Below are 110948 nucleotides of genomic sequence, written 5' to 3'. Positions count from 1 at the left end.
GTCTTCCGGCGAGTTGGCTTCCAGGGACACCTTCATGCGCTCGCCCGCCAGTTCACCCAGGGACAGGCTGCCCATGCCGAACAGCATCTTGCGCAGGCCGTCGGTCGCAGGTTCTGCTTCCAGGGTGGCGCGGTAGTTGTCTTCGACGTTGGGTTTCCAGTTGCCGACCATTTCTTCGAGGTCGCTGACCAGCAGTTGGGTCACGGCGCGCAGGTAAGTGCGGCGACGCTCGTTATGCCCACCGGTGGCGCCGTCGCCTTGCAGGTAGTCCGACGCTGGACGGTTGCCGGCGCCAGGGCCGGTGCCGTTCAGGTCCTGGCCCCACAGCAGGAATTCGATGGCGTGGTAGCCGGTGGCGACGTTGGCTTCGGAGCCGCCCAGCTCATTGAGGCTGGCGAGTTTTTCCGGGGTGATTTCCTTGACGTCGACCTTGTCTTCGCCGACCTGGATCTCGGTGTTGGCGATGATATTGGCCGTGGCGCCCGGGTTGCCGAGGGCGTGTTCGTAGGACTTGTCGACATAGTCGATCAGGCCTTCGTCCAGCGGCCAGGCGTTCACCTGACCTTCCCAATCGTCAATGATGGTGTTGCCGAAGCGGAACACTTCGCTCTGCAGGTACGGTACGCGCGCGGCGATCCAGGCGGTACGGGCGGCCTTCAGGGTCTCGTCGTTGGGGTTGGCGAGGAAGGTGTCGATCGCGGTCTGCAGGGTTTTTGCGGTGGACTCGGAGTCGCTGTACACCGCGAACACCAGGTCTGCGTAATGCGCGACGACTGCCTTGGCGGCCGCCTCGTCAACCTGGCCGGCGGTAGCGGCAGCCGCTGGAGCGGTAGTGCTGGCAGTTGGCGTCGGCGCCTGAGGCGCGGCAGCCTTGTCTTTGCCCTCGCCGCAGCCGGCGAGAGAAATGGCGATGGCCAGCAGACTGGCGGTGGCCAGGGGCATACGAATCATGGCGAACATCCTGCTTCGGTAGTGGATCGGGGCGCAGTGCAGCGCGCAAAACTGCAACATAATGCGAAAGATTTGCATTTTCTGTAAAGGGTTAACGCAGGAAAAGTTTCATAGTCAGGCGCCAGCCGCCCAAGGCCGTGCCTTGGGCGGCATTAAGGCTTTACAGGATGGCGGCGTTATTGCGCTCGGCTTGCTTGAGGTAGGCCGCCAGCTCACGGGCGGGCAGGGGTTTGCTGTAGTGATAGCCCTGACCTTCGTGGCAGCCTTCGCTGATGATGTAGGCTTCCTGCTCGGGTGTTTCCACACCTTCGGCGATGACCTGCATGCCCAGGCTTTTGCCCAGCTGGATGATCGCCCGCACGATGGTCGCATCGTCGTCGTCGTCCAGCAGGTCCTGGACAAAGCTCTTGTCGATCTTGATTTTGTCCAGAGGCAGGCTTTTCAGGTAACTCAGTGACGAGTAGCCGGTACCGAAATCGTCGATGGCAATCAGCGCGCCGGAGCGGCGCAGGCTCAGCAAGTGCTGGGCGGCGGTGCTGATGTCTTCCATCAGGCCGGTCTCGGTCACTTCCAGTTCCAGGCTGCGCGGCGGCAGGCGATAGATCTGCAGCAGGTTGTTGACCACCCGTGGCAGTTCGGCGTGGTGCAGTTGCACCGTGGACAGGTTGACCGCCATGCGCAGCTCGGTAAAGCCCTGGTCATGCCATTCGCGCAATTGCCGGCAGGCCTGGTCCAGCACCCACTCGCCAATGGGGATGATGGTGCCGTTCTGTTCCGCCAGCGGGATAAACAGGTCCGGTGGCACCAGGCCGTGTTCCGGGTGTTGCCAGCGAATCAGCGCCTCGACGCCGACCACGCGATGATCGGCATAGCTGATCTGCGGTTGGTACACCAGATGAAACTGGTTGCGGCCCAGGGCTTCGCGCAGGTCTTTCTCCAGTTCGCGGCGACGGCGTATCTCGCTGTCGACACTGGCGATATAGAACTGATAGCGATTGCGCGAGCGGCTCTTGGCCAGGGTCATGGTCTGCTCGGCCTTTTGCAGCAGTTTCTCGGTGCTGTCGCCGTCTTCGGGGAACAAGGTGATACCGATGGTGGCGCGCAGGCGGATCTGTTCGTGGTCGAGGGCGAACTCGGCTTCCAGGTCATCGAGGATGCTCTGTGCCAGCTCGGCGGCTTCGTAGGGTTGCTCGATATCGGCCTGGACCAGGGCGAACTGGTCGCCGCCCAGGCGCGCCAGGGCGCCGAGGCGCCCACTGTGGGCACGCAAGCGGTCGGCCAGGGCCAGCAGCAACTGGTCGCCGGCCTGGTAGGTGTACTGCTCGTTGACGCTCTTGAAGTCATCCAGCCCCACGCACAGCACCGCGACCCGGCGTTGCCGGCGCCCGGCGTCGACCAGGATCTTGTCCAGCTGTTCCTGCAGTTTCTGGCGGTTCGGCAGGCCGGTAAGAAAGTCGTACTGGGCCATGCGCAACAGGCTGTTTTCTGCTTCGTGGCGCAAATGGGTGTTGCGCTCGATAGACGCCAGCAACTGGTTGGCAGTGTTGATCCATAGCCCCAGTTCATTCTTTTCGTGGCCCTTGAGTTGCGGGATCTTGTGCTCGCTGGGGCGGTCGGGATTTATCGAACTCAGGTGGCTGATGATCCGCGACAGGGGCTTGGTCAGCAGCCAGTGATAGACCAGGTACAACACCAGGCCCATGGCCAGGGCGCGCAGCACCCCGGAGATAAAAATGATCCCCGAATTGACGATAAAGCCCCGGCCATAGGTGGCGGTGTCGAGGGTGATGCTCAGGTCGCCGTAATACTCGCTATAAGGCCCGCGCCCTACCAGCGGGGTGGTAAAGCTGCGTTCCCGGCCCAGAATCACGTCCGTCAGCCAGCGGCTGGGGGACTGCTGCAAGTCCCGGCTTTTTTCGGCGAGCATGGGTTCATTGGGATGGCCAATAGAGGCCATGCGCACCGCATCATCCTGAAACAGGCCTTCGATGACTTGCATACCCATCTCACGGTCCAGGCTGTAGACGGCCTGGGTCGAGGGGTCGCGAAACATGTCGAGGATGCGCTGGGCATCGCCTGCCACCGCCTGGCGCGTCTTGTAGGCATCAAAGACGATCTGCGCCACGCTTAGTGCCACGCCCACTATCAGTGCCGACAACAGCACCACCCGGAGCAACTTCACCGACAAGCTGTTTTTGAGTTCCAGCTTCAAAGGGTTATTCCTTGTTCCATGCGGGTAGCCTCAATATGCCATGAGTATTGGCAATCCCGTGGTGGCAGTCAAAGGAACATTGCGGTGCGTGGCGTCTGGACGCTAGCGGGGCAAGATCTGGAAGGCGATGGGCGGATCAAATCTTCCGCCCTTTTGCACGGCTGGCGGGCGTACAGGCGTAGGCTTTTCTGCCTGTCGCAAGAGCACGTCGATGGCCTCAAGGGTGCGGGTAGGTAATCTGCATATCGACTTTGGCGTGTACATCTTCGGCTATTTTGCCGGGTTCTTTCTCCTCGTCTTCACCTGACTTGCCCTTTATTGCATTCCCCAGCACTCCCGCCAAGGCACCCACAAGCTCTCCGATCCCTGGCATGGCGCCCTTGGCGAGTTCCATTATTCCAAGCATGGTTGATACTCCTAAAATAGATGAGGGAGTTATTTCTCTCACCGGCTCAGTGGTCAATTCCTGTCGGTGAGTTCCACGGGTGTTGGGGTGAGGTGGTTTCAATCTGGCACAAAAAAGCCCGGCAATTGCCGGGCTCTTTTTTACTGCAAGGGTTACTTACGCAGTGAAGGTTTTGCCTTCGAACTGCTCGGCAACGAACTTCCAGTTGACCAGGTTCCAGAACGCTTCCACATACTTTGGACGCACGTTACGGTAGTCGATGTAGTAGGCGTGTTCCCAGACGTCGCAGGTCAGCAGCGGGGTATCGCCGCTGGTCAGCGGGTTGCCGGCGCCGATGGTGCTTGCCAGGGCCAGGGAACCGTCAGCCTTTTTCACCAGCCAGCCCCAACCGGAACCGAAGGTGCCGACCGAAGTCTTGGTGAACTCTTCCTTGAACTTGTCGAACGAACCGAAAGCGGCGTTGATCGCCTCGGCCAGTGCGCCAGTCGGTTGGCCGCCGGCGTTTGGCGCCAGGCAGTTCCAGTAGAAAGTGTGGTTCCAGACCTGGGCGGCGTTGTTGAAGATGCCACCCGAAGAGGATTTGACGATCTCTTCCAGGGTCTTGCCTTCGAACTCGGTGCCAGGCACCAGGTTGTTCAGGTTCACGACATAGGTGTTGTGGTGCTTGTCGTGGTGATACTCCAGGGTTTCCTTGGAGATGTGCGGCTGCAGGGCATCGTGTGCGTAGGGCAGCGGCGGCAATTCGAAAGCCATGATAATTCTCCTAATCAGGTCAGTTGCGGTGAGCGCAAGGCCGATCACGGGCGGCCAAACAAGCGCCGGGGAGTTTGTACTCTTTGCGGCGCAGGGGCTGGATCATAGCACCGGGGGTGCGGCAAAACCACGCAACAACTGTGTGGGATAGAGGTTCCAGAGCGTTTTGGAATATTCCTCAGGTGCTGATCAATTGATAGGCCACGCTGAACATCATCACCGCCACCAAAAGGTCCAGCAGGCGCCAGGTCGCCGGGCGCGCGAGCCACGGGGCCAGCCACGCCGCGCCCAGGGCCAGGGCGGAAAACCAGAGGAACGACGCACTGGCGGCGCCTGCGACATAAGCGCCCGGCTCGGTTTGCTGGGCGCCCAGGGAGCCGATCAGTAACACCGTGTCCAGGTACACATGAGGGTTGAGCAGGGTTACGGCCAGGGCGCTGAGCATCACCGCGCGCAATGAGCGCACCTTCTGGCCCTCGCCTTGCCCCAGGCTTTGCCGCGAACAGGCGCGGCGCAAGGCCAGGGCGCCATACCACAGCAGGAAAGCCGCGCCGCCCCAGCGGGCAATCGCCAGCAATAACGGGTTGTGCGCCAGCACCGTCGCCAGGCCAAACACCCCGGCGGCCACCAGCAGCGCATCACACACCACGCACAAGGCCGCCACTGGCAGGTGATGTTCGCGACGCAGGCTCTGCGCCAGCACAAACGCGTTTTGCGTACCGATAGCCATGATCAGCCCGAGGGCCACCAGCAAGCCGTTCACATAACTTTGCCACATAGGATTTACTCCGCGCCCGCTGCCAGTTGTTTCAATACATCCATTGCCCGCTCGGCATCGTTGCGGCCGACAAACAAATGGTCGTGGTAGTAGCCGGCGACCACGTTGCAACTGATCCCGGCACGTCCCAGGGCAGTGGCGAAGGCGGCGGTCAGGCCGACGGCCTCCAGGGCCGAGTGCACGTTCAAGGTGATCCATGCCGCCACATACTCAAAGGCCAGGCCGGCCTGTTCGGCCTGTTGGCGCTCGACAATCACCGTCAAGCCTTCCTGTTCGCGAAAGCTGCCGATCACTTCGCAGGCGGGCAGGCGGTTGTCGGCCAGGGTGCAGAACACATAGTCGCCCGCGTTGAGCTGTGGGCTCATGCTGCGCAGTAGGGTTGCCAGGGCGGTTTCGCCAGCCATTGGAAGATCCTTGAAAGAAGATAAACACGGGATGCTGGTCATTCTCCGGTCTGGCGCTGTATAAGAAAAACCAATATTGCTCATCGCTCATTAGGAAAACTGATGTTCGACTACAAATTGCTCTCTGCCCTGGCGGCGGTGGTGGAACAGGCCGGCTTCGAACGTGGCGCCCAGGTGCTGGGCGTGTCGCAATCGGCTATTTCCCAGCGCATCAAATTGCTCGAAGCGCGTATCGGCCAGCCAGTACTGGTGCGCGCGACGCCGCCCACCCCCACGGAAATCGGCCGGCGCCTGCTTAACCATGTGCAGCAGGTGCGCCTGCTGGAGCGCGACCTGCAAAGCCAGGTGCCGGCGTTGGACGAGGAGGGCATGCCGGAGCGCCTACGGATTGCCATCAACGCCGACAGCCTGGCCACATGGTGGGGGCAGGCGGTGGGGGATTTTTGCGCCGAACAGCATGTGTTGCTGGAGTTGGTGGTGGAAGACCAGACCGTCGGCCTCAAGCGCATGCGCGCCGGCGAAGTGGCGGCCTGCGTCTGCGCCAGCGAGCGCCCGGTGGCCGGTGCCCGCAGCCTGCTGCTGGGGGCCATGCGCTATCGGGCCCTGGCCAGCCCGGCGTTTATCGCCCGGCACTTTCCCGGCGGGGTGCGCGCCGATCAGTTGGCCCGGACCCCGGCGCTGGTATTTGGCCCGGATGATTTCCTGCAGCATCGCTACCTCGCCTCGCTGGGCGTGGACGGCGGTTTCGAGCACCATTTATGCCCGTCTTCCGAAGGGTTTATCCGCCTGGCCGAGGCCGGCCTGGGCTGGGGGCTGGTGCCGGAGTTACAGGTGCGTGAGCAACTGCAGCGTGGGGTGCTGGTGGAGTTATTGCCAGATAAACCCATTGATGTGCCGTTGTACTGGCATCATTGGCGCAGTGGTGGGCAATTGCTCGGCTTGTTGACCGAGCATCTGGCGCGGGCGACCGGCCAGTTGTTGGTGCCGTTGGGGTGACGGCTGGCGTCAACGCAACTGTGATGAAAAATGTAAAGAGCACGGAGTAATACATGAAAATTCTGGTCACCGGCGCAAGCGGCTTCATTGGCGGGCGCTTTGCGCGCTTCGCCCTGGAGCAGGGCCTGGACGTGCGGGTCAACGGGCGGCGGGCCGAGGGTGTCGAGCACCTGGTACGGCGCGGCGCCGAGTTTATCCAGGGTGATCTGAATGATCCGGATCTGGTGCGCAACCTGTGCCGCGACGTCGAAGCCGTCGTGCATTGTGCCGGTGCCGTAGGGTTGTGGGGGCGTTACCAGGACTTTTACCAGGGCAATGTGCAGGTGACCGAAAACGTGGTCGAAGCCTGCCTGAAACAGCGGGTCGGGCGCCTGGTGCACTTGTCGTCGCCGTCGATCTATTTCGATGGCCGCGATCACCTGGGGCTGACCGAAGAGCAAGTGCCCAAGCGCTTCAAGCATCCCTATGCGGCCACCAAGTACCTGGCCGAGCAAAAAGTCTTCGGTGCCCAGGAGTTCGGTCTAGAAGTGCTGGCCCTGCGCCCGCGCTTTGTCACCGGGGCCGGGGATATGAGCATCTTCCCGCGACTGTTGAAAATGCAGCGCAAAAACCGCCTGGCCATCGTCGGCGACGGCCTGAACAAGGTTGATTTCACCAGTGTGCACAACCTCAACGAGGCCCTGCTCAGCAGCCTGCTGGCCACTGGCTCGGCGTTGGGCAAGGCCTATAACATCAGCAATGGCACGCCGGTGCCGGTGTGGGACGTGATCAACTACGTGATGCGCCAGATGGAAATGCCCCAGGTCACGCGTTACCGTTCCTACGGCTTGTCCTACAGCGTCGCGGCGCTCAATGAAGCCTTCTGCGCGATGTGGCCGGGGCGTCCGGAGCCGTCACTGTCACGCCTGGGCATGCAGGTGATGAACAAGGATTTCACCCTGGACATCAGCCGCGCGCAGCACTACCTCGATTACCAACCCAGGGTCAGCCTGTGGACAGCGCTCGACGAATTTTGCCACTGGTGGAAAGTCCAGGAACCGGGCTCCCAGTAGCCTTCGCAACACCGGGAACCGATTTTTCGGTTGCCGCTCGACCAAGGCGACGGGTCAGGGGTTTATACTCCCGCCGCTTGGTTTTTTATGTGGCTATCTCAAGGTTGATTCATGCGTAACGATACTAAAGACGACTTCGACAATGTGCCGAGCCTGCGGGCCGACGTTGGCGATGACGATGATTTTGTGCCGACAGCTGCCACCTCCATCCGCTCGCGCCCGGCGCCGGTGGTCAAGGTCAAGAGTGCCAGTACCGGGCCGTTGTGGGCCCTGGTCGGCGCGCTGCTGTTCGCCTTCGTGGGCCTGGCCTGGTGGAGTTTCCAGCAGATCTCCCTGATGGGGCAGCAACTGGTGGCCACCCAGGAAAGCTTTGCGCGCATCAGCGAAGAAGCCGCCGGCCGCTTGCAGGACATTTCCGGCAAGGTGGTGGCCAGTGAGGCCATCGTCAATACCGGTAGCGAAGCGCTCAAGCTGCAGATCAAGCAGTTGGAAAGCCAATTGCTGGAGCAGGGCAAGCAGCAGTTGGGCGTGGCGGGCCAGGCCACCGACCTGGACAAGCGCCTGGCGCAGATGAGTGCCAGCACCACGGACCTGGCCACCGCCAATACCCAGTTGCAGGCCCAGGTGCTGAGCCTGGTCAATGAATTGACCGCCCTCAAGGCCGCACAGGCCGAAGCCGCCAAATTGAATGCCGACGTCAAGGAACTGGGCACGGAGGTGGCCGCCTTGAAGAAGCAGGGCAATCCGGCCACGGCCATTGCACGCCTGGAACAGGACCTGCTGGTGGTCAAGAGCGAACTGGACAACCGCGCCGCCACCGAAGGGCCGTCGAATAAAGAGTTCGACGTGTTCCGTATCCAGACCACCCGCAACATCACCACCTTGCAAACCCAGATGCAGAACCTGCAACGGGAAGTGAGTGCGCCGGCCAAGGTCACGCCCCTGGGCCAGTGACGCCATTGTTACTCTTGGGGCCGGCTTGCCGGCTCTTGCCAATGTCACCAATCGGTGACATTTCCTCGCTCTTTCGTTACATGCCCTCTCCCGACCCTTGTTTAGACTGCGGTCATCCCATAAAAACAAAAAGGGCCACCCATGATCATGCAACCACTGCCTGCCAGCAGTTGGCTGAACGCCCCTGCCCATCACGCCTGGCTCGCCGCCGAAGGCCAGCGCCTGCTGGGTTTTGCCAAGGCCTCGCGGCTGCCTGAAGGCTTCGGCAACCTCGATGTACAGGGCCGTCTGCCCGTCGATGCCCACGCCGAAACCATGAACACCGCCCGCATGACCCACAGCTTCGCCATGGCTCACGCCCAAGGGCTGCCGGGCTATGCCGAGCTGGTGGAGCACGGTGTGGCCAGCCTCGGCGGCCCGTTGCGGGATGCCGAGCATGGCGGCTGGTTTGCCGTCGCCGGCGCGGGTGATGGCAATACGGGCAAGGCCGCCTACCTGCACGCCTTTGTCGCCCTGGCCGCCAGTTCCGCCGTGGTGGCGGGTGCCCCTGGGGCGCAAGCTCTGTTGACGGATGCCATGCAGATCATCGACCAGCATTTCTGGTGCGAGGAGGAGGGCGCAATGCTTGAATCCTTCGCCCGGGACTGGAGCGGTGAAGAAGCCTATCGCGGCGCCAACAGCAATATGCACGCCACCGAAGCCTTTCTGGCCCTGGCCGATGTCACCGGCGACACGCGCTGGCTGGGGCGGGCGCTGCGTATTGTCGAACGGGTGATCCATCGGCACGCCGCCGCCAATGAATTTATGGTGATCGAGCATTTCGACCGCTATTGGCAACCCCTGCACCGTTACAACGAAGACAACCCGACCGACGGCTTTCGCCCCTACGGCATCACTCCCGGGCACGGCTTTGAATGGGCGCGCCTGGTGTTGCACCTTGAAGCCGCACGCCAGCAGGCGGGGCTCGTCACGCCAGCGTGGTTGCTGGAGGATGCCAAGGCTTTGTTCGCCAGCGCCTGCGAGTATGGCTGGTCGGTGGACGGTGGCCCGGGCCTGGTCTACACCCTGGACTGGCACTACCGCCCGGTGGTGCGCGAGCGTCTGCATTGGACCCACGCCGAAGCCAGCGCGGCCGCCCAGGCCCTGCTCAAGCGCACCGGCGAGTGGCATTACGAGGTCTGGTACCGGCGCTTCTGGGAGTTCTGTGAAACCCACCTGATCGACCGGGTCCAGGGCAGTTGGCACCACGAACTCGACCCGCAAAACCTGCCCGCCAGCAAAATCTGGGGGGGCAAGCCGGACCTGTACCATGCCTGGCAGGCCGTATTGCTGCCGGGCCTGCCGTTATCCCCAAGCATGGCCAGTGCGCTGGGGGCCGGTTGCTATGTCACCAAGTGGTGACATTTGCCCGTCCCTTTGTTACGTGCCTGGCAAAAATCCCTGTTTAGAATCCTATGCAGCGCAAGCTCCAGACTTGCATGCATAACAACAAGAAAAAGGTACTCAGATGAACGCGATTAATCGCCTCGCCGTTGCTATTTCCATTGCCTCGTTGTTTCCCCTCAGTGCATTTGCCGCCGACTCCAAAGGGACGGTTGAAGTTGTGCATTGGTGGACCTCGGGCGGTGAGAAGGCGGCGGTGGATGTCCTGAAGGCCCAAGTTGAGAAAGACGGTTTTACCTGGAAAGACGGGGCCGTCGCAGGCGGCGGCGGTGCCACGGCCATGACCGTGCTGAAAAGCCGCGCGGTCGCCGGCAACCCGCCAGGCGTAGCCCAGATCAAAGGCCCCGACATCCAGGAATGGGCGTCCACCGGGCTGCTCGACACCGACGTCCTGAAGGACGTGGCCAAGGCCGAAAAGTGGGACGAACTGCTCGACAAGAAAGTCTCCGACACGGTGAAGTACGAAGGTGATTACGTGGCCGTGCCGGTGAATATCCACCGCGTCAACTGGCTGTGGATCAACCCTGAAGTCTTCAAGAAAGCCGGCATCAGCAAAAACCCTACGACCCTTGAAGAATTCTATGCCGCCGGTGACAAGCTCAAGGCTGCCGGCTTCATTGCGCTCGCCCACGGTGGCCAGCCTTGGCAGGACAGTACGGTGTTCGAAGCCGTGGTGCTCTCGGTCATGGGCGTGGACGGCTACAAGAAAGCCCTGGTCGACCTCGACAACGCGACCCTGACCGGCCCGGACATGGTCAAGGCGCTGACCGAGCTGAAAAAGGTCGCGACCTATATGGACGCCGACGGCAAGGGCCAGGACTGGAACCTGGAAGCCGCCAAAGTCATCAACGGCAAGGCCGGCATGCAGATCATGGGTGACTGGGCCAAGAGCGAGTGGACAGCCGCCAAGAAAATCGCCGGCAAGGACTACGAGTGCGTAGCCTTCCCGGGCACCGACAAGGCCTTCACCTACAACATCGACTCCCTGGCGGTGTTCAAGCAGAAAAATGCCGGTACCTCGGCCGGTCAGCAAGACATCGCCAAGGTCGTGCTGGGTGAGAACTTCCAGAAGGTCTTCAGCATCAACAAGGGCTCGATCCCGGTGCGCAACGACATGCTCGGCGACATGGCCAAATACGGCTTCGACAGCTGCGCCCAGACGGCGGCCAAGGACTTCCTGGTGGATGCCAAGTCCGGCGGCCTGCAACCGAGCATGGCGCACAACATGGCGACCACGCTGGCGGTGCAGGGCGCGTTCTTTGATGTGGTGACCAACTTCATCAACGACCCGAAAGCCGACCCGGCCGACACCGCCAAGAAACTTGGCGCGGCGATCAAGTCTGCCAAGTAACCCCTAGGGGCAATCGGTTTCAGTGTGGGAGCGGGCTTGCCCGCGATGCAAGCGCCTCGGTGTAGCAGTGACACTCAGGTGATGCCATCGCAGGCAAACCAGCCCCCACCCAAAGCCGACTCCCACAAGGTTATCCATTAGTCCCTTATTCCCTGCCCTGGATTTCCCCATGAGTTCTGTTGCTGTGTTCAGCAAGGCCTCGCCGTTCGATGCATTGCAGCGCTGGCTCCCCAAACTGGTGCTGGCCCCGAGCATGTTCATCGTTCTGGTGGGCTTCTATGGCTACATCCTGTGGACGTTCGTGCTGTCGTTCACCAACTCCACCTTCCTGCCCACCTACAAATGGGTGGGCCTGGCGCAATACGCACGGTTGTTCGACAACGACCGCTGGTGGGTGGCGAGCAAAAACCTGGCGCTGTTCGGCGGCATGTTTATCGGCATCACCCTGGTGATCGGCGTGCTGCTGGCGGTCTTTCTCGACCAGCGCATCCGCCGCGAAGGCTTTATCCGCACCATCTACCTGTACCCGATGGCGCTCTCGATGATCGTCACCGGTACTGCCTGGAAATGGCTGCTCAACCCCGGCATGGGCCTGGACAAACTGCTGCGCGACTGGGGCTGGGAAGGCTTCCGGCTGGACTGGCTGATCGACCCGGACCGCGTGGTGTATTGCCTGGTGATTGCGGCGGTATGGCAAGCCTCGGGCTTTATCATGGCGATGTTCCTCGCCGGCCTGCGTGGGGTTGATCAGTCGATCATCCGTGCCGCACAGATCGACGGCGCGAGCCTGCCGCGTATCTACTGGAGCGTGGTGCTGCCCAGCCTGCGCCCGGTGTTCTTCAGCGCGGTGATGATCCTTGCGCACATCGCCATCAAGAGCTTTGACCTGGTGGCGGCAATGACGGCCGGTGGCCCTGGCTACTCGTCCGACCTGCCGGCGATGTTCATGTATTCCTTCACCTTCAGTCGCGGCCAGATGGGCATGGGCTCGGCCAGTGCGATCCTGATGCTCGGCGCGATCCTCGCGATCATCGTGCCTTACCTGTACTCCGAGCTGAGGACCAAGCGCCATGACTAGTCTCGCCAAACCTTCCATCAGCTTCAGCCGCCTGGCGATCCATGCGGTGCTGATCCTCGCCGTGGTGCTGTACCTGGTGCCGCTGGTGGTGATGCTGCTGACCAGCTTCAAGACCCCGGAAGACATCAGCACCGGCAACCTGCTGAGCTGGCCGACGGTGATTACCGGGATCGGCTGGGTCAAGGCCTGGGCCACGGTAAACGGGTACTTCTGGAACTCGTTCATGATCACCATCCCGGCGGTGCTGATCTCCACCACCATCGGTGCGTTGAACGGCTACGTGCTGTCGATGTGGCGTTTTTGCGGTTCGCAGTTGTTCTTCGGCCTGTTGTTGTTCGGCTGCTTCCTGCCGTTCCAGACCGTCTTGCTGCCGGCCTCGTTCACCCTCGGCAAAATGGGCCTGGCCAGCACCACCACCGGCCTGGTGTTCGTGCACGTGGTCTACGGCCTGGCATTCACCACGCTGTTCTTCCGCAACTACTACGTGAGCATTCCGGATGCGCTGGTCAAGGCTGCGCGCCTGGATGGCGCAGGATTTTTCACCATCTTCCGTCGGATCATTCTGCCGATGTCGACCCCGATCATCATGGTCTGCCTGATCTGGCAGTTCACCCAGATCTGGAACGACTTCCTGTTTGGCGTGGTGTTCTCCAGCGGTGATTCGCAGCCCATCACGGTGGCGCTGAACAACCTGGTCAACACCAGCACCGGGGCCAAGGAATATAACGTTGATATGGCGGCGGCGATGATCGCCGGGCTGCCGACCCTGCTGGTCTATGTGGTCGCAGGCAAGTATTTCGTGCGCGGCCTCACGGCTGGCGCGGTCAAGGGGTAATCATGGCTACGCTCGAACTTCGCAACGTAAACAAGACCTATGGTGCCGGCCTGCCGGACACCCTGAAGAACATCGAACTGTCGATCAAGGACGGTGAGTTCCTGATTCTTGTCGGGCCCTCGGGCTGCGGCAAGTCGACCCTGATGAACTGCATCGCCGGCCTGGAAAACATCAGCGGCGGCGCGATCATGATCGGTGACCAGGACGTCAGCGGCATGAGCCCCAAGGACCGGGATATCGCCATGGTGTTCCAGTCCTACGCCCTGTACCCGACCATGAGCGTGCGCGAGAACATCGAGTTCGGCCTGAAAATCCGCAAGATGAGCCAGGCCGACATCGACGAGGAAGTGGCGCGGGTGGCCAAGCTGCTGCAGATCGAGCACCTGCTCAATCGCAAGCCGGGCCAGCTCTCGGGCGGCCAGCAACAACGCGTGGCCATGGGCCGGGCACTGGCGCGGCGGCCGAAGATCTACCTGTTCGACGAGCCCCTGTCCAACCTCGACGCCAAGCTGCGGGTCGAGATGCGCACCGAAATGAAACTGATGCATCAGCGCCTGAAAACCACCACGGTCTACGTGACCCACGACCAGATCGAAGCGATGACCCTGGGCGACAAAGTGGCGGTGATGAAGGACGGGATCATCCAGCAGTTCGGCACGCCGAAAGACATCTACAACGACCCGGCCAACCTGTTTGTGGCGAGCTTTATCGGCTCGCCGCCGATGAACTTCATCCCCCTGCGCCTGCAACGCAAGGAGGGCCGCCTGCTGGCCCTGCTCGACAGCGGTCAGGCGCGTTGCGAATTGCCACTGGGCATGAACGATGCGGGTCTTGAAGACCGCGATGTGATCCTCGGCCTGCGCCCGGAGCAAATTGTCCTGGCCAGCGGCGAGGGCAATGGCCTGCCGAGCATTCGTGCCGAAGTCCAGGTGACCGAGCCCACAGGCCCGGACACCCTGGTGTTCGTGCAGCTCAATGACACCAAGGTCTGCTGCCGCCTGGCGCCAGATGTGGCGCCGCAAGTGGGCGAGAGCCTGACCTTGCAGTTCGATCCGGCCAAGGTGCTGCTGTTCGACGCCAAGACCGGCGAACGCCTGGGCACCGCCGCGTCAGTGCCAGTGCCACACGCCGACAACGTCACCCAATTTAAAGGCCGCTGAAAATCAAAATGTGGGAGCGGGCTTGCCCGCGATACAGGCCGCTCGGTCTACCAGGCACACCGCAGTGATGCCATCGCGAGCAAGCCCGCTCCCACACATTCGATGTGGATGTTTCGGAAATAGCTGTAAACCGCGTTAGATAAAAACAGTTAATAACAATAAAGACGAGGATGTAGGGATGAAAAAGCAACACAACAACACTCGCTTGATCTGCCAGCTGTCAGCAGCGGCAGCGCTGGTTTTGTCCGCCAATGCGATGGCAGACGAGGCCTTCAGTGCCGATTCCAAATGGATGACCGGCGATTGGGGCGGCGAGCGGACCAAGCTGATCGAGCGGGGTATCGACATCAAGGCCGACTACGTTGGGGAAGCGGGCTACAACGCCCACGGCGGCTACAACGATGACAAGACCGGTCGTTATGCTGACCAGTTCGGCCTCGGCGTAGCGCTGGACCTGCAAAAACTCTGGGGCTGGGACAACACCCAGGCCAAGATCCAGATGACCAGCCGTAATGGCCGCAACATCTCCAATGACCGCATTGGCGACCCGCGTGCCGGCACCTTGAGTTCGTCTCAAGAAGTGTACGGCCGTGGCCATATGGTGCGCCTGACCCAGTTCTGGATTCAGCACCAGATGTTCGACAACAAGCTGGATGTGAAACTCGGTTACTTCGGTGAAGGCGAAGACTTCAACACCTTCCCGTGCGACTTCCAGAACCTCTCGTTCTGCGGCTCCCAAGTGGGTAACTACGTCAACACCTGGTACAACTGGCCGGTCAGCCAGGCCGCGATCCGCGTGAAGTACCACATCACGCCTGAGCTGTATGCGCAGATCGGCGCGTACAACCAGAACCCCTCGCAGCTGGAGCACGGCAACGGCTTCAAGCTCAGCGGCAGTGGCACCAAGGGCACCGTGATTCCGGTGGAGCTGGTCTGGTCGCCGAAGGTCAATAACCTGCCGGGCGAATACCGTGTGGGTTACTACAAGAGCGCCGCCGATGCTCCCGACGTACGTGAAGACGTCAACGGCGACAATGCGGCCACCACTGGCGCAGACTACCGTACCCGCAGCAGCAAAAAAGGCTATTGGTTCGTTGCCCAGCAGCAGCTCACCACCCATAACGGCGACGCTTCCCGCGGCCTGAACATCGCGGCCAACGCCACCTTCCACGACAAGGAAACCAACACGGTCGACAACTATCAGTCGATCATGCTGGTGTACAAAGGCCCATTCGATGCGCGTCCAAAAGATGACGTCGGCATTGGCGCCGCTCGCCTGCATGTCAACGATGACGTGCGCAAGAACGCCGAGTTGTTGAACGAAGCGGGCGGTTTCACCGATTACAGCCAGGCAGGTTATGCGCCACTGCGCGGCACCGAGTACAACTACGAAATCAACTACGGCTTCCACGTCACCAACTGGTTGACCGTGCGTCCCAACCTGCAATACGTCACCCACCCAGGTGGCGTGGATAAAGTCGACAACGCCTTGGTCGCCGGTCTGAAAATTCAGTCGGTGTTCTAACGCGGTTGCGATAAGCTCCTTCTCTCTGTGCGCATTTTGCGGGTAGCCATGGCTATCCGCTTTTTTTTGAGCGGGTGCGCATAACGCGTGTGGGAGCTGGCAAGCCAGTTCCCACAGGTTCACCAAAGAGGTGAGCGATAGTGATCTACAGGACCGTGGCACATGCATGAGCATCCGCTGCAACGCTTTTTCAAATCCCTGCGCGAGCAACCGGTATTCGCCTGGGAGCGCTTCCAGATGCGCGACGTATTGGTGATTAACCACCCCCTGTGCCAGGCGGTATTCAGCCGCCAGGGCGCGCAGTTGCTGCATTTCCAACCCACGGGCCAGAAGCCATGGCTGTGGTGCGCGGCCAAGTGGCCGCAGGTCGGGGCGATCCGTGGCGGCGTGCCAGTGTGCTGGCCGTGGTATGGCCGCCATCCCAGCGAAAACGCCTGGCCCTCCCATGGTTGGGCACGCTTGATTGACTGGAAGCTATTGGACAGCAGCACCGATGACGACGGTGTGCGCCTGCATTGGCAATTGCAGCTGTGCGATTGGCAGGTGGACCTGCATGCGCACCTGGGCGAAACCCTCGAACTGCGCCTGAGCACCGAGCATCAGGATGAGCTGCCGTGCCAGTTGAGCCACGCTTTGCACGCCTATTGGCGGATTGGCAACGTGGGCGAGATAGCGCTGTCTGGGCTCGACGGGGCGCAGGGTTACGACCAGTTGAGTCGTCAGGTTTGCCAGCAGCAAGGTGAGTTGCGCGTCGATGGCGGCTGCCAGCGCGTGTTCCAGCATGAGGGGGAGTTGCAGCTCAAGGACCACGCCTGGCAGCGCGAACTGTGCATCGACACTGGCGACAGTGCTGACACGGTGGTCTGGCATCCGGGCAGCCGGCCATTGCTGGGGGTGAGCTTTAACGAGGCGTCGGGCTTTGTGTGTGTGGAGTCGGCCATGGCTGGGGCCAGCCTGGCGCCGGGGGAGAGGGCGCATTTGAGTTTGCAGGCCCGGGCGGGGGGTTAGTGGTGTTGCCCTGGGCCTCATCGCGGGCAAGCCCGCTCCCACAAGGTAGCGGGCTGGGCTGGCCCTGCTGGAGGCGATTCCAGCTTTAGTTGAACTCATCCCCCACCGGATACCGGCTGTCATTCAAGCTCTCTTTGATCTTGCGCAGATGGGGCTGGAAATCCACACCACGGCGCAAGGTCATGCCGGTCGCCAGCACATCCAGCACTGTCAACTGAATGATCCGCGAGGTCATTGGCATATAGATGTCGGTGTCTTCCGGCAGCGGGATGTTCAAGCTCACCGTACTGACCTTGGCCAATGGCGAGTTCTCGGCCGTCACGCCCAGCACCGAGGCGCCGTTCTCCCGGGCAATGCGCGCCACTTCCACCAGCTCGCGGGTGCGGCCGGTGTAGGAAATGATCACGAACAGCTCGCCGGTATGCGCCACCGAGGCAATCATGCGTTGCATCAATACGTCGGCGTGGGCCGTCACCGACAGGTTGAAACGGAAGAACTTGTGCAGGGCATCCATGGCCACTGGCGCCGAAGCACCGAGGCCGAAGAAGTGGATCTGCCGTGCCTGGATCAGCAAGTCCACGGCCTTGCTGATAAGCGCGGGGTCCAGGGCCTGGCAGGCGCTGTCCAATGAAGCGATGGCGCTGCCAAAAATCTTCTGCGTGTAGGCCTCGGGGTTATCATCGGCCTCCACGGCGCGGCTGACATAGGCCGCGCCACTGGCCAGGCTTTGCGCCAGTTGCAATTTCAGTTCAGGGTAACCGCTGACGCCGAACGAGCGGCAGAAACGGTTGACCGTCGGTTCACTGACCGAGGCGGCTTGGGCGAGGGCAGCGATCGAGAAGCGGGTCGCCTGCTGTGGGTTGAGCAGGATGACCTCGGCGACTTTTTTCTCGGCCTTGTTCAATTCTTCGAGGCGGTTCCGGATCTGTTCCAGAAGATTGCGCACGCGGTCCATTCAGTCTTTCCTTCGGGCGACGATGCAAGTAAGGGCCAGTAACAGGTCGACGAGCGGCCCTTGGCGGTGGCCTATCCTACTGAGGGTAGTTGAACACCACCACTCGCAATGCGTATTTTGGGAAAATGTTGTGGTTATTACTACATTTTTCCTTGAGTGATGCCTTGAAAAAAGGTATTTGTAGCTTAACTTGATAAAAGAACAAACATCATGCCTTCGATAACCGTGGAACCCTGCACCTTTGCCCTGTTTGGCGCCTTGGGTGATCTGGCGCTGCGCAAGTTATTTCCTGCCCTTTATCAACTCGATGGCGCCGGGCTCTTGCACGCCGACACCCGCATCCTGGCCCTGGCCCGTGAAGCTGGCTCCGAGCAGCAGCACCTGGACCACATCGAGCACGAACTGCGCAAATACGTCGGTCAGGAACTGGATGAAGCGGTAGCTGCGCGCTTCCTCGCGCGCCTGGCCTATGTGCATGTCGATTTCATGAATGCCGATGACTACGTGGCCCTGGCCGCCAAGGCCGGCACCGAACAACGCCTGATCGCCTACTTCGCCACCCCGGCGGCGGTGTATGGCGCGATCTGCGAGAACCTGTCCAAGGTCGGCCTGGCGGAAAATACCCGGGTGGTCCTGGAGAAACCCATCGGTTCGGACCTGGAGTCCTCGCGCAAGGTCAACGACGCCGTGGCGCAGTTTTTCCCGGAAAACCGCACTTACCGCATCGACCACTACCTGGGCAAAGAGACGGTGCAGAACCTGATTGCCCTGCGTTTTGCCAACAGCCTGTTTGAAACCCAGTGGAACCAGCATTACATCTCCCACGTGGAAATCACCGTGGCCGAGCAGGTGGGTATCGAAGGCCGCTGGGGCTACTTCGACAAGGCCGGGCAACTGCGGGACATGATCCAGAATCACCTGCTGCAACTGCTCTGCCTGATCGCCATGGACCCGCCGGCCGACTTGTCCGCCGACAGCATCCGCGACGAGAAGGTCAAGGTGCTCAAGGCCCTGGCGCCGATCAGCCCGGAAGGCCTGACCACCCAGGTCGTGCGCGGCCAGTACATTGCTGGCTACAGCGCCGGCAAGCCGGTGCCGGGTTACCTGGAAGAAGATAACTCCAACACCCAGAGCGATACCGAAACCTTCGTCGCCCTGCGGGCCGATATCCGCAACTGGCGTTGGGCCGGGGTGCCGTTTTACCTGCGCACCGGCAAGCGCATGCCGCAAAAGTTGTCGCAGATCGTTATCCACTTCAAGGAACCGTCCCACTATATCTTTGCCCCCGAACAGCGCCTGCAGATCAGCAACAAGCTGATCATCCGCCTGCAACCGGACGAAGGTATTTCCTTGCGCGTGATGACCAAGGAGCAGGGCCTGGACAAGGGCATGCAACTGCGCAGCGGGCCACTGCAACTGAATTTTTCCGACACCTACCGTAGCGCCCGGATTCCCGATGCCTACGAGCGGTTGTTGCTGGAAGTGATGCGCGGCAATCAGAACCTGTTTGTCCGTAAAGATGAAATCGAAGCCGCGTGGAAGTGGTGTGACCAGTTGATCGCCGGGTGGAAAAAATCCGGTGATGCACCCAAGCCGTATGCGGCGGGTTCCTGGGGGCCGATGAGCTCCATTGCACTGATCACGCGGGATGGGAGGTCGTGGTATGGCGATATCTGATTTGAAACTGCCCCAGGGCGTAACACCCCATGAGTACCGCACGCCGGTACTGCTGGCCGAAGGCTTGGCCAACGACGTGGCCGAACAACTGCGCGCGGCCATCAGTGCCCGTGGCGAGGCGACCCTGGTGGTGTCCGGTGGCCGCAGCCCGGTGGCGTTTTTCCAGAACCTGGCCAGCCAGGGCCTGGACTGGTCCAAGGTCACCATTACCCTGGCCGATGAGCGCTGGGTGCCGGTGGAACATGCCGACAGCAACGCCGGCCTGTTGAAGAAATATCTGCTGCAAGGCCCGGCGGCCAAGGCCAAGTTCTTGAGCCTTTACAGCGCCGCCGCGAACCTGGACGGCGCCGCCGAGCAGGCTGATCGCCTGCTGGCCGAACTGCCGGCGATTGATGTGCTGGTGCTGGGCATGGGCGATGACGGGCATACCGCGTCGCTGTTTCCCAACAGCCCGAACCTGGCCGAAGCGCTGCAGCCCGATGGCACCCGCCGGTGCTGGCCGATGCTGGCGCCGAGCGTGCCCCATCAGCGCCTGACCATGAGTCGTGCATTGCTGGCCAGCGCGCGCTACACCGTGTTGTCGATTGCCGGCGATTCGAAACTCCACACCCTGAGCGAAGCGCTGGCCAGCGACGATGTTGCCGGCATGCCGATTCGCGCGTTTTTGCAACCCACTCTAGAGATTTACTGGTGCCCATGAGCCAAGGATCAGCCGCTATGAAAAGCCCTCACCCGACCGTGTCCATGGCGGATAAAGTTGCCCTGATCGACAGTCTCTGCGCCAAGGCGCGGATCCTGCCAGTGATCACCATTGCCCGCGAACAGGACATTCTGCCCCTGGCCGATGCCCTGGCGGCGGGTGGCTTGACCGCGCTGGAAGTGACCCTGCGTTCGCAGTTCGGCCTCAAGGCCATCCAGGTCCTGCGTGAGCAGCGTCCGGAGTTGGTGACGGGCGCGGGCACGGTGCTCGATCGCACCATGCTGGCGGCTGCCGAGGCGGCGGGTTCGCAGTTTATCGTCACCCCCGGTATTACCCGTGACCTGCTTGAAGCCAGTGTCGACAGCCCGATCCCGCTGCTGCCCGGCATCAGCAATGCCTCCGGAATCATGGAAGGCTATGGCCTGGGCTATCGTCGTTTCAAACTGTTCCCGGCGGAAGTCAGCGGCGGTGTGGCGGCAATCAAGGCCCTGGGCGGACCGTTTGGCGAAGTGAAATTCTGCCCCACTGGCGGCGTTGGCCCGGCCAACATCAAACACTACATGGCGTTGAAAAACGTGATGTGCGTGGGCGGTAGCTGGATGCTTGATCCGGAGTGGATCAAGAACGGCGACTGGGCGCGCATCCAGGAAGTCACCGCTGAGGCGCTGTCGCTGCTGGACTGATTGGCTTTACCGAATCGTTGTTGCTGTGCTTCACGGCATGTTTGCGGTGCACTTGGTCGGTGCGCCGCTTTTTTTTGCCTATAGAAAAGCGAAATTTCACCGTAATTCAAATGGGGGGCTTGTGTGGGAACTGGCTTGCCTGCGATAGGCATAGGTATCTACACAACTCTCTTCTCGGTCTGTGTACATATCCGTTGCTGCGGTCACGGCCACTTAGGGTTCCGCCCTTACGGCGGCTCACTTTGGAGAAGCGCCAAAGTAAGCAAAACGCTCTTGCCCCACCACTCGGTGCCTCGCCTAGGCTCGGCATGCCCGCAGTCAGGCATTGCTCCGTGGGCCCGCCGCGATCGGCCATCCCTGGCCGTGTCGCGGCTACCCCGGCATCCATGCCGGGGTGCCCACTGCGCAATACCTGACTGCGGCCATCGTGGTTTAACGGGGCGCCTCAGATCAAGATCAAAAGCAGAGCAACAGCAAAGCAAGAGCGCGAAGCTGCATTCCCCTGTGGGAGCTGGCTTGCCTGCGATGACGGTGTCTCAGCCAATACATTTATCGACTGATACACCGCCTTCGCAGGCAAGCCAGCTCCCACATTTTAATCAGTGTTCAGCTTGGTAATGGCATTGACCAGCACGTCGATGTCCGCCGCCGACGTCACCACCCCCGGCGTCACCCGTATGCAGGTACCAAACGCTGCCCCACTGCGCAGGGTGGTAAACAGGTTGTATTCATCAAGCAGTCGATCCGCCATCACCTGTTGATCACGCCCGTTGAACTTGAACGCCGTAATTGCGCAATACAACCGTGGATCATCCGAGGTCAGCACCTCGATCCCCGGCAATGGCCGTACCTGGCTCACCCACAGGTCACGCAGGTATTTCACCCGCGCCCCCTTGGCCTGCGCGCCGCCCAGGGTCCGATGCTCTTCGAGCACCAGCGGCAAGGTCATCAGCGCTGGAAAGTTCGGCGTGCTGTAGGACGTACGGGCGCGCACGTCGCTGGCTGGGTAATGGAACTCGCCCATGTCCGGGTCAGTGTCCGCCAGCCGCTGCGGGGCGATATAGAGAAAGCCCAGGGTCAGCGGTGCACCGATCCACTTGTGCAGGTTGAAGCCGGCGAACGAGATGCCCAACTGGGCCAGGTCGAAGTCGATCTGGCCAAGGGCATGGGCGCCATCGAGGATGATTTCGACGCCATATTCCCGCGCAACCTGGGCGATGGCCTCCACCGGCATGACCAGGCCGGTGCGGTGGGTGACATAGGTCAGCGCCATCAGCCTCAGGCGTGGGTAACGGCTGAAGGTGTCGCGATAAGTCTGCAGCAGGCTGTCGAAGCTGGCCGGATGGGCGTGGGACACTTCGATCACCTCTACCCCCCGGTAGCCGGCGAGCCAGCGCATGGCGCCTTTGACCGTGTCGTACTCCAGATCGCTGATCAGCACCTGGTCGCCCGGCTGCAGGCGGTTGTAGTTGCGGATCAGCGACTGCAGGGCTTCGGTGGCATTGCGGGTGAAAGCAATCGCTTCTGGGTCGACGTTGACCAACTCGGCCAGTTGCCGGCGAATCTCGACATGTTGCCCTTGCTCGAAGCGCTGGCGCACATGCACCGAGTTGCTGCGATTGATGAAGGCCACGTGCTCCTGATACTGGGCCAACACGGCCCGGCTCATGCGGCCAAAGTAGCCGTTTTCCAGGTTGATGGGGCCGGGCTCCAGGTCATAGCGCTGGGCAATGGCCTGCCAATAGGCTTCGTCGCGGGTGTGGGGCATGGGCGGGCTCGGTTAGTGGCGCGGGGCGGGTTTACCGTGTTTGGCGCGCAGCGGTTCCAGCAGTTCGGACAGGCCGTTGTGGTCGATTTCCTGCATCAAGGCCAGCAAACCGCCCAGCTCGCCGTGGGGAAAACCTTCGCGGGCAAACCAGTTCAGGTACGGACCGGGCAGGTCGGCAATGATCCGGCCCTTGTACTTGCCGAACGGCATTTGGCGGGTGATGAGCAGTTCGAGTTTTTCGGGGTTCATACGGGCTTCAGGCAATCAGGAGGATGCCTTGGAAAATACAGGCATTCTGCATGAAGGCCAAATGACAGATCATGCAAATAAAGCGGATACAGATTTTGGGGATATTTATAACTTATTGAAAAATAAAGAATAAATATTGATTCAAGACCTGGCACGGGCGCTGCAACTACCCCAATACCTTTCTAAACCCGCGAAGGAATTGAAAAATGACTGATATCAACAAAGAGTCGATCTCCGTACTCAATGACCTGATCGAAACCAGCAAAGACGGCCAGGAAGGCTTCAAGACCTGCGCAGAAGACATCAAGCACCCTGAGCTCAAGGCGCTGTTCATCAAGCGTTCCGCAGACTGCGCGTCGGCGGCTGCCGAACTGCAAACGGCCGTGCGGGCCCTGGGTGGCGATCCGGAAGATTCCGGCAGCGTGGCCGGCGCACTGCACCGTGGCTGGGTCGACGTGAAGTCGATGGTCACCGGCAAGGACGAAGAAGCGGTACTCAACGAAGCCGAGCGCGGTGAAGACCACGCACTGAAGGCTTACAAAGAGGCCATCGAGAAAATCAACAAGCACAACCTGGTCGGTATTCGTGACTTGGTTGAGCGCCAGTATCATGGTGCGCAACGCAATCACGATCAGGTGAAAGCCCTGCGTAACCAGGCTCGCGCCCAGTCCTGAGCTGCGCTGAGGTAACAAATGTGGGAGCAGGCAAACCTGCTCTCACGGGTAATTGCGCTGTACCCCGATACAAATGTGGGAGCTGGCTTGCCTGCGATAGCGGTTGATCAGTCGATGTATGTATCGACTGAAATGACGCCATCGCGGGCAAGCCCGCTCCCACATTTTTTATTTCACATGCCTGATCAGCCGATGCTGATCGCCGGCAACTCGGTCAAGGTCACAACCTGCTGTTTGCGTGGCGCGAGGATCTCGGCTTCGCCATCCACCACCAACTCATCACGCTGGTTGAACACCTGGGTGGCAATCCGCACGCGGAACTTGGGCAGCTTCTCGAGGATTTCCAGACGTACGGTCAAGGTGTCGCCGATTTTCACCGGCTTCTGGAAGCTCATCTGCTGACCGATATAGATGGTGCCCGGCCCAGGCAGCTCACAAGCGACTGCCGCGCTGATCAAGGCGCCGCTGAACATGCCGTGGGCGATCCGCTCCTTGAACATGGTCGCCTTGGCGAATTCGGCATCCAGGTGCACCGGGTTATGGTCGCCGGACATTGCCGCGAACAGCTGGATATCGCGCTCTTCCACGGTTTTGCTGTAGGTGGCTTTCTGGCCAACTTCGAGGGCTTCGTACGGAGTGTTGGTAACCTGGGTCATCTGATCCTGCATCCTGTGGCTAATCGGTAATCTTAATTCGTTGATTTTAAACGAAAATATTTATGCGTTCACTCGCAGCGCGCCGGCCGGCGATGGTTCACGGCCTGGGCCATCCAGGCCAGCACATCAGCGGTGACCGCATCGCGGTTGGTTTCATTGAAGAGTTCGTGGCGCGCCTGCGGGTAGATGTTCACGTGCAGGTTCTGGCAGCCGGCATCGCGCAATGCGTTGGCCAGGCTGGTGAGACGCTTGCCTTCACTGACCGGATCACATTCGCCGCCCATCACCAAAATCGGCAGGCCCGGATCAATCTGTTTGAGATTGGACGCTTTGCTGATTTGCTGCAAGCCACCCAGCAGGTCGATCCATAGCTGGTTGGTGCAACGAAAGCCGCACAGGGGGTCGTTGACGTACTTGTCCACTTCGTCCGGGTCGCGGCTCAGCCAGTCAAACGCCGTGCGGTTGGGCTTGAAGGCCTTGTTGAACGAGCCAAACGACAGAAACTCGATCAGTGCGCTGCGGCCCCTGAGGCCCTGGCGCAGGCGTTCGGCCCGGGCGATCAGGCGGGCGGCGCGGTACAGGGCCACCGGCTGGAAGTTCGACCCACTGAGAATCGCCCCGTGCAGGCTGGCACTGTGATGCAACAGATAGGCCTGGGCGATATAGCTGCCCATGCTATGGCCCAGCAGGAGGATCGGCACACCGGGGGCTTGCTGGCCGATGTGCTGGTTGAGCGCGGCCAGGTCACCTACCACTTTGTTCCAGCCATCGCGCTCGGCAAACAGGCCCAGGGTGCCTTCATCGGCGGTACGGCCATGGCCGCGCAGGTCCGGGGCATACACGCCGTAACCGGCATCACACAGGGCCTGGGCCAGGCGCGCATAGCGGCCGCTGTGCTCGGCCATGCCATGGGCCAGCATCACCAGCGCCGTAGGCGTGCCGTCCGGTAGCCACTGGTTGACGTACAGGCGGCTGCGGTCGTTCGCGGTCAGCCAGAAAGTGGTGTGGTTCATGGCGCTTCCTTTGCTCAGGGTCGTTGCAGTGTATAGCTCATCCGAGGGCCGGCGTCTGATCACCCGCGGCCTCAGGGGCAAGATTCATACAATCAATGACACGTTTTAGTGTATTTGCCTGTTTGGCCATAGCTGCTAACGTCCTCGAAGCTCCGCTTCCCTTAAACAGCCGGAAGCGGTCGGGCACACTCGGGTAAGAGGACAAGAATAATGCAACCTGATTTCTGGAATGACAAACGCGCAACAGGCGTTCCCAACGAGCTTGACCTGTCGGCGTACAAGTCAGTAATCGAAGTCTTCGAGCGTTCCTGCAAAGCCTTTGCCGACCGTCCGGCATTCAGCAACATGGGGATCACCCTGACCTACGCCGACCTGGAGCGCCAGAGTGCGGCGTTCGCCGGCTACCTGCAACACCACACCGATCTCAAGCCGGGTGACCGTATTGCGGTGCAGATGCCCAACGTCCTGCATTACCCGATTGCCGTGTTCGGCGCCTTGCGCGCCGGGCTGGTGGTGGTCAACACCAACCCGTTGTACACCCCGCGGGAAATGCGCCATCAGTTCAAGGATGCGGGCATTCGTGCGCTGGTCTACCTCAACCTGTTTGGTTCCCGGGTCCAGGAAGTGGCGGCCGACACCGAGATCGAGTACCTGATCGAAGCGAAGATGGGCGACTTCATGCCCGCCGCCAAGGGCTGGCTGATCAACACCGTGGTCGACAAAGTGAAGAAGATGGTCCCGGCCTACAGCCTGCCTCGGGCGGTGTCGTTCAAGCGCGCCTTGCGCATGGGCGCGGGCCTGGCCGTGACCCGCCACCCGATGACCCTCGATGACATCGCCGTGCTGCAATACACCGGCGGCACCACCGGCCTGGCCAAGGGCGCGATGCTCACCCACGGCAACCTGGTGGCGAACATGCAGCAGGTGCGGGCGTGCATGTCCCAACTGCGCGAAGACGGGCATCCGCTGGTCAAGGAAGGGCAGGAGGTGATGATCGCGCCGCTGCCGCTGTATCACATCTATGCCTTTACGGCGAACTGCATGTGCATGATGGTCACCGGCAACCACAACGTGCTGATCACCAATCCACGGGACATCGGCGGCTTTATCAAGGAACTGAAGAAGTGGCGGTTTACCGGGTTGCTGGGGCTCAACACACTGTTTGTCGCCTTGATGGAGCACCCGGATTTCAAGACCCTGGACTTCTCCCACCTGAAGATCACCAACTCCGGCGGTACCGCCCTGGTCAAGGCCACTGCCGAGCGCTGGAAGCAGATCACCGGCTGTTCCATCGGCGAAGGCTACGGCCTGACTGAGACGTCGCCAGTGGCCAGCACCAACCCCTACGGTGATCAATCGCGCCTGGGCACCGTGGGTATTCCAGTGCCGGGCACGGCGATGAAGGTTATTGATGACGCCGGCGTCGAGTTGCCGATGGGCGAGCGGGGCGAGTTGTGCATCAAGGGCCCGCAGGTCATGAAGGGCTACTGGCAGCAACCGGCTGCCACTGCCGAGACCCTGGACGCCGAGGGCTGGCTCAAGACTGGCGATATTGCGGTGATCGACCCCGACGGTTTTGTGCGCATTGTCGACCGCAAGAAAGACCTGATCATCGTCTCGGGCTTCAATGTGTACCCCAACGAGATCGAAGACGTGGTGATGGCCCACCCGAACGTTGCCAACTGCGCGGTGATCGGCGTGCCTGACGAGCGTACCGGCGAGGCGGTGAAACTGTTCGTGGTGGCGCGGGCCCAGGGTGTCAGCCTTGAGGAGCTGAAGACTTACTGCAAGGCCAACTTCACCGGCTACAAAGTGCCCAAGCACATTGTGTTGCGCGACTCGCTGCCGATGACGCCGGTAGGCAAGATCCTGCGCAGAGAGCTTCGCGATATCGCCTGACCTGAATTGAAATGCGATTCAAATGTGGGAGCTGGCAAGCCAGCTCCCACATTTACGGTGTACACCCTTAAAGTAGAGCGGTTTCGCAGGTTATAGAATCTTTGCTCTAAAAATGACTACTGCATATTCTTGAGTCATGTTTATGACTGTAGGGGCCTCTTTTGGCTCTAGGCGGCCCTTGGCAAAGCTGCTACTCTCGGCGCGCTTTGTGACCTCTCGGCCTGCTTGAAACAGCCGGAATCACCTAAAAACACACAAATAATAATCGCATCAAATGCGGTGAATGAATTCGCGTCGCTGAGGAGTGGGCTTCCATGATCGAAGACTTTTGGAAGGATAAGTACCCCGCCGGGATTGCTGCAGACATCAATCCAGACGAGTATCAAAATATTCAGGCGGTACTGAAACAGTCCTGCCAACGCTTCGCCGACAAACCGGCTTTCAGCAACCTGGGCAAGACAATCACCTACGGTGAGTTGTACGAATTGTCCGGTGCCTTTGCCGCGTACCTGCAACAGCATACCGACTTGCAGCCCGGTGATCGAATCGCCGTGCAATTGCCCAACCTCCTGCAATACCCGGTCGCCGTGTTTGGCGCTATCCGCGCCGGCCTGATCGTGGTCAACACCAACCCGCTGTACACCGCGCGGGAGATGGAACACCAGTTCAACGACTCCGGGGCCAAAGCCCTGATCTGCCTGGCCAACATGGCGCACCTGGCAGAAAAAGTCGTGCCCAAGACTGGCGTCAAGCACGTGATCGTCACCGAAGTGGCTGACCTGTTGCCGCCGCTCAAGCGGTTGCTGATCAACAGCGTCATCAAGTACGTGAAGAAGATGGTCCCGGCCTATCACTTGCCCCAGGCGATCAAGTTCAACGACGTCCTGGCCAAGGGGCATGGCCAGCCGGTCACCGACGCCAGCCCGGCCAGCGAAGACGTCGCCGTACTGCAATACACCGGCGGCACCACCGGCGTGGCCAAGGGCGCGATGCTGACCCATCGCAACCTGGTCGCCAACATGCTGCAGTGCAAGGCGCTGATGGGCTCCAACCTCAACGAAGGCTGCGAGATCCTGATCACGCCGCTGCCGCTGTACCACATCTATGCCTTCACCTTTCATTGCATGGCGATGATGCTGATCGGCAACCACAACATCCTGATCAGCAACCCGCGCGACCTGCCGGCGATGGTCAAGGAGTTGTCGAAGTGGAAGTTCAGCGGCTTTGTCGGCCTGAACACCCTGTTCGTGGCCCTGTGCAACAACGAAGGCTTCCGCAAGCTGGACTTCTCGGGGCTCAAGGTCACGCTGTCGGGTGGCATGGCATTGCAACTGGCGGCGGCCGAGCGTTGGAAGGCCGTGACCGGCTGCAATATCTGTGAAGGTTACGGCATGACCGAAACCAGCCCAGTGGCCACGGTCAACCCGATCCAGAATATCCAGATCGGCACCATCGGCATCCCGGTGCCCTCGACCCTGTGCAAAGTCATCTCGGATGAGGGTGTCGAGTTGCCTCTGGGCGAAATCGGCGAGCTGTGCGTCAAGGGCCCGCAAGTGATGAAGGGCTACTGGCAGCGTGAAGACGCCACCGCCGAAGTGCTCGACAGCCAAGGCTGGCTGAAGACCGGCGATATCGCGATCATCCAGCCAGACGGCTACATGCGCATCGTTGATCGCAAGAAGGACATGATTCTGGTCTCCGGTTTCAACGTCTACCCCAACGAGCTGGAAGACGTGCTGGCAAGCCTGCCGGGCGTGCTGCAATGCGCGGCCATTGGTGTACCGGACGAGAAATCGGGCGAGCACATCAAGCTGTTCATCGTGGTCAAGCCAGGCGCGACACTGACCAAGGAGCAGGTGATGGAGCATATGCGCGCCAACGTCACCGGCTACAAAGTGCCGAAGGCTGTCGAGTTCCGCGAAGCACTGCCGACCACTAACGTGGGCAAGATCCTGCGTCGTGAGTTGCGCGATGAAGAGATGAAGAAACTGGGCCTGAAGAAGTAAACAAAAAGCCCCGCGAATGCGGGGCTTTTTATTGGGCGCTGAGTGTCGACTGACCCACCGCTATCGCCGCGATGCGGCGACCCGACAAGCCATTTGTCCTGGGCCGCACTCAAAACTCCTGTACCACACAACCCCTGTGGGAGCGGGCTTGCCCGCGATGGCGTCCTGTCAGCCCCCACATTTCCGATCGGGTGTCTACAGGGCGAACTGCGCGAAGCTCACGCCAGCGCCTGCCGGGCGTACATCCTTCAGGAACGAGTCCTTGTCCGCGCTCAGCTCCAGGGTAATCTCCGGCTTGCGCTTGCCTGCATTGCGTACCACCAACCCTTCAAGCTTCTCACGCAGGTACACGGTCGGTACTTTCAGGTGCAGCAGCTGATCGGTTTCGGCGTTGTGCATCAACAAATGAATCCACTCGTACTGGCCAATGGCGATGCGCGCCACCGGTAGGTCGAACCACCAGATGTTGCGCTTGCGGTCCAGGTCGGTGAAGTGGCAGTTGTTGACACCGAGCACGGCACCGCCCAGTTCCAGGTTTCTGCGGGCGATGGCCTGTGATTTATTGAGTTTCATAACCTTCCTACGGGATCTGTTATTCAGCGGTTGAGCCTGAATCTGCCGGGCATTCTCGTGGGTTGGCCGCAAAACATAAAGCCAAACCTGTACGGGGTGATGAAATGCCTGACGCAAATAATTGAAACTCTACGCAAACGCCCAGGGTCAATCCTTAGGTAATGACCAAAACCCTTGATTGTTCTTACGGAGAAATACCATGGGCAGCACAGCGGATAAGGCAAAAGGTTTAGCGAACGAAGCCATTGGCAATATCAAACAAGGTGTCGGCAAAGCCACTGACAACACCCAGCTTGAGGCCGAAGGCAAGATCCAAGAGAAGAAGGGCGAAGCCCAGCAAGCGATCGGCAAGGTCAAGGACGCGGTAAAGAATACGGTCGACAAAGCCTGATTCACCCGCCTGCCAACACGCAGCATAACGGTCATCCACGGATGGCCGTTTTTATGTCAAACCGGCGGATTAAAGTTTCGAAATTGTTTCAAGGTCGCCAAATAGGCTACCTTGATGTAGAAAACGGCCCCTGAGTCGCCCACGAACTCAACCTTTTTGCGGCGAAAGGAGACGCTATGATTTTTCCGGTATTAAAAGATCTGCCGCTGCACCGCGTATTGATGCGCACCGTCACAGAGTTCATCGACGACGAGATGCCCACCTACGCCTCGGCACTGGCCTACCAGATGCTGTTTTCATTGTTTCCCTTCCTGCTGTTCCTGATTGCCCTGATTGGTTTCCTGCACCTGCCGGACTTCTTCAGCTGGTTGCGCCTGCAATCGGAACTGGTGTTGCCGCCCCAGGCCCTGGAGCAGGTCAACCCGGTGATTGACCAATTGCAGCAATCCAAGGGTGGGCTGTTGTCGGTGGGTATCGTTATCGCGCTGTGGACCGCCTCGGCGGGCGTGCGCCTGATGATGAGTGCGATGAACGCTGCCTACGACGTGGTGGAAGGCCGGCCGATCTGGAAACGCTTCCCGCTGTCGATTCTCTACACCGTGGGTATCGCCGGCATGTTGCTGGCCGCTGCCGCGTTGATGGTCCTGGGGCCGCAAGTGATGGAGTGGCTGGCCGGGCAGATTGGCATGCAGGAATTCGTCGTTACCCTGTGGACCATCCTGCGCTGGCCGTTGATTGTGATCCTGCTGATGTTCGCCGTGGCCTTGATGTACTACGTGATGCCGGACGTGAAGCAGAAATTTCGCTTTATCACGCCAGGCTCGGTGCTGGCGGTGGTGGTCTGGATCATCGCTTCCCTGGGCTTTGGCTATTACGTGAAAACCTTCGCCGACTACAACGCCATGTACGGCAGCATCGGCGCGATCATTGTCCTGCTGTTGTACTTCTATATTTCCGCCGCCGTATTACTGCTGGGCGCGGAGATGAACGCGGTGATCGAGCACATGTCTGTCGAAGGCAAAGACCCGGGCGAAAAGGACTTTGGCGAACACCACCCTGATCAAAAACAGCATGTCTCGGGCCTCGGCCGGGACCATTCGCAGCCCAAACCCACCTCTGATGAAAGTTGATCGATGATTCGTGAAATCCTGAAAATGGGCGATGAACGCCTGCTGCGTATCGCGCCCCCGGTGCCCCCGGAAATGTTCGATAGCCCCGAGCTGTGGCAACTGATCGACGACATGTTCCAGACCATGGAACACGTGGGTGGCGTTGGCCTGGCCGCGCCGCAGATTGGTGTCGACCTGCAACTGGTGATCTTCGGCTTCGAGAGCAGCGAGCGCTACCCGGATGCCCCGGCGGTGCCCCAGACCATCCTGATCAACCCGCTGATTACCCCGCTGAGCCCGGTGTTGGAGGAGGGGTACGAAGGCTGCCTGTCGGTGCCAGGCCTGCGCGGTGCGGTGGATCGCTACCAGCAGATTCGCTACGAGGGTTTTGACCCCAAGGGCGAGCCGATTGTGCGGATTGCCGATGGCTTCCACGCGCGGGTGGTGCAGCATGAATGCGACCACCTGATCGGTCGCCTGTACCCGTCGCGGATCACAGACTTCAGCAAATTCGGGTTTATCGAGGTGATGTTTCCGGAGCTGGATCCCGCCGCCGACGCTTAACCCTGGCGGCACAGGCCCATGGCAATCATCGGCTTGTTGCGTTTATAGCGCACCAGGCGCTCTGCCAGCGACTGCGGCAACACGGTCTGCTGGCTGAAGCCCTGGGCTGTATAAAACCCTTCCAGGTCGGGGTGGCACAGTAGCCACACCGTGCCTTCGACAGGCGCAATCGCTTCAGCGATCAGCCGCGCCGCCAGCCCTTGTCCGCGTAATGCCGGATCGACAAACAGCCCGGTCAGCCACTGACCGCAGACCACGGGGCTCAGGCACAGGCCTGCGACGATCTCGCTGTTGCGCGCGACCCACAACTGGCCGCCCTTGAGGGCCTTCATCGGCGAGTTATGGCGGCGGTAGAACTTGTTCAGCAACGGCCACAGGGGCTCCGCCAGTAGATCAATGTGCAACTCGGGCATGGTATTTGGACAAGCGTGATCAAGGGCTGGGGATTATAAGTCGGGCAAAGCGCCTTCTGTTGGGCAATAGGTGTTATACCCATGCTTACTTCCTCTGTTAGTGGAGCATGCATCATGGCCAAAGGTATGGATTCAAAGAAAGCCGCGAAGAAAAAACCGGCAAAGACCGCCGATGAAAAACGCGCGGACAAAAAAGCCAAGAAAACTGAGACAGGCCTGTTCGGTCACTAAGCCCTTCACTGTGGGAGCGAGCAAGCTCGCTTCTACACGGCAAGATACATCCTGATATCCCCCTCGCACGCCCCTCCAACATCTTTTTATCAATGATGGCTGATTAATGGCCTTGCAGAGTGCCAAGCCCTGTCTATGCTCATCCAGAACCACTTATGTCGCTTGCCATATGAAGCGTCTTGGGTGGTTTTTGGCATAGCGAGCGCGTACCTCAAAGCGCCGGGAAAAAGGAGCCTCAAGTTAAATGGATTTGCGTGTGTCGGTTGAAGCAGGCCCCAGAGAGGGTCATCAAGAAAAGGATGCCTTGAAGCGAGTGTTGCCCCATGGACTCTCCGATTAGCCATCATTTATCTATCGCCTGACACTTGTCCTGTCTCTGGACGATTGCGTTTGCCTGTTTTGTGGAAAGTTGTGCTGGGTCAAATCCAAGAACTAACCGTCATTCAAAGACAGCGCTGAAGGTGATCCGACCATGTTTAACCTGCACCACAAATCCGACCTGTTGCAAATCGAACGTTTTTCCTGCGCGTTGACCCAGGCCCAGGCCAAGCTGGCGGCGATCAGCCGCTCCATGGCGATGATCGAGTTTGATCGCGACGGCATAGTCCTGGATGCCAACGAAAACTTCTGTAAGACATTGGGTTACAGCGCCGAGGAAGTACGTGGCAAACACCACCGAATTTTCTGTGAAGAGTCCTACTACCGCAGCGACGTCTACGCCAAGCTATGGCGCGACCTGGCCCAGGGCGAGCCCCTCAGCGGCACGTTCATGCGCTTGACCAAGAGCGGCGAGGAAGTGTGGCTGGAGGCCAGCTACATGCCGGTGTTCGGCCCGGATGAACAGGTGCAGAGCGTGATCAAGGTGGCGTCGGACATTTCCGAACGGATCCACCGCGAACATGAAAACCAGAGCCTGATTGATGCCATCGGCCGCTCCATGGCGGTCATCGAGTTCACGCCCCAGGGGCAGATCCTCAATGCCAACCAGAACTTCCTGAAGACGGTGCAGTATTCCCTCGGTGAAATCGTTGGCCAGCACCACAGCATGTTCTGTGACCGCGCTGAGGTGGACTCACCGAGTTACAAGGCGTTCTGGGCGTCGCTCAACCGGGGTGAGTTTCACTCCCATCGTTTCGAACGGCGCAACAAGCATGGCCAGACGCTGTTTCTGGAAGCCTCCTACAACCCGATCTTCGATGCCAATGGTCGCCTGTACAAGGTGGTGAAGTTCGCCAGTGATATCACCCACCAGGTCACCACGTTGCGGACCGCTGCCGATTCGGCCCACGCCACCTCGGTGCAGAACGACGCCTGCGCCCGTAAGGGGTCGGAAGTGGTGCAGCAGACGGTGCAGATCATCGAAGAAATTTCCCGCGACCTGAATCAGGCGGCGCTGAGTATCGACGCGGTAAGCAAGCAGTCGGACATTATCGGCACCATCGTGCAGACCATTCGCGGTATTGCCGATCAAACCAACCTGTTGGCGCTTAACGCGGCCATTGAAGCTGCACGCGCGGGTGAGCACGGGCGTGGGTTTGCGGTGGTGGCGGACGAGGTGCGCAGCCTGGCGGCGCGTACCAGCCAGGCGACGATCGAGATTGTCGACGTGGTGCGCAAAAACCACGACTTGTCCCTGAGCGCGGTATCGAGCATGCAGTCGAGCCTGAGCCGTACCGGCGTGGGGGTGGAGTTGGCCAATGAAGCGGGGCAGGTGATCCTGGAGATCCAGGAGGGCTCACGGCATGTGGTGGATGCTATCGGCCAGTTCAACTCCACCCTGCAATTGCAGTAGCGGGACCGTGCCCACCCTGTGGTGAGGGAGCAAGCTCCCTCGCCACAGGTCAACGGGAGAGTGGGTTGCCAGGCTCAACCCGCGCAGAGCGGCAGTGGCGGGCCATATCAGATGGCAGCCAGGGCATCTTTCACGGCCTTGATCTGCGGGTCAGCGGTCTTCTCGGCGAACTGCTGCGCCGCCTGCATCTTCAGGCGCTCAGTCACTTCCAGGGCAATGGCATTCTGCTGTTCGATAGGCATCGCTTTCACATCTTCTTCGGTCAGGCCCTTTTCCTTGAGGATCTGATCGCGAATGCGCTCGGCCGGCGTCTTGGCCATGTAGTCGGTGAACTCTGTCCGGGCCTGGGTGCTGGTCGCGGTGGTTGGCGTGGCGCTGGTCGGCGGTGTTGCCTGCAACTGCAGGCGGGTCTTGGCAAACGCCGCATCCACGTTGCTGGCCGTGGTGTCGGTGGCCTTTTGCGTGGCCTGCACCTGGGTCGCGGCGGCAGCGTTCTGCACGTTTTGCATCACGCCGCTGTACAGCGCGCTGGCGGCGGCGTTGGCCGGGTCCAGGTCGGGGCGTTTGGACTGTTGGATCACGGACGAGACTTGGGTATTGACCAACATGATCGGGCACCTGTGGTTTTGAACGGTCCATAGGGTTTAGCAATTAGCGTGCCGGGAACTAAAACCCCGTATTCATTGGCTGTGAGGGCAATACCGAGGCAAGAGGCGGGTTGCCGACGGCCAATGTTTGCCGTCGGCGGCCATTGCCTTCAGTAGGTAATGGGAATCTCGAAGACCTGGAAGGCATCGTCCTGCGGCTGATACCCCAGAACCCGTGTGGTCTCGCTCAAGTCCAGGCGCTTGAAGCGGTTATTGGAAATGCCATGGGCGATCAGGTGCTTGACCCCCTGGGCCTCCACCGAGCGCTGCAACAACTGCACGGCATCCCGAGGGCTGAGCCAGGCGCTGAGGTCGCGGGCGTTGTTCAAGTCGTGGGTTTCGGCAAATTCAAACGCGCCAATGCGTAATGCGATGGTGGAGAGTGGGGTTTTGGCTGCGTAATACCCGCACAGCGCTTCGCCGTAGCATTTGCTCACGCCATACAGGTTGGCCGGCAGCACCGGCATGCCCGGGGTGATTTGCCGATCCACCGGGTAGCCTTCGATGGTCTGGGCGCTGCTGGCGAAGACCAGGCGCTTGACGTTGGCGGCCACGGCGGCCTCGAACAGATAGGTGGTGGCGAGAATATTGTTGGGGAGCAGTTCGTCGAAGGTGGCGCTGGGGTGGGGAATGCCCGACAGGTGCACAACCACGTCGATGCCGTTGAGCAGTGCGGTGAGGGCCGTTCTGTCACTCAAGTCGGCCTGCACGAAGCGATGGCCGTCGAGGGCGAAGCCCGGTGCGACGCGGTCGGTGAGGGTAAAGCGGTAGCGATCTTTCGACGCTTCGAAAAATGTCTTGCCGATCCTGCCGCAGGCGCCGGTGAGCAGTACGTTGAGTCCTTTCATCGTGTAATCCTTAGTTGTGACCGTCGAGGGCAAAGGCCTGGAAACCTGGGCGCTGGCTGAGCAGGGCGTAGTACGCATCGACAGCCGGGTAGCGAGGGCGCTCCATGGGCGTCATCCGCCAGCGGTGCACCGACAGGCCGACCAGGATATCGGCGAGGCTGAAGCTGTCACCGGCCACATAGGCGCCGGTCTTGATCAACTGCTGCTCCAGCAATCCCATTTTGTCGTTCCAACCGCGCACGCCGGCAGCAATGCGCTGCGGGTCCTGGAAGTCCGGGTTCTGGCGCACCAGGGCGTGGAAGGCATAGCCCCAGGAGGGGTTGAGTTCGGTGGCTTGCCAGTCCATCCATTGCTCGACCCTGGCGCGAGGCGCGGGGGCGGCGGGCAGCAAGTCATGGCGCTGGTGCAGGCCCACCAGGTAACGGCAGATGGTGTTGGATTCCCACAGCACGCCGTTGTCGTCAATGATCACCGGCACCTGGGCGTTGGGGTTCAGGGCGAGGAAGGCGGGTGATTGGGTGGGGGTGAAGCCGATGCCCCAGTCTTCGCGCTCGTAGGGGATGTTCAGTTCCTGGCAGGTCCACAGGACTTTTCGTACGTTGATGGACGAAGTGCGACCCAAGATTTTCAGCGCGTGTCCCATGGTGCTTCCCTGGCAGGTGTGAGTTGGCGTTGGCCAATTTAGCAGGGGCCAAGTGGGCACGGTAAAAAAGGTGGGAGCTGGCTTGCCTGCGATGGCGGTGTGTCAGTCATTATCTTGGCTGGCTGACACACCGCCATCGCAGGCAAGCCAGCTCCCACCTTTTTGATCGCGTCTGGGCTTTAGTTGTGCAGTGTTTGCTGGTCCATCAATGTGCCCATCAGCAACACGCCCAACTCGCTCAACTGGTGAATCGCCAGGGCCCTGTCGCGGTCTTTGCCGGTCAGGTCTTCGGACAAGTCCAGCAGCAATGTGGTGACGGAGGATAGGGTTTCATAGCTGTTGGCAATCAGGCTTTCGCTGCTGGCGCCGGAAGTGACGGTGAACAGAGTGGAAGGTTCGGGCGCGGGGGCGGTTGGTGGATTGAGGTAGTGATCAATGGCGCGGTGGGCGGCCAGGTTGAGTTTTGCGTCGTGAAGCGGGGGGTTGGGCGTTATTTTGAACATAGGGGTGTTCCTGATTCGGGCCGCCACCTCATCGCTACTAAACGAATTAGGGTGGCGGCTGCACGCAGGTTAGTAGACCGGTGAACACCCAAAGCCGGCGCGCCCGAAGGCGCCCTGCGCACAGCCACCATCAAGCACAGACGAGAACGTCTGACAGGGGAGGCTCATGCACTTAGGTTGTTCAAGCTCAGGCTACTAAACCCGATCACCGAGACATTCAGCGACCGAGCCACCTTAGAGAGCCCCACCCAGGCGCACAAGCCGGCGGATTCTGACGCAACCGTAGGTAACGGAGCAAGGCGCGGCCGCACAGTCAGCTCATTCCTACAGCCAATGCTTAACTGCTCTCGCGTACCTTCAACTCAAACCCCATATCCACCACCGGCCGGGCGATTTTGTTGCCGGCCATCACCGTCAGCAAATGCTCTGCCGCGCGTCGGCCAATGGCTTCGCGTGGGGTGCTGATGCTGCTCAGGCGCGGCACCATGAAGCTGGAGGCGGGCAGGTCGTTGAAGCCCAGTACCGCCACTTGCTGCGGCACCTTGATCCCGTGGCGCAGGGCTTCGAGCAGCGCACCCTGGGCCAGGTCGTCGTTGCCGAAGAAGATCGCGTCCACATCCGGATGGCTGGCCAGCAGTTGCAGGAACAACTCGCCACCCAGGCCCACCGACGAGGGGCGCGGGGTCAGCAGTTCGAGGGTCGGGTCATACAAACCGGCCTGTTGCAGGCTACGGCGGAAGCCTTCACCGCGCAGCAGCGTGCGCTGGTCCAGTTGTGCGCCGACGTAGGCCAGGCGTTTGCGGCCCCGGGAGATCAGGTGCGCTGCTGCGGTTTCGCCGGCACTGATCTGCGAGAAGCCGACGCAGTTGACCCCGGCCGTCGGGTCCAGGTCCATCATGTACACGCAGGGCACATTGCTCGACTCCACCATGCGCCGGGCGCTTTCGGTGCGGTCAAAGCCGGTCAGCAGCAAGCCGCGTGGCTGATAGGCCATGTAGTTGCGCAACAGGTTTTCTTCTTCGTCCCGGGAATAGTGGGTGTTGCCGATCAGCACTTCGAAGCCCTTGGGCCGTAGCACCTGATGAATGGCTTCGAGGGTTTCGATAAACAGCAGGTTGGACAGCGAGGGCACCAGCACCACCACCGACTGGCTGCGGGCGGAGGCCAGGGCGCGGGCGGCCGGGTTGACCACGTAGTTCAGCTCGGCAGCGGCCTTCTGCACTTTTTCCACCAGTTCGGTGGCCACGGTGCTGATCCCGCGCAGGGCCCGGGAGGCGGTAATCGGGCTGACGCCGGCCAGGCGCGCGACTTCGTTAAGAGTAGGGCGACCCGTGGTGCGGGTATTTTTATCGTTCTTGGAGGTCATCAGGCGGCTTGCCAAACAAAAATCGAGGCACTAAGGTAGCGCTGTCTCCAAAAGCCTGCAAATACTTGCGCAAAGGGTTGCCTGATCCTGGTGCAAGCGGTGGCAGAGGATGCACGCGTCACTCCATAAAAATGACAATTAGGCGCGGGAAAAGCCTGTTTTTGCACTAGCCTTAGGGCGTGCAAAGGTAGCGCTATCTGCGTCCTGAGGTGTTTCATGAGTCAACCTGTTACTGCCCTGGTCATCATGGGTGTTTCCGGATGTGGCAAGTCCAGTGTCAGCGAGGCCCTGTGCCTGTTGAACGGCGCCACCGCCATTGAAGGCGACAGCTTTCACCCGGCTGCCAATATCGAAAAGATGAGCGCAGGCCATCCCCTGAACGACGACGACCGCGCCGGCTGGCTCGACATCCTCTGCGATGAGTTGCGTCGTGCGCTCAAGGCCGGCGAGCATCCGGTGCTCACCTGTTCGGCCTTGAAGAAAAAATACCGCGATCACTTGCGCGAAGCCGCGCCGGGCCTGGGGTTTGTCTTCCTCGAACTGACCCGCGAAGTGGCCGCCGACCGCGTGTCCCATCGCCCCGGCCATTTCATGCCGGCCAGCCTGATCGACAGCCAGTTCGCCACCCTCGAATCGCCCATTGGCGAGCCGCTGACCCTGGCCCTCAACGCCAGTAAAGACAGCATCGAGGCGTTGGCCGCGCAGACCCACGCGTGGTGGCTGACCCACGGTTTTGAACCTTCCCGATGATTTTTTGCCCGAAAGACAGCGCTATCCGACGGCACGAAATTCAACACCCGCTTTAATAACAACAACAAACAGGAGACGACCCCCATGTTTGGCATGTCCCACGAGTCTTACCTGCTGCTTGATGCAGTGGTCACTATCATCGGGCTGATCGTGTTGATCACCCGGTTCAAGGTCCACCCCTTTATTGCGCTGATTATCGCCGCAGGCTTTCTCGGCCTGACCTCGGGCATGCCCGTGGACAAGATCATCAAGGCCTTCCAGGACGGTTTTGGCGGGGTGCTCGGGTTTGTCGGGATTATCCTGGCGCTGGGTACGATGCTCGGCAAGATGATGGCCGAATCCGGCGGTGCCGATCAGATCGCGCAGACCCTGATCCGCGCCTTCGGCAAGGAAAAGGTGCAGTGGGCGATGATGTTCGCGGCCTTCCTGGTGGGCATCCCACTGTTCTTCGAGATCGGTTTTGTATTGCTGATCCCGCTGGTGTTTATCGTTGCGCGGCGCACCGGTGTGTCGCTGATCAAGATCGGCATCCCGTTGCTCGCCGGCCTGTCGGCGGTGCACGGCCTGGTGCCGCCGCATCCGGGGCCGTTGCTGGCCATCGGCGTGTTTGGCGCGGATATCGGCAAGACCATTCTTTACGGCCTGATCGTCGCCTTGCCGACCGCCATCATTGCCGGGCCGATCTTCGGGACGTTCATTGCCAAGTACATCCCCGGCAACCCGTCCCAGGAACTGGTGGACCAACTGGCCCGCGAGTCCGACGCAAAAAACCTGCCGAGCTTCAGCATCACCCTGATCACCGTGCTGCTGCCGGTGTTCCTGATGCTGCTGAAAACCTTCGCTGACATTGCCCTGCCAGACGGGCACATCGTGCGTAACTGGATGGACATGATCGGCCACCCGATCAGTGCCTTGCTCCTGGCGTTGCTGCTGTCGCTGTACACCTTTGGCCATCGCCAGGGCATCCATTCCAAACAGATCCTCAAGCTGCTGGATGCGAGCCTTGCGCCGACCGCCGCGATCATCCTGATCATCGGTGCCGGTGGTGGCTTCAAGCAGATGCTGGTGACCAGCGGTGTGGGTGACGTGATCGGCCATATGGCGGTGACGGCGCAGATCAACCCGATCCTGCTGGCCTGGCTGGTAGCCGCGGTGATTCGGATTGCCACGGGTTCGGCGACCGTGGCCACCATTACTGGCGCAGGCATTGTGGTGCCGGTGGTGGGGATGGTGCCGGGGGTCAACCTGGAATTGCTGGTGCTGGCGACGGGGGCGGGGTCGTTGATTCTGTCGCACGTCAACGATGCAGGGTTCTGGCTGGTCAAGCAGTACTTCAACATGACCGTGGCCGAGACGTTCAAGACGTGGACGGCGATGGAGACCATCCTGTCCATCGTGGCGCTGGGCTTTATCATGTTGCTGTCGTTGGTGGTGTAACCCAACCTGGGGTGACTGATCGTTCCCACGCTCCGCGTGGGAATGCCCCTTGTGACGCTCTGCGTCACGCTTTGGGACGCAAAGCGTCCCGGACTACATTCCCACGCAGAGCGTGGGAACGATCACTCGGTCAGGCTTTGGTGACCAGGCCATCGGCCCGGAACATTGCCCGTATCCCGCGTACCGCCTGGCGAATGCGGTCCTGGTTCTCGATCAGCGCAAAGCGCACATGGTCATCGCCATACTCGCCAAAGCCGATCCCCGGCGACACACACACCTTGGCTTCGAGCAGCAGCTTCTTGGCAAATTCCAGCGAGCCCATGGCGGCATACGCCTCGGGAATTTTTGCCCAGACATACATCGACGCCTTCGGATTCTCCACCATCCAGCCCAGTTCATGCAGGCCCTTGACCAGCACATTGCGGCGCTGGCGGTACTGCTCGGCAATGTCTTTCACACATTGCTGGTCGCCTTCCAGCGCGGCAATCGCCGCCACTTGCAGCGGGGTGAAGGTGCCGTAGTCGTGGTAGCTCTTGATGCGCGCCAGGGCGTTGACCAGTTCCGCGTTACCCACCATAAAACCGATGCGCCAGCCGGCCATGTTGTAGCTCTTGGACAGGGTGAAAAACTCCACCGCAATGTCCTTGGCCCCCGGTACCTGCATGATCGACGGGGCTTTCCAGCCGTCGTAGACGATATCGGCGTAGGCCAGGTCGTGGATCACCAGCACGTCGTACTGCTTGGCCAGGGCGATCACCCGTTCGAAGAAGTCCAGCTCCACGCACTGCGCGGTCGGGTTGGACGGGAAGCCGAGGATCATCATCTTCGGCTTGGGGATCGAACCGCGGATCGCCCGCTCCAGCTCGGCAAAGAAGTCCACGCCGGGAATCAGCGGCACCGAGCGCACCTGGGCGCCGGCAATCACCGCACCGTAGATGTGAATCGGGTAGCTGGGGTTGGGTACCAGAACGGTATCGCCCTGGTCCAGGGTGGCCAGCATCAGGTGCGCCAGGCCTTCCTTGGAGCCGATGGTCACGATGGCCTCGGTTTCCGGGTCGATATCCACCTCATAGCGGTCCTTGTACCAGCGCGAAATGGCGCGGCGCAGGCGCGGGATGCCTTTGGAGGTGGAGTAGCCGTGGGTGTCTTCGCGCTGGGCGACGGTCACCAGTTTCTCCACGATATGCGGTGGAGTCGGGCCGTCGGGGTTACCCATGCTCAAGTCGATGATGTCTTCGCCGCGCCGACGCGCAGCCATCTTCAGCTCGGCAGTGATATTGAAAACATAAGGGGGGAGTCGATCTATGCGCGCAAAGCGGCGCGGCGAACCTTGGTCTGCCATTGTTGCCTCGGAATACGTAAGCGCCCGGAACCGTCCGAGCGACGTCGGCCACTGCGGTGGCCTGCGGGGCAGACAATACGGGCGATGAGGGTAGGTTGTCCAGATGGCGCCGGAAAATTTTCGGCCTGGAGTGTTGGATGACTATGCCCCTATACTCAGTATGGTTTTGGTCATTTATCAATGGAGATTGTGCAGATGAACCAACAGGTAACGTTACCCCTGGAACCCCGCATGGAAGAGGGCAGGGCGATGGTCATTGCCGGGGTCGGCGGTCATTACGGCAAGGCCACGCTGGGGGACATTCCGAAGCTATGGGAGTTGTTCGACAGCTGCATCAAGGACATCACAAAGCGCATGGGCGGCGTGACCTACGGCGTTTGCTACAACGCCACCCAGGAAGAGTTTGATTACATCGCCGGGGTCGAAGTGCCAGCCAAAAGTGATGTGCCGGGCAACTTTCAATCCATTGAAGTGCCGGCCAATCATTATGCGGTCTTCGCGCACTACGGGCCGGTGTATGCGCTGTCGCAGACCTATGAACGGATTATGTACGAGTGGTTGCCGACCTCGGGGTACAAGGTCGCCGGGCCGGATTTCGAGCGCTACAGCGCCGACTTCGACGTGGATAAGGGCACCGGTACCGTGGAAATCTGGCTGCCTGTCGAAAAGTCCGCATAACCTGTACATCGCCTGATCCACCGCCATCGCAGGCAAGCCAGCTCCCACATTTGTATCGGGGGTTTACTCAAAGCCAGGTACGGCGCAATTACCTGTGGGAGCGGGCTTGCCCGCGATGGCGATCTCAAGGGCGCCCGAGCCGCCCAGGGCCTCAATACAACGTGGCCTTGACCCGCTCCGGCATTTCCCGGTCGTAGGCCTCGGCATCAAACTGCCCATCATTCAAACGCTTGTGAAAAGCCCCTGCTGACGGCAGCGTCGAACGCTCCACATGCTTGTCCGGGTTCCAGCAATCGGAGCGCACAAAAGCTTTCGAACAGTGGAAATACGCCGCCTCTACCTGCACCACAATCACCGACCGCGCCGGCTTGCCGTTGACCGCAAAGCTCTGCAGCAACTCAGGTTCGATGGAAATCTGCGCCCGCCCGTTGACCCGCAACGTTTCCCCGATCCCCGGAATAATGAACAGCAAGGCAATCCGTGGATCCACCAACAGGTTACGCAAGGTATCGAGGCGGTTATTGCCCGGCCGATCGGGGATCGCCAGCGTGCGCTCATCAATGATCCGCACAAACCCCGGCACATCGCCCCGAGGCGAGCCGTCGAGGCCATCGGCGCCTGAAGAACTGACAATCACCAGCGGCGAGGCTTTGACCATCGCCTGGTAATCCTCATTGAGAAACGCGATTTCCTTGCGCAGGGCACGCTCCTGGGGCAGGCCGTAGAGGGTTTCGAGTTGGTCCAGGGTGGTTAGCATGTGGGTCTCCTTGCCCAGGGAGCGCTGGCGATTATCCGCCAAAGCTGCGTTGGTAGCCCTGCGCTGATTGCCGGATGGCCTGAGCAACGTGGGGTGCTTGCCGACAATAATCGTCTTCACGTGCGAGTACCACTTCAAGGGTCTGCAGCAGAGCCCGGATGCGCTCCTCGGCGTTTTCTATGCTGCAGGTCTTGGCAAACTCAAGGATTCCCAAGCGTGACGCAGAGAATGAGCGGTTGCCGTCCAGGTCCAGAGCCAGGGCGTCTTCGGGAATATAGGCGGTGGTATTGGCGATGTCATAAGCGGGTGCAAGACGGGCGTCACGTTTGAGTGGATCGCTGTAGAGTAAGCCAAAATTTTTCAGATGGGCATCACCATTGCCGACGATACAGCTCAGCGCAACGCTATCGAACAACTGCTCCAGGGAGCTGCGTTCATGTTCGATTGCACAAAAGAGGCGAACAGCCTTGGCAATCATGTTGTAGCTCTTGCTGTATTTCTGCTCGGCGGACAGGCCCATCAATGTGGTCATGTCTTCAAAGCCCAGGGGGTTGAGTTTTTCGTCCCGATCAAAGCGGCGCATGATGAAAAGCTTGTGGTTCTGTGACAAGTAGAAGGGTGGCACGGGGATACCTGCCTCCCTTGCAATCGACATACACAGGTATTCGTTGATCGCCAGGCCTGGAAACTCGTCACGCCCGCTCTTGATGATCAGATCGTTGGTTTTCGATGTGAATTTCTGTTCCGGTACCAGCGGGATTTCGGGTACCAATACCTTAGGCTGTACCCCGGAAATGCCGGCGCGAAGGATGTAGCGATCGACCAGATGGGTAAACAAATCCTCGGCACCATCCCAGGCGAGGATTTCATCCAGACGCTCACCGTACGACACGGGGCTGTTGCGCTCAATCAGTTGGTTGACTTGCGCGGACGAGGTGAAAACGCGGCCGATAGGTGCGCTGCTGCCTGACAGGGCCAACAACAGCATCGGATCTACCTTGACGGTCTTCGCCAGACGGTTTTTCAGTTGCTCCAGTACATAACCTTCGGGCAGGTTCATTTGAAAGATCGGGTGCAGTTCATGCCGTCGATACTCCTCGGCCCGCACTGGCATCAGCAGGCTGATTGCACTCTGCTCCAGGGCATCATCAGCGTAGCGAAAGTGGTAGTGCTCAGTGCCGACGAACACGCTGCCACTTGCGCCTTCGGGCGTACGGACCTGCAGTTTGTAGCTACTCATTGAACAAATCCTCCACTTCCTCCAGCGTTGGCATGGAAACGGGGACCAGTTTGACCTCACTGCCCAAGGCTGCAAAAACCCGTGCGTAGGCATTCATCGCCACCGACAAGCTGCCGTGCTCAATCTCGATCAGTTTTTGCCGCGTCGTACCGGCCAGCTGTGCCAGCTGTGCTTGTGTATGGCCACGGCTGAGGCGCATCGAGCGAACCTGGTTGCCGATTCTCTGGCTCAGAAGTGCAGGATCCATGTCGCGTTACCGTTACTTTGGTATTTTAAAGTTATATATACGTTACATTTTGGGGTTGTCAACGCTGATATCAACCGAGTGTCAGTGCCAACCGCCGTTCATAACCCACCCGCCCCTTATACGCCTCGCCCCGGTCTACCCAGCCCTGCTGCAAATACAAGCCCATTGCCGCCACATTGTCGCTGTCCACCGACAACTCCAACGCCGTGATCTGTGGCCAGGCCAGGCGGGCGGCAGCGGGCAGGGCTTGCAGGCAGGCTTTGCCCAAGCCGCGGCCCTGTTGGTGGCGATCGACTTGCAGGGCATGCAGTGTGGCGCTGTGTTCGTCGGCCCAATGGGGTAGGCAGGGCGGGCGCTTGAGCAGCAGGAAGGCCACGGGGATTTCGTCGGCCAGCAAGGCAAAGCCCTTGATGCCGGGGTTGGGGTTGACCAGCAGGCTGTTCAGCGCGCAGTCGATATCGCCGCTATAGGCCAGTTGCTCGGGGTGGACTTCGAGGCTGGCGAGTTGCTGTTGCTGTGCAGCGGTCAGCGTCTCATAGGGCGCGAGGCGGGTTTCCATCGAGCAGATATCCGAAGTCCTACAGGGAAGTCGCAAATTCTAGCGGCTTTGCCCTTGGCGAAATTATTTTTTGTAGGCTTGTCGATTGGCAGGCGGCCCATTCGACCAAGGGTGTCTTCTGTGATTTTCCACCCCGAGGAGTATCGCCATGAGCAACGCAATCAACACCCTGATCGAGCAATGGAAGCAAGCGGTGGTCGCCAAGGATGTCGAGCAGATTGTCAGCTTTTACGCCGAAGATATCGTCGCGTTCGACGCCGTCAATGCCCTGCAGTTCAAAGGCAAGGCGGCCTATCGCGCCCATTGGCAGGCCTGCATGGAGTTTTGCCCGGGCCCCGGTGTTTTCGACTTTCATGAACTGCATATCGTCGCCGCCGATGACAGCGCCTTTGCCCACTGGCTCGCCCACTGCGGCGGCACCGGGCCCGATGGCGTGCTGAAAACCTGCTGGATGCGGGTCAGCGCCGGCTACCAGCGAATCAACGGCCAGTGGAAGGTGGTGCACGAGCATTGGTCCGCACCGTTCGATATGGAAACCGGCGCCGGTCTGTTCGACCTGGAACCGTGAGTACCGCGAACTATAGTCATTAGTCCGAAAAACGGAGAACGCCATGAAATACCTGTGCCTGGTCTACAGCGCCGAAGCTTTGCTGCACAGCCTGCCCGACAGCCCCAAGGACCCGGAATGCCACGCCTACGCCGAGGCGGTCCACGGCAGTGGCCGCATGCTTGCGGCCGAGGCCCTGCAGCCGGTGAGCACGGCCACCACCGTGCGCATGCGTAACGGCAAGTTGTCGATCACCGATGGGCCGTTTGCCGAAACCAAGGAGCAGCTTGCCGGCTTCTACCTGATCGAAGCCAAGGACTTGAATGAGGCGCTGCAGGTGGCCGGCGGCATTCCGGCGGCGCGGGTCGGCAGCGTGGAAGTGCGCCCCGTGCGTGATTTGAATCTCTGACTCAACACTTATAAAACTCAGGAGGTTTAACCATGAACACTCAACCTGCTGCATTTGAACTGTCCATCAGCCGGGTGATCGACGCCCCGCCCAGCCGGGTGTTCCGCGCCTGGACCGAGCCTGCGCTCTTGCAACAATGGTGGGGCCCCCACGGCATGACCACGCCCGAGTGCGAAATGAACCTGTGGGTCGGTGGCCTGTTTCGCACCCTGATGCGCGCGCCGGACGGCAGTGAATATCCGACCCAGGGCGTGTTCCTGGAGATCGACGCGCCGCGCCGCCTGGTGTTTACCGATGCGTTCCTGCCGGGTTGGATCCCCTCGGGCAAGCCGTTTATGAGCGCCGAAGTGACCTTCGAGGAGGTGGCTGGCAAGACCCGCTACACCGCCCGCGCCATGCATTGGAGCGAAGCCGACAAACAAGCCCACGAAGCCATGGGTTTTCATCAGGGCTGGGGCGAGAGCCTGGACCGGCTGGTGACCCTGGTGACCACGGGCATGCCCGATTGACCGTCAAGGCCCAAGTCGAGGCGGTCTACCGCAGTGAGTCGCGGCGCATCCTGGCGACGTTGATTCGCCTGCTGGGGGATTTCGACCTCGCCGAAGAAGCCCTGCACGAGGCGTTCTTCGTCGCGGTCGAACGCTGGCAGCAGGACGGTGTGCCCGACAATCCCCGAGCGTGGCTGGTGTCTGCCGGGCGCTTCAAGGCCATCGACCGCTTGCGTCGCCAGGCCCGTTTCACCCCGTTGTTGCAGGAGCAGGCCGATGCGCTGGAAGCGGCTGACTGGAGTGCCGAAGACGTGGAAGACGACCGCCTGCGCCTGATCTTTACCTGCTGCCATCCGGCGCTGGCGGCGGATGCGCAAGTGCCGCTTACCCTGCGTGAGATTTGTGACCTCACCACCGAGGAAATTGCCCGGGCCTTCCTGGTCACGCCGGCCACCATCGCCCAGCGCATCGTGCGGGCCAAGGGCAAGATCCGCGAGGCCAGGATTCCCTACCAGGTGCCGTCCCTGGCGGAGTTGCCCGAGCGCCTGGACAGCGTATTGCGGGTGATTTACCTGGTGTTCAACGAGGGCTACTCGGCGTCCATGGGCGCTGACCTGACCCGTGACGACTTGACCCGCGAGGCCATCCGCCTGGGCCGCCTGCTCCTGGAGTTGCTGCCGGAGCCGGAAGTCATGGGCCTGCTGGCGTTGATGCTGCTCCATGAATCCCGGCGCCCGGCCCGGCTTTCTGCCGCCGCTGAGCTGGTGCTGCTGGATGAGCAGGACCGCACGCTGTGGGATGCAGCGCTGATTGCCCAGGGCTGTGGGTTGGTAGAACAGGCCCTGGCCACCCGGCGTTTCGGGCCTTACTGCCTGCAAGCGGCGATTGCCGCGGTACACGCCGAGGCCCCGAGTGCGGCGCAGACCGACTGGCCACAGATTGTCGGCCTGTACGACGTGCTGCTGCGGATGCTGCCGTCGCCCGTGATCGAGCTCAACCGCGCCGTTGCCCTGGCCATGCGCGATGGGCCGTTGGCGGGGTTGCAGCAAGTCGAGGGGATCCTGGTGCGTGGCGAGTTACGGGATTACCACCTGGCGCATTCGGCACGGGGGGAGTTCTGTCGGCAACTGGGGCGGATGAAAGAGGCGCGCCAGGCGTATGAAACAGCCCTGGGCCTGACCCAGCAGGCCCCGGAAAAACGCTTTATCGAACGACGTCTGGCAACCTGCACCGATAGCCCTTTGTAGGCGCCGGCTGAGGTTACTCAAGCATCTTTTGCAGCAACCAACTGCCGGCCGGGCCCGGCGGCTGTTGTCGTGACCACAAGGCATCCACCGCCACCGAACGTGGCCAGCCGCGCGCCTTGAGCTCCACCAGCTGGCCATTGGCAAAACGCTCCACCAGCCAGCGCGGCAAGGGGGCCCAGCCAAAACCGAGGATGGCCATTTCCATCAGCATCAAAAAGCTGGGGGCGGACCATACACGGCCGCTCGGCCGGTTTTCATTGGGGTTGATGATGCTTGCCAGGCGCAGCTCCCGGTGTTGTTCCAGGGTTTGCTGGTTGATGCCCTCAAGGCCGGCCAGTGCATGCAGCGGCGATACAAACAGCGCAAGTTGCGCGCGCTCTTCGACGGTGGCATGGGTCAGGTCTGGCGGGTAGACCTCCTGCGCCTCGATAAACGCGAGCTGCGCCCGCCCGCTTTGGACCAGGGCGATAAGGTCTTCACATTCGGCAATCAGCCACTCCAGCTCCAGGTCCGGATAACGCTGCTCAAGGGCGCTGAGCAGCGTTTCAAAACGTCCCGACTGATAGGTGTCGGACATGGCAATACTGAGCTTGGGTTCCAGCCCCTGGGACAACTGGCTGGCGGCAAGCTCCAGGCGGCTGCTGGCTTCCAGCACCTGCTCGGCGCGCTGCAACAGGACATGCCCGGCCGGGGTCAGGGTGGGTTTGCGGCTGCTGCGGTCGAACAGCACCACGTCCAGATCAATCTCCAGGCTGGCCACTGCGGCGCTGACGGTCGATTGGCTCTTGCCCAGCTTGCGTGCCGCTGCCGAAAACGAGCCTTGGGTCGCCGCTTGCACAAACGCTTGCAACACTTCATGAGAGGCCATCATCTATCGCCTTGGTCGATGGTTATTGATTATGAAGTATCGAGTGCGGGAGTGATGATGGCAACCCTCGACATTCACAGAGCAAGGCTTATGAACACCACCAAGTCCATCACTGAACGCGCTTTGCAGGCCCTGGGTTTCGAAGGCCTGGCCTTGTTGATCTGTACGCCGCTGCTGGTGTGGATCACTGGCCGGCCGGCCCTGGAAATGGGTGCTGTGACCCTGGCTATCAGCTTGTTGGCGCTGACCTGGAACATGATTTTCAACAGCCTTTTCGACCGCCTCAAAGTGCGCCTGCAGCTGGCCAATAGCGTCAAGACCCGGATCATGCACGCGCTGCTGTTCGAGGGCGGGCTGATTCTGTTCGCCGTGCCGCTGATTGCCGCGTGGCTGAACATCAGCCTGATGCAGGCGTTTATTCTGGATATCGGCGTGCTGCTGTTCTTCCTGCCGTACACCTATGTGTACCACTGGGGCTACGACGTGCTGCGGGGAAAATTCTTCAACAGCGAGCTTGCTCGCGAAGGACGTTAACGATGACGCGGGCATCCTGAATGTATGCGGCACTCTCGGGTTATTCACGAGCTACCGGCGTGACCTTGTCGGTCACGCCCGGGTGCCGGTGTTTCAGAAGATTTGAGTAAACAACCAGTACAAACTGCCCGACAGTACAATCGCCGCCGGCAACGTCAGCACCCAGGCCAACAGCAGATTGCGGATGGTCTTCATCTGCAAGCCGCCACCATTGGCCACCATGGTCCCGGCCACGCCCGACGACAGCACGTGGGTGGTCGATACCGGCAACCCGAACATGTCGGCGGCGCCAATGGTCAGCATGGCCACGGTTTCCGCCGAGGCGCCCTGGGCGTAGGTCAGGTGGGTCTTGCCGATTTTCTCGCCGACGGTCACCACAATGCGCTTCCAGCCGACCATGGTGCCCAGGCCCAGGGCGATGGCCACGGCGATCTTCACCCATAGCGGGATAAAGCGCGTGGCATTGTCGATCTGTTGCTTGAACAGTTGCAGCTTGCCCTCGGTGTCGGCGTCGAAATTTCCGACTTTGCCCTTGTCCATCAGGCGAATGGTTTCGCTGGTCAGGTACATGTCGTTACGCACGTTGCCCATGGCCTCGGCGGGCACCTTGGCCAGGGAGCCGTAGCCTTTGACTTGCTCGCCGATATGCCCGGTCAGGGCGGCGAGGGCGGGGATCAGCTCGGGCGTGACGTCCTTGGTGCGCACATAGGTCGACAGCGTCGGTCGTGGGTCCACCGGCGCCGGTTGCGGGGCGATTTTGACCAGGGCTTGCTGGGTGACTTCAGCCACGGCGGCAAATTGCAGGGATTGATCGGCCGGCATGGTGCGGTTCAACGCGTAGGCCATGGGCAAAGTGCCCACCAGGATCAACATGATCAGGCCCATGCCTTTCTGGCCATCGTTGGAGCCGTGGGCAAAAGATACGCCGGTGCAGGTCACGATCAGCAGGCTGCGAATCCACCACGGCGGCGGGGTGTTGCCCTTGGGCGCCTTGTACAGCGCGCGGTTTTTCACAAAGGCCCGCAGCGCCAGCAACAGCAGGGCGGCAAAGCCGAAACCGATCAGCGGTGACAGCAGCAGCGCATAGCCGATCTTGATCGCCTGTGCCCAGTCCACGCCACTGGTGCCATCCCGGCCATGCATCAGGGCATTGGCCACGCCCACCCCGATGATCGACCCGATCAGCGTATGGGAGGACGACGCTGGCAAACCCAGCCACCAGGTGCCCAGGTTCCACAGGATCGCCGCGATCAGCAGGGCGAAGATCATCGCAAAACCGGCGGAAGAGCCAACCTGCAAAATCAACTCCACCGGCAGCAAGGCAATGATGGCAAAGGCCACCGCGCCACTGGACAGCAGCACGCCGAGGAAATTGAAGAACCCCGACCAGACCACCGCGAATTGCGGCGGCAGCGAGTTGGTGTAGATCACTGTCGCCACGGCGTTGGCGGTGTCATGGAAACCGTTGACGAACTCGAACCCCAGGGCAATCAGCAGCGCCACGCCCAGCAGCAGGAATGGGGTCCAGGTGGTGACCACCGTGCCCAGTTCGTGCATGTCGCGCATCAGGCTGTAGGCGGTGAACAACAGGCCCATGGCGAGCACGGAAAAGAACACGATCACCGTGAGCAGGCTGGGTTTGGTGTCCAGTTGCGGTTTTGCGTCAGGGGCGGCTGCCTGGTGGGAGGCGGTCAGGGAAGGGGTGGCCATGCCGGAGCATCCAGAGTGGGGAGGATGTTTCCCATGGTCATTGCAGAATGTTACAGAGGTGCTGCCTCAAGTCAGTGTTTGGTGTCGTCAGCCGGCCGCTGGTCTAAAACTCGCCGCCGCTCCCATAGGTTGTTTGCATTTGAGCCTTAGTCATCCTGGCGCTTGCGAAACGCCCATCTGCCGGCAATCAAGGTGAACGTCGCCACCAATGCCACCCGCGTTCATGCCAAAGAAGCCCGCGATGATATTGATCGGCAGCGCCAGTACCGTGACCACCGTCAGGGTAAACAGCGTGCGGTTGCTTTGTTCGTTGAGGTTGGCGGCGATTTCTTCCTGCAACAACTCGATCCGTTCGCCTATTTTTTGTCAGTCACAGGCCGCCGCTGCCCGGCCACTCATCCACTGGGCTCAAGAAGTGTCTAGTCCGGCCGATTCATGGTGCAAGCATGCCATTGGATTGGCCATGTGTTGGCTGACAGGGATGTTGCGGTGCAGGTCCCCATTTCCCTGTTTCGAGGCTTTTCCCCGATGAGTTTTTTGCGAAAGTCCTTGAGAGCACAGATCCTGTCGTTGCTCGGTGGCAGCCTGTTGGCAATGCTGTTGATTGCCCTGGCGTGTTTTCATTTTCTCTCCAACGGTGTGCAGAGTTACCGCAGTTTGCTGGAGGGGCCGTTGCAAACCTCACAGCTGATTGATGAAGCCAACCTGCAATTCAAGGTCCAGGTCCAGGAATGGAAAAACGTCCTGCTGCGTGGCAAGCAGCCCCAGGACATGAACAAGTACTGGGGGCAGTTCCAGGATCGGCAGCAAGACGTGCAGGGCATCCTGGCGCGCCTGGTGAGCAACACCCAGGGCGACCCAGCCTTGAGCCGTCGCCTGGAAACCTTGCGTCAAGAGCACCAGATGCTGGGTGTCGCCTACCAGAAGGGGCGAGATGCTTACTTGGCCGCCGGGGCTGATGCAGCGGCTGGGGATAACGCAGTCAAGGGCGTGGACCGCACGGTGAGCGAGCAGATGAGCGCGCTGGTCACCCTGCTGCGTGAGCAGGGCAAGCAGCAATCCCTGGCAATCAGCGCCTATGCCGAACGTACCGTGATGCTGGGTCTGGCGGTGATGGTGCTGTCTGGAGGGCTGATCGGTCTGTTCAGCCTGTGGTTGATCAACCGCAACCTGATTTTGCCGATCCGTGGCCTGATCGACTATGTGGCCCAATTGAGCCATGGCCGGTTTGCCGAGCGCGTTGCCAGCCAGCGCCAGGATGAACTGGGGCACTTGGCCCAAGCCGCCAATACGTTGCGCGACTTCCTCGCTGAAACCTTTGGCCGCCTACAGCGCAGTGCCAAGGACCTGGTGAGCGCCAGTGGCGAGTTGAACTCGATTGCCGGGCAGATGGCGACGGGCACCCAGGATCAGTTCAGCCGTACCGATCAAGTGGCGACGGCGATGACCGAAATGTCCGCCACCGCCCAGGAAGTCGCGCGCCACGCCGCCAGCGCTTCGCGGGCAGCAGACGAGGCCGATCATTCGGCCCGTGAGGGCGGCGAGGTGATGCAAGTGACCATTGCCACCATCGGCCAGATGCGCAACGAGATCCTCAACACCGGTGGCATCATCCGCCGCCTGGAAGCAGACAGCGTGCGCATCGGCACGGTGCTGGAAGTGATTCGCGGCATCGCCGAACAGACCAACCTGCTAGCCCTCAATGCGGCGATCGAGGCCGCGCGAGCAGGCGAAGCCGGACGTGGGTTTGCGGTGGTGGCCGATGAGGTGCGCAGCCTGGCGCAACGCACAGCGGCGTCGATTATCGAGATCAACCAGATTATCCAGGCAGTGCAGACCGGCGCCGTGGATGCCGCCGAGGCGATTGTCAGCGGCCAGTCATGCAGTGATGAGAGTGTCGAAAAGGTCACCCAGGCCGGGGCGATGCTCAGTCATATCACCCAGGCTGTAGAGGCGATCCGCGATATGAACCGGCAGATTGCCACAGCGGCCGAAGAGCAAACCTCGGTGGCCGAGGATATCTCGCGCAACATCACGCAAATCACCACGGTGGCCACCGCCAACCTGGACAACGTGCAGCGCACCGAAGCGGCCAGTCATAACCTGCGTGGGCTGTCTGCTGAGCTGAATGAGGTGACGGCGCGCCTTAGCGCCTGACCAGACACAACTGCGCCGCCCGAAGGCGGCGCGTTGTGTTGCCGGGGCAACTTAAGTGTCTTGCTTGTTTTCCAGCACTTCGCCGGTCTTGGCGTCGAGCTTCACATCCCACTTCTTGCCAGTGGTGTCGGTCAGGTCAACTTCGTAGACCAGACGCCCGGCTTCGTTATCCAGCTCAGTGTCGTTGATGGTGGCGCCGGCATGTTTGGCCAGGGCGGCGGCATTCAGCTGTTCAAATGGCTTCACGGCGCCCGATTGCAGCAGGCTTGGAATCTGGTCCGGGCGAACATCGGCCTGGGCCAGGCCGGCAGTCAGAGTCAGGGCAGCAGCAGCGAACAGAGCGGTCAGGTTTTTCATGATGTGGTCCTTTGGGGTGAGCTGTTTAAGTGGGATCAGATTACCCCGCGCAACTTAATTTACCCTTAATTGTGTAGGACGTTTGCGTTGTTTGTTCAATCGCCCCGCGCCGGGGAATTTCATGCTGGTGTCTCACCCACGGGAGACACTTATGAAACACATATTGGCTTGGCTGTACGCGCCCTTGTTCTGGGCGGGTTTTATTGGCGCGGGGCTCTGGTTGGTCATGTTAGGGGCATCGCAGTGGCTGCTGGCGGTGTTTGCGCTGGCCATCGGCGTGTCGTTTATCGCCGAGCTGTGCTTGCCCTACGAGCCCCAGTGGAACCGCCCTCTGGGCGACCGACGCCGGGATGTCCTCCACGCGCTGGTCAATGAAAGCCTGAATGCCCTGGGGTTGCTGGCATTGCCGCTGCTCACGGCATGGCTGGCGATCGAGGGCGCCTGGCCGCGCGCCTGGCCGCTGTGGGCGCAATTGCTGCTGGCAATCATCATTGCCGATGCGGGCATCACCCTGATGCATTACGCCAGCCATCGCATCGCCGCACTCTGGCGTTTGCATGCGGTGCATCACAGCGTGCAGCGGCTCTATGGGTTCAATGGCTTGATGAAGCATCCCTTGCACCAGATGCTGGAGGCCACAGCCGGCTTGCTGCCGTTGATCCTGCTGGGCATTCCGCTGGAGGTGGCGATGCTGCTGGCGTTGGCCATTGCCATCCAACTGTTGCTGCAGCACTCCAATGTCGATATGCGCCTGGGGCCGTTGCGCTGGGTATTTGCCTGGGCGCCCGTGCATCGCTTCCACCATATGAAGTACGGGCGCGCAGGGGATGTGAATTTCGGTTTGTTTTTCAACCTGTGGGACTGGCTGTTGGGGACTGCGTTTTACACCGAGGACTATCGAATGGGCGAGGGCGACCTTGGGATTGGCAGCCGGCCGGATTTTCCGGTGGATTACGTCGAGCAGTTGCGTGATCCCTTCAGTGCGGCGCAACTGAGCAAGGAACCTGCGGTGCCAAGCGCACTACTGTAGGAGATGTACTTGAAGATGGCGCAAGGAGGCCCCAGCGGTCACGCCAAACAGTTGCTTCATGGTCCGCGAGAAGTGCGCCGAGTCGGCAAACCCCGCGCCATGGGCCGCTTGGGTCAGGGTGTGACCGTTCAGGGCCAGATCCAGGGCCAGGCGCAGGCGGCGCCACATCACCAGGCGCCGCACCGGCACGCCGAGCTGGCTGACAAACAGGCGCTCCAACTGGCTCAACGACAGGTGCGCCGCCTGCGCCAATGACTGCGCCGAGACCTTGCCGCTCAACTGTTGATCGAGGGTGTGCAGGGCGCGTTGCACGCGCTCATCGTCCGCCTGGCGACGTGGTAGCTGGCGCAATGTCTGCTCCAGGCGCTCATGGGAAAAGTCGGCGGTCTCCAGGGCGTGTTGCAACGACTCGCTTTCAAATGCACCGGGTTCCACATAAGCCATCAACACCGTACCGGGGGCATGCACGATGGCATGGGGCTGGCGAGAGGGGATGAACAGGCGGTAAGCCGTTTGCAGGTGCCCATCAAGGCTGACCGTGATGGGGCTCTCCGCGGACAGGATAAATTGATGGGCGTAATGCGCGTGGGGCGCCGTACGCCCCGTCTCACCGAGGATCAGGCCGTAATCAGGCCCCAGCCACAGTTGGCCTGACCACTCGCTCACTCAGTAACCGCTGTCCTGCAGCAGATCCTGCACGCTGGAAGACGGCCAGCGCTTGTAGAACTTCAGCAGTTCGGCGGCGCGGTTGGTGAAGATGCCATCGACCCCGGCGCTCATGACCTTCTCGAAATCCACCGGCTCGTCGACGGTATAGACGTGCACCAGCAGGCCCTTGTCGTGGGTCAGTTGGTTCATCTCGGGCTTGACCAGGTCCGAATAGCTCTGGTCGCCCAGGTTCGTCAGTTGTGCCGATGGGCCAGTGCCAATCGCCCCGAGGCTCTTGGCTTCATCGACCCACTTCTCGAATTCGGCCGCGTCCTTGGGTTCCTGCTTGGCATAGTAGGCCGCCTTGGTCGGTTCGCCGGATTCGGCGAAAGTCACCTTGGACTTGGGCTCGATGCCGCCTTCACCTACCCACAGCAGCAGGATCTTCGGGGTGTTGGGCATCTCTTTCTGCAGTTCCTTGAGGCTGGCCGTCTCGAACGTCTGCAACACCACGCGGCCCTTGCCCTGGCCGACCCCGGTGTTGCTCTTGCCCAGCTTGGAACCCACGGAACTCAGCCAACCCTTGTCCAACAGCTTGTCCTTCAGATCGGCTTCGATCCCCGGGAACTGCTTGGGCTCTTTGGTTTCGATGTACAGGCCGGGTTTATGCTGGGGGTTGCCTTCGGCGATCTTGATGATTTCGTCCAGGCTGAGGATTTTCAACCCGACGAAGCCCGGGCGCGCACGCTCTGGGTAGGCGGTGTTGAACCAACTGCCGGCATCCAGGGTTTGCAGCTCTTTCCAGGTGAACTCGTTGGCCGGGCTGTCCTTGCGCTCGGGGAACTTGGTGGCCACGTCGGTGGTGCGTTGCAGGTTATCGTCGTGCAGGGCGAACAATACGCCGTCCTTGCTGCGTTGCAGGTCCAGTTCCAGGTAGTCGGCACCCAGGTCGCGGGCGACCTTGTAGGCGGCGGCGGTGGACTCCGGTGCATCGTAGGACGCACCCCGGTGGGCGATCACGGCAGGGTGCGGAATGCCGTCCTTGGTCGCCAGTTCTACCGGGCTGATGGGGCTTGCAGCCTGTGCGTGGCCAAGGCCCATCATCAGTGCGAGCAGCAGGGCACTCTTGGTAAACGTAGCAGGCATGTGCGAGGTCCTTTCGTGGGGGGAGCTTCAAGAAGGCTTCCTTTTTAACAATTGCATGCAAATCGCGCTATCACCAAACCGACATTAACGTGCGCATGCGCTATTTTTCTGCGCTTTTGTGCCGTGCTATGCAGTATTCTTGGCCCGAGTTTCCCCGCCAGAGGGAAACCTGCATTGCCTTCTTTCGCCGCCTCGCGTGTAAACCATCGTTCACTTCCCCTGTGGGATTTTTCAGTGAGGTTTAGCATGCGCATCACTTCAGAACTCATCTGCCAGGCCGCCGACCAACTCAACGGCTTTGTCGGCCTGAACCGCAAGACCGGCCATTACATCGTGCGTTTCAGCGAAGACTCGTTCGGCATGGACGTCGCCGACGACGGCATCATCCCCACCAGCGAGTTTGTCTGGCAGCCGGCGGCCGACCAGGCCATGACCCTGTCCCGCGAGCACATCCAACTGCTGCTGGACCAGAACATCGACGACCGCATCAACATCACCGAGCCGCTGCGGGTGTATATGCGCCGGGTGGAGATCCCGCAGATCAGCGCGGTGCGCAGCCTGGTGGGTTGATCGCCATCACGCCAATCCCGTAGGCGCGGGGGTGGTGCCGTTTGCGGTGAAGGCATAAGCCCGTTCTACCTTGCATACCCGTGTCTGAAACGCGCCGTACCAGATGGCCCTGCCCTGTTCGCGGGTGTTGCGGTGCTCGGCGTGTTGTTTCCAGGCCAGGATGGCGGCCTCGTTGGTCCAGTAGGACACGGTAATCCCCAGGCCATCATCGCCGCGGGCTGATTCGACACCGAGAAACCCCGGTTGCTGGCGGGCCAGTTCGAGCATGCGGTCGGCGGCCTGTGCGTAGCCTTGGTCGGTCTCGGTGCGCAGGGAAGTGAAGATCACTGCGTAGTAGGGCGGGGAGGGTGTCTGGGCGATCATGCCGAGCGCTCCAGGCAGGCCTGGAGCCATGCGCTGACCAGCGGCACGCTGGCACCGGTAAGTGCCGCGCGTTCTGGCTGGAACAGAGTGGCGACAAAAAACGGATGGTCCAGCAGTTCTATCGCCCGCACCTCGCCCGCCGAATCATGGGCGCTGCCAATCAGATTGTCCTCCAGCAGTGCCTGTTTGAAGTCGGCATTGAGGCCATAGCGGCAACGATAACCCTCCTGGATTTCAAGGGTGCCGTAAGCCTCGGCGATACGGGTGAAGGCCATCAAGTGGATGGGCGCGATGGTTTCGATCAGAGCACACGACAAGGGGGCGATCACCGCCCGTGGCGCATCAGGTGCCAGCTCGCCATGTTCGGCATCGGCCCACCTCAGCACATTGCGTGCATATTCCAACACGGCATGTTGAAAACCGCCGCAGGTGCCGAGGAAAGGACGCCGCTGTTCGCGGGCAAAGCGGATCGCCCGCAACGCCCCGTCGGCATCGCGATAGGGGCTTGCAGGTACGCACCAGAACCCGTCGAAAGGCTGCAAGGTGTGGTTGTCCTTAAGGGTGTCGGTGGCCAGCCATTCAATCTGAAGTGTCAGCCCCAGGTGTGTACTCGCCTGTTGCAGGGCAAGGGGAATGGCTTGGTGGGCGGTGACTTGAGGATCGTAATCGCCGATCAGGGCGAGGTGCAGAGCAGTGAGGGTCATGGCGTGCGTCCAATGGCTTGTCGAGTCCTGAAGGGCACTATAGATTGGCGTTCGCGCAATCAATATTGGCGTTACCCCACATGTTCAATGCGGCCACGCACTATCAAATCGACTATTCCGACCTGGCGCTGATCCTTGCCCTGGTGCGTGGCGGCACTTTGGCGCGGGCTGCGGCCTTGCTGCGGGTGGATGTGTCTACGGTGTTTCGGGCCGTGCGGCGTCTTGAGTCGTCTTTGGGGCAGGCACTGTTCGAAAAAAGCCGCGCCGGTTACCTGCCGACCAGCTTGGCCACCACCTTGGCCCAGCAGGCCGAGCGTGCCGAACAGGCGCTGCAGGCAGCCCGCGTGGGGGTCGAGCAGGGCGGTGAAGTGATCAGCGGCACGGTGCGCCTGACCTGCACCGACTCAGTGTTGCAGGGCCTGTTATTGCCGGCCTTGGCGCAGTTCATGCCCGCTTACCCGGCACTGACCCTGGAATTGAGTACGTCCAATGATTTCGCCAACCTCAGCCGCCGCGACGCGGATATTGCCTTGCGCCTGACCAGGACGCCGCCGGAGCACCTGGTGGGACGGCGTTTGGGGACGGTGTCCTATCGGGTCTGCGCCAGTGCCGGTTACATAGAGCAACACGCTACTCAAGATTTGGCGGCCCTGGCGTGGATCGCCCCGGATGATTTCTTGCCCGACCATCCCACCGTGGCTTGGCGTCGCCAGCATTTACCCGGCGTAAGGCCCAGTTATCGGTGCAACAGCATGTTGTCTGTAACCCAATTGGTACGTGCCGGTCTGGGCGTGGCGGCGCTGCCGGATTTTCTCTTGGCGGATGGCCAGGGATTGCAGCCGTTGGGGCCGGCGCTTACGGGTTACGACACGGCCTTGTGGTTACTGACGCGCCCGGACAGTCGGGCGCTGCGTTCAGTGGTGACGTTGTTCGATGAGCTGGGCCGGCACCTGCGTCGCCCTTTATAGACATCGGCCAGCCGGCGCCTACAAGCCCAGCCGAGCATTGGCAAACATGCTCACCGCCCGCACGGCGTCGCTGGCTTCTACAGGGTGGACGAACATGCGGTCTGAATAATTAGCCCCTTCAGGCGGAGCGTGCGACCAGTGAATCGGCGACGGTCACCCGATTGCGCCCGGTGCCCTTGGCGGCGTACAGGGCTTGGTCCGCCGCGTTGAGCCACATATGCGCCTGGGTGAATTGCACCTGGTAGGCCGCCAGGCCAATGCTCAGGCTGACCCGTAGTTCTGGAACCTGCGGGTCGCGGTAGCGGCTGAACATTTCCCGCAGGCGTTCCATCACATAACTGGCTTGCTCCAGCGACACGTCCGGCAGGATCACGCAGAACTCGTCGCCACCGTAGCGGCCCGTCAGGTCATTTTCCCGCACATTGCGCTGCAATTCCTTACTCAGTTGCCGCAAGACCCGGTCGCCGACGATATGGCCATAGGCATCGTTGATCTGCTTGAAGTGGTCGACATCAATCAGTGCGATGGTGGCCTGGGATTGTTGCTGCTGGCACTTGTGAAACTTCAGTTGCAGCAAGTCCTTCCACGACCCGTGATTGAGCAGGCCGGTCAGGCTGTCGGTGCGGCTCAAGGCACTCAGGGCGCGCTTGTGTTCCGAGAGCTTGATGGCCAGGCGATAGCTGGCCATGCCGATGGCGACGGGGTAGAGAATCAGCATCGGCAGGCAGGCATACACCTGGATCAGGCCGACATTGGGGTTGAACGAAGGACCGAACACCAGCCAGGCCACTGCCACGCCCACCAGTTGCGCGAGCATGCCCTGGATCATCAGCTTTTTGCCGCCCGCCGCGACGTTATGCATGGTCATCATCGCGAGGATGGTCACTGCAGTCAGGGGCGTGAATTGTGTGGCTGCGGCCCAGAACCCGCCGGACACTGAGTCATACAGCAGATTGCGTCGCTCGGCCTGGTACGGAAACGCTGAATGGCTTGATAGCTGGTATGCCAGGTGCGGCCAGATAAACCCGTTGAACAGCCACAGTGCCCAGACCCATCCGGGCATGGCCAGCGGGTATAGGGCGGCCAGCACGCAAAGGCTGCCGATGCCCAGCCCGAGAATGCGCGGCCGATAAATGCGCCGGGCAAACGACAGCCCTTTGCCTCGAAGGTTTTCCATAGATTCCTGCGTCAGGTTGTTCTTTTTTTAAGTTGCGAAGGCGTGCCTTGTCAAAAGGCCATTTACGCCAGATGACAGGTGATTATTGTCAGTGATTTACGCAGGAATAATCAGTGTCCTTCCAGGCCATTTGCGCGGGGATCCGCAGGATTCAGGCAAAAACGACCCGCCAGTGTCGTATTGACGACAGAGGGATTTATTGGGGGCGGGTGGCAATCTCGTAGCCGGCCAGAAACAGGTCCATTGCTGACTCGATCACGTTGGCCTGGGTAGCCGCATCCAGGGTGGGTTGGCCCAGGGTGATTTGCGGCCAGAAGGCGAAGGCTTTGAGCAGGCTTTGCACCTGATGGGCGGCAAAGCACGGGTCCACGGGCTTGAGGCGACCGTCTTCCTGCGCTGCGCGCACCCATAATGTGAACCCTTCTTCACGTTCGCTCAGGCGATTGACGATGCCCTGGGCCCGCTCCGGGGAATGGATGGTCGCGGCAATTGCCACGCGGGCCAGGTCGAGGAAGTTGGCGTCCGACATCATCTTCATCTTCGCTTGCAGCAACACCCGCAATTGGTCACGCAGGGGCTGTGCGCTGCTGTAGCTGACATCCAGTTGTGCAACGCTGCTGGCCCATAACTTATTCAGGATCTCGGTGAACAACTCCTCCTTGCTGGGGAAGTGGTTGTACACCGTGCGCTTGGATACGCCAGCGCTGGCGGCGATCTTGTCCATGCTGGTGACCTCGAAACCGTTATCGCGAAACTCGGCAATGGCTGCTGCCACAATGGCTTCGCGTTTACGGTCGGTGAGGCGTTGAGGTGCAGTCATGGGGCTTTCGGCTCTGGGAAGAAAATTACACTCGGTAGTTTACTTGGTCCGGGTTTTGTTGCAATCTTGAAACTACACTGTGCAGTGTAGTTGTTGACCTGCATCAGCAGAACGTACCGGAGTCACTCTGTAATGGCCACGATCTCTACCCGTGTCGATACCTCTTCCCCAGCGCTCAAATCGTCCGAGCAGCAGCAAGGTCAGTTCAATAATCATGCGCCGGTCAGCCGTGCAGGTTTTGGCAAAACGCTACAGATTTTCTGGAAGATGCTCTTTCATAAGCCCCGCAGCACGCGGCCGGTAGGTGAAATCCCGGTACAGCGCCTGACGCGTGAGCAGTTATTGAGCGCCCCGAATCACAGTGTCTACCGCCTGGGGCATTCCACCGTCCTGCTGAAAATGCGCGGCAAGTTCTGGCTGACCGATCCGGTGTTCGCCGAGCGGGCTTCGCCTTTCAATTGGGCCGGCCCCAAGCGCTTTCATCAGCCGCCTATCAGCCTTGAAGAACTGCCGCCGATTGAGGCGGTGATCTTGTCGCATGACCATTACGACCACCTGGACCGCCAAGCCGTTGTGCAATTGGCCGCCAAGACGCGCTATTTTCTCGCGCCACTGGGCGTGGGTGACACCTTGATCAAATGGGGTGTGGCGCCAGGCAAGGTGCGGCAGTTGGATTGGTGGCAGGGCACTGAAGTGGAGGGCATCCACTTTGTCGCCACCCCAGCCCAGCACTTTTCCGGCCGTGGCCTGTTTGATGGCAACCAGACGCTGTGGGCGTCCTGGGTGATGGTCGATGATGCCCGGCGTATTTTTTTCAGTGGCGACACCGGCTATTTCGAAGGTTTCAAGCGTATTGGCGAGCAATATGGGCCATTTGACCTGACGCTGATGGAAACCGGTGCTTACAACGTCGACTGGCCCGATATCCACATGCAGCCCGAACAAACTTTGCAGGCCCATATCGACCTGAAGGGGCGCTGGTTGCTGCCGATCCACAATGGCACCTTTGACCTGGCATTTCATGCCTGGCATGAGCCGTTTGACCGCATCATGGCCCTGGCCTGGGAGCGCAATGTGTCAATTGCCACACCCGCCATGGGCCAGGCTTTTATGCTGGCTGCCCCTGAACGTGGGCGTGCCTGGTGGCTGGATGTCGAGGCCCAGGCGGCAGAACAGCTAGTGAGTTGAAAGGGGTTGCTAAAGCCGCACGGTAAAAGGGCTTTCAAGGTATTTCTGCCCGGAGAATCGACTGGAAAAGGGTGCGATGATCTCGGAAAGCCATTTTCTGGGAGTGGGGCCTGATGGAGGACAAATGTAGGAAAACCTTGTCGCCCGGTGCACCCTGTTCCGTGGGGTTGCCTTTGGTGTTCAACACCTTTAACGCAATGCCTTGTGGGCCTGCCGCTCCTTCTGGGTCGGCAGACAATGTGTCAACGTCTCGCGGTGGCATTGAGTTTCAGCCTGCTGCTACGCCTGCCGTCCAGGGCCCCAGGTTCGATATCCCTGGCCCGATGATGAAGACCGTACGTGATCCGTCGCTATCGCTTATTGCCTTGAGCGGCCTGGACCCTGTAGGCCAGGTCATGGTGGAAGTTCCGCCCATCATGGAAAACAACGCCGCCAAATCCGCTCCCGCCCTGGCCGATTGGCGTATCGGTTTTGCCGACGGATATTTGCGCAACGGTGTACGTGAAACGGTGGAGCATTCCAGCGGGTTTCTCCAGGCTTTGGAGGTGTTAAAGGCTGCCGGCGCCGAAGTGGTGCCAGTGGAGGCACAGTTACCGGATGCCGCGTACTTCACCCTGGAGTCCAGCAACGAGATCGACAAGCGAACGAACGAGCATCGCCTCGACGCGTTGGTGTCAGACGGCCAAAGCCCAGCCTTCCACCTCTTCTGCAAAACCGGATACCCAGGCGTATGCCAGATATTCAGCGACGGTCTCCAAGGCACGAGGGTCGTACTCTGGTTCTACGGTGCCCGTTGGGCACGGGACTCGCTGTCGGTCTTGGTGCGGGTCTATCAACAGGCGATGCAGGCTCACGCCGACATGCCCGTGAGGTGACCCTTTGCGCGGTCATCGGGCCTAAGCGCCGTTGGGTTGAGGCGTGTTCGAGGATGGCGAGCCCAGCAGCCGGGCGATAAGGCTCCGACGAGCCGGTTCGGCATCCGCCTGTGGCGCAGGGGAGCGCCGCCCGCTCATGCCCCATCCCGGCGCAAACCCTGGGAAAAACACCAGGCCTTCGTGCTCCAGACGAAATGCCAGGGCGATGCGGATGGCGTCATCCACCTCCTGATGGCTTTCAAAACGCTGGATAGCGTCCACCCCAACTCCGGCTTGTCGGGCCAGGTCTTCCCGGCTCCAGCCCAGCATCGCGCGGGCCTGCACACTGTGCCGTGGGGTGAATTGATGAAGGACGATTTGCTGATCTACGGTGGTGCTCACTGCCAGAGAGGACATGGGGTTCTCCAGGAATCCAACGGGGGAGGGCAAACTATACTGTGTTTTTGTACAGTTGTTTTGACCGTTCATCAACTGGATTCTTTCTCGGCTGATCGGCCCGCGATTGGCGGGCGCTTCCGGTCACTTCTCCTCCAGCCCCGGCGCCTCGCGGATCAGCAGGTGGTCCAGGTTCTGGATATCGGCACTGAACACCCCGAACGTCTGCTCGGGGTTTTTCTTGCTTGGTACCTGTTTCAACTCCGGCGTCACACCATAAAAGAAGCAATACAGCGGGCGATCGCTGTTTACGGCGGCCCTGATCTGCTCCAGGAACGCCTTGCGCTTGCGGTAGTTCTCGATCAGCTTCTTGTTCAGGTAGACGTTGACGGAATACGGCTTTTTGTCGAGCCACACTTTCTTTTCAAAGTCGATGCGAACGCTGCTGGTGTAGTCCTTGATCGCTTTGATCCGGCCCCAGTAGATCAAGCCCTTGTTGTCTTGCAGGTATTCGATCTTCTTGAAAAACGCCCAATACGTCGCGGTGTGCTCACCGATCTTCAACGGCATGCCCTTGAGCTTGTCCTTGTCGTCGATATTGGACACGTAGCATTCCACCGGGTGGGCGAAGACGCTGGTCTTGTCCGGGGTGGTTTCGCTGGCGTTGTGGGAAGTATTGGAGGTTTTCGAAGGTGCTTTCGCCGGATCTTGTGGGATAGCGTCTGCGGAACCTTGGATGACTGTCTTGCGTTCGTACTGACGTCGAGTCAGCACAAACTCCGACGGGAAGTTCTCCTCGCGCTCGTCCGCAGCGTCTCCCGCAGCGGCCTTGTGGCTGGCATAGCGGCAGCCGTCGATATGCCGGGTGCTGGGCAGGTTCTTGAAGTGCGGGGTGCGCAGGTAGTTGACGTTCTTGCCATTGAACGTACCCAGCACATTGCCCGCCGCAAACGCTGCGCGGCAATCATCGTTGGGGCAGAGGAAGCTGTCCTTGTCGGAGTCGAAGGCGGCGGTTTCGTCGAAATTCAGGTCGCGCACGTCATAGATCGACAGCTTTTCGTCCAGGCTCAGGCAATAGGCTGTGTCGAATTTCATCGGGGCGGGTCCGTGGCAAGATTCGCTATTAATAGCGGGGTTGCGCAGGTAGCACAAATGTCCGCTATCGGGGCGCAGCCCTTTCAACGCGTCTGAAAGGGCTGGTTCCAAGCGGCTTACGGCTTCGGTTTGCCTCGGCGCTTGGCCGAATGAAAATGCCGCCAATGCGCATCTTGCGCCGCCGCCAGCAACTCGCGATCCCCGCGCGTGTCGCCCCAGGCCCTGAGCCGATACTCACCCAGGTCGCCATACACCGCCTCAAGCCGCAACACCTTGTTCTCGCAACGGCAGTTGTTGCCCGTAAGGCGCCCACTCAACACCCCATCGACCACCTCAAGCTCGGTCCCGATCAGTTTGATTCCCAGGCGATCGGCAAAAGGTTGCAACACGATTGCCGGCGAAGCCGAACACAACGTCACTTCGGCACCGGAGCCAATTTCATCGGCCACCGACTGCAAACCGGCAGGGCGCATCAGCTTGTTCCAATAAGCCTGGCAGTATTCTTCGGCTTTGCGCTGCACCCAGGCCTTTTCTACGCCGGTCATAAAGGTGCGAATCAACTGCGCCTTGAGCTCATCACGGCTCATCCGGCGCACCAGAAAACGCAAGCCCGGCAGCGCCAGTTTGAGCATCCGGCGATTGAATTCCTGCTTGCCGAAAGCAAACTTGAGAAACGGTACAAAACTGTCGTGGCGGGTCAGGGTGCCGTCGAAGTCGAACACTGAAAGTACCTTGGCGCCCACGGGGCCGGCTTCTAGCATGTCTGGGTTCACGGGGTGGCCTCGGTCCTATCTACTATTTTTTTGGAATGCATAAGCTGTGACCGCAGGAGTCTACTCCGGTATCAATCTGCTGATTCTCGAGTAAAACCCCGCAGTGAAATCATCCCGGTCGCTCGACCAGTGACAACGCTGATGGCAATTGGGGCACAAGGCTACAGCATTGGAGATGCGATCCGAACCCTTACGGGCCAGGTGCTTGAGGTGATGTACTTCAAGAAATGGCAAACCGGCGGCCATAAAAAAGCCCCGGGTGCGACCCCAGGGCTTTTTCACGCCGCGACTATGAGCTGATCAATCCCAGCTCAACGCCCCACCGGTCTGATACTCGATCACCCGGGTCTCAAAGAAGTTCTTTTCTTTCTTCAAGTCCATGATCTCGCTCATCCACGGGAACGGGTTAGTGGTCCCTGGGTATTCTTCCTTCAAGCCGATTTGCGACAGGCGACGGTTGGCGATGAACTTGAGGTAGTCCTCCATCATCGCCGCGTTCATGCCCAACACGCCGCGTGGCATGGTGTCGCGTGCGTATTCGATCTCCAGCTGGGTCCCTTGCAGGATCATCTGGGTCGCTTCTTCCTTCATGTCGGCATCCCACAGGTGTGGGTTTTCGATTTTGATCTGGTTGATCACGTCGATGCCGAAGTTCAGGTGCATCGACTCATCGCGCAGGATGTACTGGAACTGCTCGGCCACGCCGGTCATTTTGTTGCGGCGGCCCATGGACAGGATCTGGGTGAAACCGCAGTAGAAGAAGATGCCTTCCAGCACGCAGTAGTAAGCGACCAGGTTGCGCAGCAGTTCTTTGTCGGTGTCGACGGTGCCGGTTTCGAACTTCGGATCGGAGATCGAACGGGTGTATTTCAGGCCCCAGGCTGCCTTTTTGGCGACCGATGGAATCTCGTGGTACATGTTGAAGATCTCGCCTTCATCCATGGCCAGCGATTCGATGCAGTACTGGTAGGCGTGGGTGTGGATCGCCTCTTCGAAGGCCTGGCGCAGGATGTACTGGCGGCACTCCGGGTTGGTGATCAGGCGGTACACGGCCAGCACCAGGTTGTTCGCGACCAACGAGTCCGCAGTGGAGAAGAAACCCAGGTTGCGCATGACGATGCGACGTTCGTCGTCGGTCAGGCCTTCGGGGTTTTTCCACAGGGCGATGTCGGCGGTCATGTTGACCTCTTGCGGCATCCAGTGGTTGGCGCAGCCGTCGAGGTATTTCTGCCAGGCCCAGTCGTACTTGAAGGGTACGAGTTGGTTGAGGTCGGCGCGGCAGTTGATCATGCGCTTTTCGTCAACGGCGACACGGGCGGAAGCGCCTTCGAGTTCGGCGAGGCCTTCGGCGACGTCGAGTTTGTCCAGGGCAGCCTTGGCGCGCACGATGGCGGCGGAGTCGTTGGCGGTGACGGCGCGGGCTTCGATGGCGGCGGCAGCGCCGGCACCGTCGAGGCGGTCCATGTTGGCTTCGGTGGCGTGGCCGGCGTTGGCGCCTTTAGCGGCTACTTCGCCTTCTTCTTCTTTGTCGAATTCGTCCCAGCTCAGCATGACGTGTCGTCTCCTGCGTGTGGGCCAATGGTGCCCGTGTGAAACCGGATGGTTGGGTGTTCACACGGCCCAAGGGCCGCGGTGGATCTTTAAGGAATCGTTTGTTGCAACAGCTCGCGCAGGCACTAAACGGAATAGGGCTACGGGTGTTCTGCTTGAGGCCTGAGGGGCGGAGCGACAGTGTCGTACTCCTGCGGGGCCTCAGGTCTGGCTCGTTACCCCATGTAAAGGGATATTGCAGGCCCGATTTACCCGCGCATTATAGGGAAAAATTTGCCTTTGTGTTGCGGCGGATAGCCTCAGTCGAGGGGCAAAATGAGGGTATTTCCGGCGGGGGCACGGGTTTACAAGGGTTTGCCGGGGTAGGATTTTTTTGACGGGCGGTGAGGGATTTTTGAAGCAGGGGGCAAGGCGAGGATTTTGCGGGTGATTCTTTGCCGCAAGGACAATTCCTTGCGGCGAACATTGTCAGGTTAAGTTCTAACTAACTAAGTTATTAACCGTTAGAGCAACCATTGCCCATGACTTTGTAATTAAGAATATGACGCTGGCCCTGGTGGTCTTCATATTCCATGCGCGCTGGAACAACTTCGCAGACATTTGGGATGGCGCTCATGGACACCACTTTGGCGATATCCAGATCGGTGGAGTAGGTGTATTCCTCAACAATGGCGGTGTGCTGGCTGGCTACGTCAGTCGGGATCTCGTCGGCCAGGGCGGCGGTGGCGCACAAGCTGGCAAGGGCCATAACTAATAAAGCTTTCATTTCCAATTTACCTTTTTACAGTCGAAGGGGGTCACGGGGCCTTTGTGAGGCCACGTGTGTAACTTGAGTAGTGAGTTCGGATTAACGTGCCTTCGTGGGGGCTGCAACTTGGTTAATCACGGTGCCTTGTTGGCGAGGCTGATTTTAGGCGCCTGGGTTGCATTCATATACCCGTACTTTTGATAAACACTTTTGGCGGTTTTCGTAACAATCCACCACAGAGGTTTTTTTAGAGGCTGAGAAAAGCGCCACAAGCCCCGAACCAGAGCATTGCAAGGAGATATCAGGGTAATTTGTAGGGGCTTGTTACTACCATCGTCGAATGGTTCTATAGGCCTACCCCGGCTAAAACAGGGGCATACAACAACAACTATTGTCACCGAGGTAAGAAAGATGAGTGCGGCTTCCCTGTACCCCGTTCGCCCCGAAGTAGCAGCCAACACGCTGACCGACGAGGCGACCTACAAGGCCATGTACCAGCAGTCGGTGGTCAACCCCGACGGCTTCTGGCGCGAGCAAGCCAAGCGTCTTGACTGGATCAAGCCTTTCACCACGGTCAAGCAGACCTCGTTCGACGACCACCATGTCGATATCAAATGGTTCGCAGACGGCACCCTCAACGTTTCCTATAACTGCCTGGACCGTCACCTCGCCGAGCGTGGCGACCAGGCGGCAATCATCTGGGAGGGCGACGACCCTTCCGAGAGCCGTACCATCACCTATCGCGAATTGCATGAACAAGTCTGCAAGTTCGCCAACGCCCTGCGTGGCCAGGATGTGCACCGCGGCGACGTGGTGACCATCTATATGCCGATGATTCCCGAAGCCGTGGTCGCCATGCTGGCCTGTACCCGCATCGGTGCGATCCACTCGGTGGTGTTTGGCGGTTTCTCGCCTGAGGCCCTGGCCGGTCGCATCATCGACTGCAAATCCAAAGTGGTGATCACCGCTGACGAAGGCATCCGTGCCGGCAAGAAGGTGCCGCTCAAGGCCAACGTCGACGACGCGCTGACCAACCCGGAAACCAGCAGCATCCAGAAAGTCATCGTGTGCAAGCGCACCAATGGCCAGATCAAGTGGAACCAGCATCGCGACATCTGGTATGAAGACCTGATGAAAGTGGCGGGCACTGTCTGTGCGCCAAAAGAGATGGGTGCCGAAGAAGCGCTGTTCATCCTTTACACCTCCGGCTCCACTGGCAAGCCCAAGGGCGTGCAGCACACCACCGGCGGCTACCTGTTGTACGCGGCCCTGACCCACGAGCGTGTGTTCGACTACCGCCCGGGCGAAGTCTACTGGTGCACCGCCGACGTCGGTTGGGTCACTGGCCACACTTATATTGTCTACGGCCCGCTGGCCAATGGCGCGACCACGCTGCTGTTCGAAGGCGTGCCGAACTACCCGGATATCACCCGGGTCGGGAAAATCGTCGACAAGCACAAGGTCAATATCCTCTACACCGCGCCGACGGCGATCCGCGCAATGATGGCTTCCGGCACCGCCGCCTGCGAAGGCACTGACGGCAGCAGCCTGCGCCTGTTGGGTTCGGTGGGTGAGCCGATCAACCCGGAAGCGTGGGACTGGTACTACAAGAACGTCGGCCAATCCCGTTGCCCGATTGTCGATACCTGGTGGCAGACCGAAACCGGCGCGACCCTGATGAGCCCATTGCCGGGCGCTCACGCGCTCAAGCCGGGTTCGGCGGCACGCCCATTCTTTGGTGTGGTACCGGCGTTGGTGGACAACCTGGGTAACATCATCGAGGGCGCCGCCGAAGGCAACCTGGTGATCCTCGATTCGTGGCCAGGCCAGGCGCGTACCCTGTACGGCGACCATGACCGTTTCGTCGACACTTACTTCAAGACCTTCCGTGGCATGTACTTCACCGGCGACGGCGCGCGTCGCGATGAAGACGGTTACTGGTGGATCACCGGCCGTGTGGATGACGTGCTCAACGTTTCCGGGCACCGCATGGGTACCGCCGAGATCGAAAGCGCCATGGTTGCCCACCCGAAAGTCACGGAAGCAGCAGTGGTCGGTGTACCTCACGACATCAAGGGGCAGGGCATCTATGTGTATGTCACCCTGAAAAACGGCGAGGAGCCGACTGAAGCATTGCGCCTGGAGCTGAAGAACTGGGTACGCAAGGAAATTGGCCCGATTGCTTCGCCGGACGTGATCCAGTGGGCACCGGGTCTGCCGAAGACCCGTTCGGGGAAAATCATGCGTCGTATCCTGCGCAAGATTGCCACGGCCGAGTATGACGGGCTGGGCGATATCTCCACCCTGGCCGATCCAAGCGTGGTGCAGCATTTGATTGATACTCACAAGACCATGAACGTCGCGTAAGCGGGTTTATGGGACCAAGCCCCATTCGGTGTAGGCCGGGTGGGGCTTTTTTGTGGGAATTCACTTTGAAGCGCCATCAATGTGGGTGCTGGCGGCTGACAGACCGCTCTCAGTAGCAAGTCAATAAATATCGGTTTATCTCGTAGGGCGTTTCTGAATGTTACCCAGCGGTGCAAATGTGTAACCCTGCGCCCAAACATGAGGCAAAGTGCTACATCAGTGCCCCGAAAATGCCCGTTTTAGACACCCGGCAAAATAAGATCAAACGCTACACTTGCCGGGATAGAAGGGTTTGCGAATAATAGGCCCGCAATTTGCAGCGTTAATAGGTTTAATATCTTTTGCCTCTGCATAGATTTCAGGGGTTGTCAATGTATTGGAGTCGCTTTCTCGGTGCTTCTGTAAATTGTTGTCGCATTGAGGAAATATCGGCTTCCGGCCTGTCGTTAGAATGCCGATCACTCGCTCGTCGTCGCCGTGTTGAACTGGTGTAGGACGCAGCACCGCTATTCGGTTTCACTCAGTCGCATCGTGGGCCATGGCTCATACTGCTGTTTTTGTCCTATACCGATGGAGTCCCAAGATGAAGAAACTCGTGCTGTTGGGCGCCCTGGCGCTGTCCGTGCTGTCCATGCAAGCCTTCGCTGAAGAGAAGCCGCTGAAAATTGGTATCGAAGCAGCCTACCCTCCGTTTGCCTCGAAGGCGCCGGACGGCAACATCGTCGGTTTCGACTACGACATCGGCAACGCCCTGTGCGAAGAGATGAAGGTCAAGTGCACTTGGGTCGAGCAGGAATTCGACGGCCTGATTCCGGCGCTCAAAGTCCGCAAGATCGACGCGATTCTGTCGTCCATGTCCATCACTGACGACCGCAAGAAGTCCGTGGACTTCACCAACCGCTACTACCTGACCCCGGCGCGCCTGGTGATGAAGGACGGCGTTGCCGTCAGCGACAGCCTGGTTGAGCTCAAGGACAAGAAGATCGGCGTACAGCGCGGTTCGATCCACGACCGTTTCGCCAAGGAAGTCCTGGCGCCTAAAGGTGCGACCATCGTTCCTTACAGCACCCAGAACGAAATCTACCTGGACGTGGCTGCCGGTCGCCTTGATGGCACCGTGGCTGACGCGACCCTGCTCGAAGACGGTTTCCTGAAGACCGACCCGGGCAAAGGCTACGCGTTCGTAGGTCCTGCGTTCACCGACGCCAAGTACTTCGGCGACGGCATCGGTATCGCAGTGCGTAAAGGCGACAAGGCCAACCTGGAGCGCATCAATGCAGCCATCGCTGCGATCCGCGCCAATGGCAAGTACAAAGAAATCGAGAAAAAGTATTTCAACTTCGATATTTACGGCGCTGACGCCAAGTAAACCTTCGCAGTTGTCTGTCCAGAATGGCGCAAGCACCAGGGTCTCTGAAGTTTGCGCCATTTTTTCATCCGCCTTTTCGAGGACCTGAATCATGTTGAAAGGCTACGGGGCCGTTATCCTCGATGGCGCATGGTTGACGCTTCAGCTCGCCTTGTCGTCCATGGCCTTGGCCATTGTTCTGGGTCTGATCGGGGTTGCATTGCGCCTGTCGCCGGTCCGCTGGCTGGCGTGGCTGGGCGACCTGTATTCCACGGTGATCCGCGGGATCCCCGACCTGGTGCTGATCCTGCTGATTTTCTACGGTGGTCAGGACCTGCTCAACCGCGTCGCGCCGCTACTGGGCTACGACGACTATATTGACTTGAACCCCTTGGCCGCCGGTATCGGCACCCTGGGTTTCATCTTTGGCGCCTACCTCTCGGAAACCTTCCGTGGCGCCTTCATGGCCATCCCCAAGGGGCAGGCCGAGGCGGGCATGGCCTATGGCATGAGCCCGTTCCAGGTGTTTTTCCGGGTGATGGTGCCGCAGATGATCCGGCTGGCAATCCCCGGCTTTACCAACAACTGGCTGGTATTGACCAAGGCCACTGCGCTGATTTCGGTGGTGGGCCTGCAAGACATGATGTTCAAGGCCAAGCAGGCGGCGGATGCCACCCGCGAACCTTTTACCTTCTTCCTCGCGGTGGCGGCGATGTACCTGGTGATCACCAGCGTCTCGTTGCTGGCCCTGCGTTACCTTGAGAAGCGCTACTCGGTAGGCGTAAAGGCGGCTGATCTATGATCTTCGACTACAACGTCATCTGGGAGGCCATGCCGCTGTACCTTGGCGGCTTGCTGACCACCCTCAAACTGCTGCTGATCTCGCTGTTCTTCGGCCTGCTCGCCGCCGTGCCCCTGGGCCTGATGCGGGTGTCCAAGCAGCCGCTGGTCAATGGCACGGCCTGGCTCTACACCTATGTGATCCGTGGCACGCCGATGCTGGTGCAGCTGTTCCTGATCTACTACGGCCTGGCCCAGTTCGAAGCAGTACGCGAGAGCATCCTCTGGCCGTGGCTGTCCAGCGCAACCTTCTGCGCCTGCCTGGCCTTTGCCATCAACACCAGTGCCTACACCGCAGAAATCATCGCCGGCAGCCTCAAGGCCACGCCCCATGGCGAGATCGAAGCCGCCAAGGCCATGGGCATGTCGCGCTACAAGCTGTACCGCCGCATCCTGCTGCCCTCGGCCCTGCGCCGGGCGCTGCCGCAGTACAGCAATGAAGTGATCATGATGTTGCAGACCACCAGCCTGGCCTCCATCGTTACCCTGATCGACATCACCGGTGCCGCGCGCACGGTGAACGCCCAGTATTACCTGCCGTTCGAAGCCTATATCACCGCGGGCCTGTTCTACCTGTGCCTGACGTTCATCCTGGTGCGCCTGTTCAAGCTGGCCGAGCGTCGCTGGTTGAGCTACCTGGCTCCACGGAAGCACTGATATGGAACGCATCGACCACGTATTGCCCTGGGGGCACCTGGGCTGCGAGCGCCAACTGACGGTGTTCCGCTTCGGCCACGGCGAGCGCAAGGCGTATCTGCAGGCCAGCCTGCACGCCGATGAGTTGCCGGGGATGCGCGCGGCCTGGGAGCTGAAAAAGCGCCTGCTTGAGCTGGAGCAGCAGGGTGCGCTCAACGGGGTGATCGAACTGGTGCCGGTGGCCAACCCGATGGGCCTCGGGCAGTTGCTGCAAGGCAGCCACCAGGGGCGTTTCGAGATTGGCAGCGGCAAGAACTTCAACCGTGATTTCGTCGAGTTGAGCGCGCCGGTGGCGGCCCTGCTGGAAGGCCGGCTGGGCGACGATCCTCACGCCAACGTGCGCATGATCCGCCAGGCGATGAGCGATGCGCTCAATGCATTGCCCGAGCCGAGCAGCCAGTTGCAAGGCATGCAGCGGGTCTTGCTGAGCCATGCCTGCACCGCCGATGTGGTCCTCGACCTGCACTGCGATGCCGAAGCTGCGCTGCACATGTACGCGCTGCCCCAGCACTGGCCGCAGTGGCGTTCGTTGTCGGCGCATTTGAATGTGAAGGTCGGCCTGTTGGCGGAAGACTCCGGCGGCAGCTCGTTTGATGAAGCCTGCTCGTTGCCGTGGCTGCGTTTGTCGCGGGCGTTCCCCGAGGCGCAGATCCCCCTGGCTTGCCTGGCAACCACCCTGGAGCTGGGCGGTCAGGCCGACACCGGTCGGGATGAGGCGATTTTTCACGCCGAAGGCATCCTCGCGTTCCTCGCCGAGCAGGGCCTGATCAAGGGTGAGTGGCCGGCGCCGCAACATGAGCCGTGTGAAGGGGTGCCCTTTGAAGGCACCGAATTGCTGTTCGCACCCCACGCCGGGGTGATCAGTTACCTGCGTAAAGCCGGTGACTGGGTGGAAACCGGCGAACCGATTTTTGAAGTGATTGATCCTTTGGCCGACCGCGTCAGCATTGTCTGTGCCGGTACGTCGGGGGTGTTGTTTGCCGTTGAACGGCTACGTTATGCCCAAGCGGGTTTCTGGCTGGCCAAGGTGGCGGGGCGCGAAGCGCTGCGTCACGGGCGCTTGCTCAACGACTGACCAACTGTTTTTGTGAGAACCGACCGCATGTACAAACTTGAAGTCCAAGACCTGCATAAACGCTATGGCAGTCATGAAGTGCTCAAAGGCGTGTCCTTGGCCGCCGCGGCCGGTGATGTGATCAGCATCATCGGGTCCAGTGGCTCGGGCAAAAGTACCTTTTTGCGCTGCATCAACCTGCTGGAGCAGCCTCACGCCGGCAAGATCCTGCTCAATAACGAAGAGCTGAAGCTGGTGGCCAACAAGGACGGCGCGATGAAGGCCGCCGACCCCAAGCAGTTGCAGCGCATGCGTTCGCGCCTGTCCATGGTGTTCCAGCATTTCAACCTGTGGTCGCACATGACCGCCCTGGAAAACGTCATGGAAGCCCCGGTACACGTGCTGGGCATGTCGAAAAAAGACGCCCGCGAAAAGGCCGAGCACTACCTGGCCAAAGTGGGCGTGGCCCACCGCAAGGACGCCTTCCCCGGCCATATGTCCGGTGGCGAGCAGCAGCGCGTGGCAATTGCCCGGGCGCTGGCGATGGAGCCTGAGGTGATGCTGTTTGACGAGCCGACTTCGGCCCTCGACCCGGAGCTGGTCGGCGAAGTCTTGAAAGTCATGCAGGACCTGGCCCTGGAAGGCCGGACCATGGTGGTGGTGACTCACGAAATGGGCTTTGCCCGTGAAGTGTCGAACCAGTTGGTGTTCCTGCACAAAGGCATTGTCGAAGAGCGCGGCAACCCGCGTGAAGTGCTGGTCAACCCGCAGTCCGAGCGGTTGCAGCAGTTCTTGTCCGGTAGCTTGAAGTAAACAGGGCTGCGTTTATGCACTGAAATAGTGCATGCTTCGCAGCCTTGAGGTTGGCCTCGATTCCCTGTGGGGGCGGGCTTGCCTGCGATGGCGAGGTGACTGGCCCGCCGCTGTCGCAGGCAAGCCAGCCCCTACATCAGATCTCTGTTTGTGTTGAGTTTTGTGTTTACTTACGGGCTAGCATTGGCCCATGCCTCTACTCCCGTTTTTCGTTTCGGATAGCATTCCATGACAGCCCATCGCATCGGTTTCCTGATTTGGCCCAGCACTAAAGCCCTGACGCTTGCGCTGGCTGAGGAGGCCTTGCGCGTTGCCCAGCGGGTGCATCCGGATGTGGTCTACGAGGTGTCATTCCTGCAGGCCGAGCCGCCGGTCGAGGGTGAGTGGAAATTGCCCGGCGAACCCTGGGCCGGCAAGCTGGAAGGTTTCCAGAAGCTGTTCCTGCTGGCCGATGAGCCGCCGACGGTGATCGCCTCGCAACTGGGCTCTGCGCTCAAGCAGCTGGTACGCGCCGGCTGCGTGATCGGTGGCTTGTCGGCAGGGGTGTATCCCCTGGCGCAACTGGGGTTGCTCGATGGCTATCGTGCTGCCGTGCACTGGCGCTGGCAGGACGACTTTGCCGAGCGTTTTCCCAAGGTCATTGCCACCAGCCATTTGTTCGATTGGGACCGCGATCGCCTGAGCGCTTGTGGCGGCATGTCGGTCCTCGACCTGATGCTGGCAGTGCTGGCCCGTGACCACGGCGCCGAACTGGCGGGCGCGGTCTCCGAAGAACTGGTGGTGGAGCGCATCCGTGAAGGTGGCGAGCGCCAGCGCATCCCTCTGCAAAACCGCCTGGGCTCCAGCCATCCGAAGCTGACCCAGGCGGTGTTGCTGATGGAGGCCAATATCGAAGAGCCGCTGACCACCGACGAAATCGCCCAGCATGTGTGCGTGTCGCGACGACAACTGGAACGGATCTTCAAGCAATACCTCAACCGCGTTCCCAGCCAGTACTACCTGGAACTGCGCCTGAACAAGGCGCGCCAGATGTTGATGCAAACCAGCAAGTCGATCATCCAGATCGGCCTGTCCTGCGGCTTCTCCTCGGGGCCGCACTTCTCCAGCGCCTACCGCAACTTCTTCGGCGCCACCCCGCGTGAAGACCGCAACCAGCGTCGCAGCAGCAGCCCGTTCGAGTTGTCGTCGGTGCCGTCCGAGCGCGGCTGAGCAGCGTCTTGTCCGGCGCATGCAACTGAGCAAAATTCCCACGGCACTGCCGCAACCGCCTGTCTTCTGTTTAAACTGCGCCATTGCGAAGCTATTTGTCGCATTGGCGTAAACCCGCGTAAAACGGGGGTTGGCGCTATAAGAAGTTGTCGCTTGGCGGCAAGGCCGCGCTGAAAACTGTCCTTACAATCCCTGCATCGCCCGCCAGTTTCAGGCAGGCGTTCCTCTTCAGGAGACTCCGATGTCCGTTGAGCAAGCCCCGGTGCAACGTGCCGATTTCGACCAGGTCATGGTGCCCAACTATGCCCCTGCCGCCTTTATCCCTGTGCGTGGCGAAGGTTCCCGTGTGTGGGACCAGTCGGGTCGCGAGCTGATCGACTTTGCCGGCGGCATCGCAGTGAACGTGCTGGGCCATGCCCACCCGGCGCTGGTCGGTGCACTGACTGAACAGGCCAACAAGCTGTGGCACGTCTCCAACGTGTTCACCAATGAGCCGGCCCTGCGCCTGGCCCATAAACTGATCGACGCCACCTTTGCCGAGCGCGTGTTCTTCTGCAACTCCGGCGCCGAAGCCAACGAGGCCGCCTTCAAGCTGGCCCGTCGCGTGGCGTTCGACCGTTTCGGCAGCGAGAAATACGAGATCATCGCCGCACTGAACAGCTTCCACGGCCGCACCCTGTTTACCGTCAACGTCGGTGGCCAGTCGAAGTACTCCGATGGTTTCGGTCCTAAAATCACCGGCATCACCCACGTTCCTTATAACGACCTGGACGCGCTGAAAGCTGCGGTGTCGGACAAGACCTGCGCCGTGGTGCTGGAGCCGATCCAGGGCGAAGGCGGCGTGCTGCCGGCCGAACTTGCGTACCTGCAAGGTGCCCGCGACCTGTGTGACGCCAACAATGCACTGCTGGTGTTCGACGAAGTGCAGACCGGTATGGGCCGCAGCGGCCATCTGTTTGCCTACCAGCACTACGGCGTTGTGCCTGACATCCTTACCAGCGCCAAGAGCCTGGGCGGTGGTTTCCCGATTGCCGCGATGCTGACCCGTGAAGACCTGGCCAAGCACCTGGTGGTCGGCACCCACGGCACCACCTACGGCGGCAACCCGCTGGCATGCGCGGTGGCGGAAGCGGTGATCGACGTGATCAACACCCCTGAGGTGCTGGCCGGCGTGAATGCCAAGCACGACCTGTTCAAGGCCCGCCTGGAGCAGATCGGCCAGAAATACGGGATCTTCACCCAGGTGCGTGGCATGGGCCTGCTGCTCGGTTGCGTATTGAGCGACGCCTTCAAAGGCAAGGCCAAGGACGTGTTCAACGCGGCCGAGAAAGAGAACCTGATGATCCTGCAAGCCGGCCCGGACGTGGTGCGCTTTGCGCCGAGCCTGGTGGTGGAAGATGCGGATATCACTGAAGGGCTGGATCGTTTTGAGCGTGCTGTAAAAACACTGACGCAAGCCTGATAGATACACATTTATCTAACGAACCGGATCAAATGTGGGAGCGGGCTTGCCCGCGATAGCGATCTGTCAGTCGACGTTGTTGTGACTGGCCCACCGCAATCGCGGGCAAGCCCGCTGCCACATTGGAACCTGGGTGATTCCAGGTTCGGTGTCCGGCATTTTTTTATGAAGTTTTCGAGTTAAGGAGTGACACCATGCTGGTGATGCGCCCCGCGCAAATGGCTGATCTGGGCGAGGTACAGCGTCTGGCTGCGGACAGCCCGATTGGTGTCACCTCCCTGCCGGATGACGTTGAACGCCTGAGCGACAAAATCGCCGCCAGCGAAGCGTCCTTCGCCGCCGAAGTGAGTTTCAACGGCGAAGAAAGCTATTTCTTTGTTCTCGAAGACACCGTTGCCGGCAAGCTGGTGGGCTGTTCGGCCATCGTCGCCTCGGCCGGTTATTCCGAGCCGTTCTACAGCTTTCGCAACGAGACCTTCGTCCACGCCTCCCGTGAACTGAAGATCCACAACAAAATTCACGTCCTGTCCCAGTGCCACGACCTGACCGGCAACAGCTTGCTGACCAGCTTCTATGTGGTGCCGGAGCTGGTGGGGTCGGCCTGGTCGGAACTCAACTCCCGTGGCCGCCTGTTGTTTGTCGCCAGCCACCCGGAGCGGTTTGCCGATTCGGTGGTGACCGAGATTGTCGGCTACAGCGATGAGAACGGTGACTCGCCGTTCTGGGACGCCATCGGCCGCAACTTCTTCGACCTCAACTATGCTGCCGCCGAGCGCCTGTGCGGGTTGAAGAGCCGCACCTTCCTTGCCGAACTGATGCCGCACTACCCAATCTACGTGCCGCTGTTGCCCGACGAAGCCCAGGAAGCCATGGGCCAGGTACACCCGCGTGCGCAGATCACCTTCGACATCCTGATGCGCGAAGGCTTTGAAACCGACCATTACATCGACATCTTCGACGGTGGCCCGACCCTGCATGCACGGGTCTCAGGCATTCGTTCGATCGCCCAGAGCCGCGTGGTGCCGGTGAAGATCGGCGAGATGGTCAAGGGCGTCGGCCGCCAGTACCTGGTGAGCAACGCGCAGTTGCAGGATTACCGCGCGGTCATGCTCGAACTGGACTACGCGCCGGGCAAGCCCGTGACCTTGGACCTGGAAGCGGCCGAAGCCCTGGGCGTCGGCGAAGGCGCCAGCGTGCGTCTGGTCGCGGTTTAAAAGCAGAGTTTCGCGGGTGGCTGCAGCCAGCGGCCCGTTTGAGGAGATAGCATGATCGTTCGTCCCGTACGCAGCAGCGATTTACCGGCCCTGATTGAATTGGCGCGCAGCACTGGCACCGGTCTCACCACCTTGCCGGCCAACGAAGAGCGCCTGACCCACCGGGTGGGTTGGGCTGAAAAAACCTTTCGCGGCGAAGCCGGGCGCGGGGATGCCGACTACCTGTTTGTGCTGGAAAACGACGAAGGCCGCGTGGTGGGGATTTCCGCGATTGCCGGCGCCGTCGGCCTGCGCGAGCCGTGGTACAACTTCCGGGTCGGCCTGACGGTCAGCGCCTCCCAGGAGCTGAACATCTACCGCGAGATTCCTACGCTGTTCCTGGCCAACGACCTGACGGGCAACTCCGAGCTGTGCTCGCTGTTCCTGCATGCCGATTACCGCAACGGCCTCAACGGTCGCATGCTGGCCAAGGCGCGGATGCTGTTTATCGCCGAGTTCCCGCAGCTGTTTGGCAACAAGATCATCGCCGAGATGCGCGGGGTGTCCAATGACGCCGGGCGTTCGCCGTTCTGGGAAAGCCTGGGCCGGCACTTCTTCAAGATGGAGTTCAGCCAGGCCGACTACCTCACCGGCGTGGGCAACAAGGCGTTTATCGCCGAACTGATGCCCAAGTTCCCGCTGTACACCTGCTTTTTGTCCGAGGACGCCCGCAACGTGATCGGCAAGGTCCATCCCGACACCGAGCCGGCCTTGAGCATGCTCAAGAGCGAAGGCTTCAGCTACCAGGGCTATGTCGATATCTTCGACGCAGGTCCGGCGGTGGAGTGTGAGACCAGCAAGATCCGCGCGGTGCGCGACAGCCAGGCGCTGGTACTGGCCATTGGCACGCCGGGGGACGACGCCACGCCGTTCCTGATGCATAACCGTAAACGTGAAGAGTGCCGCATCACCGCCGCACCGGCGCGCCTGGCTGCCGGCACGCTGGTGGTCGATCCGCTGACCGCCAAGCGCCTGCAACTGGTGGCTGGTGATCAAGTGCGTGCGGTACCGTTGTCTGCTGCCCGGGAGTCGAAATAATGAATGCGTTGTATATCGCAGGGAGCTGGCTGGCTGGCCAGGGTGAACGCTTTGAGTCGCTGAACCCGGTGACCCAGCAAGTGGTCTGGGCCGGCAATGGCGCCAGCGTCGAGCAGGTCGAATCCGCGGTGCAGGCCGCGCGCCAAGCGTTCCCGGCCTGGGCCAAGCGCCCGCTGCAAGAGCGCATCAGTGTGCTGGAAACCTTTGCCGCCACCCTGAAAAGCCGCGCCGATGAAATCGCCCGCTGCATTGGTGAGGAAACCGGCAAGCCTCTGTGGGAATCGGCCACCGAAGTCACCAGCATGGCCAATAAAATCGCGATCTCGGTGCAAAGCTACCGCGAACGTACCGGCGAGAAGAGCGGCCCTCTGGGCGACGCCACCGCTGTATTGCGCCACAAGCCTCACGGTGTGGTCGCCGTGTTCGGCCCTTACAACTTCCCAGGCCACTTGCCCAATGGGCATATCGTCCCGGCCTTGCTCGCGGGTAATACCGTGTTGTTCAAACCGAGCGAGCTGACCCCTAAAGTGGCCGAGCTGACGGTACAGTGCTGGGTCGAAGCCGGCCTGCCAGCGGGCGTGTTGAACCTGCTGCAAGGCGCGCGCGAGACCGGGATTGCCCTGGCCTCAAATCCAGGTATCGACGGGCTGTTCTTCACTGGCTCCAGCCGCACCGGCAACCACCTGCACCAGCAATTCGCCGGGCGCCCGGACAAGATCCTCGCGCTGGAAATGGGCGGCAACAACCCGCTGGTGGTGGACCAGGTGGCCGATGTGGACGCTGCGGTCTATACCATCATCCAGTCGGCCTTTATTTCCGCCGGCCAGCGCTGCACCTGCGCCCGGCGCCTGCTGGTACCGGAAGGCGCCTGGGGTGATGCACTGCTGGCGCGCCTGGTGGCGGTCAGCGCGACCATTGCCGTCGGTGCCTACGACCAGCAACCGCCGCCGTTCATGGGCTCGGTGATCTCCCTGGCGGCGGCCAAGGCCTTGATGGAGGCCCAGGAGTTGATGCTGGCCAACGGCGCCGTGGCGCTGCTGGAAATGACTCAGCCCCAGGCGCAGGCAGCCTTGCTGACGCCAGGCATCATCGACGTCACGGCCGTGACCGAGCGCGAGGACGAAGAGCTGTTCGGCCCGTTGCTGCAAGTGATTCGTTACGCGGATTTCGAAGCGGCGATCAGTGAAGCCAACAACACCCAGTACGGCCTTGCCGCTGGTCTGTTGTCGGACTCCGAGGCGCGTTACCAGCAGTTCTGGCTGGAGAGCCGGGCCGGTATCGTCAACTGGAACAAGCAACTGACCGGCGCCGCCAGCACCGCGCCCTTTGGCGGGGTAGGGGCATCGGGCAATCATCGCGCCAGTGCGTATTACGCGGCGGATTATTGCGCGTACCCGGTGGCGTCCCTGGAAACCCCGAGCCTGGTCTTGCCGGCCGCGCTGACTCCGGGTGTGACGCTGATCTAAATGTGGCAGCTGGCTTGTGTGGGAGCCAGCTCCTACAGTTGATCGGGTTTGCAGAGACAGATTTGTGGTGTGTTGAAGACCTTTGATGCCTATAAAAACAGATGTTCGTGGAGCCTCGCCGATGAAATCCTGTGAAGTCAATTTTGACGGTCTCGTGGGGCCGACCCATAACTACGGCGGTTTGTCCTACGGCAACGTCGCGTCCCAGAGCAACAGCCAGCAATCTTCCAACCCCAAGGAAGCGGCGTTGCAGGGCCTGGCGAAAATGAAAGCCCTGATGGACATGGGCTTTGTGCAAGGCGTGCTCGCCCCCCAGGAACGCCCGGATGTGGGCGCATTGCGCCGCCTTGGCTTTGCCGGTAGCGACGCCCAGGTGATCCAGCAGGCGGCCAAGCAAGCCATGCCGTTACTGGTGGCCAGTTGTTCCGCATCGAGCATGTGGGTGGCCAACGCCGCCACGGTCAGCCCGAGTGCCGACACGGCCGACGGCCGCGTGCATTTCACCGCCGCCAACCTCAACTGCAAATACCACCGCAGCATCGAACACCCGACCACCAGCCGCGTGCTGGGGGCCATGTTTGCTGACCAGAAGCACTTCGCCCACCACGCCGCGTTGCCGGCCGTGGCGCAGTTCGGTGACGAAGGCGCGGCTAACCACACGCGTTTCTGCCGCGAATATGGCGAGGCGGGCGTGGAGTTTTTTGTGTTTGGGCGCAGTGCGTTCGACACCCGTTACCCGGCGCCGCAAAAGTACCCGGCGCGCCAGACCCTCGAAGCGTCCCAGGCGGTTGCGCGCTTGCATGGCCTGCAGGATGACGGTGTGGTCTACGGCCAGCAGAACCCGGCCGTGATTGATGCCGGTGTGTTCCACAATGATGTGATCGCGGTGGGCAACGGCGAAGTGTTGTTCTATCACGAGGATGCGTTCCTCAATACCGAGCAAATGCTGGCTGAGCTGCAGGCCAAGCTGGGCAAGGTTGGCGGCAACTTCCAGGCGATCTGCGTGCCCCGCGCCCTGGTCAGCGTCGAAGACGCCGTGCGCTCTTACCTGTTCAACAGCCAGTTGCTGAGCCGCGCCGACGGTTCGATGCTGTTGATCGTGCCCGAAGAGTGCCACAACAACGAGCGCGTCTGGCACTACCTGCAAAGCCTGACCCGTTCCGGTGGGCCGATCGGCGAAGTGAAAGTCTTCGACCTCAAGCAGAGCATGCAGAACGGCGGCGGCCCGGCCTGCCTGCGTTTGCGCGTGGCGCTGAAGGAGGCTGAACTGGCGGCGGTCAACCCAGGGGTTATCATGACGGCACCGCTGTATGAAACGTTGACCCAATGGGTCGGCAAGCACTACCGCGACAGCCTGCGCGAAACCGACCTGGCTGACCCGCAGTTGCTGCTCGAATGTCGCACGGCATTGGATGAACTGACGCAAATCCTTAAACTGGGCTCGGTTTATCCTTTCCAGATCAATTAAAGCCCCACGGCTGAGACTTATTTATGACCACCGATACCCTGAAGCTGATCCTTGAAGACACCGACGGCACCCAGCTGGAAACCTCCTGCACCCGCCTCGCCGTGGTGTGGCAGGGCAAGGAAATCTGGATCCAGCACGACGGCCGTGGCCAACTGCTGATCGGCGTGGACGTGGAAGAGGGTGATGCCGAATACGCCAACCTGCTGATGCGCCCCCTGGCGACCAACCTGATGAGCCTGCAACTGGAAATGGAACCGGCCGACGTTGAAGGTGATGACGACGATCACGTCCACGGCCCAGGCTGCAACCACTAAGGAAGCTGCTCTATGCTCGCCCTCGGCAAACTGCTTGAACTGACCCTCGCCGGTCGTGAACCGGCGCAAAAAATTCAACTGACTGTCGACGGCGTGCAGATGCGCTGGCTCAGTGAGGGCGCCCTTGAAGTGCGGCCTCCCGAAGCCCGGGACAACGGCGCCGATGTGCTGCTGTCGTCCGGTATCCATGGCAACGAAACCGCGCCGATCGAATTGGCCGACCGCTTGTTGCATGGCATTGCCCGTGGGGAGATCAAGCCTCGCACCCGTATTCTGTTCCTGTTCGGCAACCCCGAGGCCATACGCCGCGGCGAGCGTTATCTCGAGCAGGACGTCAACCGGCTGTTCAACGGCCGTCACGAACAAAGCATAGGCCCTGAAGCCATGCGTGCCGCCGAGCTCGAGCAGTTGGCCCGCACCTTCTTCAGCGTGCCCGGCCGTAGCCGCTTGCACTACGACCTGCACACGGCCATCCGTGGCTCGAAGATCGAACAGTTCGCCCTGTACCCCTTCAAAGAAGGCCGTCAGCACTCACGCGCCGAACTGGCCCGTTTACGTGCGGCTGGCATGGAGGCGGTGCTGTTGCAGAACAAGACCTCCATCACCTTCACCGCGTTTACCTACGAGCAACTGGGCGCCGAGTCGTTCACCCTGGAGCTGGGCAAGGCCCGGCCATTTGGGCAGAACCAGGGGGTGGATGTGTCGCGCCTGGAAACCCGTCTCAAGCAGATCATCGAAGGTAACGAGCCGGCCACCGAGGGCCTGGACGGCCTGAAGTTGTTCAGCGTGGCGCGGGAAGTTATCAAGCACAGCGACGCCTTCACCCTGCATTTGCCGGCGGACGTGGAGAACTTTTCAGAGCTGGAGAAGGGCTATCTGCTGGCCGAAGACATCGCCAAGACCCGCTGGGTGATCGAGGAGGAGGGTGCGCGCATCATCTTCCCCAATCCGAAGGTCAAGAATGGCTTGCGGGCGGGGATATTGATTGTGCCGACCACAGATGTTGGCCTGGCCTGAACCCCGAGACTGACTCGGTCGAATGTGGGAGCGGGCTTGCTCGCGAAAGCGGTGGATCAGTCATACAGGTATTGACTGACACTCCGCCTTCGCGAGCAAGCCCGCTCCCACATTTGCTTTGCAGTGTCGCTTAAACCGCTACAGCACGCGGCTCATTGCGACGGATCGCGCGGATCTTGTGCAGGGTGTCGGCGCAGGTCTGCGCGGCTTCCTTGCCCTTGTGCACAAAGTGCTCAAAGAAGAAGTTGTGGTGCTCGCTGCCCGCGTGGAAATGATGCGGCGTGAGGGACACCGAGAACACCGGCACTTCGGTTTCCAACTGCACCTGCATCAGGCCGCTGACCACCGATTGCGCGACGAACTCATGGCGATAGATCCCGCCGTCCACCACCAGGGCGGCAGCGACGATGCCGGCGTAACGGCCGGACTTGGCCAGCAGCTTGGCGTGCAGGGGCATTTCAAAGGCGCCGCCGACTTCAAAGAAGTCGATATCCGACTCCTGGTAGCCCTGGACGAGCATTTCGGCGAGGAAGCCTTTACGGCTTTGATCAACAATATCTTTGTGCCAGCAAGCCTGGATAAACGCGACGCGCTCACCGTGGTGGTTTTTGCTCTTGCTGTCGATTGCGGTGGGTTGCATGTTCTGACTCCTGTTTATGAAAAAAACAGGGCGTTATGAATCGAATGGGATTTAAGGGTGCGAGCGGCTGGAGCATGCAGGCATGCCATCAGCGTTCGGCCCTTAGGCGCCAATCCCGTTCTCTCTTCATCCGGACTATGACCGTCGGCCCCGGGATCACACCGGGTCTGCTGACCTTGCCGCCGTCCTGCGTGAGCAGTTCGAGGCGCCAAGCGCTCGCGGGCTATGCGCATTGCGCGCAATTACCGCCGGTGGGGAATTACACCCCGCCCTGAGAACGTTGCCGCCAGAACCCTGGCGGCGGAGAGTTTTTACCATACATTTCGAAAAACTGCATAGGGTGCTTGTTAATATCGACTATCGACAGGTTTGCTGGCAGCTCCATTCAGGAGCCGGCTTGATATTTGCCGGTGATGCCCGCAGTAATCGGTTACAACAGGGAATTCCCCACTCGCAGAGGCAGATTTGATGTCGGTTATTGATCTTCGTAGTGACACCGTGACCCAACCCACCCCTGGCATGCGAGCTGCCATGGCCGACGCCCCCAGCGGCGATGATGTCTACGGTGAAGACCCCTGCGTCAACCTGCTGGAAGCCGAACTGGCCAAGCGCCTGGGCTTCGCTGCGGCGCTGTTCGTGCCTACCGGCACCATGAGCAACCTGTTGGCGCTGATGGCCCACTGCGAGCGGGGCGAGGAATACATCGTCGGCCAGCAGGCCCACACCTACAAATACGAAGGCGGCGGCGCGGCGGTGCTGGGTTCGATCCAGCCGCAGCCCCTGGAAGTCCAGGCCGACGGTTCGCTGGACCTGGCCCAGGTCGCAGAAGCGATCAAGCCGGACGACTTCCACTTCGCCCGCACCCGGCTGTTGGCCCTGGAAAACACCATGCAGGGCAAAGTCTTGCCCATCAGCTACCTGGCCGCTGCCCGCGCATTTACCCGTGAGCACGGCCTGGCCCTGCACCTGGACGGCGCGCGCCTGTACAACGCGGCCGTCAAGCTGGGCGTGGATGCCCGGGAGATTACCCAGCATTTCGATTCGGTTTCGGTGTGCCTGTCCAAGGGCCTTGGCGCGCCGGTTGGCTCGGTGCTGTGTGGCTCCAGTGCGTTGATCGCCAAGGCCCGTCGTTTGCGCAAGATGGTCGGCGGCGGCATGCGCCAGGCCGGCTCGCTGGCGGCGGCCGGGCTGTATGCCCTGGACCATCAGGTGGCGCGCCTGGCCGACGACCATGCCAATGCCCACTGGCTGGGCGACGAGCTGCGCAAGGCCGGCTACAGCGTGGAGCCGGTGCAGACCAATATGGTCTACGTGCAGATCGGCGAGCAGGCCCAGGCCCTGAAGGCGTTTGCCGAGGCCCGTGGGATCAAGTTGAGCGCCGCGCCGCGCCTGCGCATGGTCACGCACCTGGACGTCAGCCGGGCGCAGATCGAGCAAGTGCTGGCGACATTTGTCGAGTTTTCCCGGAAATGACCGTGTATACCGTCTAATTGACTGTTTCTATCGTATAAACACGCTGTACCACGGGCAAAGGGCCGATATAATGCGGCCCTTTGCCGTCGCTCCGTCTGATGACGTTTAGCACTGGCCTTTGGCCGCAGCCTCCGTGGAAGAACCTAATGAAAAGCGCAGAAATCCGTGAAGCCTTCCTTCGCTTCTTCGAAGAGCAAGGTCACACCCGTGTCGCCTCCAGCTCCTTGATCCCAGGCAATGACCCTACCCTGCTGTTCACTAACGCGGGGATGAACCAGTTCAAGGACTGCTTCCTGGGCCAGGAAAAGCGCGCCTACACCCGCGCCACCAGCAGCCAGAAGTGCGTGCGCGCCGGCGGCAAGAACAGCGACCTGGAGAATGTTGGCTACACCGCCCGTCACCACACCTTTTTCGAAATGCTCGGCAACTTCAGCTTTGGCGATTATTTCAAGCAAGACGCGATCAACTTCGCCTGGACCTTCCTCACTGGCGTGCTGAAGCTGCCGAAGGAAAAACTCTGGGTTACCGTCTACGCCACCGATGACGAAGCCTACGACATCTGGACCCAGCAGATCGGTGTGCCGGTCGAACGCATGATTCGCATCGGCGACAACAAGGGCGCGCCTTACGCCTCCGACAACTTCTGGACCATGGGCGATACCGGCCCGTGCGGCCCGTGCACCGAGATTTTCTACGATCATGGCGCCGACATCTGGGGTGGCCCGCCGGGCTCGCCGGAAGAAGACGGTGACCGTTACATCGAGATCTGGAACAACGTGTTCATGCAGTTCAACCGCACCGCCGATGGCGTGTTGCATCCGCTGCCTGCGCCGTCGGTCGATACCGGTATGGGCCTGGAGCGGATCAGCGCGGTGATGCAGCACGTTCACTCCAACTACGAAATCGACCTGTTCAAGAACCTGCTGAGCGCGTCGGCCGCGGCCATTGGCTGCGCCAACGACAACCAGTCTTCGCTCAAAGTGGTGTCGGACCATATCCGTTCTTGCGGTTTCCTGATTGCCGACGGCGTGCTGCCTTCCAACGAAGGCCGTGGCTATGTGCTGCGCCGCATCATCCGTCGTGCCTGCCGCCACGGTAACAAGTTGGGCGCCACGGGTAGCTTCTTCTACAAAATCGTTGCCGCGCTGGTGGCCGAGATGGGCGAAGCCTTCCCGGAACTCAAGCAGCAGCAAGCCAACATCGAGCGCGTGCTCAAGGCTGAAGAAGAGCAGTTCTCCAAGACTCTGGAGCACGGCCTGAAGATCCTGGAACAGGACCTGGCTGAGCTCAAAGGTACCGTGGTGCCGGGTGATGTGGTGTTCAAGCTGTATGACACCTATGGCTTCCCGATGGACCTGACGGCCGACATCGCCCGCGAGCGTGAATTGACGGTCGATGAGGTTGGTTTCGAGCGTGAGATGGAAGCCCAGCGTGTACGCGCTCGTTCCGCGAGCTCTTTTGGCCTGGACTACAACACCCTGGTCAAGGTTGACGTGGCGACCGAGTTCACCGGCTATCACGCTACCGTCGGCTCGGCCAAGATCGTGGCTATCTATAAAGATGGCAAGTCGGTCGATGTCTTGAGCGAAGGCGAAGAGGCGGTCGTGGTGCTTGATCAGACGCCGTTCTACGCCGAATCCGGCGGCCAGGTCGGTGACTGTGGTTTCTTGCGTTCGACATCCGGTCGTTTCGACGTGCGCGACACCACCAAGACCGGCGGTGCTTTCCTGCATCACGGTGTGTTGGTGCTGGGTAACCTGACGGTCGGCGCTCCGGTAGAAACTCAGGTTGATGCTGAGGTGCGGCATGCAACCGCCTTGAACCATTCGGCCACCCACTTGCTGCACGCCGCGCTGCGCCAGGTATTGGGCGAGCACGTCCAGCAGAAGGGTTCGTTGGTCGACAGCCAGCGCCTGCGCTTCGACTTCAGCCATTTTGAAGCGATCAAGCCTGAGCAATTGAAGGCACTGGAAGATATCGTCAACGCCGAGATTCGCAAGAACACCCCGGTAGAAACTGAAGAAACCGATATTGAAACCGCCAAGAAAAAAGGCGCCATGGCGCTGTTTGGCGAGAAGTACGGCGACGAAGTGCGCGTGCTGAGCATGGGCGGCAGCTTCTCCGTGGAGCTGTGTGGCGGTATCCACGCCGCGCGCACCGGCGACATCGGCCTGCTGAAAATCACCAGCGAAGGCGGTGTGGCTTCCGGTGTACGGCGTATCGAGGCAGTGACCGGTGCTGCGGCCCTGGCCTACCTGAATGCGGCCGAAGAACAACTCAAGGAAGCGGCGACCCTGGTCAAGGGCAGCCGTGACAACCTGATCGACAAGCTCTCTGCCGTACTGGAGCGCAACCGCCAGCTGGAAAAACAGCTGGAGCAGTTGCAGGCCAAGGCGGCCAGCGCCGCGGGCGACGATTTGTCGGCCTCGGCCCTGGACATCAAGGGCGTGAAGGTTCTGACTGCACGTCTGGACGGTCAAGATGGCAAGGCGCTGTTGGCCTTGGTCGATCAGTTGAAGAACAAGCTCGGCCGCGCAGTGATCCTGCTCGGCAGTGTCCATGAGGAAAAGGTCGTACTGGTTGCCGGTGTAACCAAAGACCTGACTGGCCAACTCAAAGCCGGTGATTTGATGAAGCAAGCCGCCGCGGCAGTGGGCGGGAAGGGCGGTGGTCGTCCGGACATGGCACAAGGCGGTGGTGTAGACGCCGGAGCCCTGGACGCGGCCCTGGCCCTGACCGTGCCGTTTGTCGAGGCCGGTATTTAAGGCGCTGTTAATGAGCCCATGGTCTAGTCATGGGCTCGCTTAGCTGCTGGAAGATTTGTTTATTGGGCGCTCCTTTACGGGCTGAGGCGGCTTAGAAATGGCTTTGATCGTACAGAAATTTGGAGGCACCTCGGTCGGCTCTGTCGAAAGAATCGAGCAGGTCGCCGACAAGGTTAAGAAATTCCGCGATGCCGGCGACGACCTGGTGGTGGTGCTGTCGGCCATGAGCGGCGAGACCAATCGCCTGATCGACCTGGCCAAGCAAATCAGTGGCGATCAGGCGCCGCTGGCGCGTGAGCTGGATGTGATCGTGTCCACCGGTGAGCAGGTGACCATTGCCCTGCTGGCCATGGCGCTGAACAAGCGTGGCGTGCCGGCGGTGTCCTACACGGGCACCCAGGTACGGATCCTGACGGACAGCGCGCATACCAAGGCGCGCATCCTGCAGATCGACGACCAGAAGATTCGTGGTGACCTGAAGGCCGGTCGCGTGGTGGTTGTCGCCGGTTTCCAGGGCGTCGACGAGCACGGCAATATCACGACCCTGGGCCGTGGCGGTTCCGACACCACCGGTGTGGCGCTGGCGGCAGCCTTGAAGGCTGACGAATGCCAGATCTATACCGATGTGGACGGCGTCTACACCACCGACCCGCGCGTCGTGTCCGTGGCCCAGCGCCTGGACAAGATCACCTTCGAAGAGATGCTGGAAATGGCCAGCCTCGGGTCCAAGGTGTTGCAGATCCGGGCGGTGGAGTTCGCCGGCAAGTACAACGTACCGCTGCGCGTATTGCACAGCTTTAAAGAGGGTCCGGGCACCCTCATTACTATTGATGAAGAGGAATCCATGGAACAGCCGATCATTTCCGGCATCGCTTTTAATCGCGATGAAGCCAAGCTGACCATCCGTGGCGTGCCAGACACCCCGGGCGTGGCGTTCAAGATTCTCGGGCCTATCAGCGGCGCGAACATTGAAGTCGACATGATCGTGCAGAACGTTGCGCACGATAACACCACCGACTTCACCTTCACTGTGCACCGCAACGAGTACGATGCGGCCGAACGTATCCTGCAGAACACTGCCAAGGAAATCGGTGCTCGTGAAGTGGTCGGCGACACCAAGATCGCCAAGGTATCGATCGTCGGTGTGGGCATGCGCTCCCATGCGGGTGTTGCCAGCCGCATGTTCGAATCCCTGGCCAAGGAAACCATCAATATCCAGATGATCTCCACGTCGGAGATCAAGGTATCGGTGGTGATCGAAGAGAAGTACCTGGAACTGGCTGTGCGTGCACTGCACACCGCTTTCGAACTAGACGCGCCGGCCCGACAGGGCGAGTAACGCGTTGCCAGGAAGGCGCGGTTGATCCGCGCCTTTCTTTTTTGTCGGGTGAGGGCGCAAGCCTGTTCTTTTGCCCGTGCTCGACAATACTAAGGCGTGCAGGTCCATGGCCGTTTGGTCATAGGCCCAGGGCCTTTTTTTGCAGACTGTTGTTCCCGAAATGAAATGCGTGAGGAGAAAGGTATGCTGATTCTGACTCGTCGATGCGCAGAAAGCCTGATTATTGGTGATGGCGAAATCACCGTGACCGTGCTCGGCGTCAAAGGCAATCAAGTGCGGATTGGGGTTAATGCCCCCAAAGAGGTGGCCGTCCACCGTGAGGAAATCTACCTGCGGATCAAGAAAGAGAAGGACGACGAACCAAGCCATTAATTTTTATCGTTTTTTATGTTTGCAAACGGGGATGAAGCTGGTTAATATACGCCCCGTGTTGCGGAGAGCTGGCCGAGTGGCCGAAGGCGCTCCCCTGCTAAGGGAGTACACCTCAAAAGGGTGTCGGGGGTTCGAATCCCCCGTTCTCCGCCATTATTTGCTTAGTACGTTGCAATCTGGTTTTTTCGCTAAGTGCTTGAAACTAAACGAAAAAATAGCTTTACATAGAGATTGAACGGCCTATAATGCGCGGCAACAAATGCACTCGTAGCTCAGCTGGATAGAGTACTCGGCTACGAACCGAGCGGTCACAGGTTCGAATCCTGTCGAGTGCACCATTTAAGAGTTAGTTGCAGCAATGCAGATAACTTGGCTTCAACCAGTTGTGATCTGGTATAAAACCACAATCTGCACTCGTAGCTCAGCTGGATAGAGTACTCGGCTACGAACCGAGCGGTCACAGGTTCGAATCCTGTCGAGTGCACCATACAAACAAAAAGCCCGCCTAGTGCGGGCTTTTTGCCGTCTGGGGTTTTTATTTTCCCGTGGGGGTGTGCTTGTGTAGGAATCGTCTGCGGCCTGCATGTTTTTCTCTCGGCCATGTGTTTTCTTTTCTGTCAGCGTCGTCGCAGTTTCATACGTGTGGCCAACACTCAGCTTTGTTGCGCAAGCGCTTGTTCTTTCCAGTTTTTTAACGTTTAAAACGGCCGGGCGGTGTATCATTGCGCCCGTCAGCCCCGCCGGGGCTTGTGGAATACCTCCATGGACTTACCCAGTAGTTACTCAGTACCCCGTTTTACCAATCATGAATTGACTGATTGATCCTTCCGGCGTGCCCCGCTGCTGGGAGTGGAGTTCGCCTATGACCGAAGTAGAAGTAAAGAAAACACAAGAAAGCCTGCAGGATCGCCTGGCTCAAGTCGTTGAGCTGCTGCAGCGCCAGCGTGTGGTCGAAGATCTGACCCATCGCCAGGAAGGCCCTCATCAAGACCGGGTCGAGAACCTGGTCCATCGGCAGAATCTCGTCGAGTTGCAGCGCAAGCTCGATGACCTGCACTCTGCCGACGTTGCCTACATCCTTGAAGCTCTGCCGCTGGACGACCGTCTGACGCTTTGGCAGTTGGTCAAGGCGGATCGCGATGGCGACATCCTCCTCGAGGTATCCGATTCGGTTCGTGAAACCCTGATCGCCGACATGGACGATCACGAGCTCCTGGCCGCCGCCAAGGAGATGGACGCTGACGAACTGGCCGACCTGGCCCCTGAACTGCCCCGTGATGTTGTCCATGAGCTGATGGAGACCCTCGACGGTCAACAGCGTGAGCGTGTGCGCTCCGCGTTGTCCTATGACGAGGAACAGGTCGGCGCATTGATGGACTTCGAAATGGTCACCATCCGAGAGGATGTCAGCCTGGAAGTGGTCTTGCGTTACCTGCGGCGTCTCAAGGAGCTGCCAGGGCATACCGACAAGCTGTTTGTGGTGGACTACGACGGCATCCTCAAGGGCGTGCTGCCGATCAAGCGCCTGCTGGTCAACGACCCGGACAAACAAGTGGCTGAGGTCATGGCCAGCGACCCGGTGAGCTTTCATCCTGATGAAGACGCCTACGATGCCGCCCAGGCATTCGAGCGTTATGACTTGATTTCGGCCCCGGTGGTCGACAAGAACGGCAAGCTGATTGGCCGTTTGACCATCGACGAGATGGTCGACCTGATCCGTGAGGAAAGCGAAAACGAAGTCCTCAACATGGCGGGTCTGCGTGAAGAGGAAGATATTTTTGCGTCAGTCTGGCGCTCACTGAGCAACCGTTGGGCGTGGCTGGCGGTCAACCTGGTCACTGCGTTCATTGCCTCGCGGGTGATTGGTCTGTTCGAGGGCTCTATCGAAAAGCTGGTGGCGTTGGCGGCACTGATGCCGATTGTCGCCGGTATTGGGGGTAACTCGGGTAACCAGACCATCACCATGATCGTGCGGGCGATGGCCCTGGATCAGGTAAGCACCGGCAACACCTCGCGCCTGATGCGCAAGGAGCTGGCTGTGGGCCTGATCAATGGTCTGGTATGGGGTGGCGTGATCGGCGTGGTGGCCTACCTGCTGTATGGCAGTTGGTCCCTGGGCGTGGTCATGACCGCGGCCATGACCCTTAACCTATTGCTGGCGGCACTGATGGGGGTATTGATCCCCATGACCCTGGCGCGCCTCGGGCGCGATCCTGCGATGGGGGCCAGTGTGATGATCACGGCCATGACCGACAGTGGCGGCTTCTTCATCTTCCTGGGGCTGGCGACGATCTTCCTGCTTTGAACCTATTGGGAGCCGGCACGCCGGCTCCTGCACAAAAGTAAAAATCCCGGGCAAAAAAAAGCCAGCGCAAGGCTGGCTTCAGCTTTCAGTTGCCGATTATTCGGCTTCTGCGGCTGCCTCAACGTCATGAGCAATCAGCGACACAAGCGCATTTTGCTGGCGGTGGGACAGTTGGCGAAACCGCTGTAGCAGCTCGCGTTCGTGCAGTGACAGCTCCGGGCTGTCCATACGCATGCTCGGCTCATCACCCAACGCGCCTTCCTGAATAAGGCTTTGCTCCATGCGCGCGATAATTTCAGAGTTCATGCTGCGATGATGATTGCGAGCCACCTCGGCAATGCGTTCCCGCATTCCGTCTGGCAGACGTACGACGAACTTGTCAGCCGTACGGCTGGAATAAATTGCCTGTTTCAATGGGCGCATATATTTAACCGGTTAGTTCAGGGGAGCGGTTTTTGGAATTGGCCGCAACATGTGTGTTAGGACAAGGCTTGCGGACAAATGTTCAACCCGAATTGCAAAGAGGCCGCATCATGCCTCAGTTTTGCCGGTTCCTTGGCGTCAATTCTGTGACAAATATTGAGCTTACTACAGGCTTTGTGCCAGTACTCATTTTCAAATTTGCGGACTGGTTGGAAAACTTTTCTGCGCAAGAACCGGGCCGCAGGCTCTCGCTCCGATGGGGTTTTCGGGCGCATATCCTATAGCAATGTGGCCTTTTGCCCTTAATTTTAAGACTAGTGGCAAATGGCCGATTTGCGAGCCGGGGCGACATAAGGTAGGGCGGTCAGGCGAGCAGGATTGAGACGGTATCAATCTCTCGTCACAGGCAGGGTCAGCGCAGGATCGGGTCGAACTTGAAGCGACGCCCGACGACCATGGCGATCACCAGCGCGACTGTGAATAGGGCACAGGCGCCCAGGCAAAGGGCTTGCCAGTCATTCGACGGAAGGTTGAGTCCCAGAATACCGGTGGCAAGGGCCAGGATCAGAAATAGCCAGACTGTCTTGGTCATGATGGGCTCGCTTAGAAAATCAGGTGTTCAGAAGAGCTGGCGGCCTGTGCACCCTGTGCCAGGTGCACCGATGATTGTCCATCGCCTGTCATCAGGGCCAGTTGAGGCCGTTGTTGAGCGTGGTAGCTGCCCGTTTGGCTGATCTGCGCTGAATCGCTGTCGTTGCCGGCCTGGAAGTGGAATGTCACCAGTACGGCCAAGGCCACGGCGTTCAGAAGCAGAAGGGTGCTGTTCATGGGTCTTTCCCCGTGTTCACGTGCAGGACAGTTTTATAAGTACATAGAGTGCAGTCATCATGCCAGCTATTATTTTGATTTAAATCCTTTTAAAACAATAACTTAAGTTGATCTCAAAAGTATGGCTCATTGCAATATGCAATGATGGCATTTCGCGCCAATGCATTTTGCACGATGGGCTCGGCAGGCCCGTGGGCAACGGCTTATCGCCGATTGGGTGGGATAAAGGCTTACGCCTAAAAAGCTGACGGACGACATGACAAAACCCACCCTGACCGTTAACATGCACGCCGTCCGTCGCAACGCCGTCTGGCCCAGCGCCTGTCATTAGTCCCAGTAGCTCAATTGGATAGAGCATCCCCCTCCTAAGGGGAAGGTTGGCCGTTCGAACCGGCCCTGGGACACCATATTTAGCCGGGTTTGAGCTTTTCTCGCACTTCACCCTCGGTTTGGGCTATAGCCGGGCCAGTGAAAGACATGCGCAAGGCATTTCAAAGCACATCCTCCCCGGCTCAGGATTCGTTCTGCGCTTTGTCACCTCGATTGGGTTAACTGGCTGGTGCAGCCTGCCTCGACTGTCGGGCTGATTGAAAACTGACCCTTCGTCGGAACTTTGTTGGAATGTTGGAGCATCATTTCCAAGTGATGACTTCAAGGCTACAGACGTTGAGTAGCATGGCGATTGCCTGACGCCATTAAGATTAGGGGCTTATCTCCACTTCCCGAACGTCCAGGCCGAGCGCTAGGGCGGGGCCCCCATTTTTCTCTCCCGCCCAGCCCCGCCAGCCCCACATCCCACCCTGCCTTCAAAGCAACTCCTGCGGAGAAATCACCCAAGCGCTGCAGGGCATCTTGTACAGCAGGTGTTCCACAGTGCTGCCGATTAATCGGTCCATGGCCCGATGGCCTATTCGGCCCATCACAATCACATCGGTCTCATAGGCACTCGCGTAGCTGGCAAGCACCTTGGCGGGGTTGCCCATGATCATGTGCTGGCGCTCCGGTGGAATACCGTTGCGCTCCGCCAGTTCGTGGAAGGCATCGGCCTGGGCATCAAACAGTGTCCGGGCTTTGCTGGAGGAGAAGAAGCTTGCGCCATTTTCGAAACCGAATTCATCGGCACTGATAGCTGAAAGGTCGTGGGCATAAATGACGTCTAGTTCTGCGTGACAGATGCTCGCTAGTTTCGCGGCCTCTTGCACAATGGTGTCGTTGAAATCTTTGTATTGCCCGTCGCGATGAAAAGGGTCTACTGCAGCGATGATCTTGCGGGGCAGGGCGTGGTGCATATGGCTGACGAAATGCAAGGGTACCGGGCATTCGCGCAACAGGTGGACATCCAGTGGCGTAAACATCAGGCGTGAAAGCAGCGATTCATGCTCCAGCGCCTTGATCAACACCGCCATGGGTTGTTCTTTGAGGTGGATGAGGATTTCCTGCAAGGGGTCGTTCACCCAGACCACTTCAGTGGTGACATGCACCCCGATTCTGCGCAACGGGCGGGCCTGGTCTTCCAACCATTGGCGATGGCGTTCGACATAGCCGATGCGCATTTGCTCCAGCGCTTGCTCGTTGACCAGCCCGGCCGTTGCCAGCCCCTCGAGATAGTCAAATGCCACGATGTGCAATGCCGCATCCGCAGCCTTGGCCAGGGCGGCGGCTCGATCAAAAGCGGGGCTGTTCTCCATCAAGGGTGGGACGACCAACATGAAGCGTGATTGATCAGACATGACATCTCTCCCGTAGGTAAATGCGCAGGTGCCCGCCCCAATCGCCGCGCAGCCATTGGAACCTGAAACCTCGCAATTAGAGTGTGGCGGACTGCGGGAGGTCGGGTTGATCTTTGTCAAACCCAGGGGGCAATCGGGTGGCAACCCGACGTGCGGTCGGTCAGCGACGAAATTGTTGACCATTATCAATCTTTCCAGTGTTTCCTCGGCGCAGTCTTATAGGCGTGCCGAACCTGGCGCACCCACAGTGGCGGAGGATCACCATGGCGACCATGAAAGCGGCTGTTTTCGTTGAAAAGAACCGGATCGTCCTGGAAGACAAACCCATCCCCACTGTGGGGCCTCTGGATGCTTTGATCCGGATTACCACGACGACCCTCTGCGGTACCGACGTGCACATCTTGCGCGGTGAGTATCCGGTGGCCAAAGGGCTGACGGTGGGGCATGAGCCCGTAGGGGTCATTGAGCAGTTGGGCTCGCAGGTGCGCGGCTTTGTCGAAGGGCAGCGGGTCATTGCCGGTGCCATCACTCCCAGCGGGCAAAGTTACGCTTGCCTCTGTGGCTGTGCTTCGCAGGATGGCCCGGACACCCGCCACGGTTTTCGCGCCACGGGTGGCTGGAAGTTCGGCAATAGTATTGACGGTTGCCAGGCGGAGTACGTGCTGGTGCCAGACGCCACCGCCAATTTATGCCCGATTCCGGACGGCCTCAGCGATGAGCAGGTGTTGATGTGCCCGGACATTATGTCCACCGGTTTTTCCGGGGCAGAGCGCGCCGAGGTCAGCATCGGCGATACCGTTGCGGTGTTCGCCCTCGGGCCAATCGGCCTCTGTGCAGTGGCCGGCGCGCGTCTCAAGGGCGCGACTACCATCATTGGCGTCGATGCCGTGCCTGCGCGGATGAGTGTTGCGCGGCGCCTGGGGGCCACCCATGTGGTCAACTTCAAGGACGGTAATGTCGTCGAGCAAATCATGGCCTTGACCGATGGGCGTGGGGTGGATGTGTCCATCGAGGCATTGGGCACGCAAGGCACGTTCGAGTCCGCTTTGCGGGTCTTGCGCCCCGGTGGTCGGTTATCCAGTCTCGGCGTTTATTCCAGTGACTTGCGCATACCCCTGGATGCCTTCGCCGCCGGGCTCGGGGACTACAGTATTGTCACGACCCTGTGCCCCGGCGGCAAAGAGCGTATGCGCCGGCTGATGGCGGTGGTTAACAGCGGCGGTGTGGACCTGTCACCCCTGGTAACCCATCGTTTCAAGCTCGACGACATTGAAGCGGCCTATGAGCTGTTTGCTCACCAGCAGGATGGTGTGATGAAGGTCGCGATTACGCCGTGAAGATGGGGTTAGAGGGGGTCTGGAGGTCGTCAATGCTAATTGATATCACGCAGGAGCAGGCAACCGCATGCTGGGTTGTGCACATGGAAGGTGTCGCAGTGGAGTTCAAAACCCTGGAAGGTGCGCAGGCATTCGTCAGGCGACTCCGGACGCGTATAGACGCGCCGCATGCCTGGCCGATCAATGTCGATCCGCCCCCTGTCCGGCGAGCGGCCCACGCAGCTCGATAGCCCAGCGACATGGTTGCAACGGTTCGGCCGACCTCGTGGAGTCACGAGTGGGTCGCAAGACAAGGCCAGCATCGATGACAAAACCATGAATGAAACCCTCGGCATGGCAGGCGCGGCAACCGCACTGGGGATCGGTATGCTCATTGGGCTGGAGCGCGAGCGGCACAAAGGGCAGGGACAAGGCCGCGCCTGTGCAGGACTGCGCACGTTTGCGATCACCGCGCTGTTGGGTTATGTGGCGATGCAGGTCGGCGCCGGTCTGCTGGTCGGGATCGTGGCGATAACCCTTGGGTTGCTGGTCACCGTGGCGTACTGGCGCAGCCTGAGCGATGACCCGGGCGTCACCAGTGAAGTGGCATTGATCACGGTTTTGCTGCTGGGGGCGATGTGCAGTACATCGCCCGAACTGGCCATCGCCATCGCCGTGGTGATGGCGGGCCTGCTGACCTATCGACAGAAGCTGCACTACTTTGCCCGTAACCAACTGACTGATGTGGAAGTGCGCGACGGCCTGGTACTGGCGACTGCCGCGCTGGTGGTGCTGCCGCTGGTCCCTGACCGCTTTATCGGCGCCTACGCCGCGATCAACCTGCGCACCATTTGCACGCTCACGGTATTGCTCATGGTAGTGGGGGCGGTGGGGCATATTGCTGTGCGCACCCTGGGCACCCGGTATGGGTATGCAATCAGTGCCATTGCTTCGGGATTTGCCTCCAGCACCGTGACCATTGCCACCATGGGGAATATCGCCGCCAGGGAGCCGGAGAACATCAAGGTCTTGAGTGCCGCCGCGATCTTCTCCAACCTGGCGACTGTCACCCAAGTCGGGCTGATCATGGGGGCGGTCGACAGCAGTCTGTTACGTCATATCTGGGGACCGCTGTTGTGCGGCGCCGCTGCTACAGCGCTGTATGGACTGTGCTTGATGTTTCCCCGGCCTGCGAATGACGTGGGGCAACCGATCAAGGTCGGCGGCGCGTTCAATCTCAAGCTGGCGCTGGTGGTCTCATTGACCATGACCGGCATCACTTTCCTGTCGTCGGTGATGCTCAATCACTTCGGTGAAATCGGAGTCATGCTCACGGCGACCCTGTCCGGCCTCGCCGATGCCCATTCCTCGACAGCATCAATTTCGACATTGGCCAAGTCCGGTCAGTTGCCACTTAGCGCCACCACCATTCCTATACTGATTGCAGTCAGCAGTAACACGCTGAGCAAATGCCTGGTGGCGTGGATCAGCGGCGGGCGACGGTTCGCCGCTTACGTTATCCCGGGTCAGGTCTTGCTGACGCTGGCCATGTGGGCCGGGATCTTGCTTCTTTGAATCACATTCAACCTGGTACCTGATGAAGATCAAGTTGGCTGAGTCGGGTGCGTTCACTCTATAGGTGTCAGCAACCAAAAGGCCACGTGCCGAGGTGTCCCATGTCGCAGGCTCAGCGTTTACTGTTAATTGCCCCCTCAACCCTGACCCGTACACCCGCGTTCGAGCGGGCCGGCGCGTTGGCCAAGGCGATGCAAATGCCTTTGCACATTGTCGCATTTGACTACTTGCAGGCCTTGGCGGTGGCCGGCCTTTTTGCCCCTGAACAAATGAACCGGGCCCGTGACGGTTATTTGCAAAACCACAGGCAGTGGCTCACGGAGCAGGCGGGGTTGATCAGCCAGCACGGGGTGCAGGTCACCAGCGAAGTGGTGTGGGTGCAACACCCTTACGAAGAAATCATGCACTTTGTCAGTGAGATGCCACTGGCGTTGATCATCAAGGATGCGCAGGAAGAATCAGCCTTGCAGCGGATCTTTTTCGCACCGCTGGACTGGCAGTTACTGCGCGATTGTCCGGTACCTGTGCATTTGGTGACCAACGCGCTCAACCCTCGGCCGCGCAATATCCTGGCCATCGTCGATGTGCTGCGCGACGAGGAGCAGGACAATGTGTTCAACGACCAGATCATCAACGCAGCGGTAAAGCTGGCCAACGAATGCGATGCCCACCTTGAGTTGATGCATGTGTATGACTGGGCGGCGATTTACGTCCAGGACATGGGCTTTGGTGCCTTGCCCCTGGCCACTGGGATTTATGAGGCGCTGGGCACGACTCAGCGGGAAGTGTTTGCCGCCATGGCTGAACGCCATGGTGTACCGCCGGAGTATCGCCACTTCATCGAGGGCAACCCGGTGTTGAGTATTTGTGAGTTCGCTGCCGAGCATCGCACGGACATCATTGTGATGGGCACGGTTCAGCACAAGGGGTTGAACAAGTTGCTCGGGACCACCGCTGAACAACTCCTGCAGCGGGCGCCCTGCAGTGTGCTGGCAATCAAGCCCGGGCGGGTATTGCAATCCTGAGCAGGCCACGGCCCCGCGCTGGAGCGTTGAGCGCAGCAGCGCGGGGCCGTAGCTCTACAGGTGACGGCTATGGATCACTTGGTGGGGGTCACGGGGATCAATGCATGACTCGAAGCCCAGGGCTCTGACCAGGTTACGCATGGGGATATTGCTCGCGGCATCCACCGAATACATCCGGCGGTAGCCATTCTTGCTGGCGGCGTTGAGCAAATGTTTCATCAGTAGAGTGCCCAGGCCCAGGTGCGCCCATTCATCGGCTACTGTTACTGCGCACTCACAGTCATCCTTGCCGGTAGCGGCGTAACGGCTGATGCCGATCTCGATCAGATGACCGTTTTCGTGCGCCAGCGCGATATAGGCCACTCGATGTTGCTTATCGGTGTCCATCAACGTATTGAGCAGGCTGTCACTGGGCTCGTTGATCTGCGCCAGGAAGCGCATATGTCTCGATTCGGGGGACAAGCGTTTGATAAACGCATACTCACGCTCGCGATCCTTGTCCTCGAGCGGCCGTATCAGTACGTGGCGACCGTCCCTGAGCGCTTCGATCCAGTGTTCTGCGGTGACGGTGGCATAAACTGCCGCCGCCCGATCATTGTGGTCTTTGAAGGTGGGCATGGGTGAGCCTCCATCTGATGTAAAAGGCCGGCGCGCGCAGATAAACCTCGCGGTGCTTCCTTTCTACGTCGTTGAGGGCTTTGGGCGCTGATCTGGATCAGCTACTTGTGTTGGCATCCTTGATTTTCGGATGACTGAGGTGGATTACGCGGCGGCCCTGGGCGGATCAGCCATTTACGGAATTGGCGGCCCGTCACCCAGGCAGTTGATTGAAATCAACTGCACCTGCGTCATTAAGAGCGATCAATGGCACTTCCCTTGAGTATTCATGGAGACGGCTATGCATATGACATTTCTCGGTGCTGCGGGCACGGTCACCGGCAGTAAGTACCTGCTGCAGCACCACGACCATCATGTCCTGATCGACTGCGGCCTTTTCCAGGGCTATAAACAGCTGCGGCTGCACAATTGGGATGCGCTGCCGTTTCCGATCGGTGAACTCGATGCGATTGTGCTTACCCATGCCCACCTGGATCACAGTGGCTATCTACCGGTCCTGGTGCGCAATGGCTATCGCGGGCCGGTCTATGCCACGCCTGCGACCTGTGACCTGCTGAAGATCCTGCTGCTAGACAGTGGTCGCCTCCAGGAAGAAGAGGCTGAGTTTGCCAATCGGCATGGCTTTTCCAAGCACAGCCCGGCGGCGCCGCTGTATACCGAACAGGACGCCGAGCGAGCGCTGAAGCTGTTACGGCCGATCGAGCTGCATAACAGGATTGAGATCGTCACCGGCATGACCCTCCAACTGCGCGGCGCCGGGCATATATTGGGCGCGGCCACGGTCGAGGTGGTCGCCGATGGCGTTACGCTTGTGTGCTCGGGAGACTTGGGGCGACCCGACGACCCCCTGATGTTCGCTCCGGAGACCATCGAGCAGGCGGACTACCTGTTGGTGGAGTCGACCTACGGTGACCGCAAGCACCCGGCCGAGCTGCCAGAGGAGCAATTGGCCGACGTCATCACCCGCACCGCGCTGCGCCATGGCATTACCCTGGTACCTTCCTTCGCCGTCGGTCGGGCGCAGTTGCTGATGTACCACTTGTATCGGCTCAAGCAGCAACACTTGATTCCCGATGTGCCGATCTATCTCAATAGCCCCATGGCCACCGACGTCACCACGTTGTACCAGCGTTTTCGCAGCGAACACCGTTTGACCGCGCAGGAGTGCGAAGGCATGTGCCACGTCGTGAAGTTTGTGCGCACCACCGAAGATTCGATCCGCCTGGACCAGCAGCGCACGCCGGCGGTGATTATCGCTGCCAGCGGCATGGCTACCGGGGGGCGGGTGATCCACCACCTCAAGGCGTTGGCCCCCAACCCGATCAATACGCTGCTGGTTCCCGGCTTCCAGGCGGGCGGTACCCGCGGCGCGCAAATTGTCGCGGGGGCTCCTTCCGTGCGTATTCATGGCAAGGAGGTGCCCATCAGGGCCGAGGTGGTGCCGATGCAGTCCCTGTCGGCACATGCGGATGCCGATGAAATCATGCAATGGCTTCGCGGGTTCAAGCAGCCACCGAAACACACCTATGTGGTGCACGGCGAACCCAATGCCTCGGATGTGCTGCGCCGACGTATCAGCCTGGAGCTGGGCTGGTCGGTCTCGGTGCCGGAGTATCGCGATAGCGTCGAACTCAGCGCCACCGATCACCCTTCGAACATATCCGGCTGATAGCAAACAGTCCTTGCCGCTTTACGGCAGGCTCCAGACTGGCCAAGGGGTTGACGCAGCCAGCCGCTGACGCTCGGGTTTTTTCCAGGAGCAGGGCCTCGTTAGCCGTTTGGCCAGTGCCGTCTGGCTGGCGGGCGCGATATATTGTGCAGACCTTGTACCTTGCTCCCGGTCTGAGTGCGTCTGACACGTAACTCACAGAAGAAGGAACTGTTGGGTGTCGAGTTCATCGAAGGCTTCATGCTTCGATAAACCCGAAGTTGTCCCGCTTGTCGGATCAAAATATTCCCGGGTGCCTTAGGTGCCAGGGCTTAACGAGGCTTCGTCTTCAGGCTATCGTGTAAATAGCCTGACACCCACTGCAAGGAGCCGCTCGGAACGCCGATGCGCCAAATCTGGAAATCTTTTCGAGCCCTTTATTTCGCCTCCTTGATGATGCTGATCGGCTCCGGCCTGCTCAGTACTTACCTGGCCTTGCGCCTGGCGGCGGATAACGTCGACAGCCTGTGGGTCGGTGCGCTGATGGCGGCCAACTATTTTGGCCTGGTGCTGGGGGGCAAGATCGGGCATCGCCTGATCGCCCGGGTCGGGCATATCCGGGCCTATGCCACGTGTGCCGGGATCGTCGGTGCGGCGGTGTTGGGCCATGGCCTGGTGGATTGGCTGCCGGCCTGGATCGTGCTGCGGATAATCGTCGGCCTCGGCATGATGTGCCAGTACATGGTCATCGAGAGCTGGCTCAACGAGCAGGCCGACGCCAAGCAGCGGGGCGTGGTGTTCAGCGGTTATATGATCGCCTCCTACCTGGGCCTGGTGCTGGGCCAGCTGATTCTGGTCATGCACCCCCAATTGGGGCTTGAGCTGCTGATGTTGGTGGCGCTGTGTTTCGCCCTGTGCCTGGTGCCGGTGGCCATGACTCGGCGTATTCACCCGGCGCCCTTGCATCCGGCGCCCATGGAGCCACGCTTCTTTATCAAGCGCGTGCCGCAGTCCCTGAGTACGGTGTTGGGTGCCGGCCTAATCGTCGGCTCTTTCTACGGTCTGGCGCCGCTGTATGCGGCCCAGCAGGGGTTGAGCACCGAGCAGGTCGGTCTGTTCATGGGTAGCTGCATTTTTGCCGGCCTGCTGGTGCAGTGGCCGTTGGGCTGGCTGTCGGATCGTTATGACCGTGCGCTGCTGATCCGCTGCTTCGCCCTGTGCCTGGCGGTGGCGGCATTGCCGCTGGCGATCATGACTCAGGTGCCGTTGGAAGTGCTGTTTATAGCCGGCTTCCTGTGCTCGCTGGTGCAGTTCTGCCTGTATCCGCTGGCCGTGGCATTTTCCAATGACCATGTCGAAGGTGATCGCCGGGTCTCGCTCACGGCGATGTTGCTGGTGACCTACGGGGTGGGCGCCAGTGTCGGGCCGTTGCTGGCAGGCGTGGTCATGAAGCTGTTCGGCAACCAGATGCTGTATGCGTTCTTCAGCTTGTGCGCCTTGATCCTGGTCTGGCGCATCCGCCCCAAGGCGGTGACCAATCTGCATCAGGTGGACGATGCGCCGCTGCATCACGTGGCGATGCCCGACAGCATGTCCAGCTCGCCCCTGGTGGCTGCCCTCGATCCGCGTGTGGATGAGCAAGTGGTGCAGGACCAGATGCAAACCACCGCGCCGGAACCTGCGCCCGAAGCCGAACCTGAAGTGGAGCCACAACCTGAGCCCGAGCCGCCGGAGCATCCGGACCCGGAAGACCACCCGCATGACCTGAGCCGGGCCCGTCCCTGAAACGAAAAACGGGCAGTTCCCCAAGGAGCTGCCCGTTTTTTTGTGCCTGTGGTTCGGCGCTTACATATCGTCGTCTTTATCGAACCGACGCGCCTCGCGCTGCAGTTGGTAGACAAAACGCTCAACCTGACGCTGCACCAGGCCGCTCATGTTGTGGAAGCGCACACCGGCAAAGGTGGTGTTGATCCTTTCTTCAAAGTGCAGGTAACGCAACTCCACCGCCGTGGTCATGCTGCCGAAGGGCAGGGCGGCGATAAAGCGGTCGTAGACCTGGCCCAATTGCAGGCGCTCGGAGATATCACCTTCAAAGCGCAGCTTGCAGCCGGTGGCGGAGATGTCCAGCAACTTGCCGCTGAGAGGCGCCTTGAGTTTCTCGCCGCCCAATTCGATATTCACCAGTTGCGCCAGTTTCAATGCCGCACGAAAGGCATTGCGGCGCTGATGGTAGACCACTTCTTCAGGCAGGCTGCCCTTGTAGATGCGGTGGCCGTCTTTTGTGCCGATGGTCAGGCTGCCATTGCTGTCCCAGGCCACGCGCACGCCTTCGTGGAAGCCTTCGATGCGAAATGCTTCGCCATTTTCCAGATAGCGCTCACCTTCGGGCGGGATCATTTCGTCCAGGCTCAGGGTCTTGCTGTCCTTGTCGACATCCACCAGGTAGCTCTGGAAGCGCTGGTTGCGTTCGTGGAAGGTGATGATCAGCGGGTCGTGGCTCTCTTGCAGCAGCCGCAGGGTGCCGGCAATTTCCAGAGGGGTGGTGAGGACCTTGGGTGGCTGCGGAGTATCTTCCGCGTTGAGGGTGTTGAACACGGTTCTTCCATCTCCAGACAAAATACGACTACACGCAAGAACCGGCATTTTGCCAGTATGTGGCGCGCCTTGATAGGGCGCGCGATAAACCGGCGTCAGGCTTGGCTGAGGGTGCTGGGCTTGACCAACCGTGAGGTGGAGCCCTGGGCGTTATACAGTGCTGGAGGTTCGCCACCGTGGAGGATGCGCAACTGGTTGGCGGTGGTGGCTTGCTGCAGTTGGATCGACTGGCCATTGAGCACATTGGCCTCCTGGCAACTGATCAACAACTGATTGAGCGCTGCGCTCTGAGCCAGCAACTGGTCACCGACCGATGAATGGCTGGCGAGCTGTTCCAGGCCGCTGTGATCAGCGGGCAGGCCCAGGCTGAGCAGGATCTGGCTGCGTTTCTGGCCGTGTTGTTCAAGCAGGATGATCAGCGATTGCTTGCGTGCCAGGATGTCTTCCAGCACGCGCATGTCGCGGCCGCACAGGGCCACGAATTCGTCTTGAAGCAGCTCCAGCAACTGTTGCGCCGGAGCCAGGTCTTCATTGATCAGTTGCAGCAGATTTTCGTCGTGCATGGCTGGCCTTGGGGTTTAAGCGTCCAAAAGCCTGGCGCAGGCCTTGGCCTAGCGCTCGGCTTTGATGATTTTGCCGGCTAAACGGTCGTTGTCGATCTGATAGCTGCCATCGGCAATTGCCTGCTTCAATTCGGCCACACGGGCTTTATTGACCACCGGCTGATCGCGCAGCGAGTCTGTGATCTTCTGCAACTGTTGAGCCTCGTTGCTCAAATGCACCGATTCGCCACTTTGGGTCGAAGCGGTCTGTTCTGCCTTGGCAGGCAGTGCCGGGGCCTTGGCTTCAACGCTGTCCTTGGCCGCGTTGGTACGCGTGCCGCCGGGCGTTGCCTGGGCGCTGTTCAATCGGCTGAAATCAATGACCATGTTAAAAAAACCTCTGGGTAATTGGACGCTTGCCATGTTTTCGGCCATACCCGGACAAACTTTAGGCGCGATCGACAATAAACCTGTGCACCGCCAGATCATGCGCACAGTGTAGGAAAAGCCAGCGTCCCACGCCAGTGATCTATAGCGCCACCTCCACTTGGCCAGGGGCTGTTACCCGAGCCTTGATCACACGTTTGGAGTTGAGGTTCTTCACGCGAATCTGCTCGCTCATCCCGCCACTGGCCAGGGCTTCCCCCGGCATTTTCACGTTCAGCCCCCCGCTGCTGGCGGATATCACCACATGGTCGCCCTTGCGCACCACTTCTGCCTGTTCCAGGTGAACCAGGGTGATGACCTGGTCGGTGACCATTGGTCGGGTCAGTTTTTGCCCGACGGCCTGGTCCACGGAGGTGAGGTAACCCTGTCTGATCTGGCTGATGTCCCGTTCGCGCAGGGCCACGTCTTCAAAACCGATGATGCCGGTGCGCTTGAGCGGGCGGGTGACGGTCACCACGTCACGATACAGGCGGACCTGGGCCGGCACGAACACGGTCCAGGGCGAACTGCCGTCGCAGCGCACGCGCACGGTCACGCGGCCAATGGGCTGGGCGGGGCTTTCCAGGGAGCCTGTCAATTCCTTGTCACACATGGGCATGCGCAAACGCGGGTCCAACTGGTTGACCTGGATTTCATAACGGCCCGGTGTCTGTGTGGTTGCCAGATAATCTTCTACAGTGAACTCAAGAAAGCCTTGAGTGACGCCGATAAGTAGATCAGGCAAGGTGACGTTGTCGGCACGGGCTGCAAGGCCGGTACCCAAGGCAAACAACGCCGTCCAGGCGCAGAGCAATCTGCGGTACTGTGGCGAGCGAAGGCGTCGGGAAACTGTCGTTTTGATGTCCATGGCCAATAAATAGCAAAGCGCGTGCCGTTTTGTGTTGGGTACGCGTCGTACCCGTAAGTTTTGTAGCGTAGGAGTCTGGGCATGGCGGGTGTAATGGATTCAGTGAACCAGCGCACACAGCTGGTAGGGCAGAATCGCCTGGAGTTGTTGCTGTTTCGTCTCGATGGCAAGCAGCTCTATGGCATTAACGTCTTTAAAGTGCGGGAGGTGCTGCAATGTCCCAAGCTCACCATAATGCCCAAGTCCAACCCGGTGGTGTGTGGCGTGGCCAACATCCGGGGTGCGACGATTCCGATTCTTGACCTAGCGATGGCCACCGGCTCTTCCGGCTTGCAGGATCGTGAGAGCCCGTTTGTGATCATCACCGAGTACAACACCAAGACCCAGGGTTTCCTGGTGCGCTCGGTGGAACGCATCGTCAACATGAACTGGGAAGAGATCCATCCACCACCCAAGGGCACCGGGCGCGATCACTACCTCACGGCAGTGACGCGGGTCGATAACCAGTTGGTGGAAATCATCGACGTCGAGAAGATCCTCGCGGAAGTGGCACCCACGTCGGAGCAGATTTCGGTGGGGGTCGTGGATGAGCAGACCCAGCAAAAGGCCGTGTCCCTGCGGGTGTTGACGGTGGATGACTCCTCGGTGGCGCGCAAGCAGGTGTCCCGTTGCCTGCAGACCGTGGGTGTCGAAGTGGTGGCGCTCAATGATGGCCGCCAGGCGCTGGATTATCTGCGTAAGCTGGTGGACGAAGGCAAGAAACCGGAAGAAGAATTCCTGATGATGATTTCCGACATCGAGATGCCGGAAATGGACGGCTACACCCTCACGGCCGAGATACGCAACGACCCACGCATGCAAAAATTGCATATCATCCTGCATACTTCATTGTCCGGTGTATTCAATCAGGCGATGGTCAAGAAGGTCGGTGCCGATGACTTCCTGGCCAAATTCCGTCCTGATGACCTGGCATCCCGGGTAGTCGACCGGATCAAATCTGCAGATCACGGCTAGGGGCTTTCTCCCTGGCGGTCACACGAGTTAAGAGGCGGTTTCATTGTCTACGGGTAATTTGGATTTCGAACAGTTCCGGGTATTCCTGGAAAAAGCCTGTGGCATATTGCTTGGTGAAAACAAGCAATACCTGGTATCAAGCCGTCTCAACAAATTGATGGAGCAGCAGGGCATCAAGTCCCTGGGCGAGCTGGTGCAGCGCATCCAGGGCCAACCGCGCAGCGGGCTCAAGGAGATGGTGGTCGATGCCATGACCACTAACGAAACCTTATGGTTTCGCGATACTTATCCCTTCGAGGTGCTCAAGAACAAGGTATTGCCCGAGGCGATCAAGGCCAGCCCTGGCCAGCGCCTGCGCATCTGGTCGGCGGCGTGTTCGTCGGGGCAGGAACCGTATTCGCTGTCGATGTCCATCGACGAGTTCGAGCGGACCAACATGGGCCAGTTGAAGGCAGGGGTGCAAATTGTCGCCACTGACTTGTCCGGCACCATGCTGACCAACTGCAAGACGGGCGAATACGACAGCCTGGCCCTGGGCCGCGGTCTGTCGCCGGAGCGCCTGCAGCGTTATTTCGACCCCAAGGGGGCCGGGCGCTGGGCGGTCAAGGCGCCGATCAAGAGCCGGGTGGAGTTCCGCTCGTTCAACCTGCTGGACAGCTACGCCAGCCTGGGCAAGTTCGACATCGTGTTTTGCCGCAACGTCTTGATCTACTTCTCGGCTGAAGTGAAGAAGGACATCCTGTTGCGCATCCATGGCACGCTCAAGCGTGGAGGCTATCTGTTTCTCGGTGCTTCCGAGGCGCTCAATGGCTTGCCGGATCATTACCAGATGGTGCAGTGCAGCCCCGGTATTATCTACCAGGCCAAGTGATGGTTTGAGCCCGTTCTTCAGGACGCGGCAAGCCGTGCAAACAAGGGAGACCCGCAAGGGTCTCCCTTTTTTTTGCGCGGGATGTTCCCCCTTCTGGAACTTATGTTTCTCAGCTCGCCACGGATGGGTGGGCAAGTTCCGTTCGTTCAAAACGTAAGCCGTGTTGACGAGGGCGCGAAGTCTTTATCGCCACGTTCACCGGAAGGAGGAGGGTATGGGAAACATTTCGACAGAGCATCGTCCGGGAGGTGCACGTTTTGCGTTCGATCCGGTTATTGAATCGCGGCGTGTGCAGGATCCCCCCGCAGGGGCGGCAAGGGGGTGGGCAGGTTCCAGCCCTATGCCTGGCACTCAGGCGTCCGGGGCGCCGAGCATCAGCTTTTCCCCGGTCAATAGTGGGGTTTCGAGACAGGCTTTTAGCTACGACTCTTTTGCCTCCAGTGACTCTCTACCGACAAACGATTTCTCTTCTTTTGGAGGGGGCGATTCAGTCCGTGCCGGACTCAAGGCCGGGAAAGATACCGGGGATGTTTTTGCAGGGTTTTTTCAAGGGCGAAATGGTAACTGCGCCACGGTTTCAGCCATCAAGGCAATGATGGAGCGCTATGGCAAGAAGGAGACCGACCTCTTCAAGGATGTGAAGGAAACCCAGAATGGCTACCACATCACGTTGAAGGACGGGAGTGAGGTGAATTTGACTCGCCAGGAGATGGAGGCGGCAGAGCGTCATGCCGGCTTTAAAGGTAATGATCCTGTGATGAAAAAGACCGCAGTCCTGGCCTATGCGACCAGTGCCAAGAAAGCACAGGAAGCCAACCATGAAAATTCGAAATATGACTTTTCCAAGGCCCTGGACTCCCTTGGCAATGGTGAGCACACCAAGGACGCCTTTATCCGGCTGGGCATGAAGGATCATATTCGGCAGGGAACCGTAAGCGATCTGCAGAATGGCCGGCTGGGCATCATAGAGAAGGACGTCGCGGGGCCCGGTACGGCCCATTCGATGGTGGTGGTTGGAGGGGTAGAGGATCACTGGGGGAGCAAGGGCGGCAGGGTCCAGAGGGGAACCATGACCGGAAACGGCGTCGTATTTAAGGAAAACGTAATCCTTTTGACTTGATGGCGCCTTTAAGGCGCGTGATGCCGATAGTGGAAACCTTGCAAGAAAAGACCTTTGGTTGCTCATCGTCAACCAAAGGTCCCGGCCGGCCATCGCTGGCGGCAACGCCATCGATTATCTCCCCGGCATAAAACGGCAACACCCATTGCCGCTTTCCTGACGTTTCGCGGTCAAGCGTTGCCGCTTTTCCGGCATTGCCACCGGCAATATCTCCCTAAGCCCTTGATTTATGGGCTCTGAAAAACCTGGCATGGCGCTTGCTATAACCCTGTTACAGAAAAGCAGGTCAGCCCCTAAAGGTTTCCGCCATGAGCATCAGCTTCGATAAAGCGCTCGGTATCCATGAACAGGCCCTGGGCTTCCGCGCCCAGCGTGCCGAAGTCCTGGCTAACAACATCGCCAACGCCGATACCCCGAACTACAAGGCTCGGGACCTGGACTTTGCCGCCGTGCTCGCCGCACAGAGCGACAAGACCAAGAACGGCTCCTTCGCCTTGAACATGACCAATAACCGTCATATCGAAGCGCAGGGCCTGAGCAGTGGCGATGAGTCGCTGATGTATCGCACGCCGATGCAGCCGTCGATCGACCAGAACACGGTCGACGCGCAGCTGGAACAATCGAACTACGCCGAGAACTCGGTGAACTTCCAGGCCAGCTTCACCCTGCTCAACAGCAAATTCAAAGGGCTGATGTCAGCCCTGCGCGGAGAATAAGCCATGTCTCTATCCAGTGTTTTCAATATTGCCGGTAGTGGCATGAGCGCCCAGACCACGCGTCTGAACACGGTCGCCAGTAACATTGCCAACGCCGAAACGGTGTCGTCGAGCATCGACCAGACCTATCGCGCCCGGCACCCAGTGTTCGCCACCATGTTCCAGGCCGGTCAGAACGGCGGCAGCGACTCGTTGTTCCAGAGCCAGGATGCTGCCGGCCAGGGCGTGCAGGTGCTGGGTGTGGTCGAAGACCAGAGCAACCTCGACGCCCGCTACGAACCCAATCATCCCGCTGCGAACGAAAAGGGCTACGTGTACTACCCCAACGTCAACGTGGTCGAGGAAATGGCTGACATGATTTCCGCCAGTCGCTCGTTCCAGACCAACGCGGAAATGATGAACACCGCCAAAGCCATGATGCAGAAGGTCCTGACCCTCGGTCAGTGATAAGGGGCGCTAAAGCATGTCCGTCACTAACGATGTGTCGAGTAACTCGACGGTCCAGAGTCTGTTCGACTCCAAGGTCAAGGATGCCAAGTCCACTCAGGGCAACCTGGCCGATACGGCCAAGGCGGCCTCGGGCAACCAGTCCCTGGGCAAGGATGCATTCCTGCAACTGCTGGTCACCCAGCTGAAGAACCAGAACCCGCTGTCGCCCCAGGACAACGGCGCGTTCGTGGCCCAACTGGCGCAGTTCAGCAGCCTGGAAGGCATCAACACCTTGAACGACTCGGTGAACACCATCACCGGCAACTATAAGTCGTCGCAAG

The 110948-nt window shown here is 60.1% G+C and carries 111 protein-coding genes, 4 tRNA genes, 4 pseudogenes and 1 riboswitch (2 of these 120 cut by a window edge); of the genes and pseudogenes, 70 read left to right on the top strand and 49 right to left on the bottom strand.

The window, feature by feature from the left end; all coding sequences use genetic code 11:
- The 6 genes from PSH80_RS20120 to PSH80_RS20095 form a co-directional block, all read right to left on the bottom strand.
- On the bottom strand, positions 1-951 hold the 5' portion of the coding sequence (locus tag PSH80_RS20120; protein ID WP_120734466.1) for an imelysin family protein. The gene continues 393 nt to the left of window position 1, outside the view; the window shows 951 of its 1344 coding nt (coding positions 1-951); it begins with the start codon at positions 949-951; the stop codon falls past the left edge of the window.
- Between the two features lie 160 nt (positions 952-1111).
- A complete protein-coding gene (locus PSH80_RS20115; protein ID WP_057960494.1) occupies positions 1112-3163 on the bottom strand; it encodes a bifunctional diguanylate cyclase/phosphodiesterase in 2052 nt (683 codons plus the stop codon).
- Between the two features lie 217 nt (positions 3164-3380).
- Positions 3381-3569, bottom strand: a complete 189-nt coding sequence (locus tag PSH80_RS20110) for a hypothetical protein (protein WP_057439976.1) — start codon at positions 3567-3569, stop codon at positions 3381-3383.
- A gap of 156 nt (positions 3570-3725) precedes the next feature.
- Positions 3726-4322, bottom strand: coding sequence for a superoxide dismutase (locus tag PSH80_RS20105; RefSeq protein ID WP_003212997.1), 597 nt, complete (start codon positions 4320-4322; stop codon positions 3726-3728).
- A 178-nt stretch (positions 4323-4500) separates the two neighbouring features.
- Positions 4501-5100: a LysE/ArgO family amino acid transporter gene (locus PSH80_RS20100; RefSeq protein ID WP_057439975.1), complete on the bottom strand. Its 600-nt coding sequence runs from the start codon at positions 5098-5100 to the stop codon at positions 4501-4503.
- Between the two features lie 5 nt (positions 5101-5105).
- Positions 5106-5504: an ACT domain-containing protein gene (locus PSH80_RS20095; protein ID WP_057960493.1), complete on the bottom strand. Its 399-nt coding sequence runs from the start codon at positions 5502-5504 to the stop codon at positions 5106-5108.
- Between the two features lie 102 nt (positions 5505-5606).
- On the opposite strand from PSH80_RS20095, the gene PSH80_RS20090 reads away from it, so the two are divergent.
- From PSH80_RS20090 to PSH80_RS20045, 10 genes are all read left to right on the top strand, one after another.
- Complete coding sequence (locus tag PSH80_RS20090; protein WP_057439973.1) at positions 5607-6500, top strand: LysR family transcriptional regulator ArgP; 894 nt, start codon at positions 5607-5609, stop codon at positions 6498-6500.
- Positions 6501-6553: 53 nt separating this feature from the next.
- Complete coding sequence (locus PSH80_RS20085) at positions 6554-7552, top strand: NAD(P)-dependent oxidoreductase (RefSeq protein WP_057439972.1); 999 nt, start codon at positions 6554-6556, stop codon at positions 7550-7552.
- A gap of 111 nt (positions 7553-7663) precedes the next feature.
- On the top strand, positions 7664-8506 hold the full coding sequence (locus PSH80_RS20080) for a hypothetical protein (RefSeq protein WP_057439969.1): 843 nt from the start codon (positions 7664-7666) through the stop codon (positions 8504-8506).
- 141 nt (positions 8507-8647) lie between these two features.
- Positions 8648-9907 (top strand): AGE family epimerase/isomerase, encoded by a 1260-nt coding sequence (locus PSH80_RS20075; protein ID WP_305418059.1) that lies wholly within the window; start codon positions 8648-8650, stop codon positions 9905-9907.
- Between the two features lie 106 nt (positions 9908-10013).
- Positions 10014-11300 (top strand): ABC transporter substrate-binding protein, encoded by a 1287-nt coding sequence (locus tag PSH80_RS20070; RefSeq protein ID WP_057960491.1) that lies wholly within the window; start codon positions 10014-10016, stop codon positions 11298-11300.
- A gap of 169 nt (positions 11301-11469) precedes the next feature.
- Entirely contained in the window at positions 11470-12378 is a 909-nt protein-coding gene (locus PSH80_RS20065) for a carbohydrate ABC transporter permease (RefSeq protein ID WP_029296391.1), read from the top strand.
- Entirely contained in the window at positions 12371-13213 is an 843-nt protein-coding gene (locus PSH80_RS20060) for a carbohydrate ABC transporter permease (RefSeq protein WP_305418056.1), read from the top strand. The genes PSH80_RS20065 and PSH80_RS20060 overlap by 8 nt, the downstream gene beginning before the upstream one ends.
- 2 nt (positions 13214-13215) lie before the next feature.
- Positions 13216-14373 (top strand): ABC transporter ATP-binding protein, encoded by a 1158-nt coding sequence (locus PSH80_RS20055; RefSeq protein ID WP_128593440.1) that lies wholly within the window; start codon positions 13216-13218, stop codon positions 14371-14373.
- A 178-nt stretch (positions 14374-14551) separates the two neighbouring features.
- Complete coding sequence (locus PSH80_RS20050) at positions 14552-15898, top strand: carbohydrate porin (protein WP_057439963.1); 1347 nt, start codon at positions 14552-14554, stop codon at positions 15896-15898.
- Positions 15899-16060: 162 nt separating this feature from the next.
- Positions 16061-16906, top strand: coding sequence for a D-hexose-6-phosphate mutarotase (locus PSH80_RS20045; RefSeq protein ID WP_120733986.1), 846 nt, complete (start codon positions 16061-16063; stop codon positions 16904-16906).
- 85 nt (positions 16907-16991) lie between these two features.
- Here PSH80_RS20045 and PSH80_RS20040 read toward each other — a convergent pair whose 3' ends face one another.
- Positions 16992-17852, bottom strand: coding sequence for a MurR/RpiR family transcriptional regulator (locus PSH80_RS20040; protein WP_169866643.1), 861 nt, complete (start codon positions 17850-17852; stop codon positions 16992-16994).
- Between the two features lie 219 nt (positions 17853-18071).
- Here PSH80_RS20040 and zwf point away from each other — a divergent pair, with 219 nt between their 5' ends.
- From zwf to PSH80_RS20025, 3 genes are read left to right on the top strand one after another with little or no spacing between them, the layout of a single operon-like run.
- Complete coding sequence (gene zwf / locus PSH80_RS20035) at positions 18072-19538, top strand: glucose-6-phosphate dehydrogenase (RefSeq protein ID WP_057960487.1); 1467 nt, start codon at positions 18072-18074, stop codon at positions 19536-19538.
- Complete coding sequence (gene pgl, locus PSH80_RS20030; protein ID WP_057439954.1) at positions 19525-20238, top strand: 6-phosphogluconolactonase; 714 nt, start codon at positions 19525-19527, stop codon at positions 20236-20238. The genes zwf and pgl overlap by 14 nt, the downstream gene beginning before the upstream one ends.
- Before the next feature lie 17 nt (positions 20239-20255).
- Positions 20256-20921, top strand: coding sequence for a bifunctional 4-hydroxy-2-oxoglutarate aldolase/2-dehydro-3-deoxy-phosphogluconate aldolase (locus PSH80_RS20025; RefSeq protein ID WP_169989582.1), 666 nt, complete (start codon positions 20256-20258; stop codon positions 20919-20921).
- 595 nt (positions 20922-21516) lie between these two features.
- Here the strand turns inward: PSH80_RS20025 and PSH80_RS20020 are convergent.
- Both PSH80_RS20020 and PSH80_RS20015 read right to left on the bottom strand, forming a co-directional pair.
- Entirely contained in the window at positions 21517-22689 is a 1173-nt protein-coding gene (locus PSH80_RS20020; RefSeq protein ID WP_120733984.1) for an aminotransferase class V-fold PLP-dependent enzyme, read from the bottom strand.
- Between the two features lie 12 nt (positions 22690-22701).
- Positions 22702-22938 (bottom strand): DUF3820 family protein, encoded by a 237-nt coding sequence (locus PSH80_RS20015; RefSeq protein ID WP_008056784.1) that lies wholly within the window; start codon positions 22936-22938, stop codon positions 22702-22704.
- Between the two features lie 206 nt (positions 22939-23144).
- On the opposite strand from PSH80_RS20015, the gene PSH80_RS20010 reads away from it, so the two are divergent.
- A complete protein-coding gene (locus PSH80_RS20010; protein ID WP_057439949.1) occupies positions 23145-23612 on the top strand; it encodes a PA2169 family four-helix-bundle protein in 468 nt (155 codons plus the stop codon).
- 185 nt (positions 23613-23797) lie between these two features.
- On the opposite strand, the gene PSH80_RS20005 is transcribed toward PSH80_RS20010, so the two are convergent.
- Positions 23798-24268, bottom strand: a complete 471-nt coding sequence (locus tag PSH80_RS20005; RefSeq protein WP_032862565.1) for a MaoC family dehydratase — start codon at positions 24266-24268, stop codon at positions 23798-23800.
- Between the two features lie 68 nt (positions 24269-24336).
- Positions 24337-25281 (bottom strand): alpha/beta hydrolase, encoded by a 945-nt coding sequence (locus PSH80_RS20000; protein ID WP_169961339.1) that lies wholly within the window; start codon positions 25279-25281, stop codon positions 24337-24339.
- A gap of 210 nt (positions 25282-25491) precedes the next feature.
- Here PSH80_RS20000 and fadD2 point away from each other — a divergent pair, with 210 nt between their 5' ends.
- Both fadD2 and fadD1 read left to right on the top strand, forming a co-directional pair.
- On the top strand, positions 25492-27180 hold the full coding sequence (fadD2, locus tag PSH80_RS19995) for a long-chain-fatty-acid--CoA ligase FadD2 (RefSeq protein ID WP_115128801.1): 1689 nt from the start codon (positions 25492-25494) through the stop codon (positions 27178-27180).
- Between the two features lie 314 nt (positions 27181-27494).
- On the top strand, positions 27495-29186 hold the full coding sequence (gene fadD1 / locus PSH80_RS19990) for a long-chain-fatty-acid--CoA ligase FadD1 (protein WP_057439947.1): 1692 nt from the start codon (positions 27495-27497) through the stop codon (positions 29184-29186).
- A 195-nt stretch (positions 29187-29381) separates the two neighbouring features.
- Here the strand turns inward: fadD1 and PSH80_RS19985 are convergent, their stop codons facing one another.
- Positions 29382-29759 (bottom strand): hypothetical protein, encoded by a 378-nt coding sequence (locus PSH80_RS19985; RefSeq protein WP_057439943.1) that lies wholly within the window; start codon positions 29757-29759, stop codon positions 29382-29384.
- Between the two features lie 199 nt (positions 29760-29958).
- Between PSH80_RS19985 and PSH80_RS19980 the strand changes: the two genes are divergently transcribed.
- The 3 genes from PSH80_RS19980 to def all read left to right on the top strand — a co-directional run bounded on the left by PSH80_RS19980 (position 29959) and on the right by def (position 31823).
- On the top strand, positions 29959-30150 hold the full coding sequence (locus PSH80_RS19980) for a CsbD family protein (RefSeq protein WP_057439941.1): 192 nt from the start codon (positions 29959-29961) through the stop codon (positions 30148-30150).
- A 176-nt stretch (positions 30151-30326) separates the two neighbouring features.
- The gene (locus PSH80_RS19975; RefSeq protein WP_057960482.1) at positions 30327-31280 is read left to right on the top strand and encodes a YihY/virulence factor BrkB family protein; all 954 of its coding nucleotides are present in this window, start codon (positions 30327-30329) and stop codon (positions 31278-31280) included.
- Between the two features lie 3 nt (positions 31281-31283).
- Positions 31284-31823: a peptide deformylase gene (def, locus tag PSH80_RS19970; RefSeq protein WP_029296447.1), complete on the top strand. Its 540-nt coding sequence runs from the start codon at positions 31284-31286 to the stop codon at positions 31821-31823.
- On the opposite strand, the gene PSH80_RS19965 is transcribed toward def, so the two are convergent.
- Entirely contained in the window at positions 31820-32236 is a 417-nt protein-coding gene (locus PSH80_RS19965; RefSeq protein WP_057960481.1) for a GNAT family N-acetyltransferase, read from the bottom strand. The two genes, def and PSH80_RS19965, sit on opposite strands and share 4 nt — an antisense overlap.
- A gap of 703 nt (positions 32237-32939) precedes the next feature.
- On the opposite strand from PSH80_RS19965, the pseudogene PSH80_RS27460 reads away from it, so the two are divergent.
- Together PSH80_RS27460 and PSH80_RS27455 are read left to right on the top strand one after the other, a co-directional pair.
- Positions 32940-33665: pseudogene (locus PSH80_RS27460) on the top strand (PAS domain-containing protein); the annotation flags it as partial.
- Between the two features lie 21 nt (positions 33666-33686).
- Positions 33687-34259, top strand: a complete 573-nt coding sequence (locus PSH80_RS27455) for a methyl-accepting chemotaxis protein (RefSeq protein ID WP_370693748.1) — start codon at positions 33687-33689, stop codon at positions 34257-34259.
- 107 nt (positions 34260-34366) lie between these two features.
- Here PSH80_RS27455 and PSH80_RS19955 read toward each other — a convergent pair whose 3' ends face one another.
- From PSH80_RS19955 to PSH80_RS19935, 5 genes are all read right to left on the bottom strand, one after another.
- Positions 34367-34867: a hypothetical protein gene (locus PSH80_RS19955; RefSeq protein WP_057960479.1), complete on the bottom strand. Its 501-nt coding sequence runs from the start codon at positions 34865-34867 to the stop codon at positions 34367-34369.
- A 149-nt stretch (positions 34868-35016) separates the two neighbouring features.
- A complete protein-coding gene (locus tag PSH80_RS19950) occupies positions 35017-35754 on the bottom strand; it encodes an NAD(P)-dependent oxidoreductase (RefSeq protein WP_252118030.1) in 738 nt (245 codons plus the stop codon).
- A gap of 10 nt (positions 35755-35764) precedes the next feature.
- Positions 35765-36397: a glutathione S-transferase family protein gene (locus PSH80_RS19945; protein ID WP_057439933.1), complete on the bottom strand. Its 633-nt coding sequence runs from the start codon at positions 36395-36397 to the stop codon at positions 35765-35767.
- 179 nt (positions 36398-36576) lie between these two features.
- Complete coding sequence (locus PSH80_RS19940) at positions 36577-36900, bottom strand: DUF6124 family protein (protein WP_057960477.1); 324 nt, start codon at positions 36898-36900, stop codon at positions 36577-36579.
- Between the two features lie 337 nt (positions 36901-37237).
- Positions 37238-38269 (bottom strand): LacI family DNA-binding transcriptional regulator, encoded by a 1032-nt coding sequence (locus PSH80_RS19935; protein WP_305420631.1) that lies wholly within the window; start codon positions 38267-38269, stop codon positions 37238-37240.
- Between the two features lie 213 nt (positions 38270-38482).
- Between PSH80_RS19935 and PSH80_RS19930 the strand changes: the two genes are divergently transcribed.
- Both PSH80_RS19930 and PSH80_RS19925 read left to right on the top strand, forming a co-directional pair.
- Positions 38483-39016 (top strand): gluconokinase, encoded by a 534-nt coding sequence (locus PSH80_RS19930; protein WP_057441958.1) that lies wholly within the window; start codon positions 38483-38485, stop codon positions 39014-39016.
- 84 nt (positions 39017-39100) lie between these two features.
- The gene (locus PSH80_RS19925; RefSeq protein ID WP_057960476.1) at positions 39101-40453 is read left to right on the top strand and encodes a GntP family permease; all 1353 of its coding nucleotides are present in this window, start codon (positions 39101-39103) and stop codon (positions 40451-40453) included.
- A gap of 130 nt (positions 40454-40583) precedes the next feature.
- Here PSH80_RS19925 and alaC read toward each other — a convergent pair whose 3' ends face one another.
- Positions 40584-41795: an alanine transaminase gene (gene alaC, locus PSH80_RS19920; RefSeq protein ID WP_029296464.1), complete on the bottom strand. Its 1212-nt coding sequence runs from the start codon at positions 41793-41795 to the stop codon at positions 40584-40586.
- A gap of 195 nt (positions 41796-41990) precedes the next feature.
- Between alaC and PSH80_RS19915 the strand changes: the two genes are divergently transcribed.
- Positions 41991-42473, top strand: a complete 483-nt coding sequence (locus PSH80_RS19915) for a GyrI-like domain-containing protein (protein ID WP_120733974.1) — start codon at positions 41991-41993, stop codon at positions 42471-42473.
- Positions 42474-42624: 151 nt separating this feature from the next.
- On the opposite strand, the gene PSH80_RS19910 is transcribed toward PSH80_RS19915, so the two are convergent.
- The 4 genes from PSH80_RS19910 to PSH80_RS19895 all read right to left on the bottom strand — a co-directional run bounded on the left by PSH80_RS19910 (position 42625) and on the right by PSH80_RS19895 (position 45276).
- A complete protein-coding gene (locus PSH80_RS19910) occupies positions 42625-43230 on the bottom strand; it encodes a pyridoxamine 5'-phosphate oxidase family protein (RefSeq protein WP_057960474.1) in 606 nt (201 codons plus the stop codon).
- Positions 43231-43261: 31 nt separating this feature from the next.
- The gene (locus tag PSH80_RS19905; protein ID WP_200659895.1) at positions 43262-44470 is read right to left on the bottom strand and encodes a type II toxin-antitoxin system HipA family toxin; all 1209 of its coding nucleotides are present in this window, start codon (positions 44468-44470) and stop codon (positions 43262-43264) included.
- Entirely contained in the window at positions 44463-44717 is a 255-nt protein-coding gene (locus tag PSH80_RS19900; RefSeq protein ID WP_057960472.1) for a helix-turn-helix domain-containing protein, read from the bottom strand. The genes PSH80_RS19905 and PSH80_RS19900 overlap by 8 nt, the downstream gene beginning before the upstream one ends.
- 70 nt (positions 44718-44787) lie before the next feature.
- Positions 44788-45276: an N-acetyltransferase gene (locus PSH80_RS19895; RefSeq protein WP_057960471.1), complete on the bottom strand. Its 489-nt coding sequence runs from the start codon at positions 45274-45276 to the stop codon at positions 44788-44790.
- A 148-nt stretch (positions 45277-45424) separates the two neighbouring features.
- On the opposite strand from PSH80_RS19895, the gene PSH80_RS19890 reads away from it, so the two are divergent.
- The 4 genes from PSH80_RS19890 to PSH80_RS19875 are packed head-to-tail and all read left to right on the top strand — an operon-like array spanning position 45425 to position 47967.
- Positions 45425-45844 (top strand): nuclear transport factor 2 family protein, encoded by a 420-nt coding sequence (locus PSH80_RS19890; RefSeq protein WP_128593818.1) that lies wholly within the window; start codon positions 45425-45427, stop codon positions 45842-45844.
- Between the two features lie 43 nt (positions 45845-45887).
- Positions 45888-46232, top strand: coding sequence for a YciI family protein (locus PSH80_RS19885; protein WP_057441944.1), 345 nt, complete (start codon positions 45888-45890; stop codon positions 46230-46232).
- Positions 46233-46264: 32 nt separating this feature from the next.
- Positions 46265-46741 (top strand): SRPBCC family protein, encoded by a 477-nt coding sequence (locus tag PSH80_RS19880; protein WP_057441942.1) that lies wholly within the window; start codon positions 46265-46267, stop codon positions 46739-46741.
- Entirely contained in the window at positions 46738-47967 is a 1230-nt protein-coding gene (locus PSH80_RS19875) for an RNA polymerase sigma factor (RefSeq protein WP_057960469.1), read from the top strand. Before PSH80_RS19880 ends, PSH80_RS19875 begins: the two co-directional genes overlap by 4 nt.
- 13 nt (positions 47968-47980) lie before the next feature.
- On the opposite strand, the gene PSH80_RS19870 is transcribed toward PSH80_RS19875, so the two are convergent.
- Positions 47981-48835, bottom strand: coding sequence for a LysR family transcriptional regulator (locus PSH80_RS19870; protein WP_057960468.1), 855 nt, complete (start codon positions 48833-48835; stop codon positions 47981-47983).
- Positions 48836-48925: 90 nt separating this feature from the next.
- On the opposite strand from PSH80_RS19870, the gene PSH80_RS19865 reads away from it, so the two are divergent.
- Positions 48926-49369, top strand: a complete 444-nt coding sequence (locus tag PSH80_RS19865; RefSeq protein ID WP_057960467.1) for a multidrug/biocide efflux PACE transporter — start codon at positions 48926-48928, stop codon at positions 49367-49369.
- A 93-nt stretch (positions 49370-49462) separates the two neighbouring features.
- Here PSH80_RS19865 and PSH80_RS19860 read toward each other — a convergent pair whose 3' ends face one another.
- Positions 49463-51079, bottom strand: a complete 1617-nt coding sequence (locus tag PSH80_RS19860) for an inorganic phosphate transporter (RefSeq protein WP_057960466.1) — start codon at positions 51077-51079, stop codon at positions 49463-49465.
- A gap of 146 nt (positions 51080-51225) precedes the next feature.
- Positions 51226-51439, bottom strand: a pseudogene (locus tag PSH80_RS19855) (CorA family divalent cation transporter); the annotation flags it as partial.
- A 75-nt stretch (positions 51440-51514) separates the two neighbouring features.
- Between PSH80_RS19855 and PSH80_RS27450 the strand changes: the two are divergent.
- Positions 51515-52303, top strand: a pseudogene (locus PSH80_RS27450) (hypothetical protein); the annotation flags it as partial.
- A 165-nt stretch (positions 52304-52468) separates the two neighbouring features.
- A complete protein-coding gene (locus PSH80_RS27445) occupies positions 52469-53236 on the top strand; it encodes a methyl-accepting chemotaxis protein (RefSeq protein WP_370693747.1) in 768 nt (255 codons plus the stop codon).
- Between the two features lie 51 nt (positions 53237-53287).
- On the opposite strand, the gene PSH80_RS19845 is transcribed toward PSH80_RS27445, so the two are convergent.
- Positions 53288-53593, bottom strand: a complete 306-nt coding sequence (locus tag PSH80_RS19845; protein ID WP_038442689.1) for a PepSY domain-containing protein — start codon at positions 53591-53593, stop codon at positions 53288-53290.
- 151 nt (positions 53594-53744) lie between these two features.
- Between PSH80_RS19845 and PSH80_RS19840 the strand changes: the two genes are divergently transcribed.
- On the top strand, positions 53745-54623 hold the full coding sequence (locus tag PSH80_RS19840) for a sterol desaturase family protein (protein WP_305418033.1): 879 nt from the start codon (positions 53745-53747) through the stop codon (positions 54621-54623).
- Here PSH80_RS19840 and PSH80_RS19835 read toward each other — a convergent pair.
- Both PSH80_RS19835 and PSH80_RS19830 read right to left on the bottom strand, forming a co-directional pair.
- A complete protein-coding gene (locus PSH80_RS19835) occupies positions 54615-55289 on the bottom strand; it encodes a helix-turn-helix domain-containing protein (protein WP_200656303.1) in 675 nt (224 codons plus the stop codon). The two genes, PSH80_RS19840 and PSH80_RS19835, sit on opposite strands and share 9 nt — an antisense overlap.
- Positions 55290-56417: a glycerophosphodiester phosphodiesterase gene (locus tag PSH80_RS19830; protein ID WP_057960462.1), complete on the bottom strand. Its 1128-nt coding sequence runs from the start codon at positions 56415-56417 to the stop codon at positions 55290-55292.
- A gap of 246 nt (positions 56418-56663) precedes the next feature.
- Between PSH80_RS19830 and PSH80_RS19825 the strand changes: the two genes are divergently transcribed.
- Positions 56664-56987, top strand: coding sequence for a DUF2025 family protein (locus PSH80_RS19825; protein ID WP_057960461.1), 324 nt, complete (start codon positions 56664-56666; stop codon positions 56985-56987).
- A 6-nt stretch (positions 56988-56993) separates the two neighbouring features.
- On the opposite strand, the gene PSH80_RS19820 is transcribed toward PSH80_RS19825, so the two are convergent.
- Positions 56994-57350, bottom strand: coding sequence for an antibiotic biosynthesis monooxygenase (locus PSH80_RS19820; RefSeq protein WP_057960460.1), 357 nt, complete (start codon positions 57348-57350; stop codon positions 56994-56996).
- On the bottom strand, positions 57347-58054 hold the full coding sequence (locus PSH80_RS19815) for a CTP synthase (protein ID WP_057441921.1): 708 nt from the start codon (positions 58052-58054) through the stop codon (positions 57347-57349). Before PSH80_RS19815 ends, PSH80_RS19820 begins: the two co-directional genes overlap by 4 nt.
- A gap of 80 nt (positions 58055-58134) precedes the next feature.
- Here PSH80_RS19815 and PSH80_RS19810 point away from each other — a divergent pair, with 80 nt between their 5' ends.
- Entirely contained in the window at positions 58135-59022 is an 888-nt protein-coding gene (locus PSH80_RS19810) for a LysR family transcriptional regulator (protein ID WP_120733961.1), read from the top strand.
- A 118-nt stretch (positions 59023-59140) separates the two neighbouring features.
- Here PSH80_RS19810 and PSH80_RS19805 read toward each other — a convergent pair whose 3' ends face one another.
- Together PSH80_RS19805 and PSH80_RS19800 are read right to left on the bottom strand one after the other, a co-directional pair.
- Entirely contained in the window at positions 59141-60199 is a 1059-nt protein-coding gene (locus PSH80_RS19805) for a diguanylate cyclase (protein WP_057441917.1), read from the bottom strand.
- Positions 60200-60395: 196 nt separating this feature from the next.
- Positions 60396-61019, bottom strand: a complete 624-nt coding sequence (locus PSH80_RS19800) for a TetR/AcrR family transcriptional regulator (RefSeq protein ID WP_057441915.1) — start codon at positions 61017-61019, stop codon at positions 60396-60398.
- A gap of 132 nt (positions 61020-61151) precedes the next feature.
- Between PSH80_RS19800 and PSH80_RS19795 the strand changes: the two genes are divergently transcribed.
- Positions 61152-62207 (top strand): MBL fold metallo-hydrolase, encoded by a 1056-nt coding sequence (locus PSH80_RS19795; protein ID WP_305418026.1) that lies wholly within the window; start codon positions 61152-61154, stop codon positions 62205-62207.
- 326 nt (positions 62208-62533) lie between these two features.
- Positions 62534-63082, top strand: a complete 549-nt coding sequence (locus tag PSH80_RS19790) for a hypothetical protein (RefSeq protein ID WP_162947765.1) — start codon at positions 62534-62536, stop codon at positions 63080-63082.
- A 21-nt stretch (positions 63083-63103) separates the two neighbouring features.
- On the opposite strand, the gene PSH80_RS19785 is transcribed toward PSH80_RS19790, so the two are convergent.
- From PSH80_RS19785 to PSH80_RS19760, 6 genes and pseudogenes are all read right to left on the bottom strand, one after another.
- Complete coding sequence (locus PSH80_RS19785; protein WP_186626139.1) at positions 63104-63478, bottom strand: helix-turn-helix transcriptional regulator; 375 nt, start codon at positions 63476-63478, stop codon at positions 63104-63106.
- A 123-nt stretch (positions 63479-63601) separates the two neighbouring features.
- Positions 63602-64552 (bottom strand): hypothetical protein, encoded by a 951-nt coding sequence (locus PSH80_RS19780; protein WP_305418022.1) that lies wholly within the window; start codon positions 64550-64552, stop codon positions 63602-63604.
- A 116-nt stretch (positions 64553-64668) separates the two neighbouring features.
- A complete protein-coding gene (locus PSH80_RS19775; protein ID WP_057960453.1) occupies positions 64669-65313 on the bottom strand; it encodes an HAD family hydrolase in 645 nt (214 codons plus the stop codon).
- Positions 65314-65385: 72 nt separating this feature from the next.
- Positions 65386-65574: pseudogene (locus tag PSH80_RS19770) on the bottom strand (HNH endonuclease); the annotation flags it as partial.
- Positions 65575-65625: 51 nt separating this feature from the next.
- Positions 65626-66876 carry a ribonucleotide-diphosphate reductase subunit beta gene (locus PSH80_RS19765; RefSeq protein ID WP_090291778.1) on the bottom strand — a complete coding sequence of 417 codons (1251 nt, stop codon included), beginning with the start codon at positions 66874-66876 and terminating at the stop codon, positions 65626-65628.
- Between the two features lie 496 nt (positions 66877-67372).
- A complete protein-coding gene (locus PSH80_RS19760; protein ID WP_057444078.1) occupies positions 67373-67642 on the bottom strand; it encodes a DUF2790 domain-containing protein in 270 nt (89 codons plus the stop codon).
- Between the two features lie 393 nt (positions 67643-68035).
- Here PSH80_RS19760 and acs point away from each other — a divergent pair, with 393 nt between their 5' ends.
- The 14 genes from acs (at position 68036) to astE (ending at position 83969) form a co-directional block, all read left to right on the top strand.
- Positions 68036-69991, top strand: a complete 1956-nt coding sequence (gene acs / locus PSH80_RS19755) for an acetate--CoA ligase (protein ID WP_029294430.1) — start codon at positions 68036-68038, stop codon at positions 69989-69991.
- Between the two features lie 583 nt (positions 69992-70574).
- Positions 70575-71360, top strand: a complete 786-nt coding sequence (locus tag PSH80_RS19750) for an ABC transporter substrate-binding protein (RefSeq protein WP_305418019.1) — start codon at positions 70575-70577, stop codon at positions 71358-71360.
- Between the two features lie 91 nt (positions 71361-71451).
- On the top strand, positions 71452-72141 hold the full coding sequence (locus tag PSH80_RS19745) for an ABC transporter permease (RefSeq protein ID WP_029294434.1): 690 nt from the start codon (positions 71452-71454) through the stop codon (positions 72139-72141).
- Entirely contained in the window at positions 72138-72836 is a 699-nt protein-coding gene (locus PSH80_RS19740; protein ID WP_198800055.1) for an ABC transporter permease, read from the top strand. The genes PSH80_RS19745 and PSH80_RS19740 overlap by 4 nt, the downstream gene beginning before the upstream one ends.
- A gap of 1 nt (position 72837) precedes the next feature.
- Positions 72838-73950 (top strand): succinylglutamate desuccinylase/aspartoacylase family protein, encoded by a 1113-nt coding sequence (locus PSH80_RS19735; protein ID WP_057439715.1) that lies wholly within the window; start codon positions 72838-72840, stop codon positions 73948-73950.
- A gap of 27 nt (positions 73951-73977) precedes the next feature.
- On the top strand, positions 73978-74742 hold the full coding sequence (locus PSH80_RS19730) for an ABC transporter ATP-binding protein (RefSeq protein WP_029294441.1): 765 nt from the start codon (positions 73978-73980) through the stop codon (positions 74740-74742).
- 228 nt (positions 74743-74970) lie between these two features.
- The gene (locus PSH80_RS19725) at positions 74971-75951 is read left to right on the top strand and encodes a GlxA family transcriptional regulator (protein WP_057439714.1); all 981 of its coding nucleotides are present in this window, start codon (positions 74971-74973) and stop codon (positions 75949-75951) included.
- A gap of 241 nt (positions 75952-76192) precedes the next feature.
- A complete protein-coding gene (locus PSH80_RS19720; RefSeq protein ID WP_057439713.1) occupies positions 76193-77413 on the top strand; it encodes an aspartate aminotransferase family protein in 1221 nt (406 codons plus the stop codon).
- 194 nt (positions 77414-77607) lie between these two features.
- Positions 77608-78627: an arginine/ornithine succinyltransferase subunit alpha gene (aruF, locus tag PSH80_RS19715; RefSeq protein WP_032861580.1), complete on the top strand. Its 1020-nt coding sequence runs from the start codon at positions 77608-77610 to the stop codon at positions 78625-78627.
- A 51-nt stretch (positions 78628-78678) separates the two neighbouring features.
- Positions 78679-79704, top strand: coding sequence for an arginine N-succinyltransferase (gene astA / locus PSH80_RS19710; protein ID WP_057960449.1), 1026 nt, complete (start codon positions 78679-78681; stop codon positions 79702-79704).
- On the top strand, positions 79701-81170 hold the full coding sequence (gene astD / locus PSH80_RS19705; protein ID WP_164844863.1) for a succinylglutamate-semialdehyde dehydrogenase: 1470 nt from the start codon (positions 79701-79703) through the stop codon (positions 81168-81170). The genes astA and astD overlap by 4 nt, the downstream gene beginning before the upstream one ends.
- Before the next feature lie 121 nt (positions 81171-81291).
- Positions 81292-82638: an N-succinylarginine dihydrolase gene (gene astB / locus PSH80_RS19700; RefSeq protein WP_057439710.1), complete on the top strand. Its 1347-nt coding sequence runs from the start codon at positions 81292-81294 to the stop codon at positions 82636-82638.
- Positions 82639-82661: 23 nt separating this feature from the next.
- Positions 82662-82952: a hypothetical protein gene (locus PSH80_RS19695; RefSeq protein WP_029294458.1), complete on the top strand. Its 291-nt coding sequence runs from the start codon at positions 82662-82664 to the stop codon at positions 82950-82952.
- Positions 82953-82964: 12 nt separating this feature from the next.
- Positions 82965-83969, top strand: coding sequence for a succinylglutamate desuccinylase (gene astE / locus PSH80_RS19690; RefSeq protein ID WP_057960447.1), 1005 nt, complete (start codon positions 82965-82967; stop codon positions 83967-83969).
- Positions 83970-84099: 130 nt separating this feature from the next.
- Here astE and PSH80_RS19685 read toward each other — a convergent pair whose 3' ends face one another.
- Positions 84100-84609 carry a 6,7-dimethyl-8-ribityllumazine synthase gene (locus tag PSH80_RS19685; RefSeq protein WP_057960446.1) on the bottom strand — a complete coding sequence of 170 codons (510 nt, stop codon included), beginning with the start codon at positions 84607-84609 and terminating at the stop codon, positions 84100-84102.
- A gap of 113 nt (positions 84610-84722) precedes the next feature.
- A riboswitch (FMN riboswitch) is annotated at positions 84723-84892 on the bottom strand.
- A gap of 185 nt (positions 84893-85077) precedes the next feature.
- On the opposite strand from PSH80_RS19685, the gene ltaE reads away from it, so the two are divergent.
- The 8 genes from ltaE (at position 85078) to mgtE (ending at position 92863) form a co-directional block, all read left to right on the top strand.
- Positions 85078-86082, top strand: coding sequence for a low-specificity L-threonine aldolase (ltaE, locus tag PSH80_RS19680; RefSeq protein ID WP_305418010.1), 1005 nt, complete (start codon positions 85078-85080; stop codon positions 86080-86082).
- A gap of 146 nt (positions 86083-86228) precedes the next feature.
- The gene (gene alaS, locus PSH80_RS19675) at positions 86229-88847 is read left to right on the top strand and encodes an alanine--tRNA ligase (RefSeq protein ID WP_057960444.1); all 2619 of its coding nucleotides are present in this window, start codon (positions 86229-86231) and stop codon (positions 88845-88847) included.
- Between the two features lie 97 nt (positions 88848-88944).
- Entirely contained in the window at positions 88945-90186 is a 1242-nt protein-coding gene (locus PSH80_RS19670) for an aspartate kinase (RefSeq protein WP_057439706.1), read from the top strand.
- 183 nt (positions 90187-90369) lie between these two features.
- Positions 90370-90558 carry a carbon storage regulator CsrA gene (gene csrA / locus PSH80_RS19665; protein WP_003178872.1) on the top strand — a complete coding sequence of 63 codons (189 nt, stop codon included), beginning with the start codon at positions 90370-90372 and terminating at the stop codon, positions 90556-90558.
- 62 nt (positions 90559-90620) lie between these two features.
- Positions 90621-90711 (top strand) — tRNA-Ser (locus tag PSH80_RS19660).
- Between the two features lie 108 nt (positions 90712-90819).
- A tRNA-Arg gene (locus PSH80_RS19655) sits at positions 90820-90896 on the top strand.
- A gap of 72 nt (positions 90897-90968) precedes the next feature.
- Positions 90969-91045 (top strand) — tRNA-Arg (locus PSH80_RS19650).
- 375 nt (positions 91046-91420) lie between these two features.
- Positions 91421-92863, top strand: a complete 1443-nt coding sequence (gene mgtE, locus PSH80_RS19645) for a magnesium transporter (RefSeq protein WP_057960442.1) — start codon at positions 91421-91423, stop codon at positions 92861-92863.
- Between the two features lie 96 nt (positions 92864-92959).
- Here mgtE and PSH80_RS19640 read toward each other — a convergent pair whose 3' ends face one another.
- From PSH80_RS19640 to PSH80_RS19630, 3 genes are all read right to left on the bottom strand, one after another.
- Positions 92960-93286, bottom strand: coding sequence for an Arc family DNA-binding protein (locus tag PSH80_RS19640; RefSeq protein WP_057439705.1), 327 nt, complete (start codon positions 93284-93286; stop codon positions 92960-92962).
- Between the two features lie 412 nt (positions 93287-93698).
- Positions 93699-93878 carry a PA3371 family protein gene (locus PSH80_RS19635; RefSeq protein ID WP_057960441.1) on the bottom strand — a complete coding sequence of 60 codons (180 nt, stop codon included), beginning with the start codon at positions 93876-93878 and terminating at the stop codon, positions 93699-93701.
- 11 nt (positions 93879-93889) lie between these two features.
- A complete protein-coding gene (locus PSH80_RS19630; protein ID WP_057960440.1) occupies positions 93890-94114 on the bottom strand; it encodes a hypothetical protein in 225 nt (74 codons plus the stop codon).
- 330 nt (positions 94115-94444) lie between these two features.
- Between PSH80_RS19630 and PSH80_RS19625 the strand changes: the two genes are divergently transcribed.
- Positions 94445-94521: transfer RNA gene (locus PSH80_RS19625), tRNA-Arg, on the top strand.
- A gap of 399 nt (positions 94522-94920) precedes the next feature.
- On the opposite strand, the gene PSH80_RS19620 is transcribed toward PSH80_RS19625, so the two are convergent.
- The gene (locus PSH80_RS19620) at positions 94921-95844 is read right to left on the bottom strand and encodes a universal stress protein (protein ID WP_057960439.1); all 924 of its coding nucleotides are present in this window, start codon (positions 95842-95844) and stop codon (positions 94921-94923) included.
- Between the two features lie 263 nt (positions 95845-96107).
- Between PSH80_RS19620 and PSH80_RS19615 the strand changes: the two genes are divergently transcribed.
- The 3 genes from PSH80_RS19615 (at position 96108) to PSH80_RS19605 (ending at position 99760) form a co-directional block, all read left to right on the top strand.
- Entirely contained in the window at positions 96108-97181 is a 1074-nt protein-coding gene (locus tag PSH80_RS19615) for an NAD(P)-dependent alcohol dehydrogenase (RefSeq protein WP_057444072.1), read from the top strand.
- A gap of 315 nt (positions 97182-97496) precedes the next feature.
- Entirely contained in the window at positions 97497-98735 is a 1239-nt protein-coding gene (locus PSH80_RS19610) for a DUF4010 domain-containing protein (protein WP_120733940.1), read from the top strand.
- Between the two features lie 101 nt (positions 98736-98836).
- Entirely contained in the window at positions 98837-99760 is a 924-nt protein-coding gene (locus tag PSH80_RS19605; RefSeq protein ID WP_057439696.1) for a universal stress protein, read from the top strand.
- A 54-nt stretch (positions 99761-99814) separates the two neighbouring features.
- Here PSH80_RS19605 and PSH80_RS19600 read toward each other — a convergent pair whose 3' ends face one another.
- Positions 99815-100378, bottom strand: a complete 564-nt coding sequence (locus tag PSH80_RS19600) for a GNAT family N-acetyltransferase (protein WP_305418002.1) — start codon at positions 100376-100378, stop codon at positions 99815-99817.
- Positions 100379-100658: 280 nt separating this feature from the next.
- Here PSH80_RS19600 and PSH80_RS19595 point away from each other — a divergent pair, with 280 nt between their 5' ends.
- The gene (locus PSH80_RS19595; protein ID WP_169990015.1) at positions 100659-102047 is read left to right on the top strand and encodes an MBL fold metallo-hydrolase RNA specificity domain-containing protein; all 1389 of its coding nucleotides are present in this window, start codon (positions 100659-100661) and stop codon (positions 102045-102047) included.
- 384 nt (positions 102048-102431) lie between these two features.
- Positions 102432-103811, top strand: coding sequence for an MFS transporter (locus PSH80_RS19590; RefSeq protein WP_057960434.1), 1380 nt, complete (start codon positions 102432-102434; stop codon positions 103809-103811).
- A 60-nt stretch (positions 103812-103871) separates the two neighbouring features.
- Here the strand turns inward: PSH80_RS19590 and PSH80_RS19585 are convergent, their stop codons facing one another.
- From PSH80_RS19585 to flgA, 4 genes are all read right to left on the bottom strand, one after another.
- Positions 103872-104621 (bottom strand): flagellar brake protein, encoded by a 750-nt coding sequence (locus PSH80_RS19585; RefSeq protein WP_057960433.1) that lies wholly within the window; start codon positions 104619-104621, stop codon positions 103872-103874.
- A gap of 95 nt (positions 104622-104716) precedes the next feature.
- Positions 104717-105184, bottom strand: a complete 468-nt coding sequence (locus PSH80_RS19580) for a flagella synthesis protein FlgN (RefSeq protein ID WP_057439691.1) — start codon at positions 105182-105184, stop codon at positions 104717-104719.
- Between the two features lie 48 nt (positions 105185-105232).
- On the bottom strand, positions 105233-105550 hold the full coding sequence (gene flgM / locus PSH80_RS19575; RefSeq protein ID WP_057960432.1) for a flagellar biosynthesis anti-sigma factor FlgM: 318 nt from the start codon (positions 105548-105550) through the stop codon (positions 105233-105235).
- Positions 105551-105692: 142 nt separating this feature from the next.
- Complete coding sequence (flgA, locus tag PSH80_RS19570; protein ID WP_057960431.1) at positions 105693-106457, bottom strand: flagellar basal body P-ring formation chaperone FlgA; 765 nt, start codon at positions 106455-106457, stop codon at positions 105693-105695.
- Positions 106458-106538: 81 nt separating this feature from the next.
- On the opposite strand from flgA, the gene PSH80_RS19565 reads away from it, so the two are divergent.
- From PSH80_RS19565 to flgD, 6 genes are all read left to right on the top strand, one after another.
- Entirely contained in the window at positions 106539-107471 is a 933-nt protein-coding gene (locus PSH80_RS19565) for a chemotaxis protein CheV (RefSeq protein ID WP_057439688.1), read from the top strand.
- Between the two features lie 43 nt (positions 107472-107514).
- Positions 107515-108342: a protein-glutamate O-methyltransferase CheR gene (gene cheR, locus PSH80_RS19560; protein ID WP_057439687.1), complete on the top strand. Its 828-nt coding sequence runs from the start codon at positions 107515-107517 to the stop codon at positions 108340-108342.
- Between the two features lie 214 nt (positions 108343-108556).
- On the top strand, positions 108557-109462 hold the full coding sequence (locus PSH80_RS19555) for a hypothetical protein (protein ID WP_128593708.1): 906 nt from the start codon (positions 108557-108559) through the stop codon (positions 109460-109462).
- 308 nt (positions 109463-109770) lie between these two features.
- The gene (flgB, locus tag PSH80_RS19550) at positions 109771-110178 is read left to right on the top strand and encodes a flagellar basal body rod protein FlgB (RefSeq protein ID WP_057439685.1); all 408 of its coding nucleotides are present in this window, start codon (positions 109771-109773) and stop codon (positions 110176-110178) included.
- A 3-nt stretch (positions 110179-110181) separates the two neighbouring features.
- Positions 110182-110625: a flagellar basal body rod protein FlgC gene (gene flgC / locus PSH80_RS19545; protein ID WP_029294486.1), complete on the top strand. Its 444-nt coding sequence runs from the start codon at positions 110182-110184 to the stop codon at positions 110623-110625.
- Positions 110626-110641: 16 nt separating this feature from the next.
- On the top strand, positions 110642-110948 hold the beginning of the coding sequence (gene flgD / locus PSH80_RS19540) for a flagellar hook assembly protein FlgD (protein WP_057960429.1). The gene runs 425 nt beyond the window's last position; 307 of the gene's 732 nt are visible here — the first part of the coding sequence; its start codon is at positions 110642-110644; its stop codon lies beyond the right edge, outside the window.

This window comes from Pseudomonas sp. FP818, from assembly GCF_030687335.1.
Taxonomy (GTDB): domain Bacteria; phylum Pseudomonadota; class Gammaproteobacteria; order Pseudomonadales; family Pseudomonadaceae; genus Aquipseudomonas; species Aquipseudomonas shahriarae.
This window is presented reverse-complemented; position numbering and strand designations above follow the sequence as displayed.

Bases quoted from the DNA above. Each gene is read 5' to 3' on its own strand.
- PSH80_RS19910 (WP_057960474.1), bottom strand. From the start codon at position 43,230: ATGCTAACCACCCTGGACCAACTCGAAACCCTCTACGGCCTGCCCCAG.
- def (WP_029296447.1), top strand. From the start codon at position 31,284: ATGATTCGTGAAATCCTGAAAATGGGCGATGAACGCCTGCTGCGTATC.
- PSH80_RS20085 (WP_057439972.1), top strand. From the start codon at position 6,554: ATGAAAATTCTGGTCACCGGCGCAAGCGGCTTCATTGGCGGGCGCTTT.
- PSH80_RS19865 (WP_057960467.1), top strand. From the start codon at position 48,926: ATGAACACCACCAAGTCCATCACTGAACGCGCTTTGCAGGCCCTGGGT.
- PSH80_RS19945 (WP_057439933.1), bottom strand. From the start codon at position 36,397: ATGGGACACGCGCTGAAAATCTTGGGTCGCACTTCGTCCATCAACGTA.
- PSH80_RS19810 (WP_120733961.1), top strand. From the start codon at position 58,135: ATGTTCAATGCGGCCACGCACTATCAAATCGACTATTCCGACCTGGCG.
- PSH80_RS19780 (WP_305418022.1), bottom strand. From the start codon at position 64,552: ATGAAATTCGACACAGCCTATTGCCTGAGCCTGGACGAAAAGCTGTCG.
- PSH80_RS19595 (WP_169990015.1), top strand. From the start codon at position 100,659: ATGCATATGACATTTCTCGGTGCTGCGGGCACGGTCACCGGCAGTAAG.
- PSH80_RS19760 (WP_057444078.1), bottom strand. From the start codon at position 67,642: ATGAAAGCTTTATTAGTTATGGCCCTTGCCAGCTTGTGCGCCACCGCC.
- PSH80_RS19830 (WP_057960462.1), bottom strand. From the start codon at position 56,417: ATGCCTGCTACGTTTACCAAGAGTGCCCTGCTGCTCGCACTGATGATG.
- PSH80_RS19900 (WP_057960472.1), bottom strand. From the start codon at position 44,717: ATGGATCCTGCACTTCTGAGCCAGAGAATCGGCAACCAGGTTCGCTCG.
- PSH80_RS20080 (WP_057439969.1), top strand. From the start codon at position 7,664: ATGCGTAACGATACTAAAGACGACTTCGACAATGTGCCGAGCCTGCGG.
- PSH80_RS19730 (WP_029294441.1), top strand. From the start codon at position 73,978: ATGTACAAACTTGAAGTCCAAGACCTGCATAAACGCTATGGCAGTCAT.
- aruF (WP_032861580.1), top strand. From the start codon at position 77,608: ATGCTGGTGATGCGCCCCGCGCAAATGGCTGATCTGGGCGAGGTACAG.
- PSH80_RS19885 (WP_057441944.1), top strand. From the start codon at position 45,888: ATGAAATACCTGTGCCTGGTCTACAGCGCCGAAGCTTTGCTGCACAGC.
- PSH80_RS20090 (WP_057439973.1), top strand. From the start codon at position 5,607: ATGTTCGACTACAAATTGCTCTCTGCCCTGGCGGCGGTGGTGGAACAG.
- PSH80_RS19620 (WP_057960439.1), bottom strand. From the start codon at position 95,844: ATGTCTGATCAATCACGCTTCATGTTGGTCGTCCCACCCTTGATGGAG.
- PSH80_RS19980 (WP_057439941.1), top strand. From the start codon at position 29,959: ATGGGCAGCACAGCGGATAAGGCAAAAGGTTTAGCGAACGAAGCCATT.
- PSH80_RS20075 (WP_305418059.1), top strand. From the start codon at position 8,648: ATGATCATGCAACCACTGCCTGCCAGCAGTTGGCTGAACGCCCCTGCC.
- PSH80_RS20100 (WP_057439975.1), bottom strand. From the start codon at position 5,100: ATGTGGCAAAGTTATGTGAACGGCTTGCTGGTGGCCCTCGGGCTGATC.
- PSH80_RS20025 (WP_169989582.1), top strand. From the start codon at position 20,256: ATGAAAAGCCCTCACCCGACCGTGTCCATGGCGGATAAAGTTGCCCTG.
- PSH80_RS19940 (WP_057960477.1), bottom strand. From the start codon at position 36,900: ATGTTCAAAATAACGCCCAACCCCCCGCTTCACGACGCAAAACTCAAC.
- fadD2 (WP_115128801.1), top strand. From the start codon at position 25,492: ATGCAACCTGATTTCTGGAATGACAAACGCGCAACAGGCGTTCCCAAC.
- PSH80_RS19765 (WP_090291778.1), bottom strand. From the start codon at position 66,876: ATGCTGAGCTGGGACGAATTCGACAAAGAAGAAGAAGGCGAAGTAGCC.
- PSH80_RS20010 (WP_057439949.1), top strand. From the start codon at position 23,145: ATGACTGATATCAACAAAGAGTCGATCTCCGTACTCAATGACCTGATC.
- PSH80_RS19845 (WP_038442689.1), bottom strand. From the start codon at position 53,593: ATGAAAAACCTGACCGCTCTGTTCGCTGCTGCTGCCCTGACTCTGACT.
- PSH80_RS19890 (WP_128593818.1), top strand. From the start codon at position 45,425: ATGAGCAACGCAATCAACACCCTGATCGAGCAATGGAAGCAAGCGGTG.
- flgB (WP_057439685.1), top strand. From the start codon at position 109,771: ATGAGCATCAGCTTCGATAAAGCGCTCGGTATCCATGAACAGGCCCTG.
- csrA (WP_003178872.1), top strand. From the start codon at position 90,370: ATGCTGATTCTGACTCGTCGATGCGCAGAAAGCCTGATTATTGGTGAT.
- fadD1 (WP_057439947.1), top strand. From the start codon at position 27,495: ATGATCGAAGACTTTTGGAAGGATAAGTACCCCGCCGGGATTGCTGCA.
- astA (WP_057960449.1), top strand. From the start codon at position 78,679: ATGATCGTTCGTCCCGTACGCAGCAGCGATTTACCGGCCCTGATTGAA.
- PSH80_RS19695 (WP_029294458.1), top strand. From the start codon at position 82,662: ATGACCACCGATACCCTGAAGCTGATCCTTGAAGACACCGACGGCACC.
- PSH80_RS19565 (WP_057439688.1), top strand. From the start codon at position 106,539: ATGGCGGGTGTAATGGATTCAGTGAACCAGCGCACACAGCTGGTAGGG.
- flgC (WP_029294486.1), top strand. From the start codon at position 110,182: ATGTCTCTATCCAGTGTTTTCAATATTGCCGGTAGTGGCATGAGCGCC.
- ltaE (WP_305418010.1), top strand. From the start codon at position 85,078: ATGTCGGTTATTGATCTTCGTAGTGACACCGTGACCCAACCCACCCCT.
- PSH80_RS20070 (WP_057960491.1), top strand. From the start codon at position 10,014: ATGAACGCGATTAATCGCCTCGCCGTTGCTATTTCCATTGCCTCGTTG.
- acs (WP_029294430.1), top strand. From the start codon at position 68,036: ATGAGTGCGGCTTCCCTGTACCCCGTTCGCCCCGAAGTAGCAGCCAAC.
- PSH80_RS20050 (WP_057439963.1), top strand. From the start codon at position 14,552: ATGAAAAAGCAACACAACAACACTCGCTTGATCTGCCAGCTGTCAGCA.
- PSH80_RS19600 (WP_305418002.1), bottom strand. From the start codon at position 100,378: ATGCCCACCTTCAAAGACCACAATGATCGGGCGGCGGCAGTTTATGCC.
- PSH80_RS19630 (WP_057960440.1), bottom strand. From the start codon at position 94,114: ATGAACAGCACCCTTCTGCTTCTGAACGCCGTGGCCTTGGCCGTACTG.
- PSH80_RS19965 (WP_057960481.1), bottom strand. From the start codon at position 32,236: ATGCCCGAGTTGCACATTGATCTACTGGCGGAGCCCCTGTGGCCGTTG.
- PSH80_RS19925 (WP_057960476.1), top strand. From the start codon at position 39,101: ATGTTTGGCATGTCCCACGAGTCTTACCTGCTGCTTGATGCAGTGGTC.
- PSH80_RS19670 (WP_057439706.1), top strand. From the start codon at position 88,945: ATGGCTTTGATCGTACAGAAATTTGGAGGCACCTCGGTCGGCTCTGTC.
- PSH80_RS19905 (WP_200659895.1), bottom strand. From the start codon at position 44,470: ATGAGTAGCTACAAACTGCAGGTCCGTACGCCCGAAGGCGCAAGTGGC.
- PSH80_RS19820 (WP_057960460.1), bottom strand. From the start codon at position 57,350: ATGATCGCCCAGACACCCTCCCCGCCCTACTACGCAGTGATCTTCACT.
- PSH80_RS27445 (WP_370693747.1), top strand. From the start codon at position 52,469: ATGGCGACGGGCACCCAGGATCAGTTCAGCCGTACCGATCAAGTGGCG.
- mgtE (WP_057960442.1), top strand. From the start codon at position 91,421: ATGACCGAAGTAGAAGTAAAGAAAACACAAGAAAGCCTGCAGGATCGC.
- PSH80_RS19605 (WP_057439696.1), top strand. From the start codon at position 98,837: ATGTCGCAGGCTCAGCGTTTACTGTTAATTGCCCCCTCAACCCTGACC.
- PSH80_RS19815 (WP_057441921.1), bottom strand. From the start codon at position 58,054: ATGACCCTCACTGCTCTGCACCTCGCCCTGATCGGCGATTACGATCCT.
- PSH80_RS19775 (WP_057960453.1), bottom strand. From the start codon at position 65,313: ATGCTAGAAGCCGGCCCCGTGGGCGCCAAGGTACTTTCAGTGTTCGAC.
- PSH80_RS19615 (WP_057444072.1), top strand. From the start codon at position 96,108: ATGGCGACCATGAAAGCGGCTGTTTTCGTTGAAAAGAACCGGATCGTC.
- PSH80_RS19725 (WP_057439714.1), top strand. From the start codon at position 74,971: ATGACAGCCCATCGCATCGGTTTCCTGATTTGGCCCAGCACTAAAGCC.
- PSH80_RS19930 (WP_057441958.1), top strand. From the start codon at position 38,483: ATGAGTCAACCTGTTACTGCCCTGGTCATCATGGGTGTTTCCGGATGT.
- zwf (WP_057960487.1), top strand. From the start codon at position 18,072: ATGCCTTCGATAACCGTGGAACCCTGCACCTTTGCCCTGTTTGGCGCC.
- astB (WP_057439710.1), top strand. From the start codon at position 81,292: ATGAAATCCTGTGAAGTCAATTTTGACGGTCTCGTGGGGCCGACCCAT.
- PSH80_RS20095 (WP_057960493.1), bottom strand. From the start codon at position 5,504: ATGGCTGGCGAAACCGCCCTGGCAACCCTACTGCGCAGCATGAGCCCA.
- PSH80_RS19740 (WP_198800055.1), top strand. From the start codon at position 72,138: ATGATCTTCGACTACAACGTCATCTGGGAGGCCATGCCGCTGTACCTT.
- flgM (WP_057960432.1), bottom strand. From the start codon at position 105,550: ATGGTCATTGATTTCAGCCGATTGAACAGCGCCCAGGCAACGCCCGGC.
- PSH80_RS19685 (WP_057960446.1), bottom strand. From the start codon at position 84,609: ATGCAACCCACCGCAATCGACAGCAAGAGCAAAAACCACCACGGTGAG.
- PSH80_RS19790 (WP_162947765.1), top strand. From the start codon at position 62,534: ATGAAGACCGTACGTGATCCGTCGCTATCGCTTATTGCCTTGAGCGGC.
- PSH80_RS19750 (WP_305418019.1), top strand. From the start codon at position 70,575: ATGAAGAAACTCGTGCTGTTGGGCGCCCTGGCGCTGTCCGTGCTGTCC.
- astE (WP_057960447.1), top strand. From the start codon at position 82,965: ATGCTCGCCCTCGGCAAACTGCTTGAACTGACCCTCGCCGGTCGTGAA.
- PSH80_RS19795 (WP_305418026.1), top strand. From the start codon at position 61,152: ATGGCCACGATCTCTACCCGTGTCGATACCTCTTCCCCAGCGCTCAAA.
- PSH80_RS19915 (WP_120733974.1), top strand. From the start codon at position 41,991: ATGAACCAACAGGTAACGTTACCCCTGGAACCCCGCATGGAAGAGGGC.
- PSH80_RS20005 (WP_032862565.1), bottom strand. From the start codon at position 24,268: ATGACCCAGGTTACCAACACTCCGTACGAAGCCCTCGAAGTTGGCCAG.
- PSH80_RS20105 (WP_003212997.1), bottom strand. From the start codon at position 4,322: ATGGCTTTCGAATTGCCGCCGCTGCCCTACGCACACGATGCCCTGCAG.
- alaC (WP_029296464.1), bottom strand. From the start codon at position 41,795: ATGGCAGACCAAGGTTCGCCGCGCCGCTTTGCGCGCATAGATCGACTC.
- PSH80_RS19720 (WP_057439713.1), top strand. From the start codon at position 76,193: ATGTCCGTTGAGCAAGCCCCGGTGCAACGTGCCGATTTCGACCAGGTC.
- alaS (WP_057960444.1), top strand. From the start codon at position 86,229: ATGAAAAGCGCAGAAATCCGTGAAGCCTTCCTTCGCTTCTTCGAAGAG.
- PSH80_RS20065 (WP_029296391.1), top strand. From the start codon at position 11,470: ATGAGTTCTGTTGCTGTGTTCAGCAAGGCCTCGCCGTTCGATGCATTG.
- PSH80_RS19870 (WP_057960468.1), bottom strand. From the start codon at position 48,835: ATGGCCTCTCATGAAGTGTTGCAAGCGTTTGTGCAAGCGGCGACCCAA.
- PSH80_RS19640 (WP_057439705.1), bottom strand. From the start codon at position 93,286: ATGCGCCCATTGAAACAGGCAATTTATTCCAGCCGTACGGCTGACAAG.
- PSH80_RS19580 (WP_057439691.1), bottom strand. From the start codon at position 105,184: ATGCACGACGAAAATCTGCTGCAACTGATCAATGAAGACCTGGCTCCG.
- PSH80_RS19950 (WP_252118030.1), bottom strand. From the start codon at position 35,754: ATGAAAGGACTCAACGTACTGCTCACCGGCGCCTGCGGCAGGATCGGC.
- PSH80_RS19825 (WP_057960461.1), top strand. From the start codon at position 56,664: ATGCGCATCACTTCAGAACTCATCTGCCAGGCCGCCGACCAACTCAAC.
- pgl (WP_057439954.1), top strand. From the start codon at position 19,525: ATGGCGATATCTGATTTGAAACTGCCCCAGGGCGTAACACCCCATGAG.
- PSH80_RS19985 (WP_057439943.1), bottom strand. From the start codon at position 29,759: ATGAAACTCAATAAATCACAGGCCATCGCCCGCAGAAACCTGGAACTG.
- PSH80_RS20015 (WP_008056784.1), bottom strand. From the start codon at position 22,938: ATGAACCCCGAAAAACTCGAACTGCTCATCACCCGCCAAATGCCGTTC.
- PSH80_RS19745 (WP_029294434.1), top strand. From the start codon at position 71,452: ATGTTGAAAGGCTACGGGGCCGTTATCCTCGATGGCGCATGGTTGACG.
- PSH80_RS19785 (WP_186626139.1), bottom strand. From the start codon at position 63,478: ATGTCCTCTCTGGCAGTGAGCACCACCGTAGATCAGCAAATCGTCCTT.
- PSH80_RS19610 (WP_120733940.1), top strand. From the start codon at position 97,497: ATGAATGAAACCCTCGGCATGGCAGGCGCGGCAACCGCACTGGGGATC.
- PSH80_RS19895 (WP_057960471.1), bottom strand. From the start codon at position 45,276: ATGGAAACCCGCCTCGCGCCCTATGAGACGCTGACCGCTGCACAGCAA.
- PSH80_RS19955 (WP_057960479.1), bottom strand. From the start codon at position 34,867: ATGTTGGTCAATACCCAAGTCTCGTCCGTGATCCAACAGTCCAAACGC.
- PSH80_RS20060 (WP_305418056.1), top strand. From the start codon at position 12,371: ATGACTAGTCTCGCCAAACCTTCCATCAGCTTCAGCCGCCTGGCGATC.
- PSH80_RS19805 (WP_057441917.1), bottom strand. From the start codon at position 60,199: ATGGAAAACCTTCGAGGCAAAGGGCTGTCGTTTGCCCGGCGCATTTAT.
- PSH80_RS19635 (WP_057960441.1), bottom strand. From the start codon at position 93,878: ATGACCAAGACAGTCTGGCTATTTCTGATCCTGGCCCTTGCCACCGGT.
- PSH80_RS20020 (WP_120733984.1), bottom strand. From the start codon at position 22,689: ATGCCCCACACCCGCGACGAAGCCTATTGGCAGGCCATTGCCCAGCGC.
- PSH80_RS19840 (WP_305418033.1), top strand. From the start codon at position 53,745: ATGAAACACATATTGGCTTGGCTGTACGCGCCCTTGTTCTGGGCGGGT.
- PSH80_RS19975 (WP_057960482.1), top strand. From the start codon at position 30,327: ATGATTTTTCCGGTATTAAAAGATCTGCCGCTGCACCGCGTATTGATG.
- PSH80_RS19590 (WP_057960434.1), top strand. From the start codon at position 102,432: ATGCGCCAAATCTGGAAATCTTTTCGAGCCCTTTATTTCGCCTCCTTG.
- PSH80_RS20055 (WP_128593440.1), top strand. From the start codon at position 13,216: ATGGCTACGCTCGAACTTCGCAACGTAAACAAGACCTATGGTGCCGGC.
- PSH80_RS20045 (WP_120733986.1), top strand. From the start codon at position 16,061: ATGCATGAGCATCCGCTGCAACGCTTTTTCAAATCCCTGCGCGAGCAA.
- PSH80_RS20110 (WP_057439976.1), bottom strand. From the start codon at position 3,569: ATGCTTGGAATAATGGAACTCGCCAAGGGCGCCATGCCAGGGATCGGA.
- PSH80_RS19735 (WP_057439715.1), top strand. From the start codon at position 72,838: ATGGAACGCATCGACCACGTATTGCCCTGGGGGCACCTGGGCTGCGAG.
- PSH80_RS19800 (WP_057441915.1), bottom strand. From the start codon at position 61,019: ATGACTGCACCTCAACGCCTCACCGACCGTAAACGCGAAGCCATTGTG.
- PSH80_RS19555 (WP_128593708.1), top strand. From the start codon at position 108,557: ATGGGAAACATTTCGACAGAGCATCGTCCGGGAGGTGCACGTTTTGCG.
- PSH80_RS19860 (WP_057960466.1), bottom strand. From the start codon at position 51,079: ATGGCCACCCCTTCCCTGACCGCCTCCCACCAGGCAGCCGCCCCTGAC.
- flgA (WP_057960431.1), bottom strand. From the start codon at position 106,457: ATGGACATCAAAACGACAGTTTCCCGACGCCTTCGCTCGCCACAGTAC.
- PSH80_RS20000 (WP_169961339.1), bottom strand. From the start codon at position 25,281: ATGAACCACACCACTTTCTGGCTGACCGCGAACGACCGCAGCCGCCTG.
- PSH80_RS19880 (WP_057441942.1), top strand. From the start codon at position 46,265: ATGAACACTCAACCTGCTGCATTTGAACTGTCCATCAGCCGGGTGATC.